At 66.9% G+C, this 110,571-nt stretch carries 117 protein-coding genes and 3 pseudogenes (2 of these 120 cut by a window edge); 67 read left to right on the forward strand and 53 right to left on the reverse strand.

Annotation, left to right across the window (positions count from 1 at the left end; translation table 11 throughout):
- A protein-coding gene (locus tag G6N59_RS27520; protein WP_138230090.1) for an enoyl-CoA hydratase crosses the window boundary here: on the reverse strand, positions 1–700 show its 5' portion. Its footprint begins 50 nt before the window's first position; only the first 700 of its 750 coding nucleotides appear in the window; the start codon lies at positions 698–700; the stop codon falls past the left edge of the window.
- A gap of 71 nt (positions 701–771) precedes the next feature.
- Between G6N59_RS27520 and G6N59_RS27525 the strand changes: the two genes are divergently transcribed.
- The gene (locus G6N59_RS27525) at positions 772–1,038 is read left to right on the forward strand and encodes a DUF2277 domain-containing protein (RefSeq protein ID WP_029105342.1); all 267 of its coding nucleotides are present in this window, start codon (positions 772–774) and stop codon (positions 1,036–1,038) included.
- Entirely contained in the window at positions 1,035–1,583 is a 549-nt protein-coding gene (locus G6N59_RS27530) for a DUF1802 family protein (protein WP_138230091.1), read from the forward strand. The genes G6N59_RS27525 and G6N59_RS27530 overlap by 4 nt, the downstream gene beginning before the upstream one ends.
- Here G6N59_RS27530 and G6N59_RS27535 read toward each other — a convergent pair.
- Together G6N59_RS27535 and G6N59_RS27540 are read right to left on the reverse strand one after the other, a co-directional pair.
- Entirely contained in the window at positions 1,572–3,215 is a 1,644-nt protein-coding gene (locus G6N59_RS27535) for a CocE/NonD family hydrolase (RefSeq protein ID WP_234884184.1), read from the reverse strand. The two genes, G6N59_RS27530 and G6N59_RS27535, sit on opposite strands and share 12 nt — an antisense overlap.
- A gap of 58 nt (positions 3,216–3,273) precedes the next feature.
- A complete protein-coding gene (locus tag G6N59_RS27540; protein WP_138230092.1) occupies positions 3,274–3,849 on the reverse strand; it encodes a DUF3558 domain-containing protein in 576 nt (191 codons plus the stop codon).
- A 158-nt stretch (positions 3,850–4,007) separates the two neighbouring features.
- Here G6N59_RS27540 and G6N59_RS27545 point away from each other — a divergent pair, with 158 nt between their 5' ends.
- The 3 genes from G6N59_RS27545 (at position 4,008) to truB (ending at position 6,602) form a co-directional block, all read left to right on the forward strand.
- A complete protein-coding gene (locus tag G6N59_RS27545; protein ID WP_179970246.1) occupies positions 4,008–4,949 on the forward strand; it encodes an ACP phosphodiesterase PptH in 942 nt (313 codons plus the stop codon).
- Between the two features lie 64 nt (positions 4,950–5,013).
- Positions 5,014–5,679 carry a 4'-phosphopantetheinyl transferase PptT gene (gene pptT / locus G6N59_RS27550; RefSeq protein WP_138230094.1) on the forward strand — a complete coding sequence of 222 codons (666 nt, stop codon included), beginning with the start codon at positions 5,014–5,016 and terminating at the stop codon, positions 5,677–5,679.
- A complete protein-coding gene (truB, locus tag G6N59_RS27555) occupies positions 5,676–6,602 on the forward strand; it encodes a tRNA pseudouridine(55) synthase TruB (RefSeq protein ID WP_138230095.1) in 927 nt (308 codons plus the stop codon). The genes pptT and truB overlap by 4 nt, the downstream gene beginning before the upstream one ends.
- Before the next feature lie 3 nt (positions 6,603–6,605).
- Here the strand turns inward: truB and G6N59_RS27560 are convergent, their stop codons facing one another.
- The gene (locus tag G6N59_RS27560) at positions 6,606–7,538 is read right to left on the reverse strand and encodes an aldo/keto reductase (protein ID WP_138230096.1); all 933 of its coding nucleotides are present in this window, start codon (positions 7,536–7,538) and stop codon (positions 6,606–6,608) included.
- Positions 7,539–7,631: 93 nt separating this feature from the next.
- On the opposite strand from G6N59_RS27560, the gene G6N59_RS27565 reads away from it, so the two are divergent.
- Complete coding sequence (locus G6N59_RS27565; RefSeq protein ID WP_138230097.1) at positions 7,632–8,183, forward strand: TetR/AcrR family transcriptional regulator; 552 nt, start codon at positions 7,632–7,634, stop codon at positions 8,181–8,183.
- A gap of 4 nt (positions 8,184–8,187) precedes the next feature.
- On the opposite strand, the gene mntR is transcribed toward G6N59_RS27565, so the two are convergent.
- A complete protein-coding gene (mntR, locus tag G6N59_RS27570; RefSeq protein WP_138230098.1) occupies positions 8,188–8,907 on the reverse strand; it encodes a manganese-binding transcriptional regulator MntR in 720 nt (239 codons plus the stop codon).
- A gap of 80 nt (positions 8,908–8,987) precedes the next feature.
- Here mntR and G6N59_RS27575 point away from each other — a divergent pair, with 80 nt between their 5' ends.
- The 4 genes from G6N59_RS27575 (at position 8,988) to G6N59_RS27590 (ending at position 14,361) form a co-directional block, all read left to right on the forward strand.
- Complete coding sequence (locus tag G6N59_RS27575) at positions 8,988–9,962, forward strand: bifunctional riboflavin kinase/FAD synthetase (RefSeq protein ID WP_138230099.1); 975 nt, start codon at positions 8,988–8,990, stop codon at positions 9,960–9,962.
- 90 nt (positions 9,963–10,052) lie between these two features.
- Entirely contained in the window at positions 10,053–10,322 is a 270-nt protein-coding gene (gene rpsO / locus G6N59_RS27580; RefSeq protein WP_071285213.1) for a 30S ribosomal protein S15, read from the forward strand.
- 420 nt (positions 10,323–10,742) lie between these two features.
- Complete coding sequence (locus G6N59_RS27585; protein ID WP_138230100.1) at positions 10,743–13,031, forward strand: polyribonucleotide nucleotidyltransferase; 2,289 nt, start codon at positions 10,743–10,745, stop codon at positions 13,029–13,031.
- Positions 13,009–14,361: a M16 family metallopeptidase gene (locus G6N59_RS27590; RefSeq protein WP_234884185.1), complete on the forward strand. Its 1,353-nt coding sequence runs from the start codon at positions 13,009–13,011 to the stop codon at positions 14,359–14,361. The genes G6N59_RS27585 and G6N59_RS27590 overlap by 23 nt, the downstream gene beginning before the upstream one ends.
- A 56-nt stretch (positions 14,362–14,417) precedes the next feature.
- Here the strand turns inward: G6N59_RS27590 and G6N59_RS27595 are convergent, their stop codons facing one another.
- A complete protein-coding gene (locus tag G6N59_RS27595; RefSeq protein ID WP_138230101.1) occupies positions 14,418–14,975 on the reverse strand; it encodes a DUF4334 domain-containing protein in 558 nt (185 codons plus the stop codon).
- Between the two features lie 121 nt (positions 14,976–15,096).
- Entirely contained in the window at positions 15,097–16,203 is a 1,107-nt protein-coding gene (ald, locus tag G6N59_RS27600) for an alanine dehydrogenase (protein ID WP_138230102.1), read from the reverse strand.
- A gap of 89 nt (positions 16,204–16,292) precedes the next feature.
- Here ald and G6N59_RS27605 point away from each other — a divergent pair, with 89 nt between their 5' ends.
- Positions 16,293–16,817: an HTH-type transcriptional regulator AldR gene (locus G6N59_RS27605; protein WP_179970247.1), complete on the forward strand. Its 525-nt coding sequence runs from the start codon at positions 16,293–16,295 to the stop codon at positions 16,815–16,817.
- A 14-nt stretch (positions 16,818–16,831) separates the two neighbouring features.
- Here the strand turns inward: G6N59_RS27605 and G6N59_RS27610 are convergent, their stop codons facing one another.
- The gene (locus G6N59_RS27610) at positions 16,832–17,392 is read right to left on the reverse strand and encodes a TetR family transcriptional regulator (RefSeq protein WP_138230103.1); all 561 of its coding nucleotides are present in this window, start codon (positions 17,390–17,392) and stop codon (positions 16,832–16,834) included.
- A gap of 112 nt (positions 17,393–17,504) precedes the next feature.
- On the opposite strand from G6N59_RS27610, the gene G6N59_RS27615 reads away from it, so the two are divergent.
- Positions 17,505–18,413, forward strand: a complete 909-nt coding sequence (locus G6N59_RS27615) for an SDR family oxidoreductase (RefSeq protein WP_138230104.1) — start codon at positions 17,505–17,507, stop codon at positions 18,411–18,413.
- 13 nt (positions 18,414–18,426) lie between these two features.
- Here the strand turns inward: G6N59_RS27615 and G6N59_RS27620 are convergent, their stop codons facing one another.
- Positions 18,427–19,329: an NAD-dependent epimerase/dehydratase family protein gene (locus G6N59_RS27620; protein WP_138230105.1), complete on the reverse strand. Its 903-nt coding sequence runs from the start codon at positions 19,327–19,329 to the stop codon at positions 18,427–18,429.
- Between the two features lie 36 nt (positions 19,330–19,365).
- Here G6N59_RS27620 and dapB point away from each other — a divergent pair, with 36 nt between their 5' ends.
- The 6 genes and pseudogenes from dapB to G6N59_RS27650 all read left to right on the forward strand — a co-directional run bounded on the left by dapB (position 19,366) and on the right by G6N59_RS27650 (position 22,690).
- The gene (gene dapB, locus G6N59_RS27625; RefSeq protein WP_138230106.1) at positions 19,366–20,100 is read left to right on the forward strand and encodes a 4-hydroxy-tetrahydrodipicolinate reductase; all 735 of its coding nucleotides are present in this window, start codon (positions 19,366–19,368) and stop codon (positions 20,098–20,100) included.
- Between the two features lie 10 nt (positions 20,101–20,110).
- Positions 20,111–20,581: a tetratricopeptide repeat protein gene (locus G6N59_RS27630; RefSeq protein ID WP_138230107.1), complete on the forward strand. Its 471-nt coding sequence runs from the start codon at positions 20,111–20,113 to the stop codon at positions 20,579–20,581.
- Positions 20,578–20,787: pseudogene (locus G6N59_RS27635) on the forward strand (flavodoxin family protein); the annotation flags it as partial. The gene G6N59_RS27630 and the pseudogene G6N59_RS27635, both read left to right, overlap by 4 nt.
- Positions 20,788–20,906: 119 nt before the next feature.
- Positions 20,907–21,425, forward strand: coding sequence for a hypothetical protein (locus tag G6N59_RS27640; RefSeq protein WP_138230109.1), 519 nt, complete (start codon positions 20,907–20,909; stop codon positions 21,423–21,425).
- A gap of 28 nt (positions 21,426–21,453) precedes the next feature.
- The gene (locus G6N59_RS27645) at positions 21,454–21,912 is read left to right on the forward strand and encodes a flavodoxin family protein (RefSeq protein WP_163911812.1); all 459 of its coding nucleotides are present in this window, start codon (positions 21,454–21,456) and stop codon (positions 21,910–21,912) included.
- A 64-nt stretch (positions 21,913–21,976) separates the two neighbouring features.
- On the forward strand, positions 21,977–22,690 hold the full coding sequence (locus tag G6N59_RS27650; RefSeq protein ID WP_138230110.1) for a hypothetical protein: 714 nt from the start codon (positions 21,977–21,979) through the stop codon (positions 22,688–22,690).
- 14 nt (positions 22,691–22,704) lie between these two features.
- Here G6N59_RS27650 and G6N59_RS27655 read toward each other — a convergent pair whose 3' ends face one another.
- Positions 22,705–23,004 carry a CDGP domain-containing protein gene (locus tag G6N59_RS27655; RefSeq protein ID WP_138230111.1) on the reverse strand — a complete coding sequence of 100 codons (300 nt, stop codon included), beginning with the start codon at positions 23,002–23,004 and terminating at the stop codon, positions 22,705–22,707.
- Between the two features lie 121 nt (positions 23,005–23,125).
- Between G6N59_RS27655 and G6N59_RS27660 the strand changes: the two genes are divergently transcribed.
- The gene (locus G6N59_RS27660) at positions 23,126–24,487 is read left to right on the forward strand and encodes a hypothetical protein (RefSeq protein WP_138230112.1); all 1,362 of its coding nucleotides are present in this window, start codon (positions 23,126–23,128) and stop codon (positions 24,485–24,487) included.
- A 10-nt stretch (positions 24,488–24,497) separates the two neighbouring features.
- Here the strand turns inward: G6N59_RS27660 and G6N59_RS27665 are convergent, their stop codons facing one another.
- Positions 24,498–24,710, reverse strand: a complete 213-nt coding sequence (locus G6N59_RS27665; protein ID WP_138230113.1) for a hypothetical protein — start codon at positions 24,708–24,710, stop codon at positions 24,498–24,500.
- A gap of 115 nt (positions 24,711–24,825) precedes the next feature.
- Positions 24,826–25,251, reverse strand: coding sequence for a PASTA domain-containing protein (locus G6N59_RS27670; protein ID WP_163911815.1), 426 nt, complete (start codon positions 25,249–25,251; stop codon positions 24,826–24,828).
- A 255-nt stretch (positions 25,252–25,506) separates the two neighbouring features.
- Between G6N59_RS27670 and G6N59_RS27675 the strand changes: the two genes are divergently transcribed.
- A complete protein-coding gene (locus tag G6N59_RS27675; RefSeq protein ID WP_138230115.1) occupies positions 25,507–25,986 on the forward strand; it encodes a hypothetical protein in 480 nt (159 codons plus the stop codon).
- On the opposite strand, the gene G6N59_RS27680 is transcribed toward G6N59_RS27675, so the two are convergent.
- Together G6N59_RS27680 and G6N59_RS27685 are read right to left on the reverse strand one after the other, a co-directional pair.
- Positions 25,980–26,897 (reverse strand): HpcH/HpaI aldolase/citrate lyase family protein, encoded by a 918-nt coding sequence (locus G6N59_RS27680; protein ID WP_138230116.1) that lies wholly within the window; start codon positions 26,895–26,897, stop codon positions 25,980–25,982. The two genes, G6N59_RS27675 and G6N59_RS27680, sit on opposite strands and share 7 nt — an antisense overlap.
- A gap of 45 nt (positions 26,898–26,942) precedes the next feature.
- Positions 26,943–27,683, reverse strand: coding sequence for a dienelactone hydrolase family protein (locus tag G6N59_RS27685; RefSeq protein WP_138230117.1), 741 nt, complete (start codon positions 27,681–27,683; stop codon positions 26,943–26,945).
- Between the two features lie 73 nt (positions 27,684–27,756).
- Here G6N59_RS27685 and G6N59_RS27690 point away from each other — a divergent pair, with 73 nt between their 5' ends.
- Complete coding sequence (locus G6N59_RS27690) at positions 27,757–28,557, forward strand: thymidylate synthase (protein ID WP_138230118.1); 801 nt, start codon at positions 27,757–27,759, stop codon at positions 28,555–28,557.
- Positions 28,558–28,559: 2 nt separating this feature from the next.
- Positions 28,560–29,018: a dihydrofolate reductase gene (locus G6N59_RS27695; protein ID WP_138230119.1), complete on the forward strand. Its 459-nt coding sequence runs from the start codon at positions 28,560–28,562 to the stop codon at positions 29,016–29,018.
- A 65-nt stretch (positions 29,019–29,083) separates the two neighbouring features.
- Here G6N59_RS27695 and G6N59_RS27700 read toward each other — a convergent pair whose 3' ends face one another.
- Entirely contained in the window at positions 29,084–31,231 is a 2,148-nt protein-coding gene (locus G6N59_RS27700) for a DNA gyrase subunit A (protein ID WP_138230120.1), read from the reverse strand.
- A 12-nt stretch (positions 31,232–31,243) separates the two neighbouring features.
- Complete coding sequence (locus G6N59_RS27705) at positions 31,244–33,286, reverse strand: toprim domain-containing protein (RefSeq protein ID WP_138230121.1); 2,043 nt, start codon at positions 33,284–33,286, stop codon at positions 31,244–31,246.
- 102 nt (positions 33,287–33,388) lie between these two features.
- On the opposite strand from G6N59_RS27705, the gene G6N59_RS27710 reads away from it, so the two are divergent.
- Positions 33,389–34,624: a winged helix-turn-helix domain-containing protein gene (locus G6N59_RS27710; protein ID WP_407665788.1), complete on the forward strand. Its 1,236-nt coding sequence runs from the start codon at positions 33,389–33,391 to the stop codon at positions 34,622–34,624.
- Between the two features lie 3 nt (positions 34,625–34,627).
- On the opposite strand, the gene G6N59_RS27715 is transcribed toward G6N59_RS27710, so the two are convergent.
- From G6N59_RS27715 to G6N59_RS27730, 4 genes and pseudogenes are all read right to left on the reverse strand, one after another.
- Positions 34,628–35,029, reverse strand: coding sequence for a histone-like nucleoid-structuring protein Lsr2 (locus tag G6N59_RS27715; protein WP_138230122.1), 402 nt, complete (start codon positions 35,027–35,029; stop codon positions 34,628–34,630).
- A gap of 202 nt (positions 35,030–35,231) precedes the next feature.
- Positions 35,232–35,605: pseudogene (locus G6N59_RS27720) on the reverse strand (VOC family protein).
- A 45-nt stretch (positions 35,606–35,650) separates the two neighbouring features.
- The gene (locus G6N59_RS27725; RefSeq protein WP_138230123.1) at positions 35,651–37,054 is read right to left on the reverse strand and encodes an APC family permease; all 1,404 of its coding nucleotides are present in this window, start codon (positions 37,052–37,054) and stop codon (positions 35,651–35,653) included.
- Between the two features lie 29 nt (positions 37,055–37,083).
- Positions 37,084–38,001 carry a proline iminopeptidase-family hydrolase gene (locus tag G6N59_RS27730; RefSeq protein WP_268815794.1) on the reverse strand — a complete coding sequence of 306 codons (918 nt, stop codon included), beginning with the start codon at positions 37,999–38,001 and terminating at the stop codon, positions 37,084–37,086.
- Between the two features lie 101 nt (positions 38,002–38,102).
- Here G6N59_RS27730 and G6N59_RS27735 point away from each other — a divergent pair, with 101 nt between their 5' ends.
- From G6N59_RS27735 to G6N59_RS27755, 5 genes are all read left to right on the forward strand, one after another.
- Positions 38,103–38,870 (forward strand): FadR/GntR family transcriptional regulator, encoded by a 768-nt coding sequence (locus G6N59_RS27735; protein WP_138230125.1) that lies wholly within the window; start codon positions 38,103–38,105, stop codon positions 38,868–38,870.
- Between the two features lie 74 nt (positions 38,871–38,944).
- Complete coding sequence (gene dapA / locus G6N59_RS27740) at positions 38,945–39,847, forward strand: 4-hydroxy-tetrahydrodipicolinate synthase (protein ID WP_138230126.1); 903 nt, start codon at positions 38,945–38,947, stop codon at positions 39,845–39,847.
- Complete coding sequence (locus G6N59_RS27745; protein WP_179970248.1) at positions 39,844–41,523, forward strand: ribonuclease J; 1,680 nt, start codon at positions 39,844–39,846, stop codon at positions 41,521–41,523. The genes dapA and G6N59_RS27745 overlap by 4 nt, the downstream gene beginning before the upstream one ends.
- Before the next feature lie 107 nt (positions 41,524–41,630).
- A complete protein-coding gene (locus tag G6N59_RS27750) occupies positions 41,631–42,329 on the forward strand; it encodes a TetR/AcrR family transcriptional regulator (protein ID WP_234884186.1) in 699 nt (232 codons plus the stop codon).
- The gene (locus G6N59_RS27755) at positions 42,322–42,927 is read left to right on the forward strand and encodes a TetR/AcrR family transcriptional regulator (protein WP_138230127.1); all 606 of its coding nucleotides are present in this window, start codon (positions 42,322–42,324) and stop codon (positions 42,925–42,927) included. Before G6N59_RS27750 ends, G6N59_RS27755 begins: the two co-directional genes overlap by 8 nt.
- Here G6N59_RS27755 and G6N59_RS27760 read toward each other — a convergent pair.
- Together G6N59_RS27760 and G6N59_RS27765 are read right to left on the reverse strand one after the other, a co-directional pair.
- On the reverse strand, positions 42,913–44,289 hold the full coding sequence (locus G6N59_RS27760) for an ABC1 kinase family protein (RefSeq protein WP_138230128.1): 1,377 nt from the start codon (positions 44,287–44,289) through the stop codon (positions 42,913–42,915). The genes G6N59_RS27755 and G6N59_RS27760 overlap by 15 nt on opposite strands.
- 10 nt (positions 44,290–44,299) lie before the next feature.
- A complete protein-coding gene (locus tag G6N59_RS27765; protein ID WP_138230129.1) occupies positions 44,300–44,785 on the reverse strand; it encodes a helix-turn-helix domain-containing protein in 486 nt (161 codons plus the stop codon).
- A gap of 506 nt (positions 44,786–45,291) precedes the next feature.
- On the opposite strand from G6N59_RS27765, the gene G6N59_RS27770 reads away from it, so the two are divergent.
- The gene (locus tag G6N59_RS27770; RefSeq protein WP_138230130.1) at positions 45,292–45,939 is read left to right on the forward strand and encodes a hypothetical protein; all 648 of its coding nucleotides are present in this window, start codon (positions 45,292–45,294) and stop codon (positions 45,937–45,939) included.
- Positions 45,940–46,111: 172 nt separating this feature from the next.
- The gene (locus G6N59_RS27775; RefSeq protein WP_138230131.1) at positions 46,112–46,630 is read left to right on the forward strand and encodes a hypothetical protein; all 519 of its coding nucleotides are present in this window, start codon (positions 46,112–46,114) and stop codon (positions 46,628–46,630) included.
- Here the strand turns inward: G6N59_RS27775 and G6N59_RS27780 are convergent.
- From G6N59_RS27780 to G6N59_RS27790, 3 genes are read right to left on the reverse strand one after another with little or no spacing between them, the layout of a single operon-like run.
- Positions 46,627–47,499 carry an SAM-dependent methyltransferase gene (locus G6N59_RS27780; protein WP_138230132.1) on the reverse strand — a complete coding sequence of 291 codons (873 nt, stop codon included), beginning with the start codon at positions 47,497–47,499 and terminating at the stop codon, positions 46,627–46,629. The two genes, G6N59_RS27775 and G6N59_RS27780, sit on opposite strands and share 4 nt — an antisense overlap.
- A gap of 32 nt (positions 47,500–47,531) precedes the next feature.
- Positions 47,532–48,350: a mycofactocin-coupled SDR family oxidoreductase gene (locus G6N59_RS27785; RefSeq protein ID WP_138230133.1), complete on the reverse strand. Its 819-nt coding sequence runs from the start codon at positions 48,348–48,350 to the stop codon at positions 47,532–47,534.
- Positions 48,351–48,384: 34 nt separating this feature from the next.
- Positions 48,385–48,705, reverse strand: a complete 321-nt coding sequence (locus G6N59_RS27790; RefSeq protein ID WP_138230134.1) for a putative quinol monooxygenase — start codon at positions 48,703–48,705, stop codon at positions 48,385–48,387.
- A gap of 181 nt (positions 48,706–48,886) precedes the next feature.
- Between G6N59_RS27790 and G6N59_RS27795 the strand changes: the two genes are divergently transcribed.
- Together G6N59_RS27795 and G6N59_RS27800 are read left to right on the forward strand one after the other, a co-directional pair.
- On the forward strand, positions 48,887–51,532 hold the full coding sequence (locus G6N59_RS27795; RefSeq protein ID WP_138230135.1) for an FtsK/SpoIIIE family DNA translocase: 2,646 nt from the start codon (positions 48,887–48,889) through the stop codon (positions 51,530–51,532).
- Between the two features lie 110 nt (positions 51,533–51,642).
- A complete protein-coding gene (locus G6N59_RS27800) occupies positions 51,643–52,149 on the forward strand; it encodes a DUF4282 domain-containing protein (RefSeq protein WP_138230136.1) in 507 nt (168 codons plus the stop codon).
- A gap of 117 nt (positions 52,150–52,266) precedes the next feature.
- Here the strand turns inward: G6N59_RS27800 and G6N59_RS27805 are convergent, their stop codons facing one another.
- Positions 52,267–52,788, reverse strand: coding sequence for an amino-acid N-acetyltransferase (locus tag G6N59_RS27805; RefSeq protein WP_163911821.1), 522 nt, complete (start codon positions 52,786–52,788; stop codon positions 52,267–52,269).
- 55 nt (positions 52,789–52,843) lie between these two features.
- On the opposite strand from G6N59_RS27805, the gene pgsA reads away from it, so the two are divergent.
- From pgsA to pspM, 4 genes are all read left to right on the forward strand, one after another.
- Positions 52,844–53,428 carry a CDP-diacylglycerol--glycerol-3-phosphate 3-phosphatidyltransferase gene (pgsA, locus tag G6N59_RS27810; RefSeq protein WP_138230137.1) on the forward strand — a complete coding sequence of 195 codons (585 nt, stop codon included), beginning with the start codon at positions 52,844–52,846 and terminating at the stop codon, positions 53,426–53,428.
- A gap of 118 nt (positions 53,429–53,546) precedes the next feature.
- A complete protein-coding gene (gene clgR, locus G6N59_RS27815) occupies positions 53,547–53,900 on the forward strand; it encodes a transcriptional regulator ClgR (protein WP_275938279.1) in 354 nt (117 codons plus the stop codon).
- Between the two features lie 181 nt (positions 53,901–54,081).
- Positions 54,082–54,891 (forward strand): phage shock protein PspA, encoded by an 810-nt coding sequence (gene pspA / locus G6N59_RS27820; RefSeq protein WP_138230138.1) that lies wholly within the window; start codon positions 54,082–54,084, stop codon positions 54,889–54,891.
- 24 nt (positions 54,892–54,915) lie between these two features.
- The gene (gene pspM / locus G6N59_RS27825; RefSeq protein WP_138230139.1) at positions 54,916–55,740 is read left to right on the forward strand and encodes a phage shock envelope stress response protein PspM; all 825 of its coding nucleotides are present in this window, start codon (positions 54,916–54,918) and stop codon (positions 55,738–55,740) included.
- Between the two features lie 14 nt (positions 55,741–55,754).
- Here the strand turns inward: pspM and G6N59_RS27830 are convergent, their stop codons facing one another.
- The gene (locus G6N59_RS27830) at positions 55,755–56,198 is read right to left on the reverse strand and encodes a DUF5313 domain-containing protein (RefSeq protein WP_138230140.1); all 444 of its coding nucleotides are present in this window, start codon (positions 56,196–56,198) and stop codon (positions 55,755–55,757) included.
- Between the two features lie 21 nt (positions 56,199–56,219).
- Positions 56,220–56,657 carry a limonene-1,2-epoxide hydrolase family protein gene (locus G6N59_RS27835; RefSeq protein ID WP_138230141.1) on the reverse strand — a complete coding sequence of 146 codons (438 nt, stop codon included), beginning with the start codon at positions 56,655–56,657 and terminating at the stop codon, positions 56,220–56,222.
- Positions 56,658–56,717: 60 nt separating this feature from the next.
- On the opposite strand from G6N59_RS27835, the gene G6N59_RS27840 reads away from it, so the two are divergent.
- The 5 genes from G6N59_RS27840 (at position 56,718) to recX (ending at position 60,737) form a co-directional block, all read left to right on the forward strand.
- The gene (locus tag G6N59_RS27840) at positions 56,718–57,893 is read left to right on the forward strand and encodes a glycosyltransferase (protein WP_138230142.1); all 1,176 of its coding nucleotides are present in this window, start codon (positions 56,718–56,720) and stop codon (positions 57,891–57,893) included.
- Between the two features lie 9 nt (positions 57,894–57,902).
- Positions 57,903–58,097, forward strand: a complete 195-nt coding sequence (locus G6N59_RS27845) for a DUF3046 domain-containing protein (protein WP_138230143.1) — start codon at positions 57,903–57,905, stop codon at positions 58,095–58,097.
- A 134-nt stretch (positions 58,098–58,231) separates the two neighbouring features.
- Complete coding sequence (locus G6N59_RS27850; protein ID WP_138230144.1) at positions 58,232–59,026, forward strand: SDR family NAD(P)-dependent oxidoreductase; 795 nt, start codon at positions 58,232–58,234, stop codon at positions 59,024–59,026.
- Between the two features lie 156 nt (positions 59,027–59,182).
- On the forward strand, positions 59,183–60,235 hold the full coding sequence (gene recA, locus G6N59_RS27855) for a recombinase RecA (protein ID WP_138230145.1): 1,053 nt from the start codon (positions 59,183–59,185) through the stop codon (positions 60,233–60,235).
- Complete coding sequence (gene recX / locus G6N59_RS27860; RefSeq protein ID WP_138230146.1) at positions 60,204–60,737, forward strand: recombination regulator RecX; 534 nt, start codon at positions 60,204–60,206, stop codon at positions 60,735–60,737. Before recA ends, recX begins: the two co-directional genes overlap by 32 nt.
- Here the strand turns inward: recX and G6N59_RS27865 are convergent.
- A complete protein-coding gene (locus tag G6N59_RS27865) occupies positions 60,734–61,621 on the reverse strand; it encodes a hypothetical protein (protein WP_138230147.1) in 888 nt (295 codons plus the stop codon). The two genes, recX and G6N59_RS27865, sit on opposite strands and share 4 nt — an antisense overlap.
- Before the next feature lie 106 nt (positions 61,622–61,727).
- Entirely contained in the window at positions 61,728–62,483 is a 756-nt protein-coding gene (locus G6N59_RS27870; protein ID WP_138230148.1) for a 3-oxoacyl-ACP reductase family protein, read from the reverse strand.
- Between the two features lie 120 nt (positions 62,484–62,603).
- Here G6N59_RS27870 and G6N59_RS27875 point away from each other — a divergent pair, with 120 nt between their 5' ends.
- Entirely contained in the window at positions 62,604–63,224 is a 621-nt protein-coding gene (locus G6N59_RS27875) for a TetR/AcrR family transcriptional regulator (protein WP_138230149.1), read from the forward strand.
- On the opposite strand, the gene G6N59_RS27880 is transcribed toward G6N59_RS27875, so the two are convergent.
- The 4 genes and pseudogenes from G6N59_RS27880 to G6N59_RS27890 all read right to left on the reverse strand — a co-directional run bounded on the left by G6N59_RS27880 (position 63,191) and on the right by G6N59_RS27890 (position 66,494).
- Positions 63,191–64,072 carry an amino acid ABC transporter permease gene (locus G6N59_RS27880; RefSeq protein WP_138230150.1) on the reverse strand — a complete coding sequence of 294 codons (882 nt, stop codon included), beginning with the start codon at positions 64,070–64,072 and terminating at the stop codon, positions 63,191–63,193. The two genes, G6N59_RS27875 and G6N59_RS27880, sit on opposite strands and share 34 nt — an antisense overlap.
- A gap of 155 nt (positions 64,073–64,227) precedes the next feature.
- Positions 64,228–64,902 carry an amino acid ABC transporter permease gene (locus G6N59_RS31275; RefSeq protein ID WP_234884188.1) on the reverse strand — a complete coding sequence of 225 codons (675 nt, stop codon included), beginning with the start codon at positions 64,900–64,902 and terminating at the stop codon, positions 64,228–64,230.
- A 36-nt stretch (positions 64,903–64,938) separates the two neighbouring features.
- Positions 64,939–65,739: pseudogene (locus G6N59_RS31280) on the reverse strand (glutamate ABC transporter substrate-binding protein); the annotation flags it as partial.
- Positions 65,740–65,765: 26 nt separating this feature from the next.
- On the reverse strand, positions 65,766–66,494 hold the full coding sequence (locus G6N59_RS27890; RefSeq protein ID WP_163912150.1) for an amino acid ABC transporter ATP-binding protein: 729 nt from the start codon (positions 66,492–66,494) through the stop codon (positions 65,766–65,768).
- A gap of 190 nt (positions 66,495–66,684) precedes the next feature.
- Here G6N59_RS27890 and G6N59_RS27895 point away from each other — a divergent pair, with 190 nt between their 5' ends.
- Both G6N59_RS27895 and G6N59_RS27900 read left to right on the forward strand, forming a co-directional pair.
- A complete protein-coding gene (locus G6N59_RS27895; protein WP_138230171.1) occupies positions 66,685–68,238 on the forward strand; it encodes a MiaB/RimO family radical SAM methylthiotransferase in 1,554 nt (517 codons plus the stop codon).
- Positions 68,226–68,822 carry an Rv2732c family membrane protein gene (locus tag G6N59_RS27900; protein ID WP_138230151.1) on the forward strand — a complete coding sequence of 199 codons (597 nt, stop codon included), beginning with the start codon at positions 68,226–68,228 and terminating at the stop codon, positions 68,820–68,822. The genes G6N59_RS27895 and G6N59_RS27900 overlap by 13 nt, the downstream gene beginning before the upstream one ends.
- A gap of 15 nt (positions 68,823–68,837) precedes the next feature.
- Here the strand turns inward: G6N59_RS27900 and G6N59_RS27905 are convergent, their stop codons facing one another.
- Positions 68,838–70,166, reverse strand: coding sequence for a DUF349 domain-containing protein (locus tag G6N59_RS27905; protein ID WP_138230152.1), 1,329 nt, complete (start codon positions 70,164–70,166; stop codon positions 68,838–68,840).
- Positions 70,167–70,305: 139 nt separating this feature from the next.
- On the opposite strand from G6N59_RS27905, the gene G6N59_RS27910 reads away from it, so the two are divergent.
- From G6N59_RS27910 to hflX, 4 genes are read left to right on the forward strand one after another with little or no spacing between them, the layout of a single operon-like run.
- The gene (locus tag G6N59_RS27910) at positions 70,306–70,989 is read left to right on the forward strand and encodes a class III extradiol ring-cleavage dioxygenase family protein (protein ID WP_138230153.1); all 684 of its coding nucleotides are present in this window, start codon (positions 70,306–70,308) and stop codon (positions 70,987–70,989) included.
- The gene (gene miaA / locus G6N59_RS27915; RefSeq protein ID WP_138230154.1) at positions 70,986–71,900 is read left to right on the forward strand and encodes a tRNA (adenosine(37)-N6)-dimethylallyltransferase MiaA; all 915 of its coding nucleotides are present in this window, start codon (positions 70,986–70,988) and stop codon (positions 71,898–71,900) included. Before G6N59_RS27910 ends, miaA begins: the two co-directional genes overlap by 4 nt.
- 4 nt (positions 71,901–71,904) lie before the next feature.
- A complete protein-coding gene (gene dapF, locus G6N59_RS27920; RefSeq protein WP_138230155.1) occupies positions 71,905–72,795 on the forward strand; it encodes a diaminopimelate epimerase in 891 nt (296 codons plus the stop codon).
- A 27-nt stretch (positions 72,796–72,822) separates the two neighbouring features.
- Positions 72,823–74,235: a GTPase HflX gene (hflX, locus tag G6N59_RS27925; RefSeq protein ID WP_138230156.1), complete on the forward strand. Its 1,413-nt coding sequence runs from the start codon at positions 72,823–72,825 to the stop codon at positions 74,233–74,235.
- Position 74,236: 1 nt separating this feature from the next.
- Here the strand turns inward: hflX and G6N59_RS27930 are convergent, their stop codons facing one another.
- Positions 74,237–75,859: a PE-PPE domain-containing protein gene (locus G6N59_RS27930; RefSeq protein WP_138230157.1), complete on the reverse strand. Its 1,623-nt coding sequence runs from the start codon at positions 75,857–75,859 to the stop codon at positions 74,237–74,239.
- A gap of 413 nt (positions 75,860–76,272) precedes the next feature.
- Between G6N59_RS27930 and G6N59_RS27935 the strand changes: the two genes are divergently transcribed.
- The 3 genes from G6N59_RS27935 (at position 76,273) to G6N59_RS27945 (ending at position 81,312) form a co-directional block, all read left to right on the forward strand.
- The gene (locus G6N59_RS27935) at positions 76,273–77,652 is read left to right on the forward strand and encodes a DEAD/DEAH box helicase (RefSeq protein WP_138230158.1); all 1,380 of its coding nucleotides are present in this window, start codon (positions 76,273–76,275) and stop codon (positions 77,650–77,652) included.
- 96 nt (positions 77,653–77,748) lie between these two features.
- Positions 77,749–78,906: an acyl-CoA dehydrogenase family protein gene (locus tag G6N59_RS27940; protein ID WP_138230159.1), complete on the forward strand. Its 1,158-nt coding sequence runs from the start codon at positions 77,749–77,751 to the stop codon at positions 78,904–78,906.
- Between the two features lie 174 nt (positions 78,907–79,080).
- A complete protein-coding gene (locus G6N59_RS27945; protein ID WP_163911823.1) occupies positions 79,081–81,312 on the forward strand; it encodes a sunset domain-containing protein in 2,232 nt (743 codons plus the stop codon).
- A 66-nt stretch (positions 81,313–81,378) separates the two neighbouring features.
- Here G6N59_RS27945 and lexA read toward each other — a convergent pair whose 3' ends face one another.
- Positions 81,379–82,089, reverse strand: coding sequence for a transcriptional repressor LexA (gene lexA, locus G6N59_RS27950; protein WP_138230172.1), 711 nt, complete (start codon positions 82,087–82,089; stop codon positions 81,379–81,381).
- 250 nt (positions 82,090–82,339) lie between these two features.
- On the opposite strand from lexA, the gene G6N59_RS27955 reads away from it, so the two are divergent.
- Both G6N59_RS27955 and nrdR read left to right on the forward strand, forming a co-directional pair.
- Positions 82,340–82,813, forward strand: a complete 474-nt coding sequence (locus tag G6N59_RS27955) for a LysM peptidoglycan-binding domain-containing protein (protein ID WP_138230173.1) — start codon at positions 82,340–82,342, stop codon at positions 82,811–82,813.
- A 111-nt stretch (positions 82,814–82,924) separates the two neighbouring features.
- The gene (gene nrdR / locus G6N59_RS27960) at positions 82,925–83,389 is read left to right on the forward strand and encodes a transcriptional regulator NrdR (RefSeq protein WP_138230174.1); all 465 of its coding nucleotides are present in this window, start codon (positions 82,925–82,927) and stop codon (positions 83,387–83,389) included.
- Positions 83,390–83,395: 6 nt separating this feature from the next.
- Here the strand turns inward: nrdR and G6N59_RS27965 are convergent, their stop codons facing one another.
- Both G6N59_RS27965 and G6N59_RS27970 read right to left on the reverse strand, forming a co-directional pair.
- Complete coding sequence (locus tag G6N59_RS27965) at positions 83,396–84,418, reverse strand: alpha/beta fold hydrolase (RefSeq protein ID WP_138230175.1); 1,023 nt, start codon at positions 84,416–84,418, stop codon at positions 83,396–83,398.
- A gap of 45 nt (positions 84,419–84,463) precedes the next feature.
- Positions 84,464–85,405, reverse strand: a complete 942-nt coding sequence (locus tag G6N59_RS27970; RefSeq protein ID WP_138230225.1) for a proteasome assembly chaperone family protein — start codon at positions 85,403–85,405, stop codon at positions 84,464–84,466.
- A 248-nt stretch (positions 85,406–85,653) separates the two neighbouring features.
- On the opposite strand from G6N59_RS27970, the gene G6N59_RS27975 reads away from it, so the two are divergent.
- Positions 85,654–86,454, forward strand: a complete 801-nt coding sequence (locus G6N59_RS27975; protein WP_138230176.1) for a trypsin-like serine peptidase — start codon at positions 85,654–85,656, stop codon at positions 86,452–86,454.
- Here G6N59_RS27975 and sthA read toward each other — a convergent pair.
- A complete protein-coding gene (gene sthA / locus G6N59_RS27980) occupies positions 86,451–87,866 on the reverse strand; it encodes a Si-specific NAD(P)(+) transhydrogenase (protein ID WP_138230226.1) in 1,416 nt (471 codons plus the stop codon). The two genes, G6N59_RS27975 and sthA, sit on opposite strands and share 4 nt — an antisense overlap.
- A 170-nt stretch (positions 87,867–88,036) precedes the next feature.
- On the opposite strand from sthA, the gene G6N59_RS27985 reads away from it, so the two are divergent.
- A complete protein-coding gene (locus tag G6N59_RS27985; protein ID WP_138230177.1) occupies positions 88,037–89,101 on the forward strand; it encodes a DUF4192 domain-containing protein in 1,065 nt (354 codons plus the stop codon).
- 30 nt (positions 89,102–89,131) lie between these two features.
- Here the strand turns inward: G6N59_RS27985 and G6N59_RS27990 are convergent, their stop codons facing one another.
- The 3 genes from G6N59_RS27990 to G6N59_RS28000 form a co-directional block, all read right to left on the reverse strand.
- Positions 89,132–89,821 carry an iron-dependent transcriptional repressor DtxR gene (locus tag G6N59_RS27990; RefSeq protein ID WP_138230178.1) on the reverse strand — a complete coding sequence of 230 codons (690 nt, stop codon included), beginning with the start codon at positions 89,819–89,821 and terminating at the stop codon, positions 89,132–89,134.
- A gap of 186 nt (positions 89,822–90,007) precedes the next feature.
- Positions 90,008–90,967 carry a sigma-70 family RNA polymerase sigma factor gene (locus tag G6N59_RS27995; protein WP_020101848.1) on the reverse strand — a complete coding sequence of 320 codons (960 nt, stop codon included), beginning with the start codon at positions 90,965–90,967 and terminating at the stop codon, positions 90,008–90,010.
- 166 nt (positions 90,968–91,133) lie between these two features.
- On the reverse strand, positions 91,134–91,511 hold the full coding sequence (locus tag G6N59_RS28000) for a DUF3099 domain-containing protein (protein WP_234884189.1): 378 nt from the start codon (positions 91,509–91,511) through the stop codon (positions 91,134–91,136).
- 68 nt (positions 91,512–91,579) lie between these two features.
- On the opposite strand from G6N59_RS28000, the gene G6N59_RS28005 reads away from it, so the two are divergent.
- Complete coding sequence (locus tag G6N59_RS28005) at positions 91,580–91,816, forward strand: DUF3039 domain-containing protein (protein ID WP_029105322.1); 237 nt, start codon at positions 91,580–91,582, stop codon at positions 91,814–91,816.
- 4 nt (positions 91,817–91,820) lie between these two features.
- On the opposite strand, the gene G6N59_RS28010 is transcribed toward G6N59_RS28005, so the two are convergent.
- Both G6N59_RS28010 and G6N59_RS28015 read right to left on the reverse strand, forming a co-directional pair.
- A complete protein-coding gene (locus G6N59_RS28010) occupies positions 91,821–92,774 on the reverse strand; it encodes a YihY/virulence factor BrkB family protein (protein WP_138230180.1) in 954 nt (317 codons plus the stop codon).
- A gap of 63 nt (positions 92,775–92,837) precedes the next feature.
- Positions 92,838–93,026 (reverse strand): DUF7455 domain-containing protein, encoded by a 189-nt coding sequence (locus G6N59_RS28015; protein WP_133761845.1) that lies wholly within the window; start codon positions 93,024–93,026, stop codon positions 92,838–92,840.
- 154 nt (positions 93,027–93,180) lie between these two features.
- Between G6N59_RS28015 and G6N59_RS28020 the strand changes: the two genes are divergently transcribed.
- Both G6N59_RS28020 and G6N59_RS28025 read left to right on the forward strand, forming a co-directional pair.
- Positions 93,181–93,564, forward strand: a complete 384-nt coding sequence (locus G6N59_RS28020; protein ID WP_138230227.1) for a DUF952 domain-containing protein — start codon at positions 93,181–93,183, stop codon at positions 93,562–93,564.
- Positions 93,565–93,679: 115 nt separating this feature from the next.
- On the forward strand, positions 93,680–95,242 hold the full coding sequence (locus tag G6N59_RS28025; protein WP_138230181.1) for a histidine phosphatase family protein: 1,563 nt from the start codon (positions 93,680–93,682) through the stop codon (positions 95,240–95,242).
- Between the two features lie 67 nt (positions 95,243–95,309).
- Here the strand turns inward: G6N59_RS28025 and G6N59_RS28030 are convergent, their stop codons facing one another.
- The 3 genes from G6N59_RS28030 to ppgK form a co-directional block, all read right to left on the reverse strand.
- Positions 95,310–95,822 (reverse strand): mycothiol transferase, encoded by a 513-nt coding sequence (locus G6N59_RS28030; protein ID WP_234884190.1) that lies wholly within the window; start codon positions 95,820–95,822, stop codon positions 95,310–95,312.
- 557 nt (positions 95,823–96,379) lie between these two features.
- Positions 96,380–97,867, reverse strand: coding sequence for an RNA polymerase sigma factor (locus G6N59_RS28035; protein ID WP_268815798.1), 1,488 nt, complete (start codon positions 97,865–97,867; stop codon positions 96,380–96,382).
- Between the two features lie 143 nt (positions 97,868–98,010).
- A complete protein-coding gene (gene ppgK / locus G6N59_RS28040; RefSeq protein WP_179970249.1) occupies positions 98,011–98,799 on the reverse strand; it encodes a polyphosphate--glucose phosphotransferase in 789 nt (262 codons plus the stop codon).
- Between the two features lie 71 nt (positions 98,800–98,870).
- Between ppgK and G6N59_RS28045 the strand changes: the two genes are divergently transcribed.
- Complete coding sequence (locus G6N59_RS28045; protein WP_138230185.1) at positions 98,871–99,722, forward strand: inositol monophosphatase family protein; 852 nt, start codon at positions 98,871–98,873, stop codon at positions 99,720–99,722.
- Here the strand turns inward: G6N59_RS28045 and cei are convergent.
- Positions 99,719–100,369, reverse strand: a complete 651-nt coding sequence (cei, locus tag G6N59_RS28050) for an envelope integrity protein Cei (RefSeq protein WP_138230186.1) — start codon at positions 100,367–100,369, stop codon at positions 99,719–99,721. The two genes, G6N59_RS28045 and cei, sit on opposite strands and share 4 nt — an antisense overlap.
- A 162-nt stretch (positions 100,370–100,531) precedes the next feature.
- Between cei and G6N59_RS28055 the strand changes: the two genes are divergently transcribed.
- Positions 100,532–100,834: a DUF4193 domain-containing protein gene (locus tag G6N59_RS28055; RefSeq protein ID WP_138230229.1), complete on the forward strand. Its 303-nt coding sequence runs from the start codon at positions 100,532–100,534 to the stop codon at positions 100,832–100,834.
- A 74-nt stretch (positions 100,835–100,908) separates the two neighbouring features.
- On the opposite strand, the gene G6N59_RS28060 is transcribed toward G6N59_RS28055, so the two are convergent.
- Positions 100,909–101,400: a DUF3093 domain-containing protein gene (locus G6N59_RS28060; RefSeq protein ID WP_138230187.1), complete on the reverse strand. Its 492-nt coding sequence runs from the start codon at positions 101,398–101,400 to the stop codon at positions 100,909–100,911.
- A gap of 25 nt (positions 101,401–101,425) precedes the next feature.
- Between G6N59_RS28060 and dut the strand changes: the two genes are divergently transcribed.
- Positions 101,426–101,890: a dUTP diphosphatase gene (gene dut / locus G6N59_RS28065; RefSeq protein WP_043393860.1), complete on the forward strand. Its 465-nt coding sequence runs from the start codon at positions 101,426–101,428 to the stop codon at positions 101,888–101,890.
- Positions 101,890–102,663, forward strand: a complete 774-nt coding sequence (locus G6N59_RS28070; protein ID WP_138230188.1) for a DUF3710 domain-containing protein — start codon at positions 101,890–101,892, stop codon at positions 102,661–102,663. The genes dut and G6N59_RS28070 overlap by 1 nt, the downstream gene beginning before the upstream one ends.
- Here the strand turns inward: G6N59_RS28070 and G6N59_RS28075 are convergent.
- Positions 102,650–103,360 carry an alpha/beta fold hydrolase gene (locus G6N59_RS28075; RefSeq protein ID WP_138230189.1) on the reverse strand — a complete coding sequence of 237 codons (711 nt, stop codon included), beginning with the start codon at positions 103,358–103,360 and terminating at the stop codon, positions 102,650–102,652. The two genes, G6N59_RS28070 and G6N59_RS28075, sit on opposite strands and share 14 nt — an antisense overlap.
- Positions 103,361–103,545: 185 nt before the next feature.
- Between G6N59_RS28075 and G6N59_RS28080 the strand changes: the two genes are divergently transcribed.
- Both G6N59_RS28080 and G6N59_RS28085 read left to right on the forward strand, forming a co-directional pair.
- The gene (locus G6N59_RS28080; RefSeq protein ID WP_138230190.1) at positions 103,546–103,917 is read left to right on the forward strand and encodes an OB-fold nucleic acid binding domain-containing protein; all 372 of its coding nucleotides are present in this window, start codon (positions 103,546–103,548) and stop codon (positions 103,915–103,917) included.
- Positions 103,914–104,645 carry a DUF3159 domain-containing protein gene (locus G6N59_RS28085; RefSeq protein ID WP_407665789.1) on the forward strand — a complete coding sequence of 244 codons (732 nt, stop codon included), beginning with the start codon at positions 103,914–103,916 and terminating at the stop codon, positions 104,643–104,645. The genes G6N59_RS28080 and G6N59_RS28085 overlap by 4 nt, the downstream gene beginning before the upstream one ends.
- Here G6N59_RS28085 and G6N59_RS28090 read toward each other — a convergent pair.
- Both G6N59_RS28090 and G6N59_RS28095 read right to left on the reverse strand, forming a co-directional pair.
- The gene (locus tag G6N59_RS28090) at positions 104,642–105,301 is read right to left on the reverse strand and encodes a potassium channel family protein (RefSeq protein WP_138230191.1); all 660 of its coding nucleotides are present in this window, start codon (positions 105,299–105,301) and stop codon (positions 104,642–104,644) included. The two genes, G6N59_RS28085 and G6N59_RS28090, sit on opposite strands and share 4 nt — an antisense overlap.
- 9 nt (positions 105,302–105,310) lie before the next feature.
- A complete protein-coding gene (locus G6N59_RS28095) occupies positions 105,311–105,985 on the reverse strand; it encodes a potassium channel family protein (RefSeq protein WP_081633431.1) in 675 nt (224 codons plus the stop codon).
- A gap of 102 nt (positions 105,986–106,087) precedes the next feature.
- Between G6N59_RS28095 and G6N59_RS28100 the strand changes: the two genes are divergently transcribed.
- The 3 genes from G6N59_RS28100 to nhaA all read left to right on the forward strand — a co-directional run.
- Positions 106,088–108,076 (forward strand): APC family permease, encoded by a 1,989-nt coding sequence (locus G6N59_RS28100; protein ID WP_138230192.1) that lies wholly within the window; start codon positions 106,088–106,090, stop codon positions 108,074–108,076.
- Positions 108,077–108,117: 41 nt separating this feature from the next.
- Positions 108,118–109,290 carry a class I SAM-dependent RNA methyltransferase gene (locus tag G6N59_RS28105; protein ID WP_179970394.1) on the forward strand — a complete coding sequence of 391 codons (1,173 nt, stop codon included), beginning with the start codon at positions 108,118–108,120 and terminating at the stop codon, positions 109,288–109,290.
- A 64-nt stretch (positions 109,291–109,354) separates the two neighbouring features.
- Positions 109,355–110,571 carry the 5' portion of a Na+/H+ antiporter NhaA gene (gene nhaA, locus G6N59_RS28110; protein ID WP_138230193.1) on the forward strand. Its footprint extends 67 nt past the window's final position, so 1,217 of the gene's 1,284 nt are visible here — the first part of the coding sequence; the start codon lies at positions 109,355–109,357; its stop codon lies off the right edge, out of view.

Raw genomic sequence — 110,571 nt, forward strand, 5'->3', positions numbered from 1 at the left:
TATCGTTGCCGCTGGAGGCGTCCATCCATTTCCGGGCTGACGCCGCTTCGATCCACAGGCCGGCGTCGGTCTGTGAACCGTCGATCTTGTGATACGAATCCAGCAGCGCGCGAACGGCGTTCTGGTTGTTGCCGACGATCGAGGCCGCGACGCGGCGCGCGGTCGGCAGCAGCTCGTCATGCGGCACGACCTCGGTGACCAGCCCGGCCCGCAGGGCTTCGGCCGCCGACAGGTAGTCGCCGGTCAGGCTCATGCGGCGGGCCAGTCCGACACCGGCTTTCTGCGGCAGTCGCACACTCAGGCCCCAGGTCGGCAGCAGTCCGACCCGCGCGTGGGTGTCGGCGAACTTCGCGTTCTCGGAGGCGATCAGGATGTCGCAGTACAGCGCCAGCTCCAGACCACCGGTGACGGCCGCGCCGTTGATCGCTCCGATCACCGGCTTGGTCATGTTCGGCCACTTCGGTGAGATGTCCGGCAGAGCAGCGCCTTCTCCGAGTTCCTTGAGGTCCAGGCCGGCGCAGAACACCGGATCGGCGCCGGTCAGGATCACCACGTCGACATCTGGGTCGGCCTCGGCCTGGCGCAGCGCACCGTAGAACGCATCGCGAAGTTCGTACGACAGCGCGTTCCGGGACTTCGGCCGGTTCAGCGTCAGGGTGCGTACCCGGTCGGTGGTGTCGATCAGTAGAACGTCGGTCACGTTGGCTCCTTGCTTTGCGGTCACCCACCGACACCGTAACTTGCGGTCCGGACGGGCCTATCGTGGAGGCCATGTGCCGCAACATCACCGAACTGCGTGGCCTGGAGCCGGCTGCCACCGCTGAGGAGATCGAGGCTGCCGCGCGTCAGTACATCCGCAAGGTCAGCGGGATCACCCGTCCCACCGCCGCCAACGTCGACGCCTTCGAGGCCGCCGTCGCCGAGGTCACGGCCGTTACCGAGAGACTGCTGAACCAGCTGCCAGCCCGGCGACAACCGCCGAAGACGGTGCCGCCGCTGCGCCGGCCCGAAGTGCAGGCGAGGCTGGCCGCCAAGTGAATTCGCCCGCGCTCAAGGAGTGGGGCGCGGCGGTGCGGGCGCTGCTCGACGGCCGGCAGACGGTGCTGCTGCGCAAGGGGGGTATCGGTGAGAAGCGGTTTGCGATATCGGCACCGGAGTTCGTGTTCTTCCCGACGGTCGAGCACAGCCACGCGGCACGCGTCCGGCCCGAGTTCACCGATCTGCTGGACCGGACTGCGGGAGACAGCACCGACACCGAGGTCGTGCTGCGCGGCGGCGCGAAAGTGGTTGCCGCCGTGGCGGTCGAGCGTCCGGAGCGACTGAATGCCATCGCCGATCTGCACATCTGGACCGCCGATTCGGTGCAGAAGGATCGGCTGGATTTCCGGCCCAAACACCGGCTGACGGTGCTCGTGGTGCAGGCGAAACCGCTCGTGTCCCCGGTGCGGCTACCGCGCATCCCGGACTACGCGGGCTGCCGCAGCTGGGTGAACCTGCCGGTCACTCCCGAGTGGGGCCCGCCGGCGTATGACGACGCGGCGCTGGCCGTCATTGCTCAGCGGGTCCGCGACTCAGTCGGCTGACGGCGTCACCGCCGGCAGCAGCAGCCGGGATATCCCGCCCGCACCGTGATGCACCGTGTGCGTCGCCGGCACCATGCGTTCTCCGGAGACGACCGGTTCGCCGGTGCCGAGGTTGCGGTCGTACCGGGGGTGGCAGCCGCCCGCGACGAGCACGCGCAGCCGGGATCCGGCCGGGATCCGATGTGCGACGGCGTCGAGCTCGAGCCGCAGGATCTCGGGTTCGCCCGAAGGCGTTGTGAGCCTGCGAAATCCGTCGCTGACGTTGCGGGAGTTGCCCTTCGCGTCGACCTCGCTGAGCCGGACGAAGATGTCCCGGTTCGGGTTGTCGCACGACAGCGCCAGCTCGATCACCGGGGTACCGATCAGATAGAGGTCGTCGGTCAGCGGCTCACCGGTGAAGTCGACGACGTCGGGCCGTCGGGCCAGCGGGGAGTCGTCTTTGTAGCCCGCTGCCGATGACAGCAACCGCCCACCCAGCGTGGGCGTCGGCGCCGCCGGATCGAAGGTGAATCGCGATGGCGGCACCGTGTCTTCGGGCGCAGTGGCGCCGAGCCGGTGCGCCGGCTGTAGGTACAGCTCGAGTTCGGTGGCGGCCGGCGGCCAGTCGGGCATGGTCAGCCAGCCCTGCCCGTTGACCTCGACTCGTACCGCGGGCCGCTCGGGCGCCGGGGCGCTCTCGGCGAGATGGGTGTCGAGCCAGGCCAGCGACTCGCGCAGCACCCTGGCGCCGCCGCGGGTCATCACCTGTGTGTGCGTCCACGATCCGATGGTGACCGCGGTGGGTACGCCGCGCGCCTGGAGGCGCTGGAACTGGGTCAGGGTCTGCTCCAGGAACAGGTCCTGCCAGCCGCCGATCAGCAGCACCGGCACGTCGATCTTGTCGAGTGTGTCGGCCAGGGCCATGTTCTCCCAGAACGGGTCGGTGCCATCGGGGTGGCTCAGCCACGATTCGTACCAGGTGGCTCCGGAGCCGAGGAGCCGACGCGCGGCGGCCCCGGCCGGCGCCTGCGTGTGGGTGCGGGCGACCAGACGCGGTGCCCGAAGCCGGCGGGTGGCGACGGTCCACCGCGGGTCTTCCTGGTGCGCCATCATGTCGCTCCAGCCCAGGAAGTTGTCGAGCGTGAATGCGCCTGTGCCCCAGGTTGATTCAGCGAAGTCGTGAGGGGCGACGCTGATGATCGCGGCCTTCAGCTCGGGCGGGGGATCGGTGAGTAGTGCCCACTGGGTGAAGCCCAGATACGACAGCCCCATGGTCGCGAAGGATCCGGTGAACCACGGCTGGTCGCGCAGCCAGGCGGCGGTGTCCACGGCGTCGGCGATCTCGTTGACCATCGGCTCGAACTCGCCACCGGAGCCGAACGTGCCGCGCACGCTCTGCACCAACACGTGGTAGCCGCGGCGCGCATACGTCGCGCCGAACACCGGGCCGAACGGGAAGCCGCGACCGTAGGGGCACCGCACCAACAGGGTGCCCTTGGCGGGGCCGGAGGGGGCGTAGTGGCTGCCAACCAGTTCGACGCCGTCACGCATCGGGGTGGTGACGCGGCTGACGGTGTAGTCCGTCGTTGGCGGCGGGACGTCGAGGATGCGGCTCAGCAACCGGGAGCCATGACGGGCGATTCGGGAGCTCACCCTTCGGAGGGTACCGATCCGTACCGTTCGGCGCCGTGGCCGCTGACGCGGCCGGAAATCAGAACTTGTAGAACGGCACGAGCTGGTTGGCGCGCTGCAGGTTGGTCTGCAGGCAGTCCGGCCGGTCCGGCGACTCGATCGGCGAGTAGAAGAGCGACTGGTTGAGCAGGCCGTAGCTGGTTTTGAAGGTGATCATGCAGGTCACCCACCAGCGGTCATTCCAGTCGGTCGGCTTCATGATCCAGTACTGGGCGGCGCGGTGTCCGCCGATGGTGAGCTCGACGGCGTCGGCGGGCAGCGTCTGCTCGTAGGTGCGCCAGACGATGGGTTCGACAGCCATCTGGTAGTTGCCGGCGTCGTAGTGGCAGCGCAGGCCGTCTTCATGGTCGGGCGGGGTGAAGCCCAGGCCCATCCCGTTGATGGCATCGAGCGGGATCTGATCGCACGGATCGAACGGGCTGGGGTTTGTGGTGGCGATGATCGGTGACTTGATGGTGCTGCTCAGCGGGGCAGAGGTGGAGCGCAGGTCCACGGCGTTGCCGCCGGTCGGTGTCACGGGGTTGGTCTGTGCGACCACCACGCCTGCTGTCACGAGCGCACACAGCGCCGAAAACAGACGCAGTTTCCTGGCCATCGCTGCCATGACACCCCTTAACTCGAGCAATACTGCGGGGAGTCTACAAGTCGCCTGCGTCACACCGGACAGGATGGGAGAACCTGTTCTAGTTTCTCCCGCTGCGCGGGACGGATAGCAGGACAGAGCGGCTAGGCGCCCAAGTACCCTGGATTGTTGTGTCGAGCCAGCCGACCCTATGGGCAATCAGTGACCTGCACATTGGGCACACCGGAAACAAGCCGGTCACCGAGTCGCTGCACCCGGCCTCGCCTGACGACTGGCTGATCGTCGCCGGCGACGTCGCCGAGCGCACCGACGACATCCGGTGGTCCCTGGACCTGCTGCGCAAGCGCTTCGCCAAGGTCATCTGGGTGCCGGGCAACCACGAACTGTGGACCACCAACAAGGACCCGATGCAGATTTTCGGGAAGGCTCGCTACGACTATCTGGTCGACATGTGCGACCAGATGGGCATCGTGACCCCGGAGCATCCGTTTCCGGTGTGGACCGGCCCGGGCGGCGCGGCCACGATCGTGCCGATGTTCCTGCTGTACGACTACAGCTTCCTGCCCGCGGGCACGGCGACCAAGGCCGAGGGCCTGGCGCTGGCCAAGGAGCGCAATGTGGTCGGCACCGACGAGTTCCTGCTCTCGAGTGAGCCGTACGCGACGCGGGATGCGTGGTGCCGGGACCGGCTGAACATCACGCGCAAAAAACTCGACGACCTGGACTGGATGGAGTCGACGGTCTTGGTCAACCACTTCCCGCTGGTCCGAGAACCCTGCGACGCCATGTTCTACCCGGAGTTCTCGTTGTGGTGCGGCACCACCGCGACGAAAGACTGGCACACCCGCTACAACGCCATCTGCTCGGTGTACGGCCACCTGCACATCCCGCGCACCACCTGGTACGACGGCGTGCGCTTCGAAGAAGTCTCCGTCGGCTACCCGCGAGAGTGGCGGCGCCGCAAGCCTTATCGATGGATGCGCCAAATCTTGCCGGACCCCCAGTACCAGCCCGGCTACCTCAACGACTTCGGTGGCCACTTCCAGATCACCCAGGAGATGCGGGAGCACGCGCAGAAGATGCAGGACCGAATCAATTCGAGGCGGCTGTGATGAGCGCTTGCGCGAAGAAGCGAGGAGCTGTGATGAGCGCTTGCGCGAAGAATCGAGGATCGCTGTGAGCGATGCGCTCCTGACGCAGGTGCTGCCCGACGTGGTGGCCACTGCCGAGACGTATTCGGACCCGGGCGATCTCGTGCCGCTGCCGGAGGAAGAGCCGTTGATCGCCCGCTCGGTGGCCAAGCGGCGCAACGAGTTCATCACCGTCCGGCACTGCGCCCGCCAGGCTTTGGGTCAACTCGGCCTAGGCCCGGTGCCGATCCTCAAGGGGGACAAGGGCGAACCGTGCTGGCCCGACGGCATCGTCGGCAGCCTCACGCACTGCGAGGGTTTCCGGGGCGCGGTGGTGGCGCGGACTGAGCAGGTGCGCTCGGTCGGTATCGACGCCGAGCCGCACGGCGTGCTCCCCAAGGGGGTGCTCGGCGCCATCGCGTTGCCGGCCGAGCAGAGCGTCATCGGGACACTGGACGGCGATCTGCACTGGGACCGAATCCTGTTCTGCGCCAAGGAAGCGACGTACAAGGCGTGGTTCCCCCTGACGCACCGATGGCTGGGTTTTGAGGATGCGCATATCACCTTCGAGCTGGATGCCACGGGGAGTTCGGGCACGTTCCTGTCCCGCATCCTGATCGACCCGGCAGCCGAGTCCGGCCCGCCGCTGACCGAACTGCCGGGGCGCTTCACTGTGTCGAACGGACTTGTCCTGACGGCGATCTCGCTGTGAAGGCATCGAAGCCGGCCCCACCACCTGCGCACGCGAGGAGCAATCCAGCACCCGGCCTGGTGATCGTCGACAAGCCCGCCGGTATGACGAGCCACGACGTCGTCGGCCGGTGCCGGCGGCTGTTCGGCACCCGCAAGGTCGGGCATGCCGGCACGCTGGACCCCATGGCGACGGGCGTGCTGGTGGTCGGCATCGAGCGCGCCACCAAGATTCTGGGGTTGCTGACCGCCACCGACAAGACGTACATCGCGACGATCCGGCTCGGTCAGACCACATCGACCGAGGACGCCGAAGGTGAAGTGCTGCAGACAGTTTCGGCCGCGCACGTGGCCGATGAACAGATCGAGCACGCGGTCGCGGCGCTGCGCGGCGAGATCGACCAGGTGCCGTCGGCGGTCAGTGCCATCAAGGTAGACGGCGAGCGGGCCTACAAGTTGGTGCGCGAGGGCAAGGCGCCGGAACTGGCGGCCCGCCGGGTGCGGATCGATCGGTTCACGGTCGATGCCACCAGACGAGTCGACGACTTCATCGACGTCGACGTCACCGTCGACTGCTCGTCGGGTACCTACATCCGGGCGCTGGCCCGCGATGTCGGCGCTGCCCTCGGAGTCGGTGGGCACCTGACGATGTTGCGGCGCACCAAGGTTGGGCGCTACGGGCTGGACGAGGCGCGCACGTTGGAGCAGTTGGCCGACGCCGCCGAGCTGAGCTACACGTTGGACGCAGCCTGCTTGCTGGGGTTTCCGCGCCGCGACCTGACCGACGCCGAAACCGAGGACACGCGCCACGGCCGGGCGCTGGCCCCGGCCGGTATCGACGGGACCTACGCGGCGACGGCTCCCGATGGGCAGGTGATCGCGCTGCTGGAGGACGGGTCCGAGCGCACGCGATCGGTTGTGGTGCTCCGGCCGGCGACGCTCTGAAGGTCAGTCGCCTTCGGCCAGAAACGGTTCCGCGCGGTGTGGTGGGGCCGCCGGGGCACCGGCCGCGTCCAGGAGGCTGAGGGCCTCGGCGTCGAGCCGGATCGAACCGGCCGCGGCGTTGTCCTCCAGATGCGCGACCGATCGGGTACCGGCGATCAGCAGGGTGTTCGGGGCGTGCGGCAGTAACCAGGCCAGGCCGACCTGGGCGGGCGTGGCGCCGATTCGCTCAGCCACTGTTCGTACCGAGGGGTCGTCGGCGACACTGGGGAATCCGGGGAACGCCGAGCCGAGCGGAAAGAACGGCACCCAGGCGATGCCCTCTTCGACGCACAGGCGCAAGGTGTCCTCCTGCGCCCGGTCGAGCACGCTGTAGGCGTTCTGGACGCAGGTGATGCCCGCCGGTAGTGCGTGGCGAACCGTCTCGACCGGCACCGCGCTCAGGCCGATTGCGCCGATCTTGCCCTCGTCGCGCAGCGCGATCATCTCCGCCAGTTGATCATCGACGTCGACGATCTGATCACCCTCGGTCTGAACGCCAGGTGTCAGATCCAATCGACGCAAGTTGACCACCGGAATCTGTTCCAAACCAAGCTGATTCAGGTCCATTTCGACCGCAGCCCGCAATTCGGCGGGTTTCTGCGCGGCCGCCAGCGGCACCGGTCCGTCCGGCACGTGTACCGCACCGACCTTGCTGACGATGACCAGGTCGTCGCGGTACGGGCGGAGCGCTTGCCGGATCAGGGCATTCACCGTTCCGCCGCCGTAGAACGACGCGGTGTCGATGTGGTTGATGCCGAGCTCGACCGAACGGTGCAGCAGCGCCACCGCGGCATCAGGGGAGCCGGCATCGTGCAGCTGCATGGCTCCGTAGCCGATCCGGGCCACCGGGCGGCCACCGATCGAACCGAGGCCGCCAGGGTGTGTCGTATCGGTCATCGTCGCTCCTCAGCTGTGATTTTCTGCGATACTCGAGTGATTCGGAGGAACCTCCGGTTAGTTCAACGTAACAGAAACGGAGGAACCTCCGCTATGGCTGACGGTATCCGCGCCGATGCCCGCCGCAACCGGGAACGGATCCTGGAAGTGGCGGCGCTCGCCTTCGGCGCGGCTGACAGTCCGGTGTCGCTGGAGGGCATCGCACGTGATGCCGGCGTCGGTATCGGCACGTTGTACCGGCATTTCCCGAGCCGTGAAGCGCTGGTCGAGGCGGTATACCGCGCCGAACTGGTCGAGGTGGCCGCTACGGCCGAGGAGCTGGTACGTACCCATCCGCCGGTGGAGGCGCTGCGGCTGTGGATGGACCGCTACGCGAAGTTCGTGGCCGCCAAGCGGGGCATGGCCGAGTCACTGACGGCGATATTCGATTCGGGTGTGGTTACGGCGGGCGACACCCGTGCGGGCGTGGTTGGAGCGGTCGGAACCCTGCTGGCTGCCGGCGCCGCCGATGGCACCCTGCGCGCCGACGTGCCGGCGGACGACGTCGTCACCGGGCTGCTCGGCATCATGGTCGCGAGCGCGTCACCCGAGCAGTGTGGGCGGATGTTCGACTTGCTGCTGGCCGGACTGGTGACCACCCGCTGACCAACTACGCGACGACCCAGATCGCTTCTGCCGCAGGGTTTCCCAGGTCGACGGTGGTGGCGTCGGCGTCCACGTCGGCCGCCGCGTCCGCAGCCGTCACGGCCACCGAGATCATCCCCGCGAAGTCGCGCCGGGCGACCACGCGCAGGTGTGAATCGAGCGTGATTCCCACGCTGTCGAAGTACCGCAGCATCTCGGGGTCGTGATCGGAGATGCGGGCCACCGTGCCGGCGTCCCCGTCCGAGCACGCGGATAACTGCCGGGCGGGGGGAGTCGGAACCTGGCCGTCGGCCGCGGGAATCGGATCGCCGTGCGGGTCCCGGGTCGGGAAGCCGAGCTTGGCGTCGATGCGGTCCAGCATGCGATCCGACACCGCGTGCTCCAGGATTTCGGCTTCGTCGTGCACCTCGTCCCAGCCGTAGCCGAGCTCGCGCACCAGGAACGTCTCCATCAACCGGTGCCGGCGCACCATGGCCAGCGCCGCGCTGCGCCCGATGTCGGTCAGCGTCACCGCGCCGTACTTCTCGTGGTGTACCAGACCCTGATCGGCCAGCTTGCGGATCGATTCGGAGGCCGTGGACGCCGATACGCCGATGCGTTCAGCCAGCATTTTCGTACTGACTTTCTCGCGGGACCACTCCTGCGCGGTCCAGATGACTTTGAGGTAGTCCTGGGCAACCGGGGATAGGTCCGGCGGGTTGCCGGCGTCATCTGCAGGACTCACAGCACAAAGTTTAGGCAATGGTCACCTGATTCGGGGATCTCACGGTGCCTGCCGTAGCGGCGCGCCGTAGGCTTGCGATCGTGCAACGCTGGCGTGGGCAGGACGAGATCCCCACGGACTGGGGCCGATGTGTCGTCACCATCGGGGTGTTCGACGGCGTACATCGTGGACATGCGGAGTTGATCAGCCATGCGGTGAAAGCCGGGCGGTCCCGCGGGGTGCCCACGGTGCTGATGACGTTCGATCCGCATCCGATGGAAGTGGTCCTGCCGGGCAGTCACCCCGCGCAGCTGACGACGCTGACCCGCCGGGCCGAACTGGTCGAGGAACTGGGCGTCGATGTATTCCTCGTCATGCCGTTCACCACGGACTTCATGAAGCTGACCCCCGAGCGCTACGTGCACGAGCTGCTGGTCGAACGCCTGCACGTCCTCGAGGTCGTGGTCGGTGAGAACTTCACCTTCGGCAAGAAGGCCGGCGGCAACGTGCCGCTGCTGCGCAAGGCCGGCGAGCGCTTCGGGTTCGCTGTCGAGGGCATCTCGCTGGTGGCCGAGCATCACCGGGCCGAGACCGTCACGTTCTCTTCCACCTATATCCGGTCCTGCGTGGACGCCGGTGACATGGTGGCCGCGACCGAGGCGCTGGGCCGGCCGCACCGCGTGGAGGGCGTCGTCGTCCGCGGCGACGGCCGCGGCCGCGGGCTGGGCTTCCCGACCGCGAACGTCGCCCCGCCGATGCACTCGGCCATCCCGGCCGACGGCGTCTACGCCGCCTGGTTCACGGTGCTGGGCCACGGACCTTCGGTCGGCACCGTGACACCGGGGGAGCGCTACCAGGCCGCGGTGTCGGTCGGCACCAATCCGACGTTCTCCGGCCGTACCCGCACTGTCGAGGCCTTCGTGCTCGATACCGAGGCCGACCTGTACGGCCAGCACGTGGCGGTGGACTTCGTCTCGCGCATCCGCGGCCAGGAGAAGTTCGATTCGGTGGACGACCTGATCGTGGCCATGGACCGCGATACCGGGCGAGCTCGCACGATTCTGAGCGCACACTAGCTTCCTGTTAGACTGCCCGACGCGCGTGCTGCAGTTCGCGGCGGCCGCGCCCTCGTTGTTCTTCGCGGACCGAATTGATGGAGTTGTTTCGTGGCACTCACCACCGAGCAGAAAAAAGAGATCCTGGGCCAGTACGGCCTGCATGAGACCGACACCGGTTCGCCGGAGGCTCAGGTCGCCATGCTGACCAAGCGCATCTCGGACCTGACCGAGCACCTCAAGCAGCACAAGCACGACCACCACAGCCGTCGCGGACTGCTGCTGCTGGTCGGCCGTCGCCGCCGGCTGCTCAAGTACGTCGCTCAGGTCGACGTCGCGCGCTACCGCTCGCTGATCGAGCGTCTGGGTCTGCGTCGCTGACGCACGTCTGAGAAGAGCCACCGGTCTGCCGCGCAGACCGGTGGTTTTTTCGTTGGAGCACCGACGAGTGTGATGGCTGTGTACGGACTTTCGTGATTTCCCGGGCACCGCCGTCACGACGGCCGATTTGCCGCTCCGATCAGGCAAATCACCCCGGTGTAGCATGTATTTGTTTTGGACCCAGTGTCCGAGACGTCGGAACGACACTGCAGCATCCGCCTGAACCTCGTGGGGCGGTCTTCGGTAGTGGCTGCCGGGGTATGGACCCCGGCCGCTTCGATCGACGGCCGTCAGCAATTAGCGGGATGGTTTTCGGGTTTTCTGGATGCTCGCGTGTGACGATGCGACAGCTGTAACAAAGAGGAACCAGAAATACGGAAACCCGCATAGGGCGGGCCGAGAGAGGTTATTGCGACATCCATGTCTGCAGTTGAAATTGAAGAGGGCGTGTTCGAAACGACCGCCGTCATCGACAACGGGAGCTTCGGCACCCGCACCATCCGCTTCGAGACCGGCCGGCTTGCACGTCAGGCCGCCGGCTCCGTCGTCGCCTACCTGGACGACGAGACCATGCTGCTGAGCGCCACCACCGCCAGCAAGAGCCCCAAAGATCACTTCGACTTCTTCCCGTTGACCATCGACGTCGAAGAGCGCATGTACGCCGCGGGCCGCATTCCCGGCTCGTTCTTCCGCCGCGAGGGCCGGCCCTCCACCGACGCGATCCTGACCTGCCGTCTGATCGACCGGCCGCTGCGCCCGTCGTTCGTCTCCGGCCTGCGCAACGAGATCCAGGTCGTCGTCACCATCCTGAGCCTGGACCCCAAGGATCTGTACGACGTGCTGGCGATCAACGCCGCATCGGCGTCGACCCAGATCTCGGGTCTGCCGTTCTCCGGCCCGGTGGGTGGCGTCCGCGTCGCCCTCATCGAAGGCCAGTGGGTTGCCTTCCCGACCGTCGAGCAGCTGGAGAACGCTGTGTTCGACATGGTCGTCGCCGGTCGTGTGGTCGAAGGCGATGTCGCGATCATGATGGTCGAGGCCGAGGCCACCGACAACGTCATCGACCTGATCGCCGGTGGCGCGGGTGCGCCGACCGAGGCCGTGGTGGCCGAGGGGCTGGAGGCCGCGAAGCCGTTCATCGCCACGCTGTGCAAGGCGCAGCAGGAGCTGCACGACGCCGCCGGTAAGGAGACCGCCGAGTACCCGGTGTTCCCGGACTACGCCGACGACGCCTTCCAGGCGGTCGCCGCTGTGGCTACCGACGCGCTGTCACAGGCGCTGACCATCGCCGGCAAGCAGGAGCGCGAAGAGCGCACCGACGAGATCAAGGTCGAGGTGCTGTCCCGTCTGGCCGAAACCTACGCCGGTCGTGAGAAGGAGATCGGCGCGGCGTTCCGCTCGCTGACCAAGAAGCTGGTGCGCCAGCGCATCCTGACCGACCACTTCCGCATCGACGGCCGTGGCATCACCGACATTCGTGCCCTGTCGGCCGAGGTCGCCGTGATCCCGCGGGCGCACGGCAGCGCGTTGTTCGAGCGCGGCGAGACCCAGATCATGGGTGTCACCACGCTGGACATGGTCAAGATGGCTCAGCAGATCGACTCGCTCGGTCCGGAGACCAGCAAGCGCTACATGCACCACTACAACTTCCCGCCGTACTCGACCGGTGAGACCGGCCGCGTGGGTTCGCCCAAGCGCCGCGAAATCGGCCACGGTGCGCTGGCCGAGCGGGCCCTGATGCCGGTGCTGCCGAGCGTCGAGGAGTTCCCGTACGCCATCCGTCAGGTCTCGGAAGCGTTGGGCTCCAACGGTTCCACCTCGATGGGTTCGGTCTGTGCCTCCACCCTGTCGCTGCTGAACGCCGGTGTGCCGCTGAAGGCCCCCGTCGCCGGTATCGCCATGGGCCTGGTGTCCGACGAGGTCGACGGCGAGACCCGTTACGTCGCGCTGACCGACATCCTGGGCGCTGAAGACGCCTTCGGCGACATGGACTTCAAGGTCGCCGGAACCAAGGAGTTCGTCACCGCGCTGCAGCTGGACACCAAGCTGGACGGCATCCCGTCCAAGGTGCTGGCCGGTGCCCTGGCCCAGGCCAAGGACGCGCGTCTGACCATCCTCGACGTCATGGCCGAGGCCATCGACGAGCCCGATGAGATGAGCCCGTACGCGCCGCGCATCACCACCATCAAGGTGCCGATCGACAAGATCGGTGAGGTGATCGGGCCCAAGGGCAAGGTGATCAACCAGATCACCGAGGAGACCGGTGCGAGCATCTCCATCGAGGATGACGGCACCGTGTTCGTCGGCGCCTCGAACGGCGAGGCGGCGCAGGCGGCGATTGACAAGATCAACGCCATCGCCAACCCGCAGCTGCCCAAGATCGGTGAGCGGTTCCTCGGCACCGTGGTGAAGACGACGGACTTCGGTGCGTTCGTCTCGCTGCTGCCGGGCCGCGACGGTCTGGTGCATATCTCCAAGCTCGGCAAGGGCAAGCGCGTCGCGAAGGTCGAGGACGTCGTGAACGTCGGCGACAAGCTGCGCGTGGAGATCGCGGACATCTCCGCCGACAACCGTGGCAAGGGTCAGAAGATTTCGCTGATCCTGGTTGATGAGGAAGGTGCCGCGGCGGCGGATTCTGATTCCCCCGCCGCCGAAGCTGGATCCGATTCGGGGACTGCACCGGCAGATGCCGCGCCTGCAACCACCTAAATCGACACTGCGTGGCGGCCGGGGTTCTTCAGCGACATCGCTGAAGGCCCCGGCCGCTGTACGCAAGACCAATCTCCCCGGCGGGCTCCGAGTCGTCACCGAACACCTGCCGCACGTGCATTCGGCGTCGGTCGGCGTGTGGGTCAACGTCGGTTCGCGCGACGAAGGCCCCAGTGTGGCCGGGGCGGCGCACTTCCTGGAACACCTGCTGTTCAAGTCGACCCCGACGCGCACCGCTGTCGAGATCGCCCAGTCGATGGACGCCGTCGGCGGTGAGCTGAACGCCTTCACGGCGCGTGAGCACACCTGCTACTACGCGCACGTGCTCGACAGCGATCTCGGGCTGGCCATCGATCTGGTTTCGGACGTCGTGCTCAACGGCCGTTGTGCCGCAGCGGATGTCGAGCTGGAGCGTGACGTGGTGCTCGAAGAGATCGCCATGCGTGACGACGATCCCGAGGACACCCTCGCGGACGTCTTCCTCGGGTCCATGTTCGGTGCGCACCCCGTGGGCCGTCCGGTGATCGGCAGCGTCGAATCGGTCTCGTCGATGACCCGCAACCAGCTGCACTCGTTCCACGTCCGCCGGTACACCCCGGACCGGATGGTGGTCGCGGTCGCCGGGAACGTCGACCACGACGAGGTTGTGTCATTGGTGCGCAGGAATTTTCGGCCGCATCTGGTGCGCGGCCGCAAGCCCGTGCCGCCGCGCAAGGGGGCCGGCCGGGTGCCGGGGACCCCGACGCTGCAGTTCGTCAAACGTGACTCCGAGCAGGCCCACATGTACCTGGGTGTACGCACCCCTGGGCGCAACTGGGAGCACCGGTGGGCGCTGTCGGTGCTCAACACCGCACTCGGCGGCGGGCTGAGTTCCCGTCTGTTCCAACAGATCCGGGAGAACCGCGGTCTGGCGTACTCGGTGTATTCCACGATCGATACCTTCTCCGACGCCGGTGCACTGTCGGTGTACTCGGCGTGCCTGCCGGATCGCTTCGACGAAGTGGCCCGGGTGACCACGGACGTGCTGGAAGACGTTGCGCGCGAAGGCATCACCGCCGACGAGTTGCGCATCGCCAAGGGTTCGATGCGCGGCGGGCTGGTGCTTGGGCTCGAGGATTCCGGTTCCCGGATGCACCGCATCGGGCGCGCCGAGCTGAACTACGGCAACCACAAGTCGATTTCGGAAACCCTTGCCTCGATCGACGCGGTGACCCTCGAAGAGGTCAACGCCGTTGCGCGCGAATTGCTGACGCGCCCCTTCGGCGCGGCGGTATTGGGTCCGCACCGGTCAAAGCGGTCACTGCCGAAGCAGCTGCGCACCCTCGGTTAGCAGTGATTTGTGCACGATAATCCGCGTTCAGCGCGGATTATCGTGCACAAATCACGTCAGTGGCTGAGGCGAAGCGAGTCGTCCCGGCGCAGCACGAAGAAATATGGCTGGGATTCGCCGCGGAGGTCCATGGCGCCCAGGACGGCATCGTCGCTGAGCTTGCGGAACACGTCCATGATCGGGAGCTGGTCGTAAACCATTGTCGCGGTGTCGACTCCGCGGTACCGCGTGGTGCGCAGTCGAGCCTTGGCGGAACGGGCTTGCAGTAGCGGACGCAGCGCGGCAATCGGCTTGGCCACCGGAAGTCGGTGCAGCAGCGGGATTTTGGACGCGAGCCCGACGCCGGAGAACGCCAGCGCCGGATTGAGCGGCCACAGCGACTGGCCCGAGGTGTCCGGGAACAGTAGCGGGTGGACGGTCTCAGCGTCGACGAACTGCTTGCCCCACCAGCCGCTGGCTTCCAGTAGTCCGTCCATGGGGTGTCCGGTGGGTACCTCCGCGCCGTGCCAGGTGCCGATCATGAAGTCCGGTTCGACGGCCGGTGCGGCATCGAAGATCTCGAGGGCTTCGGCGGTCGTGGCCGGCGGCGTGGGCAGCAGTTCCTGCAAGAGCATGACCAAGACAATACTTGACACGTGTCAAGAAACGGTGGCGAACCCTGTGACGGTCATCGCCCGGCCAGCGCGACGCTGCGCGGACCGGGCGATGGGTACCAAGAATGACGAGTCAGAACCCTCAGAATTCAATGTGGCCCAGCGGCAGGTCGAGGTCCGCGGCGACCTGGCCGCAGAGCAGCTGGCCATCGTGGGTCGACAGGCCCTTGGCCAGCGCGGCGTCGTTGCGGCACGCCGCCTGCCACCCCTGGTCGGCGAGCTTGAGCACGTATGGCAGGGTCGCGTTGGTCAGCGCGTAGGTCGACGTACGCGGCACGGCGCCGGGCATGTTGGCCACGCAGTAGAAGACCGCGTCGTGCACGGCGAAGGTCGGGTCGTCGTGGGTGGTGGGCTTCGAGTCCTCGAAGCAGCCGCCCTGGTCGATCGCGATGTCAACCAACACCGAGCCTGACTTCATGTGCGCCACAGTCGAATTGGTCACGAGCTTGGGCGCCTTCGCGCCGGGGACCAGCACGGCGCCGATCACCAGGTCGGCCTGCTTGAGGGCGTCTTCCAGGTCCAGGCTCGAGGAGTACCGGGTGTGGATGCGCCCGTTGAATTCGGCGTCGATCCGTCGCAAGGTATCCAGGTTGACGTCGAAGACGGTGACCTGTGCGCCCATGCCGCTGGCGATCTGTGCCGCGTGGAAGCCCGCGGTGCCGCCACCGATGACGACGACGTTGGCGGGAGCGACGCCCGGTACGCCACCCATCAGGACGCCACGGCCGCCGTGGCTGCGCATCAGGTGGTAGGCGCCGACCTGGGCCGACAGCCGGCCTGCGACCTCGCTCATCGGGGCGAGCAGGGGTAGGCGGCCGTCGGCGGTCTGGACGGTCTCGTACGCGATCGAGGTGGTGCCCGACGCGAGCAGCGCGTCGGTGCATTCGCGCGAGGCGGCGAGGTGCAGGTAGGTGAACAGGGTCTGGCCCTGGCGCATGCGGTGGTACTCGGCCGCGATGGGCTCTTTGACCTTGAGCAGCAGATCGGACCCGGCCCAGACCTGGTCCGCGGTGGTGAGAATCTGTGCGCCGGCGGCCTTGAAGTCGTTGTCGGCGATCGCGGAACCTTCGCCGGCTCCCGCCTGGATCAGCACCTCATGGCCGTGCCTGACCAGTTCGGCGACGCCGGCCGGGGTGATGGCCACCCGGTACTCGTTGTTCTTGATTTCGGTCGGGATGCCGACGTGCATCTGCGGTTCTCCTCTGGGCGGATCAGGCGATGTCCCAAGTGTGAATAAACGTCGACTGACCTGCAATATCTGTGATTATAATTCTCTATATGGCCCAAGTGTCTGAACGATCTTCGAAAGTCGGGGTCCAAGAGGCCTTCCAGCCGAAGGATGTTCAGCCGGTTGAACTCGACGACGTCGACCGCCGGATCGTCACCGCTCTGCACGCCGACGCGCGCATGCCCAACAGTGCGCTGGCGGAGCTCGTCGGGATCGCCGCGTCGACCTGTCACGGCCGCGTCCGGCGGTTGCAGGAACTCGGGGTGATCCGCGGATTTCATGCCGACATCGACCCCGCCGCCATCGGGTTGGGGCTGCAGGCCATGATCTCGGTGAGCCTGCAGTCGGGCGCCCGCGCCCGCATTCGCGACTTCATCGCCCACATGCGGCGGCTCCCGCAGGTGATGGATGTCTACTTCCTGGCCGGCGCCGACGACTTCATCCTGCACGTCGCCGCGCGCGACACCCCGCACCTGCGTGCGTTCGTGGTGGAGCACCTCAACGCCGACGCCGATGTGGCGGGCACGCAGACGTCACTGATCTTCGAGCACCTGCGCGGCGCCTCGCCGTTGTAACCGGTTGCCGCGGTTCAGGATTGGGTCGCGGCCTTGAGCTCGGCGAGTGCCTCGCGGATGTGCTCGGCGAGGCTGCGGTCGGCCGGATCGGTGAGCCATTGGTCGAACGCCACCTTGAACACCGCGATGCCGGCCTCGGCGACCAGGCTGGCCGCGGGGTCGGCGACGCCGTGTCGCCGCAACGCGTCGCAAATGGTCGTCGCCAGTGATGCGAGCTTGATGAGTTCGCGTTCTTGCAGGCTGGGGTTGGCGCTGATCACGGCCTGGCGCTGGCGTGCATGCGGGCGACGTTCGGCGAAGAAGTCGGACAAGGATTCCAGCGCCGCTGCGACCGCATCGAGTGGTGCGGCGGCTGCGGGAGCATCGTCGATGGCCGCCGCAAGCGCCTCGGTGAGTTCGCGGCCCCGAAACAGCACCTCCCGTTTATCCGTGAAGTGCCGGAAGAAGGTGCGTTCTGTAAGGCCTGCTCGGACGGCAATCTCGGCCACCGTCGTCTCGTCGAAGCCCTGCTGCAGGTATAGCTCCAGTGCCGCCTGCTCCAGGCGGCCCTGCGCGTTCGGTTCCCAACGGCCCACGGGCGGATTGTAGGCGATGGCAGTCACTGTCACCACGAGTGATGACAGTGACTGCCGTCGGGTGTACGTTTGGTGATGTCATGGACTGACATCACTTGAGGAGCTGAAAACCATGCGCATATTCGTCACCGGCGCGAGCGGGCACATCGGGTCCGTCGTCGTCCGCGAGCTGCGGCAAGCAGGCCATCAGGTCACCGGACTGGCCAGGTCGGACGCCTCGGCGAGCGCCCTCGCCGCCGCGGGCGCGCAGGTGCACCGCGGCACTCTCGACGATCCGGACGGGCTCGCTGCCGCGGCCGCCGCCTCGGACGGCGTCATCCACCTGGCTTTCAAGCACGACTTCTCCAACTACGCCGACTCGATCGCCACTGACCTGCGCGCGGTCGAGGCCATGGGGGAGGCCCTGACGGGCTCTGGCAAGCCGTTCGTGAACACCTCGGGCACCCTGATGCTCGCCTTCGGCGAGCCGGGTCGGCTCGGTACAGAGGACGCTGCCGTCGACAGGTCGGCACCGCGGGGCGCATCTGAACTGGCCACGCTCGCGCTGGCCGAACGGGGCGTGCGGTCATCGGTGATCAGGCTCGCTCCGACGGTGCACGGGGACACCGATCACCACGGCTTCGTTCCCAGTCTCATCGAATTCGCCCGTGCGGCAGGACGATCCGGGTATCTGGGCGACGGCTCGAATCGATGGCCGGCGGTACACACGGTCGACGCCGCGCGGCTCTATCGGCTGGCGGTGGAGTCGGCGCCGGCCGGCTCGGTGTTGCACGGGGCGGCCGAACAGGGGATAGCCTTCCGCGAGATCGCACAGGCCATCGGCGATGGGTTGGGTGTCCCGGTGGAGGGGATTCCGTCCGACCAAGCTGCGGCGCAGTTCGGCTTCCTCGCAGGCTTCGCCGCGCTGGACAACCCCACATCCAGTGAACGGACCCGGGCCATGCTCGGGTGGGTTCCCGTGCAGCCGACCCTCCTCGAGGACCTCAAGGCCGGCCACTACTTCGCGCCTCAGGCGAGCTGAGGCGGACGGACAGCTAGGTGCCGACCAGCTCCGGGTGGAACTTCGTCACCAGCCGGCGCATGCCGTCGTGCCAGTCGACCGAGGTGCCGCCGATCAGCTCGTGCATGAGCGCGGTGTCCGATGGGCCGCCGCGCAGCGCATTCGGGTCCTCGACGAACACCGGTTCGCGGCCGACCAGTTCGCCGATGTAGCCGCACCATTCTTGGAGGCTGACGGTCTGATCGCCACACCAGTTCACGGTGGTGGCGGGCACCGACGCGGCGTCCAGCAGCTTGGGCAGCGTCGCAATGATGTCGTCTTCGTGGATCGGGTTATAGCGGGCCGGACCGCCCGGCGGCACCGGGATCGGGATGCCCGCCAGGATCATCTCCATGTGATAGAACGGCCAGCCGCCGTTGTCCCCGTACGGCACGTTGAACCTGGCGATCACCGCCCGCAGTCCGAGCGCGCGGGACATGGTGCGCACGACAGTCTCACCTGCGATCTTGGAGATCGAATAGGTCGGGAAGAGGTGCTTGTGGTTGTCGCCCAGAGCAGCCGACTCGGCGCGCGGCTCGTCATCCGGGGGGTCGTAGACCGCGGCCGACGACGTATGCAGGAAGGCCTTCGCCTCACGGCAGTGCGCCATGAGCAGGCCCACCGACTCCGCGTTGGCCGCGAGATCCGCGTCCCACCGGCCGCTCTTGGCCACTGCCATGTTGACCACGTAGTCGAAATCCCTTGGCAAAGTTCCGAAGTCGCCGACTTCGAGGTTGAGTGTTTCGCAGCGGACGCCGGTCTGCTCCAGGCGCTGCCGAGCGCGTGGGTCGTTGAACCGGGCGACGCCCCACACCTCGTTGTCGGCCGCCAGGGCGGTGGCGATCGGGGTGGCCACTTGTCCGGTGACTCCGGTGATGAGGATCTTGGCGCCGCGCATAGGGCTGATACTAGGACGGCAGTTAGGGTTGACCTCATGCGAGTCGGAGTTCTGGGTGCCAAGGGCAAAGTCGGTGCGACCATCGTCGAGGGTGTGGAAGCCGCCGACGATCTGACGTTCACCGTGGGGGTCGACGCCGGTGACGAGCTGAGCCTGTTCACCGACAGCGGCACCGAGGTTGTCGTCGATTTCACGCATCCCGACGTGGTGATGAACAACCTGAAGTTCCTCATCGACAACGGCATTCACGCCGTCGTCGGGACCACGGGCTTCACCGACGAGCGCCTCGCACAGGTTCGCGAATGGGTTGCCGCCAAGCCCGGCGTCGCGGTGCTGATCGCGCCGAACTTCGCCATCGGCGCGGTGCTGTCCATGCATTTCGCCAAGCAGGCCGCCCCGTTCTTCGAATCGGTCGAGGTCGTCGAGCTGCACCACCCGCAGAAGGCCGACGCCCCGTCGGGCACCGCCACTCGCACCGCACAGCTGATCGCCGAGGCGCGAAAAGGCTTGCCGCCCAACCCCGATGCGACCAGCACCGGCCTGGAGGGTGCGCGCGGTGCGGACGTCGACGGCATCCCCGTGCACTCGGTGCGGCTGCGTGGCCTGGTGGCGCACCAGGAAGTGCTGTTCGGTACCCAGGGCGAGACGCTGACCATCCGGCACGACAGCATCGACCGCACGTCGTTCGTGCCCGGCGTGCTGCTCGGTGTCCGCGAGGTTGCCAAGCACCCCGGGCTGACCATCGGCATCGAGACCCTGATGGGGCTGTGACGGACCGGTGATGACCAAACCGAGTTCGCAGGTATTCCGTATCCAGCTGGTCGTCGCATTCCTGTGCGTGGCGCTGGTGGTCTACTTCGTGATGCTCGGGCGCTCCGGCGTCATCCTCATGCAATCGGGGGAGCCCGCGGCGATCGGCCTCGGCATCGGCATCTTCGTGCTGCCGCTGATCGGCCTGTGGGCCATGGTTGCCACCTTGCGCGCCGGGTTCGCGCACCAGCGGCTGGCCCGGCTGGCGCACGACGAGGGCGTCGAGCTCGACATCAGTGAGCTCCCCAAGCGCCCGTCCGGCCGCATCGAACGCGACGCCGCCGACGCCCTGTTCGAATCGGTGCGGGACGAGGTCGAAGCAAGCCCCGACGATTGGCGGGGGTGGTACCGCCTGGCCCGGGCGTACGACTATGCGGGGGACCGGAGCCGAGCTCGGGAGACGATTCGCAAAGCCGTCCGACTGGAGCAGGCATCGCGATGAAACTCCTTGTCGTGCACCACACTCCGTCTCCGTACTGCCAGGAGATGTTCGAGGCGGTGCTGGCCGGAGCGACGGACCCCGAGATCGAGGGTGTCGATGTGGTGCGCCGCCCGGCGCTGACGCTGTCCGCGACCGACGTGCTGGAAGCCGACGGCTACCTCTTGAGCTCGCCGGCGAATCTGGGGAATATATCCGGGGCTTCGAAGCAATATTTAGTCAACTACAGGTCTATTAGTGTCTAGCATCTGGCTTTGACGCGACATCATCCACCCAGTCCGACCGGATTGGAGCCTGCGTCAGCTGCCTCGCACATATGCTGTCGCGCATGCACTGGACGGCTGCCAATGCTGCAATTGTGATCTCCGTGTGTTCGTTCGTCGTCAGTGCGGCGAGCCTGCGGTACACGCACGTCTCGAAGAAGCGTGAACTGTTCGTCAAGGTGTTCGACGAACTGCTGGAACCTGATCGCCAGCGTGGTCGCCAGGTTGTGTTCGAGTGGTGCGAACGCGGAGTGCGCTTCGAGTGTGGCCAACGCGGGCATTCATTGCAAGCATCATCGGAAGAAATGCGGAAGGCGAATCATGCGCTGTCGTGGTTCGAGCTGATGGCCTATCTCTGTATGAAGGGCCACATCTCACGCAGGGATTCGAGGAAGGTCTGGGGTGTAGGTGCGGTGCGTACATATCGGGCGGCCGCGAAGTGCAATTTTGTCGAGTTCCGCAATTATCAACACGGCCAAGAAATCTGGCCTCATCTCCGTGAGTTTGTGACGATGGCGGAACTCAAACGCATCGTGGCGGCACCGCCCAAACCTATTGAAACGCCGACCGACACGCTCGCATGATCCAGTAAAGCGTTTGGAGGAACCGCTGGTGTCCCGTCGCCTGCTGATCATTCATCACACCCCGTCGCCACACTGCCAAGAGATGTTCGAGGCAGTGCTGGCGGGGGCTACAGATCCGGAGATTGAGGGCGTAGAGGTGGTGCGCCGCCCTGCACTGACGTGCTCACCCACCGATGCGCTGGAAGCCGACGGCTATCTGATCGGCAGCCCCGCGAACCTCGGTTATCTCAGCGGCGCTGTGAAACACGCCTTCGACCAGTTGTACTACCCGTGTCTTGACGCAACGCGGGGGAGACCGTTCGGGGTCTGGCTGCACGGCAACGAGGGCACCGAAGGCGCCGAGCGCGCGGTGGACAGCATCACCACCGGGCTGGGCTGGGAGCGGGCAGCGGCGACCGTCATCGTGTCCGGCAAGCCGACCAAGGTAGACGTTGAGGCGTGCTGGAACCTCGGTGCGACCGTGGCTGCGACGTTGATGGAGGCGTGATGGTGTGGATCGATGACGATTGGGTGGAGCTCAGTACCCAAACACGTTCTCGGCAGGGTGAGAAATGAGCGGGTGGGTAGCCGCAGTCGGTGCCGTGCTCTCCGCGCTAATTGCTTCTGTCGCCCTGGCAGTTGCACTCCGCGCCAAGGAGGTTGCTGAGAGTGCCAACAAGATTGCAAATCAGGGCAATGATCTTGCCCAGACCGCCAATGGGGTCGCTGAGGCGGGTAATGCGCTGGCCCAGTCTGCGAACGAAACTGCCGCGAACGCCCTCGGCGAGGCCGAGAAGGCGAACGAGATCGCCTCGGCGTCGAACCGACTCGCTGGTGATGCGAACGAGATCGCCGAGCGTGCGTTGCGCGTGGCTCAAGATGATGTCCCGTACAAGTGGGTGCTGTGTGTTGGGGACGACGGAAATGCTGTCGTGACCAACGACTGCGGACATCACGCCCTTCAGGTGACCGTCGCGCTGGAAAGCGGCGGTCGAGTCATAGCGGAGCATGCGGTTGAAGATTTTGACCCTTTCGGCAAGATCACGCTCGACGTATGGGGCGTACTGGGGCAGCATTTCGAGACCGTGCGCAGTCACCCAGTTGTGCACGCCCATAGGGAGGGCGGATTGGTCTTTGCGGGGCGGAACGGCGAGCCCGTCTGTATCACTTTCCGTGCCCATATGCGTTGGCGAACCGAGCAGGACATTCCCCGCACGAGTGTGGTCAAAGAAGTCCTCTGCCACCAGATGACCCACGACGGGCTGAAGCGGGTTACGGACGACTGACGTCCAACTGGGGCCTATGGATAGACGTGGTACTGCGGTTGCGCGATGGGCACCGGTGGCCACGGCTGTGAAGGACCAACGGGGAAGCATTTCCCCATCGCCGGGGTGACGTTCTGCACCTGCCCGAGCGGCCCGTAGGTCGCCAAGGCGTCGGAGTGCCAGCAGCGGTCCCACGTGCCGTCGGGTCGGATGGGACCGTCGCAGTACTGGACGCCCAGCATGTTCGTTTCGCACCCAGCGCTGGCGGACGCGGCGAACATCAGTCCCGCGGTGGATAGCGTGGCGGCACTCACAGCTACAAGAAAGCGGTTCATTGGCGAACTGTAACGTCGCGATCAGGAACTATACAGGCTAATGCTAGCCATTTGTCAGGGCTGCGGGGGCGTCGCAGCGCGTCCGCCCGGAGATGTCGGTAGAGAGGCCTACATTGCCAGCATGACTGAGCCTAGCGGCGGCGCACCAAACAACGCCGATGGCGACGATTCGGACGACCAGGAATTAACCAACTGGATTGCCTGGCTGTATGAGTATGTCGCTGGACTTCACGGCCTTCCAGGAGAGTTGGCTATCGATTTCTGCGGGGCCGCACTTGAGGTGGTGCAATCGGCGTTTACCGAAAACCCGCCGAAGGCTCGAAGTAGAGCGGCACTTGTCGTATTGGGTACAACACGGGTCATTGCACAGGTGATGACAGCTGCGGCACTGGATGAGCGAATCACGCGCCACGCCGCGGAGGCGGCGCTGCATGCTGCGCTAGACGGCGTGAGGAACGACGCGCGGTCATGGGCTGAAAGCGGTCCGCTCTCCGAGGCTGAAGTCGAAGCAGCAATCCAGGCGTGGAGAACGACAATGCAGCAAAGCAAAGATGCTGCGGATGAGCAGATCGCTGCGGACGCTGCGGCCGATGCGTACGCAGTGGAACACCCCTACGGCGCGATCCTCGGATATCAAGACCCAACTGTGGAGGCTGACATCATCTTCACCCAGGTGTGCGAGTTCACCGCCGAGGAGAACAACCGATATAGCGACGCATACGACCGTCTAAGACGGCTGGTCGACCAAGACCTGTTCAGCTACGTGTCTGATGCGAGCGATATTTTTCTTAACGTTGTGTGCGGCGTTCTACGCGAGGTGCAAGACCAGACGTTTTCATTGTCGAACATGGCCGAATCGCATGAACGTATTCGTCGAATCCGGTCAGCATTAATCGGATTCACCAGCTCGCTAAAAATCCATCAAGACCAGACGTACTACCAGGTAAAGCGCAAGTTCGGTAACGAGTCAGACGAACACAAGGCGGTGCGAAAGCTGTTTCACGGCATCTACTCTGGCTGTTTCGAGTATCGCTGGCTCATCGAATTGCGGCACGTGATGCTGCATTTGAATATGGATGCTTTCACGGTCAACCTGACGGCCAGAATGCATGATGAGGCGACGATTGAACTTGGAATGAGCCGCTACTGGATGGCGAAGTCATCGGGCATCATGGAGAAGGCTTACAAGCGCACCGAGTTGGAGGGCATGACTTCCGATCCGAGCGTGCTCGACATGATCACGCAACTACCGTCTGAGTTCGGCAAGCTGCAGGATGCCATTGATGCGATCATGTTCCCTGCCAGTGAGGTTGCCGCAGATACGGCAACCGTGCGTGAGTTGATTGGGCGGTTTAGCGGTCGGCACGGCATGTACGCACTTCAGACTGGGCCGGGATTCACGTGGACCTATAGGCACCCGTCGTTCTCGCAACTCGATCCGCGCGTCTTGGCCTTCGCAGACCACTATGAGCAGCCGGACTAAGAACTTTCCTTCAACGACCTAAGGGCTGCGCCCACTGGGTGGCGTAGCGGTGTAGCGGGCTGGCGCCTATTCGGGGAATTCTGCGCTGACCCATGCTGTCGCCAAGTCGGCCAATGGGCGCGCCGATCTGCACGTCGGCACCGGCGGCCTTGGCCAGGGTGTCGAACGCGATGACCGCGGCGGCCACTTGGTCGGGCTGGATGTATCCCGCCTGCCATGACACCGCTGCCGCCTCGGATGCCGGGTGATGGCCAATCCGCCGGAACCGGCCGGTCTCCATTGCTTGGAGCAGCGGGGCCGACCGGGCGACGGCACCGCCCTTGCCGTGGGTGCACGCCTCATGGTTTCGTCACCTTCACAATGACTGGGTCGGATGCCTGTACCTGCGAGCCCGGTGTGGGCTCGATGGAAACCACAGTCCAGTTTTTCGGCAGGAACACGTTCGAGTAATCGGGATTGGCGGAGCTGAGTTCGACGTTCGTTAGTCCAAGAGCTTCGAGTTTGCTCTTCGCGATCGCGGCGTTTGTGCCAGCCGCGATGTCGGGAATGGTGATCCCGCTCTTCGCGGGGACCGTAGCGGCAGGCGCAACCGAAGCTGCCGGCGTGGGCCCGGCAACCGTCACGGTGCTGGGAGCGACGGTGACTGTGCTCGGGGAGGCGGTGACGGTTGACGGTGCCGAAGAGTTCGACCCTCCGCAGGCGGTCAACGTGACCGTGGCGAATGAAGCGGCGGCGAGCAGGCAAATGGTGCGAGAGAGAATCACAGACGAGGACACTACTAATTCGACAGTAAATTTTCAGCAAATTGACAGGAGTTAGCGTCCTCGTAGTGGGTCATGTTCGTTGGAGCGGCCGGCGGGCTGGTCAACATCTGTTGGTGGACCCAGATAGCAAGTGTCACAGGAGAACCCGATGCACCGGGATCGGCTAGCGCAGACGCGCTCCGTCGTACGAAGGAGCAACGCTCGTACTGTCGGCTAGGGTGATTGACGTTTGCGTCGATCAGTGAGGAGCCCGCCATGGGAATCGCGGACCTGGCATTGGGAGCCGCGCCGCTGGCTGGAGGCGCGCTGCTCGGAGCTGTCGCGGGCAACCTGAAGCCGCCGGACGTGCGTGCCGCGATCAAGGCCGACATGGACCTGCTGGACCGTATTCCGGCCGAGCAGACCGAGCGTCGTGCCGAGTTGCAACGCACGATCGACATGCGGATCGACGAGCTGATCAGTGCCGTCGACCGCAGCCGTCAGCTCAAGTCGACGGCGATCGGCTACGCGTTCAACCGCGAGGGCCGACTGCGCGACATCCTGGTCTTCATCTTGGCCGTGTTGTTCACCATCATCTGGTGGAACCTCAAGCACTCCCGCACCGGTTGGCTGCCGATGTTCGTTGCGCTGATCGTCTTTACCGCGTTGTCCGGTTGGTACGCGTTTCGCGGCGTCGTCCGGGCGTTCTCGTCAGTGCTGCGCCGGGACAAGAAGGCCGGGGACTCCGCTCAGTAGTGGTAGGTGTCCGACGGTGCCGACACGTGGTCGGGGTCGTCGCCGAACATCGACGGATGAATGCCGTACGCCTTCGCCAGATCCAGGATCTTGTTGGCGCGGGCGATACGCGGCAGGTCCGAGCCATTGCGGATTTCGCCGCCGTCGCGCTCGAACTCCGCGAAAAACTCCTGCGCCCAGGCAATTTCGTCCAGTGACGGGGACAGTCCCTCGTTGACCGTCCCGCACTGCTCGGGGGTCAGGCAGATCTTGCCCGTCATACCGAACTCGATGGACACCGCGGTGGCCTCGCTGAGCTTGCGGCTGCTGGACCCGATGGTGGGGCCGTCGATGGCGCCGGGCAGATGCGCCGCCTTGGCGGCGATGGTGAACCGCGACCGTGCGTAGGCCAGCGTCGCCGGGTTGTCGCCGAAGCCGGTGTCACGTCGGAAGTCGCCGATACCGAACGCCAGCCGGAACGTGCCCTTGGCCGACGCGATCTCGGTGATGCGCTCGAGTCCGCGGGCCGTCTCCACCAGTGCGACGATCGGCACGTTGGGCAGCCGTTTGGCGGTCTCGGTGACGTGGTCGACGGACTCGACCATCGCCAGCATGATGCCGCCGACCGCGGTCTTCGACAGCATCTCCAGGTCATCGGCCCACCAGGGAGTGCCGAAGCCGTTGACGCGGATCCAGTCGGTGTTGCCGTCGCCGAGCCAGCGGGCCGCGTTGTCCCGCGCTGCGTCCTTGTCCTTGGGCGCTACCGCGTCCTCGATGTCGAGGATGACGATGTCCGCGGGGGACCGGGTAGCCGGCGAGAATCGGTCGAACTGCGCTCCGTTGACCAGCAGCCAGCTGCGCGCCAATACCGGGTCCAACCGGGAGCCGTGCTCGTTGGCGTCGGGTTCGTAGGTGCTGGTCTGGTCATACACACGTCAATCGTCCCGCACGGCGGGAGCTGCACCGGCCCCGGGGGGTTACTTCAGCGCCGCGCCGAACACCCGTTCCATCGCGTCCCAGTGCCGCTGGGCCGCGGCCTCGTCGTAGGCGCCGACGTTGTCGGGCACCGCGAAGCCGTGGGCGGCCGGGTAGAACTCGACGGTGTGCTCGACGCCGGCGTCGGTCAGTGCCCGCTCCAGGATCTCGCCCTGCTCGGCGGTGAAGGACGCGTCGTTCTCGGCCGCACCCACGTAGACGACCGCGCTGATCCGGTCGGCGTTGAGGTGCGGGCTGTCATCGGTGTCGGTGACCAGTCCGCCGCCATGGAACGACATCGCCGCGGCGACGCGATCCGGCAGCTTGCCCGCGATGACGAACGAGGTGCGGCCACCCATGCAGTAGCCGGTGGTGCCGAACTTGTCGCCTTGAACGTCTGCGCGTCGGGTCAAATAGTCGAAGAAGGCGCCGGCGTCGGCGGCCATGATGTCCTGCGTGACCTTGCGCATCATCCCGAACAGCCGCGCCCGCTCGGTCTCGTCGGAGAATGCGATGACCATGTCGAACGGAGCCCACCCGGCGTCGCGGTAGTAGATGTCCGGCACCAGCACCACATAGCCCAGACCGGCCAGTCGTGCGGCCATGTCGTCAAAGGTCTGCCGTGGGCCGCCGGCGTCGGGGTACATGACCACCGCGGGCCACGGGCCGGTGCCCTCCGGTGTCGCGACGGTGATGGCACAGGTGCCGTCGGCGGTGGTGATGGTGTCCTTGGTGATCGGCATGGCTTGTATATCTCCCGTCGCTTCGCTCGCCCTTCAAGTTCTACTCCCGCAGTCCCGCACGTAAGCTGGCGGCGTGGCTGTGCCGACTCCTTACGAAGACCTGCTGCGCCTCGTGCTCGAGCAGGGCACGCCCAAATCCGATCGCACCGGTACCGGCACCCGGAGCCTGTTCGGCCACCAGCTGCGTTACGACCTGGCCGCCGGGTTCCCACTCCTGACCACCAAGAAGGTGCACACCAAGTCGGTGATCTACGAGCTGCTGTGGTTCCTGCGCGGCGACTCGAACGTGCGGTGGCTCCAGGAACGCGGCGTGACCATCTGGGACGAATGGGCCTCGGAGACAGGCGAACTGGGGCCCGTGTACGGCGTCCAGTGGCGGTCCTGGCCGACGCCGTCCGGCGAGCAGATCGATCAGATCAGCGCGGCGCTCGAGATGCTGAAGACCAACCCGGACAGCCGGCGCAACATCGTCTCGGCGTGGAACGTCGGCGAGATCGCCCAGATGGCGCTGCCGCCGTGCCACGCGCTGTTCCAGTTCTACGTCGCCGACGGCAAGCTGAGCTGCCAGCTGTACCAGCGCAGCGCCGACCTGTTCCTGGGCGTGCCGTTCAACATCGCCTCGTACGCGCTGCTGACGCACATGATGGCCGCCCAGGCGGGCCTCGAGGTCGGCGAATTCGTCTGGACCGGCGGCGACTGCCACATCTACGACAACCACGTCGAACAGGTACAGCTGCAGCTCTCCCGTGAGCCCCGGCCATACCCGGAACTCGTTCTGGCGCCCCGTGATTCGATCTTCGACTACCAGTACGACGACATCGCGATCGTCAACTACGACCCACACCCGGCGATCAAGGCACCGGTGGCGGTCTAGCGGTGAAGCTGATCTGGGCCCAGGGCAACGGCGGCGTCATCGGCCGTGGCAATGACATCCCCTGGCAGCTGCCCGAAGACATGGCCCGGTTCAAAGAACTGACACTCGGGCAGAGCGTCGTGATGGGCCGGCTCACCTGGGAATCGCTGCCGGCCCGGTTCCGCCCGTTGCCCGGCCGCCGAAACATCGTGGTCAGCCGAGACGGCGGGTACGTCGCCGAGGGCGCGGAGGTCGTGACAGCGCTGCCCGCCGAGGTCGGCGGCTGGGTCATCGGTGGGTCGCAGCTGTACGCACTGGCGCTGCCGTCAGCGACGCAGTGCGAGGTCACCGAGATCGACCTCGACGTGCCCGATGGTGACGCGTTCGCACCGGTGCTCGACGACTCGTGGCGCGTCACGCACGGGGAGTGGCTGACCAGCAAGACCGGCCTCCGGTACCGGTTCTGCACCTATCAGCGGTAACCGGCGAGCCATAGCGGCGACGGTCAGGTCGGCTTCGAAACCGGGTCAGTCGAACCCCGTCGTACCTACCCCTCGGCGGGAGTCACGTCCGCACCCGTGCCCTTCACCGACGACTTCGCGCGCTTCTCGGCGCGTACCGCCTTGCCGTTGCGCACGAACCCTGTGGGGGAGGCCGATGCCGACATCAGGGCGTTCTCGCCGCTCACGAACGGGTGGAACCCGATGCCCGCGCCGCCGCGGCCCTTGACCGGGATGTCGGCGACTTCGGTTACCTTCCAACCCTTTTCAGAGGTCGACAGGATTGCTTCGCCATTCCCGCACGTGATCGGCAGGGCGGCGATCACAGCGTCTTCTGGGTCACCCGCCACCAGCTTCACCCCGGCCACGCCGTTGCCTGCTGCGCCTTGCGGATTCACCGCGGCGGGGTCGATGCGCAGAATCTTCCCGCGCCGCGTCACCAACGCCAGGTGATAGCCAGAGGGCAGCACGCCCGAGCGCAGCAGCCCGGTGATGTCCGGGGCCACCGGGATGTCGCGGGTCTTGAACGGTAGGCCGTTGCCGTTGGTGAACTTGACGCGCCCGTCGGTCCACACCGCCCAACCCAGTCCCGAGGTGAGCAGGTCGCCGTGCGTGTCGGAGAACACGCCCCGATCGTCAAGTCGCCAGTTGGCGTTGACTTTTCGTTCGCGGGGACCATCCTCGTCGGAGCTCGACGCCGTCGGGGTGGCGTCGAGGTCCAGGACGGTGCGGCGGTCGAATTCGGGCCCGGCGAACAGCTTCGCCGTCTCCTTCAGTTCGTTGTCGATCACGACCCGCCGGGCGTCCGGATTCGACACGAGTTCGGTCAGCTCGGCGAATTCCGCGTCCAGCTTGTCCGCTTCGGCCTGTAGTTCGATGACGTCGAGCTTCGTCAGTCGCCGAAGTTGCAGGGCCAGAACGTAATTGGCCTGCTCTTCGTCGATCTCGAAGTGTGCCTGCAGCCCCCGGCGCGCATCGTCGACGCTGTCGGATGCGCGGATGATCGCCACGGCGGTGTCGATATCGAGGTGGATCTTCATCAGGCCGGACACCAGGTGCCGGCGGGCGGTGACCTTCTCCAGCCGGTACTGGCTGCGGTGCAGCACCACGGAATCGCGCAGGTGCAGGAACGCGCCGATCAGCTCCCGCACCGTCCACCAGCGCGGTACCCGGTCCTCGTCGAGCGCGACGAGGCTGGCGGCGAACGTCGACTCCAGCGGGGTCAACGCGAGCAGCTGGTCTCGGATGGTTTCGGCGGCGTGCCCGCGTTTGGCGGTGACGACGATCCGCAACCCGTTACGGCGGTCGGTCAGGTCGGACATGTCGGCCACTCCGGCGAGCTCGCCCGACTCGACGAGCGCCCGGATCCGGTCCTGCACAGTGTTGCTCGCGACACCGGGCGGTAGTTCGGTGATGATGACGTTCTTGCCGTCGACCGACAAGGTGCCGCGGACGGTGAGCGCGCCCCGGCCGGTGGTGAGGTACTCGCGCAGGCCGCCGGTGCCGACCACTGTCGACCCGCAGCCCCAGTCGGGGCCGGGAATGAGTTTGGCAAGCCGGTCGTCGGTCATGTTCGGGGTTTTCAGCAGAGCCCGGCAGGCCGCCATCACCTCACGCGGGTTGTGCGCGGGCACCTTGGTGGCCCAGCCTTCGGCGATACCGACGGCGCCGTTGCAGAGCAGTACCGGCCACTGGGCCGGCAGCATCGTGGGCTCGATCCATTCCCCGTCGAAGGTGGGCACCATCGGGACGGCGTGGTCGTCGAGTTCGGCGGTCAGTGCCGCGCCGGGCGCCGACAGTCGCATCTCGGTGTACCGGTCGGCGGCGGGAATGTCGCCCTGGATGCGCGGGAAAGCGCCTTGTCCGTCAATGACTTTCACACGCTGGAACTCGGCGGCCATCAGCGCCGCGGCGCCGTACATCGACGCGCCGCCGTGCGGGTGCAGGTTGCCGGTGACGGCCGAGCAGACCTTCGAGGACTTCTGCGGCTTGTTGCCGGGGAGGAGCTTCGAGTCGTGCATCTGGTACAGCAGCCGGCGCTGGCCGGGCTTGAGGCCGTCGAACGCCGACGGAATGGCGCGGTCGCTGACGCTGTAGAGCGCGAACGTCAGCTGGTAGTGGTTCCAGTAGTCGTCGGCGCTCTGGTCGAGGACCAGGTCCTGATTCTGTTCAGGAACGTCCAGGGTCGAGGTCACAATTGACTCTTTCTAGTCCAGATCCAGCGCAAGGGTGTCGACACGGGAGGCCACATCGGCCATCCACGAACGCCGGCCCTCCGGCGGCCCGCCGAACAGGGTGTGATGCAACTTCTTGTCACTGTCATCGAGGTGCACGCGAATCACGGTGCGCCGCTCCGGATCCAGCACGGTGTTCCAGAAGTCGTCGGCGTCCATCTCACCGAGACCCTTGTTGCGCTGGACCTCCACTCTGCGTTTGGACCGGGCCTTCAATTCGGCGACAGCGGTGTCGCGCTCGGATTCGTCCTGGCAGTAGATGCGCTCCTGGCCGTCCTTGACCACGAAAAGCGGGGGCAGCGTCACGTAGACCATGCCGGCCGCGACGAGTGGGCGGTAGAAATCCAGGAACATCGAGATCAGGCTCGAGTTGATGTTGCCGCCGTCGGGGTCGGCGTCGGACGCGAACAGGATGCGGTCGTAGCGGCACTGTTCGGGATCACAGTTGTCGCGCACGCCGCAGCCCAGGATGCGTTCGATGGAATCGAACTCGTCCTTGACCCGGGCCTTGTTCACGGTGAAGCCGTAGACGTTGGGCGGCTTCCCTTTCAGCGGGAAGGCCGCCTGGAAGGTGGCGTCGCGTGCCGCCTTGATGGTGCCCAGCGCCGAGTCGCCCTCACACAGGAACAATTCGGCGCCCGAACCGCGGCCCGTTTCCCGGCTGGGCAGCAGCTTCGGAGGCAGCGACAGGTTGGTGCCCAGGCCCTTCGCTTTCGACGCCGCTCGGGAGCGCGCTTTGGCGCCCTCGGCGCTGCGACGTGCCCGGGCCGACTCCAGCGCCAGCTTCGTCCACAGCGACACCGTCTCGCTGTTGGCGGGGTTTGCTGCCCACACGTTGACGCTGCGCGCCACATCGGGTGCCATCGCGACGTTCAGCGAGCGTGAGGAGACCGCGGTCTTGGCCTGGGAATCCCAGCCCACGTCCGGGGCGCGGGTATCGACGGCCAGCGCGGTGACGGCCGCGAAGTCCTGTGGCTCCGGGCCGTCTTCACCCTTGGCCAGGCCCAGATCGCGGATGCGGGACGCACGATCGGCCAGCGCCTCCGACAGGCCCTTGATCGCGGCGGTCAGGTGCGAGCCGCCGCCCGGGGTGCGGACGGTGTTGCAGAACGCGGCCACCGTGATCGGCTCGGCGGGTCCGGCGGTCAGAGACCAGCGGAACGGCGTGGCGCCGCGTCCGGTGGTGTATTCACCGCGGCCCTCCACCACGGCACGCACCGGCGGCAGGGGAGTGCCGGCCGAGGTGCACATGAGGTCCAGCAGCGCTTCGGTGCCCCACGGGCCGTTGAACTGTTCGAGCAGGACTGCTGGAATCTCCGTGCCGGGCCAGCCCTCGTCGACGACGGTCAGGTGCACGCCGGGACACATCCGGGCGGCGGCGTGGGCGCGCAGCAGTACCTCGGCGATGTCCACGCTGGCGTCCGGCACGACAGCCTGGTCGAACAGGATGCGCACCGTGGTGCCGTGGGCGTCGGGCTTGCGGTTGCCCGTGCCGCGCAGCTTCTGGTTGTCGACCCGGGTGAAAGGTGCATTTGCATCGAACGCCTGGCCCCCGCCGCCCTCGAACGTGCCGGGGTAGCCGTGGCCGAAACTCTGCAGGTACGTCTTGCCGGCGCGGCGCACGGTGACGTCGGTGCGCGCGGAGATGAACACCGCCGCAGCGGCGCCGATGCCGTTGAGGCCGGCCCCGGTGCTGGTGGCGTCGGTGTGCGCGGAGAACTTGCCGCCGGCCCGCGCCGTGCCGAGGGTCTTGACGATGCCGTTCTTGCCGGTCACAGGATCGGAGTCGATGGGCAGGCCGCGTCCGTCGTCGGCGACGCTGACCGAGCCGTCGGCATGCAGGGTGATGGTGACGGTGGACCCGCCGTGGCTGGGGTCGGCGACCTCTTCGACCGCGTTGTCCACCAGCTCGCGCAGGGCGGTGTTGAGCACGTCAAGGCCCAGGTTGACCGCCGGTCGCAGGCGGGTGTGCTGGACGTCGTCGAGCTCGGTGATGTCCGCAGCGTTGTAGCTCACTGCTGGTCCTTTCCGTCAGGGCCGGGCGTGAAGCACCCGATGCCCCAATACAGGGTGTGCCGCAGGAATGGTAGGCGGTGGAGCCGACAACCTTGCAGATCCATGCGCGAATTTGTCGGTGGTCTGCGCCACGATGTGACAGTGGCAGTACTCACCACGGTCCAGGCCCGTCGCATCGCCGTCGCCGCCCAGGGCCTTCACGGGCCCAAGCCGGCCGGTCCGGTAACCCGGGCGCACCTGAAACGTCTGATGTCCAGAATACAAGTGCTGCAATTGGATTCGGTATCGGTCTCGGTGCGGGCGCACTATGCGCCGGTATTCAGCCGGCTCGGGCCATACGACCGGGACGCGCTCGACGGGCTGGCCTGGAGCCACAGCGCGCGGTCGCCGCGGCAATTCATCGAATATTGGGCGCACGAGGCGGCATTGCTGCCGGTCGAGGACTGGCCGCTGCTGCGCTGGCGCATGCGGGAATACACCCACGGCCGCTGGGGCACCGAAATCGTCAAGCGCAACGGTGAGCTGGCCGAGAAGATCGTCGCCGCCGTCGCCGAACTCGGGCCGTCGACCGCGGGCCAGATCGAGGCCCACCTGGAAGCCGAACCCCGTGGCGCCAAGGGGCCGTGGTGGGGACGCAGTGACACCAAATGGGTGGCTGAAGCGCTGTGGTCGTCGGGCGTGCTCACCACCGCCACCCGCGTCGGTTTCGCCCGGCACTATGACCTGGTCGAACGGGTGCTGCCACCGGAGGTGCTGGCCCGGGAAGTCTCCGACGACGAAGCCGTCCGGCAGTTGGTGCTCAAGGCGGCCGGCGCTCTGGGTGTAGGGACCGAGGCCGACATTCGCGACTATTTCCGGCTGGGCGCCCGGCAGGTCAAGCCGGCGTTGGCGGCGTTGGTCGCAGCGGGAGAGTTGGAACCTGTCGACGTTGACGGAACCCCGGCGTACCTGCGCGCCGGGCAGCCGGTGCCGCGGCGCGACCGCGGGACGGCGTTGCTGTGCCCGTTCGACCCGCTGATCTTCTTCCGGCCGAGAGTTGAGCGGCTGTTCGGGTTCCACTACCGGATCGAGATCTACACGCCGGCGCCCAAGCGCCAATTCGGTTACTACGTCTGGCCTTTCCTGCTCGACGGCCAGCTGGTGGGGCGCGTCGACCTGAAACGTACTGGCGACGCACTGCATGTCGTCGGTGCGTTCGCCGAGGACGGCCAAGACCGCCGGCGGGTGGCCGCGGCCCTGGCCCCCGAGCTGACGTCGATGGCGACGTGGCTCGGGGTCGACGACGTGAGCGTCGGGGAGCGCGGAGATCTAGTCGCCGAGCTGGGTCGACAGTTTTAGCGCCTAGTTCGCGGCGTGGTACGCCTCGACGATGTCCGCCTTGATGCGGCCGCGGGCCGCGACGTCGTAGCCGTTGTCCTGCGCCCATTCGCGGATGGCGGCGAGCTGTTCCTTCGTTGACGCGCTCTTGCCGGCTTTCTTCGCGCGACCACGGGACGTGCCGTTCTTGGCGGCGCGGCTGCTGGGTTCTGCGGGCTTCTGGGTCCGTGAGCGACGGCCGCCGACCCTGGTGGCGGCGTCCAGATAGGGCGCCAGCGCCTTTTCGAATTTCGCCACGTTCGCAGCGGAAAGATCGATCTGGTAATCAACCCCACGTACCGAGAAGTTAATACGCTCACCGGTGTCATCGGTGAGTTCAGTGCCGTTGATATCGTCAACAAGCTGGACGACAATGCGTTCGGCCACGAATGATCTCCTTTATCGGGGGTGTTCGGCCGGAAGTGTAACGATAAAAACTGAGGATGGCACCCCGGTGTCGTGATTACCGGTAGTCCGGCGTCGGTTCAGGTCTTTTTTTGCGCGGCAATCCGCTGAATATCGGAATTTGAATTCACGGTAATTGCCACGGCCCCAAGCTGATTCGGCGCGCGTCCACATCCGGACGCGATCAGTCCACGTCGTGGTGGCACACCGCTTCCAGCATGATCCCGAACGGGTCCAGCCAGAACATGGCGAAGTAGGGCGACGGATATTGGGGGAACGACTGTGGCTCGTGCACTACCTCGCCGCCGGCCCGCGGGACGAACTGATGGACGGGCTCAACCGCCGATCGGGTCTTGACCATTAAGGCAAGGTGCTGCAGGCCGGTGCGGTGCCGGCTGTAGTCGCCGGGGTCTGCGGTGGGATAGAAGAACAGGAAGGTGCCAGGTTTGCCACCGGCGGGGTGAAAGGCGAACTCGTCGGCGGAAGCGATGAATGGTTCAAAACGACCAGTGGCATGAATTCGTCATAGTAATTCTTCGCCCTTGCAAGATCGCGCACGTTGACGCGAGACGACCGAGCACTTTCCGACTCTGATGCCGGGCGCTAACCGGCCACCTCGTGCGACGCTTCGCCGAGCTCAGGCACACCGCGGCCGCGTAGCTTGTTGACGACGAACACGACCGTGCCGATGCCCAGCCACACGATGCCGCCGATCTTGGCCAGGGAATCGGCATTGAAGAGCACATAGCCGATGATGACGAAGCCAAGTGTCGGTACTGCCAGGTGCAGCAGATAGTTCTTCGACTTCTTTCGGCCGAGGTAGTACCAAACCACCGATACGTGCAGCAGACAGAAGGCGAACAGCGCGCCGAAGTTCACCAGTGACGAGATGAGCGCGATCTGGCCGACGAAGAACAGCACGAGCACCACGCTGATCGCGCTGACCAACAGGATTGCGGCGAACGGCACCTTGCGCGAGCTGACGCGGGATAGGAACGCGGGCAGCTGGCGGTCGCGACTCATCGAGAACAGCAGCCGGCTGGTTGCCGCTTGCGCGGCCATCGCGTTGGCGAAACCCACGGCGAGCACATTGACGACGAAGAACGCGTTCATCCAGCCGGTGCTGGACGCCGCTTCGACCAATGTGAAGAACGCGTTGCCCGCTTCGCTGTCGCTGAACGATGCCCGTCCGCCTGCCAGCAGGCTGGCCAACCAGGTCTGGCCGATGAACAGGAACGCCACGATGAACAACGCGCCGACCATTGCTTTGCCCGCCGGATTCCGCGTGCCGGTGGATTCCTCCGCAAGCGTCGAAATCCCGTCGAAGCCAAGGAAACTCAGCACGGCGATCGACAGGGCGGCGGCGATCAACGGTGCGCTGACGGTCTCCGGGTTCCAGAGCGGCGTGGTGCCCCAGTGCACATTGGGCAGCGAATTTCCGTTGATGGCTCGCACCGCGATGACCACGAAGATCGCGAGAAAGACGAGCTCGAGAACCAGGAAAAACCGGTTGGCCACCTTCAGCGAGTCGACGCCGAGCAGATTGATCACCGTATTGACGAGGACGAACACCAGTGCCCACAGCCACCGTGGCGTGCCGGGAAACAAGCCGATCATCGACTCGGCGGCCAGCACGTACAGCAGAGTAGGTATGAGCAGGTAGTCCAGCAGAATCGCCCAGCCGGCGAAAAAGCCTGCGCCGGGGTGGATTCCGCGGCCGACATATGAGAACACCGATCCCGCAAGGGGAAACGACTTGGCCATCTGCGCGTACGCCGTCGCCGTGAACACCATGGCGACCAAGCCGATGAGATACACCAGTGGCACCATGCCGCCGGCACTGTTGTACACGACGCCGAAGATGGTCCACGGCGCAATCGGCACCATGAACACGAGGCCGTAGACGATGAGGTCGACGGTGGAGACGGAACGATTGAGTTCCTGTTTGTAGCCGAATGATTCGACGGTGCGCTGGCCTTCGCCGGTGGCGACTCGGGTGGTGGTCATGGAAGTCCTGTCGGGTCGAGTGAGTGGGTTCAGACCCGGGCGTCGGCGGCCAGATCGTGGGTGGCGAGGAAGGCGGCGACGACGGCGCGGAATTCGGTGGGCTGCTCCAGGTGCGTGCAGTGACTGGTGTCGGGGAATACCTGACTGACCGCACCGGCGATGTGGTCGACGTACGGTTGCCAGGAGGCGGGGGTCGCTTCGTCGAACTCGCCGGCGATCACCAGTGTCGGCGCGGTGATCTCGGGCAGTCGGTCGATGACGGTCCAGCCCTTCAATGTGCCTACGACGTGAAACTCGTTGGGCCCGTTCATCGTGTGGTAGACGGTGGGCTCGGCCTCCATCTGTGTGATGGTGTCGATCAGATCTTGCGGCATGGGTACGACGCGGCACAGGTGGCGCGCGTAGAACTCGTTCGTCGCGGCCACGTACTCGGGATCGGTGACCGTGCCCGCTTCCTCGTGCCGGGTGAGCGCGGCGCTGACCTCCGGTGGCAACTGCGAGCGCAGCTCCGCGCAGCCGGCCATCCAGAGTTCCATCGATGCGGGGGAGTTGCAGATGACGAGCGACGTCAGTCCCGAGGGGCGGCGCACGGCGATCTCCGCGCCGAGCATGCCGCCCCAGGACTGGCCCAGCAGGTGGTATTCGTCGATGCCCAGCGCAGCGCGAACGGCGTGAAACTCCTCGACGAACAGCTCGGGTGTCCAGAACCCGGCAGGGGCGTCGGGCAGGTGGGTGCTGTTGCCGCAGCCGAGCTGGTCGTAGTGGATGACCGTGCGGTCGGTCTCGTCGGCCAACTCTGCGATGTTGCGCACGTAGTTGTGTGCCATGCCCGGTCCGCCGTGGAGCACGAACAGGGGAGGCGCCCCCGGATTCGGTGATTTGGGGGTGGTGATCTGGACCCAGGTCTCGTGTTCGCGGAACGGCACCCGGTGGCTGGTAGTCGGCATGACAGTCAGCATGTTTGATTAATGGTCTCATCACAAGACCATTAATCGAGATTTAACAATTCGTGTCGATACTCTGTGAGGCGATAGGAAGGGAGCCGGTGATGACCCATCTCCATGGTGTGGACGCCCCCGGCCTACTGGACCGTGAGCTCGAATCGTCCTCTCGGGTTGATGAGATCACCGACCGGCTGGTGACCGCGATCGCCATCGGCGAATACCTGCCCCACGCCCGGCTGCCCGCCGAACGCGAGTTGGCCGCCTCATTGCGTGTCGGCCGGATGACGGTGCGCGCAGCGCTCGCACGGTTGGTGGACCGAGGGTTGGTGGAGACGCGGCGGGGCCGCGGCGGCGGGTCGTACGTGCTGCAGCAATGGCCGGACTCGTCCACGGACGCGGTGGCCCGCACCCTGAGGATGCGAGTCGACGAGATCCGGGACCGGTGCGACGCGATCTGTCGTGTTCACGGTGCGGTGAGCCGCGCCGCCGCAGAATCTCGCACCGACGCTGATATCAGCGTGTTGCGGCAGCGCCTGGAGGACTACCGCCGGGCCGATAGCGGACTGGCTGCCCAGCAGGCGGACAGCGCGCTGCACCTGGCGATCATGGACGCCGCCCACAACGCCGTCCTCAAGCAGGTGCTGCTCGAACTGGAGGCGTCGGTCAGCATCGGCGCACCCGCTCACGTCTGGGGTGAGCCGATCACGATGCGGGCGATGGAACAGCGGGCACTGGGTGAGCACACGACGCTCGTCGACGCCATCGCCGAAGGCCACGGGGATGACGCCGAGGCGCTGGCGCGGGCCCATGTGGCCATCGATTTCGAGAACATCTCGACGGCGATGCGGCGCGCGGGGATGCTCATCGAATGATCCCGCCGCCTGACCTTGCCCGCAGGCGGGAGCGGACGGCGGCCCTCGGGTTACGACCGGGTAATCTGACCCGCGTGAGCACCAGCGGAATTGATGTCAGCGCACGTGTGGGCACCGTGCTGACTGCCATGGTGACGCCGTTCGGCCCGGACGGCTCGCTTGATCTGGCCGGCGCCAAGAAGGTGGCCAAGTATCTGATCGATTCCGGCTGCGACGGCGTGGTGGTATCCGGTACCACCGGGGAGTCTCCGACCACCACCGATGACGAGAAGATCGCCCTCTTGACGGCGGTTCTGGAAGAGGTCGGCGACCGCGCCCGCGTCATCGCCGGTGCCGGCAGCTACGACACCGCGCACAGCGTCCGCCTGGCAAAGGCCAGCGCCGCCGCGGGCGCACACGGCCTGTTGGTGGTGACCCCGTATTACTCGAAGCCGCCGCAGTCGGGCCTGATCGCCCATTTCACGGCGGTCGCCGATGCCACCGAGCTGCCGGTGCTCCTCTATGACATCCCGCCGCGCTCGTCGGTACCGATCGAGTGGGACACCATCCGCGCGCTGGCGCCGCACCCGAACATCGTCGCGGTCAAGGACGCCAAGGGCGACCTCAACGGCGGCGGCGCCATCATGGCCGAGACCGGTCTGGCGTACTACTCGGGTGACGACACCCTGAACCTGCCGTGGCTCGCGATGGGCGCCACCGGGTTCATCAGCGTCTGGGGTCATGTGGCCGCCGGTCAGTTGCGGAACATGTTGTCGGCGTTCAACTCCGGTGACATCGCAACGGCGCGCAAGATTCACGTCGGACTGAGCCCGCTGGGCGATGCCCAGAACCGGCTGGGCGGCGTGACCATGTCGAAGGAAGCTCTGCGACTGCTGGGTATCGAGGCCGGCAACCCCCGGCTGCCGCAGGTGCCCGCCACCGCCGATCAGGTGGAGCACCTTGCGGCGGACCTGCGCGCGGCATCGGTGCTTGCGTGACCAGACCCGACTTCGCACCGCCCGGCCCTCTGGAGCCGGGCGGTCTGCGTGTGACGGCGCTGGGCGGCATCGGCGAAATCGGTCGCAACATGACCGTATTCGAGCACCTGGGCCGGCTGTTGGTCATCGACTGCGGCGTCTTGTTCCCGACGCACGACGAGCCGGCGGTCGACCTGATCCTGCCGGATATCCGGCACATCGAGGACCGGCTGGCCGACATCGAGGCGCTGGTGATCACCCACGCGCACGAGGACCACATCGGCGCCATTCCGTATCTGCTGAAGATGCGGCCCGACATCCCCGTGGTGGGCTCGCGTTTCACGTTGGCACTCGTGGCGGCCAAATGCCGTGAGCACCGGCTCAAGCCGAACATGCAGATCGTCGCCGAGGGGCAGCGCAGCACTCACGGCGTGTTCGAGTGCGAGTACTTCGCGGTCAACCACTCGATTCCCGACGCCCTGGCCATCGCCGTGCACACCGGCGCGGGCACGGTGCTGCACACCGGTGACATCAAACTCGACCAGTTGCCGCCCGACGGCCGGCCGACCGACCTACCGGGCATGTCCCGACTCGGTGAACAGGGCGTCGACCTGTTCCTGTGCGACTCGACCAACTCCGAGATCCCCGGAGTCGGGCCATCGGAGAGCGAGGTCGGCCCCACCCTGCACCGCCTGATCCGCGGCGCGGACGGCCGCGTCATCGTGGCATGCTTCGCCTCGAACGTCGACCGCGTGCAGCAGATCATCGACGCCGCGGTGGCGTTGGGGCGCAAGGTGTCCTTCGTCGGCCGCTCGATGGTCCGCAACATGGGCATCGCCAAGGAACTCGGCTTCCTCAACGTCGCCGACGACGACGTCATCGACATCGGCGCCGCGGAACTGCTGCCGGCCGACCGGGTCGTGCTGATCACCACCGGCACCCAGGGTGAGCCCATGGCCGCGCTGTCCCGGATGTCCCGCGGCGAGCACCGCAGCATCACCCTGACCGCCGGGGACCTGATCATCCTGTCCAGCTCCCTGATCCCCGGCAACGAGGAAGCCGTCTACGGCGTGATCGACTCGCTGGCCAAGATCGGCGCCCGCGTCGTGACCAATCAGCAAGCGCGCGTGCATGTTTCCGGCCACGCCTACGCCGGCGAGCTGCTGTTCCTGTACCGCGGCGTGCGGCCGCGCAACGTCATGCCGGTACACGGCACCTGGCGGCACCTGCGGGCCAACGCCAAACTCGCGATTCGCACCGGCGTGCCGGAGGAGAACGTCGTGCTCGCCGAGAACGGCGTCAGCGTCGACCTGGTAGGCGGGCAAGCCCGGATCGCCGGTGCGGTGCCGGTCGGCAAGGTGTTCGTCGACGGTCTGGTGCTGGGCGACGTCGGCGACGCGACGCTGGGCGAAAGGCTCACGCTCACTTCGGGTTTCATTGCCGTCACCGTCGTGATCAGCCGTGAGACCGGCAAGCCGGTGGCTCCGGTGCACCTGCACTCGCGCGGGTTCTCCGAAGACCCCAAGGCGCTCGAGCCGGGCGCCGAGAAGGCGCAGGCGGCGCTGGAAACCCTTGTCTCCGAGCAGGTTACCGACGCCGCGCGGATCGCCCAGGCGGTGCGGCGCGCCGTCGGCAAGTGGGTCGGCGAGGTCTACCGGCGCCAGCCGATGATCGTGCCGACCGTGCTCGAGATTTAGCCGCACGCCAATCGCCTGTCTCTTTCGAAAGGGTCAGCGGAGCGGGCGGCGCCCCGGTGGGAGGGAAACTCGCATTCGAGTCGCGCCGTACCACTAAACTCTGCCCGGTGTCTTTGCCGCGTGGGGGTCAAGCATCCAAGCACCGTGCACGCGGCCGGCCGGCCAAGGCCGATTTGCGCGCCGCCCGTCGCAAAGAGATCGTGCGATCGGCCTATGCGGTGCTCACCGATCGTGGCTACGACCAGACGACGATGTCGGACATCGCGCGTCAGGCCAACGTCGGGCAGGGCACCTTGTACCGGTACTACCCGAGCAAGCGGGAATTGCTCGACGATGTTTTCGACTACGCCGTCACCAAAGCTGCACGGGCGCTTCGCATCGGTTCGCTGGCCAGCCTTGACCTGACCGACTACCACCAGGCGATGGATCTCATCACGGTATTCGGGACCCGGCTGTTCGATCTCGTCGACGAAGACCCGGCGATCGTGCGACTGCTCACGGTGGAAAGCAGCGCCATCGATCCCGAGTTGAGGTTCCGGGTCAGCGGGCTCTTGTCGACGTTGGATGTCGCGTTTGCGCGGCTGTTCGAGACGGCAAACCCTGACCACGCCTCGGCGGATCACCGCCCGACCTGGGCATTGCTGGGCCGGTTGGTGATCGGACTGTCCGGTCCGGGGTTGTTGATGTCCATGCAGGGGGATACGGCGGCCGGGTCGCGCGCGAATTTCCTGTCGACGATCTCGGCTATCGCCGATCACGGATTGTTGACCGACGAACCTGCCGGCGAGGAACCCAGTGATGCCTGAGAGAACCGCGCAGTTGTACGCAGCGGCCATCGACCTGTTCATCGAGCGCGGATACCGCGATGTCGACGTCACCGATATCACCGCTCGCTGTGGGGTCAGCCACGGCACGTTCTACAACTATTTCCGCAGTAAGCGAGACGTTCTCGAGTCGATTCAGGCTCGGACGGTCCAGGAACTTTCGGCCGCGGCGGCCGGTGACCGCGACCCGGCCACGTTGACCGGCCGCACCGAGTACGTCGTGGAGTTCACCGACCGGGTACGCCGGGCCGTGGCCTACATCGCGAAGAACCGTGCGTTGGTCTCGTTCGTAGCGATCGCCGCGCCCGGCGTCGACGAGCAGGCCTATGAATCGGTGCTCGCCGCTTACGACGATCTCGGCGCGCAGGTGACGGCCTTCCTGGACGTGGGGCGCCGACAGGGATGGATACGCGACAGCGTCGACGCGCGCATTGCCGGGCAGGCGGTGGTGTCATGTGTGTTGATGGCGACGTTTCCGATGCTGATCGGCGACGGCACTGATGTCGACCCGGAGCAGGTCGCGCAGGCATGCGCAGCGTTTCTGCAGGGCGGGCTGCGCCGGGTGCTACCGGACTCGTGAGCGCCAGCGGGCGATCTGCTGTCCCATTTCGGTGGCCGGCGCAGCGTCCAAGGCCCACTCCGAAGCGATGTCGTGCCAGCGGCCCCGCGCCTGCAGCGTGCCCAGCAGCGCACACACGCTCATCTCCGTCCGGCGTGAGAACGCGTGCGCGCTGCGCATGCGCTGCTTGAAAATGCCGGACCGGAAATCAGACTGGGGCAGCATCGCCTGCGACAGCGCTTTGTAGGCGACCTTGTCGGTCACCTGAACCAGCCCCGGAGTGAGGTACCAGCCGGCGACGGCCCGCATGTACTGCAATGCCATGTCCGGCGGCAACGCATCAGCATCGACGATGAACCCCGCCACGCAGGCCAGTCGGTGCGCAGTCTGGGCGTCACCGCGCATGACCGCCGTCAGCACCGACCGTTCCAGGTCGACCTCATCTCTGCTCATCCGCACGTACAAGCCGAAATCAAGGAAACCGACCCGGTTGTCGGGCAAGCACAGGATGTTGCCCGGGTGCGGGTCGGCGCAGAACTCACCGCTGGTGTAGATATTGGCGCAATAGAAGCGGAAGACCGCCTCGCCGATGTGGTCGCGCAGCGTCTGATCGACGTCGGCAAGGTGATGCAGCTGGGTGCCGTCCAGGTACTCGGTCACCAGGATGCGATCGGTGCACAACTCGTTGATCGGCTCGGGGATCACGAACACCGGATGGTCGCGATGAGCCTCGTACACGGCGCGGTGACTGGACAGCTCCTGGCGGTAGTCGAGCTCTGCCGTGATCTGCCGGCTGACCTCGGCGACGACCGCGTTCAGACCCCGGACCGGATAGGCCCCTGCCCGTAGCCGGACCAACAAGGCCAGGTTCTTCAGATCGGCGCGGACCGCGCTGCGCGCCCAGGGATATTGGACTTTGACGGCCACCTCGCGTCCGTCGGTCAGCCTTGCTCGGTAGACCTGTCCGAGCGACGCCGTGGCCACCGGTTCGGGGTCCACGGTGCGCACGCGGTCACGCAGTGCGCCCCACTCGGAGTCCATCAACCGGAACATCACGGCGTTATCGACGGTGGGGGCTCGGCTGAACAAGGGTGACAGCCGGCGGGAGAATTCGTCTCGATTCTGTGCGGAACTGAGACCGAAATTGAGCAGGGAAAGCAACTGGCCGAGCTTCATCGCCGCGCCCTTCATCGTGCCCAAGGTCGTGGCGAGATCATCGGCCAAGCGCAGCATCTGTTCGTCGCGCTCCTGCGCCTTCTGCTCCTCGGACAAGAACGGCTGGCGAATCGCGCTGGTGGCTCGGCGCGCCGCCAGGCGGGCAGCGACCTGCCCGACGCGTGCGCCGCGCGCTGCGCGGTCGGTGGGTTGATCACCGGGTGTCACTGTGGCCCGCCTAGACATCGATGGACATGGCGCCGAGCCGAATCCCTCGTGGATGGTTTACAACCGGCTCGCCCAGGTTGGCAAGGGAACTCGTGGACTCGAGCAGGGCTTCGCGGACACTCGGCGGCAACGCCAGAAGCGCCGTGGTGACCTCACGCACGGATTCGTCACGGGCGAGCCGGAGCCAGTCCAATTCGCTTTCGAGGGCACGGGTGTACGCGGAGTTGCCGCCGTTGAGATATTCGCTTCGTACACCGAAGAATTCGGCCAGCATCCGTACCGTTTGGGGGGAGGGGCGCGTGCGCAGCCCGCGGCGCAGCTGTGACAGGTAAGGGTCCGACAAGTCGTGGCCGCGGCGAGCCAGCGTTTGCGTCACTTCGCTGTTCAGATACGGACCCCGCGAGGGTGGATGGATTGCGGCGAACAGCTTGTTGAGCCGTTCGGCGAACAAGGCGGTGTCCGCTGCTGACCGCTGCGGGTGCTTCCGGTTGTGCATGTCGTTCCCCCAAAGTTGTTGCCAAGTTCCGACGTGCCGCGCACGTGCTGGAACCGGTGGCCTGGTAGTGGCCGCTTGGGGAGTGCTTTTCGGGCCAGGAGACGGCCTGACCGATGTTCGCCGATCTCGCCGTGCCGGGTACGTTAGCTCACCTTGACCGACTTCGCTACAAATGATCGAACGTGCTGGGTTGACACGTCAGTCCGATATATGCAATTCTCGGTTTGGAACGCGGAAGCCGGTCAAACTGGGGAGTAGGCGCCGGTCATCGCAAAGAAGGGGGTGGGGTGCGTGGTGGACCGCGGGGTGTTCGCCGCGGTTCACCCGGCTTGGCTGTGTGTTTGCTGTGATCGATAGATGTGAACACACTTACGCCGACGCCAGTTATTGCTGAATTCACGTTGTCTCGGTGTGGCCGAGGTTCGCCAACCCGGATGAATGGTGTGGTGGACGTGAAGTCTTCCGGGGGGATGGCTGCCGTCAGCGGCAGCAGAGGGGGTTTCGCTGTGGGGGTTAGGACGAACACGTTGCTGTGCGATGCCGAGATTGCACCTGACGGCAGCGTGGTGGTGATCGAGGACGTTGGCGCCAACGGCCTTTCGGGTGTCTACGTGCACCCGGATATCGATGGGGACGGCGGTACCGCCCGGGCGCTGTGGGTGCATACGATGGGCATCCACGAGTGCGACCTCGTCGGCAGGCTGGTACGAGTGCGAGTGTTCGCGGGCTCGGATGCTCGGGGACTGGGCGTGCCGACGTTTGACGGACGGCTCGACATCGCCAGTGGGGTGCTGGCCTTGGGGGATCGCCATAATCGCACCCGCCAACTACTTTTCGGCGCACCGGCGGTTGTCCCGGTCAGGGTGTTCCTCGGCAATGAAATCGACACCATTCGGTTTGGCGATTCCGAGAGTCGTTATCCCGTGTCAGGTCCAAGTGAGGTCAATGTGCTGCTGCCCGCAGACGCGGGATTCGTTCATGCGCTCGGGTACCCGATGCCGCGGTGGAGCTGGCGTCGTCGGTCGCGTCGACGTGGCCGCGGCAGTTCCTCGGGTGCTTGTGTAAACGTGGAATCGCCGGTGGCCACCCGGCGGGTAAGCGAGGAACCAGAGCCGGCCTGGCGCGGCGTCGCCCCGAACTGTGGCGGGAGCTGACGTGGGTCGCGTCCTGCCGACGGTGAATCGCAGCGGCGCGCACCCGCCCTGCTATGCCGCACTGCCATTGAATTCTATTGCGTTGCAACCATTTCCGGCGGTACGTCCGCTCTATTGGTGGGCCCGGGAATTGCGCCAGCAAGGTTGTCTACTCCAGTCGGTGTCCTACAGCGTGAGCGAACTGGCGGCGGTGGTGTCTGTGCGGCTGCCATCTCACCGCGTGGTACACGTCCGCCGCCGCGGCGATGCCCTGGCCGAGTCGACTGATCTGCCGAGCGTGCTCGCCGACGCGGTATGCCAGCTCGCCGGCGGCGGTTGGGCGGACGAGACCAACCGCATGCTTGCACTGCTGCGGAATCGGCATCTGCTGATCCAGCCCCGACCCGCGGCCCGCAACTCTGCGCATATTCCTGGCTTGATCAGTCAACCAGTGCGTCCGGTTCGGGTGGCGTATTGGTGGGCTGACGCGTTGCAGGTCCGAGGCTGGCGATTGTCGGCGCTCGGGGACGCGGTCGCCCGGGGCGGCTTCATCGCCGAAATCCCGGAGGGGCCGGGTCAATCGGTATTGGCGATCTACCCGCGGGGTACCGCCGAAGACGGCACCGAAGCGACAGCGCTGGCCAACTCTCTGCAGCGACTGACTTTCGAGCAGCGTAGATACCTCGAACGGCTGGTTTCCCAACGGGGCTAGGGCTTCCCGGCCAACGCCGACCACTCCAGGCCGGAGGTGGGCAAGGCGCGACCGGTCGGCCGCACATACCGGTCCCGCACCTCGTCAGGGCCCAGTTGGTCGAGAAGCTGCCAGCCGTACCCATCGAGAAACTGTGCGACCTCGTCGGGACGCAACCCGAATTTCCACACCTGACTGCGCTCGCGGAACCTGTGATACAGCGACGGGGCGGCGGAGATGTCCACTCCGTCGATGAAATCGCGCTGCACATAGGTGAAGTCGAGCCGGCTGCCGGTGGGCACGGATCGCAACTGCTCGAAGGTGCTGTCGATCGCCGCGGCGGTCAGGTACTGGGTGACGCCCTCCCAGATGAAGAATGTGCGGGCATCGCGCTGATAGCCCTGACCGGCCAGTGCGCTCATCAGGTCGTCACGCTCGAAGTCGACGGCGACCAGGTGGACCGACGGTGGGGGAGTGCCGAAAACCCGCCTCAGGATGGCGCGCTTGCGCTCGATGTTCACGGTCTGGTCCACCTCGAAAACAGGAATCACGCTGTGGCGCGACAACCGGCAGCCCCGGGTGTCCAGTCCGGCGCCCAGCACCACCACGGCATCGATCCCAGCCAGCGCCGCCATGAGGTTGTCGTCGGCATAGCGCTTGCGGCACGCCATGTTGGCCCACATGCCCGGCGCCGACCGGTCTGATGCGGCGACCATGGTGCGACGCAACGGCGCCCAGCGCGTGGCCGCCACCAGCGCGCGAAGCGCTTGCGGCAGAAAAGAAGCCGCCAGGTCGTCGTCGACGAGACGACGGCCCGGCGGCTCATGCTGCTCGATTGCGGTGAGCGCCATCGGCCCGAAGGCCGTCAGTGCCGCTGGGTTACGAGCCATGTCAGGTTCTCTGTTCCTCGCGCAAACGCTCGTCAGCGTTTGTTGACGAAACCGGCGTCCACCGGCAGCGTCACCCCGGTGATGTACCGCCCGGCGTCCGACACCAGCCATGCCACCGTGTTGGCGATGTCCTCTGCGTCGAGGACCTGCACGGGCAACGCGTTACTCATGTCCGGGCCGGCTTTGGTCTCTGCCGTCAACTGGCTCAACCACTTTCGGGTGAAGTCGTTGTCGATCATCGGGGTGTCCACCCCGGCCGGGTGGATCGAGTTGACCCGGATGTTCTGCGAGGCAAGCAGATTCGCGTACACCCGCATGAGGCCGACCATGCCGTGCTTGGCGGCGGCATAGCCCACCGAACCGGCCATCGGTGAGGCCAGCCCGACCAGTCCGGCGACCGAGCTGATCAGCACGATCGACCCACCGTTGCCGGCCTTGACCATGGGGCGCGTCGCCACCTCGAGAGTGTTGTAGACGCCGGTCAGGTTGACGTCGATGACGTCCTGCCAGGCGTCCTCACCGGCCATGGGTGCGATGCCCGCATTGGCGATGACGATGTCCAGCCGCCCGCCGAGTTCGTCGACGCCGGCCTTCAGTGCCGCCTTCAGGGCATCGCGGTCGCGGACGTCGGCCTGGACGGCCACGATCCGGGCCCCGTTCTCCTGGACGAGCTTGACGGTCGCAGCCAGATCGTCGGGCGTGGCCATGGGGTAGGGGACCGACGCGATCTGGTCGCACAGGTCGACCGCGATGATGTCGGCACCCATCGACGACAGCTTGACCGCGTGCGCGCGACCCTGGCCGCGCGCCGCGCCGGTGATGAAGGCGACCTTGCCGCTCAGCTCGCCCATCGCGCGTCCTCTCGGCTCTTCGCACCAGCGCTCATCACTGGCCCCGCAGCTGGCCCTTGGCCGGATCGCCGGCGACCACGGGGGCGAGCATCTTGATGTCGGGTGCGCCGTCGAGGTGCTCGCCGATGGCGCCGAACAGCTTCCCGATGGCGGGAGCCGTGCTGTGGGTCTTGAGGGCATCCGCGTCGGCCCACTGCTCGACGAAGACAAAGGTGCCACCGTCGGCCTCGTGCAGTGAGTAGAGCTCACAGCCCGGCTCGCAGTGGACGGCGTCGACGGCTTCGACGCACGCGGTGCGGACCAGATCGACGGACTCGGGCTTGGCTTTCATGGTGGCGACGACAACGACCGGCATGAGCGAACTCCTCGATAGATAGCTGAACTAGACAGGTGTCCACGTTAACCCGGAGCGCCGGCCGGGTGTGACGTGGCTCCCACTGCTCGGTGACCAGCGGATATGCGGCTCAGGTTGTGACCCAAGCGTTACCTGTGTTGCAGATGGTGCAGATGGGGTAACTGCGACTAGGCTGGCAGCCATGGCGAGTAAAACCGCAACGAGCTCAGCTAACCGGGCCAAGGCCGGGTCGGCGAATCGTGGCGCAGCCGGTTCGGGGGCGCGTTCATCGAAGTCAGGCAGTGGAAACTCGGGGCGGGCGGCACGTCCGCCGGCGCCGAAATCGCCCGCTCGCAAGCCGGCCCGCAAACCAGCGCCCCACCCATCTCCGGTGGCTACCGCCGGTGCTGCGGTAGGTCGTGGTGCCCGCGCCGGCTGGCTGATGCTCGCCAAGGGGGCCGGAACCACCGCTCGCAGCGTGGGCCGTGCGCGGGAACTCGAGCCCGGACACCGTCGTGACGGCATCGCGCTGGCACTGCTCGGCGTCGCATTCCTGATCGCGGCCAGCTCCTGGTTCGACGCGGCCCGACCCGTCGGTGCGTGGATCGACTACGGCGTGCGCACGGTCATCGGATCCGCGGTCGTGGTGCTGCCGGTCCTGCTGTTGGCGCTGGCCATCACGCTGATGCGCACCCACCCGAACCCCGACGCGCGGCCACGGCTGATCCTCGGCGCCGCCATGATCGCACTGCCGGTGCTCGGCCTGTGGCACGTCTGGGCCGGTGGGCCCACCGAGCCGGGGGAGCGCCGCGGCGCCGCGGGGTTCGTCGGCTTCGTCATCGGCGGGCCACTCTCGGACGGGCTGACCGTCTGGATCGCCACGCCGCTGCTCATCATGGGCGTGCTGTTCGGCCTGCTGCTGGTCACCGGCACGACGATCCGGGAACTGCCGGACACGTTGCGCTACATGGTGTCCGGTCGCCTGCACGGCGAGCACGGCGACGAGTACGACGCCCCGGCCGGCTACATGGACGACTTCGCGGATGATTTCGCCGACGGCTACTACGACGACCCGACCTATTCACAGGACGAACCGGAGGCCTGGCCGGGTTCGGAGCAGGCCACCACGGCCATGACGCGGCCGCTGGGCCGCACGCCGCTGGACAACTACCCGGTCGAACCCGCAGCCGACGAGGCGCCGACCGCGCCCGAGCCGGCGGCCAAGACGACGCGCCGCCGCAAGGCCCAGAACGTTGCGGATCCCGTGCCCACGAAGGCCAAGGCCTTGGAGAAGGCACCGGAAAAAGCGCAAGACGACAGCCTCACGCTGGATCGCGTCATCGAGGGCGATTACACGCTGCCGCCGCTGGACCTGCTGGCCGACGGCGACCCGCCGAAGCGGGTCGGCCGCGACAACGACCGCATCATGAACGCGATCTCCGAGGTCATGGAGCAATTCAAGATCGACGCCACGGTCGTCGGCTTCCAGCGCGGCCCGACCGTCACGCGCTACGAGATCGAGCTCGGGCCCGGCGTCCGCGTCGAGCGGTTCACCCAGCTGCAGCGCAACCTCGCCTACGCGGTGGCCAACGAGCACATCCGCCTGCTCGCACCGATCCCCGGCAAATCGCTGGTGGGTGTCGAGGTTCCGAACAGCGACCGCGAGATGGTGCGGCTCAAGGACGTGCTGGGCGCGCCGTCCACCCGCAAGGATCACCACCCGATGGTGTTCGGCATCGGCAAGGACGTCGAAGGCCACTACATCAGCTACAACCTGGCCAAGATGCCCCACCTGCTGGTGGCCGGCTCCACCGGTTCGGGTAAGTCGAGCTTCATCAACTCGATGCTGGTGTCGCTGCTGCAGCGCGCCACCCCGGACGAGGTCCGGATGATCCTGGTTGACCCGAAGATGGTGGAATTCCCGCCGTACCAAGGTATTCCGCACCTCATCACGCCCGTGATCATCGACCCGAAGAAGGCCGCCGCCGCGCTGGCCTGGCTGGTCGAGGAGATGGAACAGCGGTACCAGGACATGAGTGCCAGCGGTGTCCGGCACATCGACGACTTCAACAAAAAAGTGAGATCCGGGGAAATCTCAACGCCGCTGGGCAGCGAGCGGGTCTACAAGACCTACCCGTACATCCTGTGCGTCGTCGACGAGCTGGCCGACCTGATGATGCAGGCACCGCGCGACGTCGAGGACGCCATCGTCCGCATCACCCAGAAGGCCCGTGCCGCGGGCATCCACCTGGTGCTGGCCACCCAGCAGCCGGTGGTGTCGGTGGTGACCGGCTTGATCAAGGCGAATGTGCCGTCCCGCATGGCGTTCGGCGTCACCAACGCGACCAACTCGCGCGTCATCCTCGATCAGATCGGCGCCGAGAAGCTGACCGGTAAGGGTGACGGGCTGTTCCAGCCGTCGGAGGCGCCCAAGCCCATCCGGGTGCAGGGCGCGTTCGTCAGCGACGAAGAAATCCAGGCTGTCGTCGCCTACACCAAGCAGCAGGCCCAGCCGGAGTTCATCGACGGCGTCACGGTCAAGACCGTCGAGAAGCGCGAGATCGACAGCGACATCGGCGACGACATGGGCGTCCTCCTGCAGGCCGTGGAACTGGTCGTGTCGAGCCAGTTCGGGTCGACCTCGATGCTGCAGCGCAAGCTGCGGGTCGGGTTCGCCAAGGCCGGCCGCCTGATGGACCTGATGGAGACCCGCGGCATCGTCGGACCGTCCGAGGGCTCCAAGGCCCGCGAGGTCCTGGTCAAGCCCGACGAACTGGCCGGCACTCTGATGCTGATCCAGGGCGGCTCGGATGCGGGCGGCTCGATGGGCGACGACCCCGGGTTCTAGCCGGTGTTATCGACGTCACATCGGCGTTGCTGCACGGCGCGGATAACACCGTCGATTGGTGGCACGGGGCGCCGACTGTGGGAGGCTGGACTCCTTAAGGAGGCTTTGCCGTGGTTGACATTTCGCGCACCGAGGAGCTCGATGCAGAGGTCGAATCCGGTGGTCGCAGCTGGCCTGCGCTGACGGCATTCACCGACCTCGGATTCCGGAAGTCGACGGCGCAGCACGTGGTTCCGCTGTTGTACGGGCTTGTCATCGCCGGTGCGGTGGTTTTGTATCTCGCGGGCGCCGTCGTGGCGTTCGAGCTGTCCGCGCTGCTCGGCGTGTTCTGGTTGTTCCTCGCCGGCCCGGTCACCTGCGTGGCGATCGTGCTGGTGGCGCGGGTGGTCCTGGAGTCGCTGAGTGCGTTCATGGCGATGGGCCGGCAGGTCGACGAGCTCAACGAGCTCGTGCTGGAGATCGCCGAGCTGATGATCGGGGTATCGGACAAGATCGACGTGATCCCGACGCTCCCGTCGTTCGGCCGTGGTGGCCGGTCCCGCCGGAGGGCCGCGATCATGGATATGCGGGACCGGATCGTCGCGCGGCGGGCAGCCGCGACCGACACCGCCGACTAGCGGCGGTTCAGCACGTCTCGTACCGGGCAGACATGGTCTGTTGCGGTGGCGTCGGCGTTTCTTTGCCGGTGTGGGGCAGCGCCACGGCGAGCACCAGGCCGCCTGCCGTCGCCGGCCTCACAGCGTGACGATCATCCGGGTGTTGCCCAGGGTGTTCGGCTTCACGTAGGAGAGGTCCAGGAACTCGGCCACACCGGTGTCGTATGAGCGGCACATCTCCTCGTACACCTCTGCGGTGACGGGCGTGCCCTCGATCTCCTTGAAGCCATGCCGGCTGAAGAAGTCGGTCTCGAAGGTGAGCACGAAGACGCGCTGCAGCTCCAGCTCCCGCGCCACGTCGAGCAGCTGCGCCACCACTGCGTGCCCGACGCCCATGCCGCGCACCTTCGGATGGGCCGCGACGGTACGCACCTCGCCGAGGTCGGCCCACAGCACGTGCAACGCGCCGCAGCCGACGATCTCGCCGCCCAGGTCGGCCACCCAGAACTCCTGGACCGCCTCGTAGAGGGTGACCAGGTTCTTCTCCAGCAGGATCTTTCCCGCGTAGATGTCCACGAGGGCCTTGATTCCCGGGACGTCGGAAGTCCGGGCGCGGCGAACCACCAGCCCTGTGGTGCCCGGTTTCGGTGCGTCGCTCACATGTGGAGGGTATCGGCTGCGTATGGCCCGGTAGGTGACCGGATATCCTGTGTCGGTGACAGGCCAGTCAGATACCGATCCGCGCGCCTCGCGTGCCGGCGTGGCGAACATCGCCAATCTGCTGACCGGGCTGCGCATCGTGCTGGTGCCCGTGTTCCTGGCGGCGCTCTTCGCCGGTGACGGTCACGAAACCCGTTGGCGGATAGCCGCTTTCGTCGTTTTCGCGGCGGCCGTCATCACCGACCGGTTCGACGGCGAGATCGCCCGCAGCTTCGACATGGTCACCGAATTCGGCAAGCTGGCCGACCCGATCGCGGACAAGGCCCTGATCGGGGCCGCACTGATCGGGCTGTCGATGCTCGGAGACCTGCCGTGGTGGATCACCGTCGTCATCCTGGCCCGCGAGCTCGCGGTGACCCTGTTGCGCTTCGCGGTGATCCGGCGCGGCGTCATTCCCGCCAGCCGTGGCGGCAAGCTCAAGACGCTGGTACAGGCAGTGGCGATCGGTCTGTTCGTGCTGCCCCTGCACGCCTGGCCCGCCCCGTGGCTGACCACCGCCTGGGTCTTGATGTGGGCCGCGGTGGTGCTGACGGTGCTGACGGGGATCGACTATGTCGTCTCGGCGTTTCGTCGGCCCTGATTCGTCCCCGCGGGAACCAAAGCGGTGCGTTGCCGCGTTGGTGCCTACAAGACCGTGTAGAACGGGTGGTCCGGCCGGGCTGCGCGGCTGCTGTTACTTCAGGGCGAAGGGAAACACGATGACGACATCTGGGCAAGCGAAGCGCCGGGAAGCGATGTTGCTGCGTGAGGTCATCGGCGACGTGCTGCGTCAGGCCCGTACCGGGCAGGGACGCACACTGCGCGAGGTGTCCGACGGTGCTCGGGTGAGCCTGGGTTACCTGTCCGAGGTCGAACGGGGCCGCAAGGAACCGTCGAGTGAACTGCTCGGCGCCATCTGCGGCGCCCTGGAGATGCCGCTGTCGCAGGTACTGGCCGACGCTGCCGAGCAGATGCTGCGCACCGAGCGCGCCGAGGCCGACCGCACGGTGGCCAACATCGACGTCGCGACCAAGGTCGTCATCCCTCAGCATCTCGCCATGGCCGTTGCGTGAGCTAGCGCAGCCTGAACCGCAGCAAGACGCGCATGGCAGCCGCCGCGCCCAATAGTGCATGCGGGCTGCGTCCGGCTGTCCATACCTACTAGGTTGGCTCTAGACGCGCTGGCAGCCATGCGGCCGGGGCAAACCGTTAACCGATCCCGAATCACGAACGACACGAAGGCGGACCGATCTCATGGCCAATCCCTTTGTCAAAGCCTGGAAGTACCTCATGGCGCTGTTCAGCTCCAAGGTTGACGAATACGCCGACCCGAAGGTGCAGATTCAGCAGGCGATCGAGGAGGCCCAGCGCCAGCACCAGGCCCTGACCCAGCAGGCGGCCTCGGTCATCGGCAACCAGCGCCAGCTCGAGATGCGGCTGAACCGCCAGCTTGCCGACATCGAGAAGCTGCAGGCCAACGTCCGTCAGGCCCTCACCCTGGCCGACCAGGCCACGTCTGCCGGTGACGTCGCCAAGGCCACCGAATACAACAACGCCGCCGAGGCGTTCGCCGCCCAGTTGGTGACGGCCGAGCAGAGTGTCGAGGACCTCAAGGGTCTGCACGACCAGTCGCTGCAGGCCGCGACCCAGGCCAAGAAGGCCGTCGAGCAGAACGCCATGGTGCTGCAGCAGAAGATCGCCGAGCGCACCAAGCTGCTGTCCCAGCTGGAGCAGGCCAAGATGCAGGAGCAGGTCAGCGCCTCGCTGCGCTCCATGACCGAGATCGCCGCGCCAGGCAACACCCCGAGCCTTGACGAGGTGCGCGACAAGATCGAGCGCCGCTACGCCAACGCCATGGGTTCCGCCGAGCTGGCGCAGAACTCGGTTCAGGGCCGCATGATGGAGGTGCAGCAGGCCAGCGTGCAGATGGCCGGGCATTCGCGACTGGAGCAGATCCGCGCCTCGATGCAGGGCAACTCCCTGCCGTCCGGCGGCGCCGCCGCGCCGGCCACGCCGGCGGCTCCGGCAGCCAACCCGGCACCGGAAAACCCGCTGTCGCAATAATTTCTGAGATGTGAGGGGGCAGCGGTGAAAGCCCAGTCGGCCGGCCGTCCCGGGGAGACCCGGGGGTGGCAGGCAGTCCTGCAACGCGGTATCGACACCGCTGCCGAATTGTCCGACCTGGTGGCCCAGCGCCTCGGCGCGGCCGCCGACCCGCGGGCCCGGCTGCTGCGCAAGCGGCGCTGGGCACTGCGGTTGGGCTGGTTGTTCGCCGGCGCCAGTGCATTCTGGATCGGGTTGACGGCGCTGCTGGCCGCCTGGAGCACCCCGTTCTGGGTGCTGATCATCACCGGCCCCATCGCTGGTGGCGCCGCGTTCCTGGCGACCCTGTGCTTCCTGCGCTACCGCTGGCTGCGTGGCGAACCACTGCCACCCGTGCGGACCTCGCGACTGCTGCCGCCCAGGAGCTCGGCGGCACGGCGTCCGATGGAAACGCTCGCGTCGGCCGAACGTGGGCTGTACTCCCTGCTGAGCGTCATCCAGCGCGGCCAGTTGCTGCCCGCCGCCGAGATCGCCGAGGTGACCGCCGCGGCCAATGTGTCGGCCGCGGCGCTGGCCGGTACGGCCAGAGAAGTGGTCGCGATGGAGCGGGCCGCCGGCTCGATACCCCAGTCCCGCGCGCATCTGGCACCGACCATCAAGGCCCACGCGGCCCAGCTGGACGCGGGGGTGCGGCAGTACACCGAGATTGCCACGGCGGCAGCGCAATTGGTGTCAGCAGCCAGCAGCGGTGCGGGCTCGGCGCGGGCCATGGCCGAGCAGCGCTACCGCAGCGAACTGGTCGCCGCCACCGACCGGCTCAGCGCCTGGGCACAGGCCTTCGACGAACTCGGACGCCTGCGCCAGGCCTGACGGCGGCGTCATCACTAGATCGTGGTGGAACTGCCGGTGCCGTCATCGCTCCGTCGGCCATACCGCTCCTCGTAGGCCGCGTGGATGTGGGCGTTCTTCTGGCGCAGCACCTGGTCGAGCAGTTTCGGGTCGATGTCGTGTTTGACCAGCATGTGCCGGCGCCAGATCTTGTTCAGCGCATGGGAGAAGTAGATCACCGGGATCAGGATGGGGACCGTCGCGCTGAGGCGGATGACGAGGTCCGACGACCCGTGGATGCCGAGAAGTTCGGGCAGGAACCAGATCGGGATCAGGATCAGGAACGCCGGAATGAACATCCGCATGATGATCCGCAGCGTCGCGCCCTCACCGACGAGGTCCTCGGTCACCCAGGCCCGCATCGAGTCGGGCAGCCGGCCGCCATAGCTGTACTTGATGTACTGCCAGGCGTTGGGCTTCGGGCGATTCTCGTTGGCCATGGTGGCCAATTTTACCGGTGGCTACATGGTCGGTCGCAGGGCCGGGACGGCGGCCCCGAGGAGGCCGCGCACGGTGGCCTTGACCATGTCGAACATGTCGAAGTAGTCGCGCCACAGCGTGATCTTGCCGTCGTGCACCTCGAACACGCCGCAGACCCAGAACTGCAGACGCACGGGTCCGATGACCAGCGCGTCGGTGCGTTCGTTGAGGACCGTGGTGCCCTCGCCGACGATGCGGTGGAACTTCACCTCGAAACCGACCGGACCCTTCTGCATCGGGCGGAACAGCTTCATGGCGCGAGCGCGACCGTGGATGGTGGGCAGGCCGACGTTCTCGTAGACGAGGTTGTCGTCGAGCAGACGGTCTGCCGTGTCCATGTCCGCGGCCTGCAGGGCGTAGAGGAAGGTTTCGACGATCTCGGCGTTGGTCTGAGTCACTGCCGGTGTGCTCTGTGTCATACGGTCACCGTAATGCGCCTGCCCGACGGCGCACAGGGCCCGGTGTGACAGGGTGACCCGATGCGCGTCGCGGTGGTTGCCGGGCCGGACCCCGGCCATGCCTTTCCGGCTCTCGCGTTGTGCCTCCGGTTTCACGCTGCCGGCGACCGACCCGTGCTGCTGACGGGCCGGCAATGGCTCGAGACGGCGCGGGCGGCCGGGCTTGAGGCGCGGGAGCTGCTGGGGCTGGACCCCGAGGATGGCGACGACGACCTCGACTCGGGGGCCAAGATTCACGAGCGAGCGGCCCGGATGGCGGTGCTCAATGTGCCGGTGCTGAGGGAGCTGGCTCCGGAGCTGGTGGTATCCGACGTCATCACGGCCTGCGGCGGCATGGCTGCCGAGCTGATGGGGCTGCCGTGGGTCGAGCTCACGCCGCACCCGCTGTACCTGCCGTCGAAGGCCCTGCCGCCGCTGGGCAGTGGGCTGGCTCCGGGCGTGGGGGTGCGGGGCCGGTTGCGCGACGCGATGCTGCGTTTCTTCACGGCGCGTTCGGTACGCCAGGGGGACCGGCAGCGGTCGGCGGCGCGCGTCGGAATCGGCCTGCCCGCAACCGATCCCGGGCCGGCGCGGCGGTTGATCGCGACCCTGCCCGGACTGGAGGTGCCGCGCCCGGACTGGCCGGCCGAAGCCGTCGTCGTCGGGCCGCTTCACTTCGAGCCGACAACCGCGGTGCTCGACGTACCTGCCGGTTCGGGCCCGGTCGTCGTGGTGGCGCCGTCGACGGCCACGACGGGGATGCAGGGCCTCGATGATCTGGCCCTGGAGGCGCTGATCCCGGGACGGACGCTGCCCGCTGGCGCGCGTGTCGTCGTGTCCCGGCTGCGCGGCCCCGATGCGCCGGTGCCGCCGTGGGCCGCGGTCGGACTCGGCCGCCAGGACGAGCTGCTGAAACGGGCCGACGTGATGATCTGCGGAGGCGGCCACGGCATCGTGTCCAAGACGCTGCTGGCCGGGGTACCGCTGGTGGTGGTGCCCGGTGGTGGCGACCAGTGGGAGATCGCCAATCGGATTGTGCGGCAGGGCAGTGGTGAGCTGATCCGGCCGTTGACCGCGGACTCGTTGACGGCGGCCGTCGGCCGAGTCCTGTCGGCGCACTCCTACCGGGATGCCGCACGACGGGCCGGCAACAGTGGAGCGGGCGTCGCCGACCCGGTGGCCGTGTGCCGGGCGGCGTTGCGCGTTCATGCTGAGTAGGTTGGTTCGGTGCGACTGACCGAATTCACCCTGCTGATCGAAGACCAGTTCGGTGCGGCGCGCGGTGCTGCGTTGGTGGCCGACCATGTGCTGGCCGTCCTCGGCGGTCGTACTCCGGCCCAGGCGATCGAGGCCGGGGTCGACCCCCGTGACGTGTGGCGGGCCCTGTGCGCGGATTTCGATGTCCCGCGCGATCAATGGTGACGTGAGCTTTTTGGTCTCCGGCGACCAGCTGAACCGCGGTGTTTGTGGCTCGACGACATGGTGTTCGGCGCCCCGGCCTCGTTAGCGTTCTTCGGTCAGTCACCATGGAACATGATCACCGAGGAGGATGGCCGATGAGTGCCACCGTTGCTGTCGTCACCGGAGCCGGCCGGGGGATCGGCCTGGCCATCGCGAAAGCTCTTGCCTCGCAAGGTCACCGCGTGCTGATCACCGACGTCGATGGGAACGCCGCGCAGCGGGCTGCCGAGGTCGTCGGGCACGGCGCGTGGGGGATGGCCCAGGACGTGCGCGAGGTCGCCGGTCATGTGGCCGTGGCCGCGGCAGCTGCCGAGCGGGGACGACTTGCGGTGTGGGTCAACAACGCCGGAGTGCTACACGCGGGCAACTGCTGGGAGCAGCCGGCCGAGCACGTCACCCAGACCCTCGACATCAATGTTCGCGGGATGATGGCGGGCTGTGCGGCGGCGGTCAACGCCATGGGGGCCGGCGGCGGCGTCATCCTCAACGTCGCCTCAATTTCCGCACTGACCCCGGTTCCCGGACTGGCGGTATACGCGGCGAGCAAGGCGGCAGTGCTCTCCTACACCACTTCGCTGCAGGGTGAACTGCGTAGTGCCGGCCTGCCGATCCGGGCCCGCGCGCTGTGTCCGGATGTGGTGAACACCGAGATGGTCACCGCGACGACCCACGATCCCGGTGCCGCCCTGCTGTTCTCGGGACCCAAGCCGCTGGCGGCCGAAGACGTGGCCCGGGCCGCGATGGAGCTGATGGACTCCCGCCAGATCTTCCGCGTGGTGCCGCGCTGGCGAGGAGTGATCGCGCGCGGCACCGATGTCGCCCCTGCCGCGGGCCTGCGGGCCCTGTCTCTGATGAGGATGCTGGGACTGCGACGCCAGCGTTCTCTGTGACCGCCTGAGTGGCATCGTTCGGCGTGTCTGCTTGAAATCGAACATCTGTTCGCTACTGTGGGTGCAGTTCGAAAAACTTGTCGGTGGCCTCATCTAGCGTCACGGCCAACCGATCGGAAACCCGATCAACGGACACCCACGAGGACGGAGACCACCATGGCAGCACAGGCCCCAGATCGCGAGAAGGCACTCGAACTTGCGCTGGCACAGATCGACAAGAGTTTCGGCAAGGGCTCGGTCATGCGGCTGGGAGAAGAGACCCGCCAACCGATTTCGGTCATCCCGACCGGGTCCATCGCACTGGATGTCGCGCTCGGTATCGGCGGTCTGCCGCGCGGCCGCGTCGTCGAGATCTACGGCCCGGAATCCTCGGGTAAGACCACGGTCGCCCTGCACGCGGTGGCCAACGCGCAAGCCGCCGGCGGGATCGCGGCGTTCATCGACGCCGAGCACGCGCTGGACCCCGAGTACGCCAAGAAGCTCGGTGTGGACACCGACGCACTGCTGGTCTCTCAGCCTGACACCGGTGAGCAGGCCCTGGAGATCGCCGACATGCTGGTGCGCTCCGGCGCCATCGACATCCTGGTCATCGACTCGGTTGCCGCCCTGGTGCCGCGCGCCGAGATCGAGGGCGAGATGGGTGACAGTCACGTCGGTCTGCAGGCCCGTCTGATGAGCCAGGCGCTGCGCAAGATGACCGGCGCGCTGAACAATTCCGGCACCACCGCCATCTTCATCAACCAGCTGCGCGAGAAGATCGGTGTCATGTTCGGCTCGCCCGAAACCACCACGGGTGGTAAGGCTTTGAAGTTCTACGCCTCGGTGCGTATGGACGTGCGCCGCATCGAGACGCTCAAGGACGGCACCGACGCGGTCGGTAACCGCACCCGCGTCAAGATCGTCAAGAACAAGGTGGCGCCGCCGTTCAAGCAGGCCGAGTTCGACATTCTTTACGGCCGCGGCATCTCTCGCGAGGGCTCGCTCATCGACATGGGTGTCGAGCACGGCTTCATCCGGAAGTCGGGTTCGTGGTTCACCTACGACGGCGAGCAGCTGGGGCAGGGCAAGGAAAACGCCCGTAACTTCCTGCTGCAAAACCTGGACGCCGCCAACGAGATCGAGAAGAAGATCAAAGAGAAGCTCGGTATCGGTGCGGTTCTGACCGATGGTGCGGCTGATGACGTCCTTCCCGCCCCAGTCGACTTCTAAGGCGGAGCCGGCTGACGCGCCGCGGCGTGAGGAGCAGGCACGGGACGTGTGTCTGCGTCTGCTCACCACCCGCGCGCGTAGTCGGGCCGAACTCGGGGCGCAGCTGACCAAGCGCGGCTTTCCTGACGATGTCAGTACCCGCGTACTCGACCGGCTCACGGAGGTCGGGCTGGTGGACGACGCGGCGTTTGCTGAGCAGTGGGTACGGGAACGTCGTACCAATGCGGGAAAAGGCAAGCGTGCCTTGGCTTCTGAGCTGCGGACCAAAGGCATCGACGCCGAGGTGATCGCCGAGACACTCGACAGCGTCGACACGGGAGAGTGGCGGGTGCGAGCCGAGGAGCTCGTTGCCGCCAAGCTGCGGCGGGAAAACCTCGACGACGAGATGAAGGTGACCCGGCGTCTGGTCGCGATGTTGGCACGTCGTGGCTACAGCCAAGGCATGGCCTTCGATGTCGTCAGCACTCAGCTCACGCAGGAGCGTCAGCGCCGCGTGGTCTAGTGGTGGTGGGGTCCCTTGTTCGAGGATTGATGGGTCTTGCCTTGCGGGGTGTTGCCGTCGGGCTGATGCGTCTGGAATGAATGTGTCTGGACGCCAAGGCCTTTCGGTGGGTCGGTGACGGTGTTGATCACGGCGGTCAGCGGGCGTTGTCCGGTGGGCTTGCCGACGCTGGTCGTCGTGGGACTGAAGGTGTTGACGGCTGACTGTTTTTGTCCCAGCAGTGTTTTCGGCGTGATGACGGGAATGCTGGTGGCGGCGACGGCGCCGGTCTTGAGTGGCGCCACCGGCAGCGGCGTACCCAGCAAGCCATGGGTGAACTGCTGTGCTCCGGTGACCATCGCCAGGGCGAAGTCGGCTATGCCCTGCACCAGGTTGAGGCCGAAGGCGGTGGTGGCGACGACGAACTGTTGACCAGGTCCTGCGTTGAATGGCGGGAACGCCGACAGGGTGGTGGCGCGGAACTGGAGCTGGAAGTTCGCGAAATCTTGGGCGAACCCGATCAGATCGCGTCCGGCTTCGACCTCGATGTCGGCGAAGGCGCTCAAAGCCCGAGCCACAGCGGTTTGCGGTGGTACGCCGGCGCTTAGGTCGGTCACGAACGCTCCGGGCACCTGTGTCTGGCGCTGGAACAGTGCGGCACCGGTGGCGACCCAATCGGCGAACAGCCCGACGTTGAACACCACCTGCTGATTGAGCAGATCGAGCGGTAGCGGCAGCGGCTGGGCGGTCAGAGAGATGCTCGGGGGTGCCAGGACGGGCACCGATTGGTTGCGGGCGTGGCCTGGCGGTGACGCCGCGGCCAGGACCAAACACGCTGTGCACAGCGCTGCGATGGATTGGGCCGGAACTGGAACTGCCGTCAACGCACGAACCTCGACGCTCATGACGCCTCCCGGAATCGAGTGAACCTCTCTACGGGACACGACATGCGTACCCGCGGGGTTCACCGGAAGGCGAACCCCGCGGGATTGGGTCGGTCGGCGTGCGGCGTCAGATCACGAAGCCGCCGTCGATGTTCCAGGTGACGCCCGTGACGAACCCGGACTCTGGATGGGCCAGATAAGCGACGGCACTGGCGATATCGCGAGGCTGCCCGTACTGGCCGACCGCGATGAGCGGGCGAAGCTCGTCGGCGAAGTCGCCGGTGTCGGGATTCATGTCGGTCGCGACCGGTCCCGGCTGGATGGTGTTGACGGTGATGCCGCGCGGGCCGAGTTCGCGCACGAGGCCTCGGGTCAGTCCGGCGACTGCGGCCTTGGTCAGGGCGTAGACCGAGAACCCGACGGTCGGCACCCGGTCGGCGTTCACACTGCCGATGGTGATGATGCGGCCGCCGGCGCCCAAGTGCGGCACGGCACGCTGGATGGCGGCAAAGACTGCCTTCACGTTGATGGCCAGCATCCGGTCGAAGTCCTCCAGCGGGAACGACTCGATCGGTGCGCCCTGCGCGACGCCGGCGTTGTTGACCAGGATGTCCAGTCCGCCGAGTCGCTCGACCGCTTCGTCCACCGCTGCGGCGACGGCCAGTGCGTCGGCGCTGTCGGCCTTGATCGCGGCTACCTTCGCGCCGGTCGCCTCGAGTTCGTCGACCAGGTCCTGCGCGGCGTCGGGCGAGGACTGGTAGGTGAACGCCACCGCTGCGCCGTCTGCCGCGAGTCGGCGTACGGTCGCGGCGCCGATGCCGCGGGAACCGCCGGTGACCAGTGCGCGCCGCCCCGCGAGCGGCGCTTCCGAAGTGGTGCTCATGAGCTTCTCCCCGTCGTGGAATGATTCTTTCGAACCAATCGGTTACTAAGTACGCTCAGGACAAGGCGCCACGGCCGGGCTTCATTCCGAACTGTGGCCCGGATCACATCGGGAGGGTTGATGCCGATCGGTAGACCGCGCATGTTCGACCCCGAGTCCGTTCTCGACATCGCGATGCGGTTGTTCTGGGCGCACGGCTATGACGGGGTGTCCATCAGTGACCTCACGGCTGCGACCGGCATCAACCGCCGCAGCCTGTACGCCGAATACGGTTCCAAGGCGGACCTCTTTCGGGCTGCCGTGCGGCGCTACCAGGCCGGGCCCGGCGGATACGCCGAGCGTGCGCTCGCCCTGCCCACCGCATGGGAAACGGCGTACGCCATGGTGCACGGCGCCGTCGACGCGTCGTCCGGGACAGCGGGCCCGCGCGGATGCCTGCTGGTGCAAAGTGCGCTGGCCGCCGGCGATGAGGCGACAGAGTTGCACGCCGAGCTGGCCCAGCTTCGCGAAGACGGAATCACGGAGCTGGCCGAACGATTCCGGGCTGCCCAGCTCGTGGGCGAACTACCCGGGGCGGACCCGGAGCTGTTGGCGCGCTGGATCGGTGCGATCAGTCAGGGTCTGGCGGTCCAAGCCAACAGCGTTGCCGACCGTGACGAACTGCACGCGGTGGCGGATCAGGCTCTCCGGGCCTGGCCGATGGCGCCTCAGGCCGCCGGTGTGCCTGGCGTGTCGTCCTGAACACCGGTATTCACCGGCAGTGGCTCCGGGGCGCGTCGCGACCTCCGCAACCGGCGTTCGAGTCGGGTCGCCAGCGCCGACAGCGCGAAGTTGAGGCTGATCATCAGCACCGCGATCACCAGCAGCGCGGGGATGTAATTGCTGTACGCCGAACCGATGTTGGTGCCCTGGCGGACCATCTCGACGAAGGTGATCTGGTAGCCGATGGCGGTGTCCTTGAGCACCACCACCATCTGGGACACCAACACGGGCAGCATCGACGTCACGGCCTGGGGGAGCAGGATCAGCCGCAGCGTCTGACCGGGTCGCAGACCCAGTGCCACGGCAGCCTCACGTTGCCCGCGGGGCAGCGCGTACACGCCGGCGCGCACGATCTCCGCGATCACGGCGCCGTTGTACAGCGTCAGCCCGGTGATCACGCCGGCGAGCGCGAGCTGCCGTGACGGGAAGACGTCGTACAACGCGAACAGGAAGTACGCGAACAGCATCATGATCAGCACGGGGACGGCGCGGAAGAACTCGACGAACACCGAGCACGCCCACCGCACCGCGCGGGCTTCGGACAGCCGGCCCATGCCCAGCAGTAGACCCAGCACCAGCGCCAGCACGATCGACACCGCCGCCGCCGTCAACGTGCCGACGGCACCCGGCAGCACGTACGTCGTCCACAGGTTCGCGGTCAGGAACGGGTGCCACTTCGCTTCGGTCAGTTGGCCTTTGGACTCGAACTGCCACAGCACCCAGCCGGCCATCGCAATGATCACCGCGACGATGACGGCGGCGAAAACCAGGTTGCGACGCTGCGCCCGCGGTCCCGGGGCGTCGTAGAGGACGGCGGAGGATGTCATCACAGCCCTCTGTTCTTCGCGCAAGCGCTCATCAGAGTCCTCTGTTCTTCGCGCAAGCGCTCGCGGGTCTTCTGTTCTTCGCGCAAGCGCTCATCACAGCCCTCTGTTCTTCGCGCAAGCGCTCGCGGGTCTTCTGTTCTTCGCGCAAGCGCTCATCACCGAACCACCGCGTATCGCTTACCCAACCAACTGAACAACAGCCCCAACGGCAATGTCAGGACCACGAAACCAGCGGCGAAGATCGAACCGACCGCCAGCAGTGCCGCGGTGTTCTCGATCATCTCCTTCATCAGCAGCGCCGCCTCGGCGACACCGATGGCCGATGCGATGGTGGTGTTCTTCACCAAGGCGATCAACACGGAACCCAGCGGGTTGAGCACCGCGCGAAAAGCCTGCGGCAGCAAGATCATCCGCAGGTTCTGCCCGAAGCTCAGGCCCAGCGAGCGCGCGGCTTCGGCCTGGCCCAGCGGCACGGTGTTGATGCCCGAGCGCAACGTCTCGCACACGAATGACGCGGTGTAGACGGTCAACCCGAGAGCCGCGAGCCGAAAGTTGCTGTCCACCACGGCTGTCGGCGAATGTGGATCGACCAGGGTGATCCGCAGGGTGTTCCCGATGCCGAACGAGCAGAACAGGATGATCAGCGTCAACGGGGTGTTACGGACCACGTTGACGTACGCCGTGCCCAGCCAGCGCAGCACCGGCACCGGCGACAGCCGCATCGCGGCCAGCATTGTGCCGAGGATCAGCGCACCGACCCCGGCGAGCAGCGTGAGTTGGATCGTCGTCCAGAACGCGGCCAGAATCTTGCCGCCGTAGGTGCCCCACAGATCGACGCGCTTCGATCCGCCGGCGCCATTGATGTCGGCGTCCAGCGGGGGAGGCGCCGGCGCAGACAGGCCGGCCGGCCCCAGGTTGCGGTCGAATGCGGCCTGCCACTCACCGGTCTTCTGCATCTTCTCGATGGCGTCGTTGATCTTCTGGCGTAATTCCTTGTCGCCCTTGAGCAATCCGATGCCGTACTTCTCCACCGAGAAGGGCTTGCCGACCAGTTTGAACGCGCCCGGGGTCTGGGCGGCGTAGCCGGCCAGGATCACCTCGTCGGTGCTGAGCGCATCGATGGCGCCGGTCTTCACGGCCTCGAGACAGGCCGAGTAGGTGTCGTACTGCTGTAGCTGCACGCCCGGATATTTGTCCTTGATGCGTTGCGCCGGTGTGGAACCCGACACCGAGCACAGCTTCTTGTGGTTCTGCAGCGACTCGACACTGGTGATCTCGTTGTTGTCGGCGCGCACCAGCAGGCTCTGGCCGGTGACCAGATACGGACCGCCGAACGACACCTTCTGCTTACGGGCGTCGGTGATCGAGTAGGTGGCCACGATGAAGTCGACCTGGCGGTTCTGGATCAGGTTCTCGCGCTGACCCGACGGGGCCTCTTTCCACTCGATGTCACCGGGCTGATAGCCGAGCTGCCCGGCGACGTACGTCGCGACGTCGATGTCGAAGCCGGCCAGGGTGCCGTCTGGCTTCTTCGCGGCCAGACCGGGTTGGTCGAACTTGGTGCCGATGGTGATCTTCTTGCTGGTGCCGCCACACGCGCTCAGCGTCAGTAACGCGGCGATCAGCACGGTGACCGCGGCGAGACGGCGGAACGCCTGCGGCGTCAGCTGCGGCCTGATTGATCGTTCCACGATCAGTGGTCCAGGATCTTGCCCAGGAAATCCCGGGCCCGGTTGGACTTCGGCGCGGTGAAGAATTCGTCGGGCTCGGCGTCCTCGACGATGGTGCCGTCGGCCATGAACACCACCCGGTTGGACGCCCGGCGGGCGAAGCCCATCTCGTGCGTCACCACGATCATGGTCATGCCGTCGGTCGCCAGGGACGTCATCACCGAGAGCACCTCGTTGACCATCTCGGGATCCAGCGCGCTGGTGGGCTCGTCGAACAGCATGACCTTCGGGCCCATGGCCAGCGAGCGGGCGATGGCGACGCGCTGCTGCTGACCACCGGACAGCTGCGCCGGGTACTTGTCGGCCTGGTTGGCGACCCCCACCCGCTCGAGCAGTTCGAGCCCCTTCGTGCGCGCCTCCTCCTTGCCCTTGCCGCGGACCCTCATCGGCGCGAGGGTGACGTTTTCGAGAATCGTCTTGTGCGCGAACAGATTGAACGACTGGAACACCATGCCCACCTCGGACCGCAGCGTGGCAAGCTTGCGGCCCTCCTCGGGCAGTAGCTCACCGTCGATGTGGATCGATCCGGAGTCGATGGTCTCCAGCCGGTTGATGGTGCGGCACAACGTCGACTTGCCCGAACCCGACGGTCCCAGCAGCACGACCACCTGACCGCGGGGGACTTCGAGATTGATGTCTCTCAGAACATGCAGTGCACCGAAGTGCTTGTTGACCCCCTTGACCGAGATCATCGGGGTGGCTGGTGACGGCTCGCCGGTGACCATGCTCACAGACCCTACCCAGGTACGTCACGGCGCGCGGATCTCTCACAGAAACCCGGAATGCCTTCGGCAAATTTGGTATAAAACGCGCCGCCCGTACGATTGGCACGTGATTTCGACAGCGACTCCGGACGTGGAAGCTGACGTCACGGAGTCTGCTATGGGTTCCGGGACCGGGCGCACCTATCAGGTCCGCACCTATGGGTGCCAGATGAACGTCCACGACTCCGAACGGCTGGCCGGTCTCCTGGAAGACGCCGGATACCAGCGGGCCGACGAGGGTGCCGATGCCGACGTGGTCGTGTTCAACACCTGCGCGGTGCGGGAGAACGCCGACAACAAGCTCTACGGCAACATCAGCCACCTGGCGCCGCGCAAGGAAGCCGATCCGAACATGCAGATCGCCGTCGGCGGCTGCCTCGCGCAGAAGGACCGCGACACGGTACTGAGCAAGGCGCCGTGGGTCGACGTCGTGTTCGGTACGCACAACATCGGCTCGCTGCCGGTGCTGCTGGAGCGGGCCCGGCACAACCGCGAAGCGCAGGTCGAGATCGTCGAGGCGCTCCAGGAATTCCCGTCGGCGCTGCCGGCCACGCGCGAATCCTCTTATGCCGCTTGGGTTTCGATCTCGGTGGGCTGCAACAACACCTGCACGTTCTGCATCGTGCCCTCGCTGCGCGGCAAGGAGGTCGACCGGCGACCCGGCGACATCCTGGCCGAAGTCCGGTCGCTCGTGGACCAGGGCGTCCTCGAGATCACGCTGCTGGGCCAGAACGTCAACGCCTACGGCGTCTCCTTCGCTTCGGACGAGCGCTTGCGCGAGGACCCGACGGCCTGGGCCGAGCTTCTGCGTGAAGGCCCGGAGGGCCCGGCGATCGAGCGCGACCGCGGCGCGTTCGCCAAATTGCTGCGCGCCTGCGGCGACATCGAAGGCCTGGAGCGGGTCCGCTTCACCTCGCCGCACCCCGCCGAGTTCACCGACGACGTCATCGAGGCCATGGCGGCCACCCCGAACGTCTGCCCGACGCTGCACATGCCGCTGCAGTCGGGATCTGACCGCATCCTCAAGGAGATGCGCCGGTCCTACCGCGCCGAGAAGTACCTCGGCATCATCGACCGGGTCCGCGCGGCGATCCCGCATGCGGCCATCACCACCGACATCATCGTCGGGTTCCCGGGGGAGACCGAAGAGGACTTCCAGGCCACGTTAGATGTCGTCGAACGCGCCCGATTCTCCAGCGCCTTCACCTTCCAGTACTCCAAGCGGCCCGGGACCCCGGCCGCCGAACTGCCTGACCAGCTCCCCAAAGAGGTTGTCTCCGAGCGCTATATGCGGCTCATCGAGCTGCAGGAGCGCATCTCCTGGGAGGAGAACCTCGCCCAGGTCGGCCGCGAGGTCGAGCTGCTGGTGGCCACCGGCGAGGGCCGCAAAGACACCGAGACCGCCCGGATGTCGGGCCGCGCCCGCGACGGCCGGCTGGTGCACTTCACCCCGGGAGACGCCGACATCCGGCCTGGCGACATCGTCACCACGACCGTTACCGGCGCCGCCCCGCACCACCTGATCGCCGACGCCCCGATCGCGTCGCACCGTCGCACCCGCGCCGGTGACGCACATGCCGCGGGCCGCAAACCCACCACCGGCGTCGGGCTGGGCATGCCGCAGATCGGCGCGCCCCCCGTCACGCCCGCAGAGCAGGGATGTTCACGATGAACGACGCCAAGCCCGGACAGCCGAACGGCGACTTCGAGCAGTTCAAGGGCGACATCGACGCCGCCGAGCAGCGCATCGCCCGCGAAATCGATCCCGGTGGCCGTGCCATGGTCGTCGCGATCTGCGTCTTCCTGATCCTCCTGTCGTTCGTGCTGCCGCACACCGGCAACGTCAAGGGGTTCGACGTGTTGCTCGGCGATCAGGTCGCCCTCGACGCGAAGATTCTGCTGCCGTCGCGGGTGTTCGTCTGGCTGATCCTGGTGTTCAGCGTCGGCTTCTCGATGCTGGCGCTGCTGACCCGCCGGTGGAGCCTGGCGTGGATCGCGCTGGCCGGCTCAGCCGTGTCCTGCTTCCTCGGCATGCTCGCCATCTGGTCGCGCAACACCGTCGTGCACCCGTATCCGGGGCCGAGCTTCGGGCTGTACCTGGCGTGGCTGGCCGTCATCGTGCTGACGTTCCACTGGGCACGGGTGGTGTGGTCGCGCACCGCAGTGCAGCTGGCCGCCGAGGCACAACGCCGCGAGTCGACCGCCGAGCAGCAGAAGCGCGGGCTGCTCGACGGCCCGGACAGCCCTACTTCTTGATTGCGGCGTCCGCCGCTACTTCTTGATTGCCGCGGATGCGGCGTCGGCCCACTCCCGCCACTGCGCAGCACTGGCCCGCGCTTTTTCGGCGTCCTTGGCCTTACCCGCAGCCTCGGCCTTCTCCGCCTGACGTTCGAACTGCTCGGCCCGCTCACGGAACTGGTCGGCCCGGGCCTGCGCCTCCGGATCGGTCCAGCCGCTCTGCGCGGCGTCGCGGATCTTCTTCTCGACGGCCCGCAGCCGGCGCTCCAGCTCCGCGGTGCGGTCGCGCGAGGCCTTGCCGATGGCGTCCCATTTGTCGCCGATGGCCCTGAACGCCGCCCGTGCCGCGTCGACGTCGCTGATGTCGATATTCTCGGCCTCGGCCAGCAGCTCCGCCTTGGCGTCGGCGTTGGCGTTGAACTCGGCGTCCTTCTCGGCGTTGACCGCGTTGCGGGCGCTGAAGAACGTGTCCTGGGCAGCCTTGAACCGTTTCCACAGCGCGTCGTCGACGTCCTTGGCCGCGCGGCCCGCGGCCTTCCACTCCGCCAGTAGATCGCGGAACGTCGAGGCGGTGGCGCCCCAGTCGGTCGAGCCGGACAGTGCCTCGGCGCGTTCACACAGCGCCTCCTTGGCCTGCCGCACGCCGACCCGCTCGCGATCCAACTCGGCGAAGTGCGAGCCGCGGCGCCGGTTGAACGCCTCGCGGGCCGCCGAGTAGCGCTTCCACAACGCGTCGTCGACCTTGCGGTCCAGGCCGGTGATGGTGCGCCACTCGTCGAGGATCGCCCGCAAGCGGTCGCCGCTGGCCTTCCACTGCGTGGAGTTGGCGCCGATCTCCTCGGCCTCGGCAGCCAGGGCTTCCTTGCGGGCGGTCTGCGCGGCCCGGAGCTCGTCGCGCTTGGCCCGCTCCTCCTGCGCGCTGGCGCCGGCCTGCTCGACGATGGTCGTCAGCCGGGCGGTCAAGGCGTCGACGTCGCCGAGCACCGATGCGTCCGGCAGCGATTCCAGCAGCGTCGCGGCGGCGGACTTGATCTTGCGGGCGTCGCCGCTACCGCTGCCGAGCCGGTGCTCCAGCAGCGCGACCTCGGTGCTCAGGTCGTCGTACCGACGGCCGAAGTGGACGTACGCGGCCTCGGCGTCACCGGCCTGCCACGACGCGATCTTGCGTTCACCGGCGCTGGTGATCAGCCACACCGTGCCGTCGGCGTCGACCCGGCCGAACCGGTGCGGATCGCAGGAAACCGGCACGGCCGCGGGCGGTGTCGGGGGATGGTTCGAGCTGGCGGTGGGCCGGGGACCGGGACGCGGCGGACCGGGCCGAGGAGTCGGTTTCGGGGTGTTGCCGGGTTCGATGGTGGTCATATCGTGCTCCTCATGCCCGCGCGCGGGGTGACCCACGCTTCTGCCGCGCGACGCGGCGCCGTTCTGGTACTCGCACGCTATTCAAACAGGTCGACCCGCCGTCTGCGCAGGCGTTTGCCGGACTCGTTAGCGTGGACGCGTGCTCAGCGCCATCTCCATCGTCCCGTCGGCCCCTGTTTTGGTGCCCGAACTGACCTCCGGCGCCGCCGCGGAGCTGGCCGATCTGACGGCCGCGGTGCAGTGCGCGGCGAAGGTCCTGCCCTCGCGCTGGGTGGCGGTCGGTGTGGGTCCGCAGGACGGTCAGGTGCGTTCTGACGCCGTCGGCACCTTCGCGGGGTACGGCGCCGACGTCCGGGTGACGTTCGCGCCCGACATGACCGGCGAGGTCCGGCCGCTGCCGTTGTGTGCGTTGATCGCCGGTTGGCTGCGGGGCACGGCAAACCCCGAAGCGACGGTCGACATGCGGGTTTATGCCGACGATCTGGCCGCGGAGGTGGCGGTGGAACTCGGCCGCGTGTTGCGCGACGAGTTGGACACTGCGCCCGATCCGGTGGGCGTGCTCGTGGTCGCCGACGGCGCGAACACCTTGACTACCGCGGCACCCGGTGGCTTCGACCCCGATTCGGTGGCACGCCAAGCGCAGTGGGACGACGCCCTGGCCACGGGCGACATCGCCGCGCTCGCCCGCTTGTCCGGCGTGCTGGGCCGGGTGGGCTATCAGGTCCTGGCGGGGCTGGCCGGGTCGGACCCGAAGGCGACCGAGCTGTACCGCGGCGCGCCGTACGGCGTCGGCTATTTCGTCGGCACCTGGATCCCGCAGTGAGGCCCATCGCGGTCGTCGGCCCCACCGGGACCGGAAAGTCGGCGCTGGCGCTGGACCTCGCCGAGCAGTTGGGCGGCGAGATCGTGAACGCCGACGCCATGCAGCTCTACCGCGGCATGGACATCGGCACCGCCAAGCTGACGGTGCCCGAGCGGCGCGGCATCGTGCACCACCAGCTCGACGTCCTCGAGGTCACCGACATCGCGACCGTCGCGAACTATCAGGCCGCCGCGGCGGCCGACATCGACGCCATCGCCGCGCGCGGAGCTGTTCCGGTGATCGTCGGCGGCTCGATGATGTACATCCAATCGCTGCTCGACGAGTGGTCGTTCCCGGCGACCGACGCGCAGGTGCGGGCCCGCTGGGAGGACCGGCTGGCCGAGGTCGGCGTCACGGCCCTGCATGGTGAGCTGGCGCGCGTCGATCCGGAGGCCGCCGCGTCGATCCTCAACACCGACGGACGCCGGATCGTGCGGGCGCTGGAGGTCGTCGAACTCACCGGCCGGCCGTTCGCCGCGTCGGCACCCCAGATCGGTGCCCCACGGTGGGACACGCTCATCGTCGGATTGGACTGGGACACAGAGATTCTCGATGACCGTCTGCAGCGCCGCACCGACCTGATGTTCGCCTCGGGACTTGCCGATGAGGTGGTGGCCCTGCAGGCGCGGGGTCTGCGGGACGGGGTGACGGCAGCCCGGGCCCTCGGCTACGCGCAGGTGCTCACCGCACTGGAGGCCGGCGGTGACGAGGCCGCGATGGCCGAGGCGAAGGAGCGGACGTTCATCGGGACGCGCCGCTACGTCCGGCGGCAGCGCTCCTGGTTCCGACGCGATCACCGGATCACCTGGCTGGCAGGCGACGCGGAGGGGAACGCGGCCGAGGTCGCGCGAATCTGGCGCCACGTATCCTGACAGGGTGCGGTTTTCGAAAGGGCATGGCACCCAGAACGACTTCGTGGTGCTGCCCGATGTGGAAGGGGAACTGCGGCTCTCCGCTTCGATCGTCGCTGCGCTGTGTGACCGGCGCCGTGGGCTGGGGGCCGACGGCCTCCTGCGGGTGACCAAGGCCGGAGCCGCCCAGAACGCCGGCGTCTTCGACCGGCTTCCCGACGGGGTCGCCGCCGACGACTGGTACATGGACTACCGCAATGCCGACGGCTCCATCGCGCAGATGTGCGGCAACGGCGTCCGCGTCTTCGCGCACTACCTGCGTGCGTCCGGGCTGGAGTCCCGTGACGAATTCGTGGTCGGCTCGCTCGCCGGGCCGCGGCCGGTGGTGCTGCACGGCGCCGATGCGGTCAACGCCGAGGTCACAGTCGAGATGGGCAAGGCGCGGTCGTTCGGACCGGGCAAGGCCGTCATCGCCGGCCGCACCTTCGAGGGACTGGCGGTCGACGTCGGCAACCCGCACCTGGCCTGTGTCGACGCGTCGCTGAACATGGCCGGGCTGACCGCGCTCGATGTCGCGGCGCCGGTGTCTTTCGACGCCGACCAGTTCCCCGAGGGCGTCAACGTCGAGGTGCTCACCGCGCCCGCCAACGGCGTCGTGGCGATGCGGGTGCACGAGCGCGGGGTGGGGGAAACCCGCTCCTGCGGAACCGGAACCGTCGCTGCCGCGTTGGCAGCACTGAACCACACCGGCGCGGACACCGGCAGCCTGCGGGTGGTGATTCCCGGCGGCGAGGTCTACGTGACCATCACCGAGGACACCAGCTTCCTGCGCGGGCCGTCGGTGCTGTTGGCGCACGGTGAACTGGCCGCCGAGTGGTGGCACGAGAACGAAGGAAATTCAGATGCGGCCCGCTGACTTTGCGGGCACCATCGATAACTGCCTATGACCTCTCCTTTCAATCCCGAGAACATCCCTAGCGTCGGTGAACTAGCGCTCGAAGATCGTGCGGCACTGCGCCGCGTTGCCGGGCTGTCGACCGAACTCGCCGACATCTCCGAAGTCGAATACCGGCAACTGCGCCTCGAACGCGTGGTGCTGGTCGGCGTGTGGACCGACGGGACCTCGGCCGACGCCGACAACAGCCTGGCCGAGTTGGCCGCCCTGGCCGAGACCGCGGGCTCAGAGGTGCTCGAAGGCCTGATCCAGCGCCGTGACAAGCCGGACGCGTCGACGTACATCGGCTCCGGCAAGGCCCTGGAGCTCCGCGAGACCGTGCTCGCCACCGGCGCCGACACCGTCATCTGCGACGGTGAACTGAGCCCCGCGCAGCTGAACTCGCTGGAAAAAGTGGTGAAGGTCAAGGTCATCGACCGCACTGCGCTGATCCTCGACATCTTCGCCCAGCACGCCACCAGCCGGGAAGGCAAGGCCCAGGTGTCGCTGGCGCAGATGGAGTACATGCTGCCGCGGCTGCGCGGCTGGGGTGAGTCGATGTCGCGGCAGGCCGGTGGTCGCGCCGGTGGTGCCGGCGGCGGCGTGGGTACCCGTGGCCCCGGTGAAACCAAGATCGAGACCGACCGCCGACGGATCCGCGAGCGCATGGCGAAGCTGCGCCGCGAGATCAAGGACATGAAGAAGATTCGCGACACCCAGCGGCACAGTCGCCGGGCCAGCGACACCCCGTCGGTGGCGATCGTCGGCTACACCAATGCCGGCAAGTCCAGCCTGCTCAACGCCCTCACCGGCGCCGGAGTGCTGGTGCAGAACGCCCTGTTCGCCACCCTCGAGCCCACCACCCGCCGGGGTCAATTGGACGACGGCCGGCCGTTCACCCTGACCGATACCGTCGGGTTCGTTCGGCACCTGCCGACGCAGCTGGTCGAGGCGTTCCGGTCGACGCTGGAGGAGGTCGTCGACGCCGACCTACTGGTGCACGTGGTCGACGGCTCCGATGCCGACCCGCTGGCGCAGATCAACGCGGTACGCAAGGTCGTAGGCGAGGTCGTCGCCGAGTACGACATCGCCGCACCACGAGAGCTGTTGGTGGTCAACAAGATCGACGCCGCGGGTGATCTGGCGCTGGCGCACCTGCGACGCGCTTTGCCCGACGCGGTGTTTGTCTCGGCGCATACCGGTGAGGGTCTGGACCGGCTGCGGATGCGCATGTGCGAGCTGATCGAGCCGACCGACGCCGCCGTCGACGTGACCATCCCCTACGACCGGGGCGACCTCGTGGCCCGAGTGCACGCCGAAGGCCGCGTCGAGGTGGCCGAGCACACCGCCGACGGCACCCGGATCAAGGGCTGGGTACCGATGGCGCTGGCCGCCAGCCTCGGCGAGTTCGTCACCGCCTGAGTCAGGCGGCAGCCTTGGCCGGCTGGTCCGCCTTCTCGGCGGCCGGCTGCACAGGCTTGGGGGTCTTGACCGTCGTGTCCTTCTTTGGCTTCTTGACCTTGTCGGTGCCGCCGGCCTGACCGTCCTTCGCCGGGCCCTGGCTGGTGGTCGGGTCGGTGCCGTGCTTGGGGTCGGTCGTGTCCTTGGTGTCGGTGGTCTTGGTGTCAGATGTCTTGGTATCCGGCGTCGTGGTGTCGGTGGTCTTGGTATCCGGCGTCGTGGCGTCAGTTGTCTTCGTGTTTGTGGCTGTGGTGTCCGGGGTCCTGGTGCCGCTGTTCTTGGGGTCGGTGCCCTTGGGATCGGGGTTCGTCGACTGCTTCGAGCTAGTGACGGCTGCGAGCTTGCTGTCGCCGGTCGGGGTGGCGGACACCGCCTTCGGCGCGCTCGACCCGGTCAGGGCCGCGACCGTCGTTGGTGCCGGGGCTGGGGTTGTCGCGGCGATCGGAAGCTGCACCTTGCCGCCGGTGATGTCGCTGATCGCGGCCTTGATGCCCTCGCCTGCGGCGTTGACCAGGTCCACCGTCAGCGTGATCGGATTGATCAGCGGGATCAACCGGAACGGGGCCGGGACGCCGGGACTCAGGCTGCGGTCGTAGCCGGTGTCGATGAGGACGCGCAGCACGGGGGAGACCAGGTCGACCAATGGATTGATGATGAAGCTGGTGTGGGTGAAGCCGCCGAATTCCAGGAACGGCCGCACCAGAGGCAGCGTCTTGGTCGGGATGGTGATGTAGGTGGTGTCGCCGTACACGGTCTGGTTCTTCGGGTCCGTGAGGGCTGCGTTCAGCTCTGCCGGGGTGTATTGGAGGTCGGGAATCTCGCCGGCACTGCTGTTGGCGTTCGGTGACAGGTAGGTGCCGTGGGTGTACCAGAAACCGGCGATGGCGTTGAGGTCGGCGAGCAGGTTGACGGGGTACAGCGGGAAGTCGGAGACGCCGTCGTACTCGAACGCGATGTCGGTGGTCTTGATGCCGGTGTTGGTGGGCGCCGGCAGGCCGAACGTGGCGTCCAGGATCGGCACCGTGCCCAGGAAGGCGAGGCGTTCGAACAGGCCGCCGTTGGGCCGGTTGGTGTTGCCGATCATCACGAAGGACAACGCGGCCTTCTGGGCGTCGGTCAGGCCGGACAGGGTGGACTTCTCCCGGCTCACGATGTTGCCGCCCTGCGAGTAGCCGAAGACGACGACGGGGTTGGCGGTCGTCGCCGTCGGGAGCGCCGCCATCAGTGCGGTATCGAGGTTGGCGATGCCTTCACCGGTCGAGACGTCCCACTTGGCGCCGGACAGACCGCCCCAACCGGCGAACGGGAACGGCCAGAACTGGGCGGGGTAGTTGATACCGGTGAGCGTGCAGTTGTTGGCCTGCGTGCACAGCGGGTTGAACGGGGCGATGTAGTAGTTGTCGGCGTTCTGGTTGTAGCCGACCACGATGTTGGCGTTCGGCGTGCCGGTGCCCGGGACGATCAGTGCGGTCGCGGCAAGCGTGAACGCCGCCGTGACCATCGACACCACACCGAGCAGAACGGTGCTCAGCACCGTCAGCATCACGGCCACGGCTGCGGGGATGGTGCGTCCGAAAGTGCGCATCGCCTCGCCCCCCTTCTCGACTTCGCCGACCCCGATAATCGGCACCCGTTTCGCATCGTCGCACTGAGACCGGACCGGTACCCGGTGTTTGCCGAAAATCTGTCGGCCGTGTCGATTCTTCGGTACGCCGGTACCGGGTGATGGTGGGTGAAATCACACCGTCGCGATACTGCTTGCGGGGCAAGGCTTTTCGCTGAGCCGGCGGCCGGATTGGCCGTGACGGTCAGCGACGGGCACGGTTCGGCACTAAGCTTCGAACAACATCGGCTGCGCTCTCTTGTGGAGACGCGCCTGTCGATCACGTCGTGGAACGGCTGAGAGCCTTCAGTTCCCTCTGCACCAGCATTTCTCGCGGCGACCGATACTGCCGCCGGCATTGTCGACCTACCGTGCCGGAAAGGCTGTATTTATCCATGTCTGAAGAACAATCGTCGTCGTTCGCTGAACTCGGCGTCCCCGAGGCGCTCGTCGCCTCGCTCACCCGCCGCGGTATCGCCGCGCCGTTCCCGATCCAGGTCAGCACCCTGCCTGACACCCTGGCCGGGCGGGACGTGCTCGGCCGCGGCCGCACGGGTAGTGGCAAGACGCTGGCCTTCTCCATCCCGCTGGTGGCCCGGCTGACGGGTGCCTCGCGGCGCCCGTCGCGCCCCACCGGCCTGGTGCTGGCACCCACCCGTGAGCTGGCCACCCAGATCGCCGCGACCGTCGAACCGCTGGCCTCCGCCGTCGGGCTCAAGGTCACGACCATCTTCGGTGGCGTCTCGCAGAACCGTCAGGTCGACGCGCTGCGGGGTGGCGTGGACATCGTCATCGCCTGCCCGGGCCGCCTTGAAGACCTCATGAAGCAGAAGCTCGTCAGCCTGGACGCGGTCCAGGTCACCGTGCTGGACGAGGCTGATCACATGGCCGACCTCGGCTTCCTGCCGGGCGTCACCCGCATTCTGGCGGCGACCCCGGCCGGCGGGCAACGCATGTTGTTCTCCGCGACCCTGGACAACGGCGTGGACAAGCTGGTCCGCCGCTTCCTGTCCAACCCGATCACGCACTCGGTCGACGAGATCGACGCACCGCCGCCGGCCATGACCCACCACGTGTTCCACGTCTCCGGCGCTGCGGAGAAGAACGCCCTGGTGCACCGGCTGGCGTCCGGCACCGGCCGCCGCATCCTGTTCATGCGCACCAAGCACCAGGCTCGCAAGCTGGCCCGCCAGCTGACCGAGGCCGGCGTGCCGTCGGTCGACCTGCACGGCAACCTCTCGCAGCCGGCCCGTGACCGCAACCTCGCGGCATTCAGCGCCGGCGAGGCGCGTGTGCTGGTGGCCACCGATATCGCGGCGCGTGGTGTCCACGTCGACGAGGTCGAACTGGTCGTGCACGTCGACCCGCCGGCCGAGCACAAGGCATACCTGCACCGTTCGGGCCGTACCGCCCGAGCGGGCAGCGCCGGCGACGTCGTCACCGTGGTGCTGCCGGAGCAGCGCAAGGACGCCCAGCAGCTGCTGCGCAAGGCCGGCATCACGGCCCGGCCGCAGGAAGTCGTCGCCGACTCGGCGCCGGTGCAGGCGCTGGTCGGCGAGATCGCGCCGTACCGGGCTCCCGCACCCAAGGAAGTGCCCGCGCCGCGCGGCGGCAACCGCCCGGCCAAGACGGCGACCGCGGGGCAGCCGCAGCGTCGTCGTCGCAGTTCTGGTGGTCTGCAGGCCCCCGGGCGCGCACAGTCGCAGTCGGGTCGTTCGCAGTCGGGTCGTTCGCAGTCAGGTCGTTCGCAGTCGGGACGCACCCAGTCCCGGTAGCCGCCGCCCGGCGACGTGCCGGATGTGGGCCCGCTCACAACCAACCGTCCGGTTGGGATAAGTTGTTGCAAACTTATCCAGTACCGGAGGTCTCGCATGGGTGTCATCAAGTACGACCGCACGTTGTTCGAACCCGAGCACGAGCTGTTCCGGGAGTCCTACCGGGCGTTCCTGCACCGGCATGCCGAGCCCTACCGCGAGGAATGGGAGAAGGCCAAGATCGTCGACCGCGAGGTCTGGCGCGAGGCCGGTAAGCAAGGCTTTCTGGGTATGGCGGTGCCGGAGGAGTACGGCGGCGGCGGTAACCCGGACTTCCGCTACAACGTCATCGTCAGCGAGGAGACCGCGGCCGGACGGCACAGCGGTCTGGGCTTCACGCTGCAGAACGACGTCATCGCGCCGTATCTGCTCGAGCTCACCAACGAGGAGCAGAAGCGACGCTGGCTACCCGGGTTCTGCAGCGGCGAACTGATCTGTGCCATCGCCATGACCGAACCGGGCACCGGTAGTGACCTGCAGGGCATCAAGACCCGCGCGGTCAAAGACGGCGATCACTACGTCCTCAACGGCTCGAAGACGTTCATCACCAATGGCATTCACGCAGACCTGGTGATCGTGGTGGCATGCACGGACCCCGACAAGGGCGCGCAGGGCTTCAGCCTGCTGGTGGTCGAGCGCGGTATGGAGGGTTTCGAACGCGGCCGTCATCTCGACAAGATCGGCCTCGATGCGCAGGACACCGCGGAATTGTCGTTCACAGACGTCAGAGTTCCGGCCGAGAACCTGCTCGGGGTCGAGGGCATGGGATTCATCTATCTGATGCAGAATCTGCCTCAGGAGCGCATTTCCATCGCCGTGATGGCCGCCGCGGCCATGGAGGCCGTTCTGGAATCGACATTGCAATACGCCAAGGAGCGTAAAGCGTTCGGCAAGCCCATCGGCAGCTTCCAGAACAGCCGATTCGTGTTGGCCGAACTGGCGACAGAGGCCACCGCGGTGCGAATCATGGTCGACGAGTTCATTCGTCTGCATCTCGATCGGAAGCTGACAATCGACCAGGCGGCGATGGCCAAATGGTATTCGACAGAGGTGCAGGTCCGTCTGGTCGACCGGTGTCTGCAGTTGCACGGCGGCTACGGCTATATGCGCGAATATCCCATTGCGCGGGCATTCCTGGACTCGCGGATCCAGACGATCTACGGCGGCACCACCGAGATCATGAAGGAGATCATCGGCCGCGGATTGGGCGTTTAACTAATTGCCCACGCGAATTTATTCGCATATCCAACCGCGACACACTGGAGCGTTACTGCCGGATATCCCGCACGATGGGCATGAACTGAAGCAAAGTTGACAGAATCTCTCAATCAAGAGAGTTTGTCTGACGGAATTTGTATCCGGAGTTTTGCCAACCGCGGGAGGAATTCGATGACCGGGCTGCGAACCCGTGGCGGATGGGCTGGTGTCGGTGCCCTATCGGTCGCGGTGGCATTGCTCATGGCTCCGACGGCGATCGCGACACCGGAAAGTGACGCCGCCGACGTGGCGATCTCGCATACCTGGGACGTCGCAGGCGGTGACACGGGTGAGTTGGGTGCGAAAGACGGTGACGTCTATCAGGTCGGCGCCGGCTATGCGCAGAACTTTGCGGGTGGAAAGATTTATTTCACCGAGAACACCGGTGCGCACCTGATTTACGGCGCAGTTCTCGACAAGTATCAAGCGCTGGGCGGTGCCGCTGACAGCGACCTCGGGTTCCCGACCATCGACGAGGGTGCCGGGAAGGCCTCCGACAGCCGGAACAGCACGTTCAGTGCGGCCGACAAGCCCGTCATCTTCTGGACGCCGGAAAACGGTGCATGGGTGGTGCGAGGCGCCATCAACGTGGCCTGGGACAAGCTCGGCGGGTCGGCGGGCACTCTCGGCGTACCCACCGCCGACGAGTCCTGGAAGGGCGACGTCGTCTCGCAGCCCTTCACCGGCGGTGAGGTGAGCTGGAACTCCAAGACCAAGGCATTCACCACCACACCCGCTGATCTGGCAGGCCAGCTGTCCGGGCTCGACGTGCCGGGCGACGCGACGACGGCCATCGCCGCGGCGCGGCGGGCCGCCGGTGGGCCGCAGGGGCCCCTCGGCGACGAGCAGGGTGCGCAGTACAAGGTCGGCGACGGCGTGGCGCAGAACTTCGCCGGCGGCTCCATCTTCTATTCGGCCGCCACCGGTGCCCACGCGGTCACGGGCGACGTGCTGGCCAAGTACCGCGCGGCCGGCGGGCCGCAGGGTGATCTCGGATTCCCGGCGAGCAACGAGACCGATGGCGGCATCTCGCCGACCAGCCGGGTTGCCACCTTCGCCGCGGCGGACAACCCGACCATCTTCTGGACCCCCGACCACGGCGCGTTCGTCGTCCGTGGCGCGATGAACGTCGCATGGGCCAAGCTCGGCGGCGCCGCCGGCAAGCTGGGCGCGCCGACCGCGGACCAGACGGTCAATGGCGACGTCGTCAGCCAGAAGTTCACGGGTGGGTCGATCTCGTGGAACAAGTCGAGCCACGAATTCAGTACCGAGCCGGCGGACCTGGCGTCGCAGTTGAGCGGTGTGCAGGTCCCCAGCGTCGATCTCCCGGGCGGCGTGAGCGCGCAGCCCGAGGAGTCCGGCAAGTGGTACCAGTTCCACTGGTGGTGGCTGCTGGCGATCATCCCGCTGTTGCTGGTGGTGGTGGGCATCGCGATCGCGGCGCTGCTGCGGCGACGGCGGCATGCCGACCAGGATGTTCTCGACGAGCACGATGCGTACGACTACGACGACCACGAGTTCGGTGACGGGGAGTACGGCGACCCGCAATACGTGGACGACCACGGCGACACCGAGTACGCCGCCGAGTCCGCTCCCGAGAGCGAGCATTTCGACGCACCGCACGGCGGGCCCGAATTCCAGAGCAACCCGGACGTCATCGACACCGCGCCGACGGTGTACCCCGATTTCACGGCGGAGCAACCTGCGGGCGAGGCGCCCGCGGGAGAGTCAGAGGCGCAGCCCGAGGATGAGGCCCAGCCTGTCGACGCCGGCGAGCCCACTGAGCCCGAGCCGGTCGCTGATGAACCCGCAGACGAGCCGACGGCATCGGTGCAGCTTCCCGAGGCTCTGCGCCGCGGTGGCGCGGCGGCGGGCATGACCGCGGCCGGGCTCGCGGGGTTCGCGGGCCTGCGGCATCGAGAACCCGGCGACCGCGTGTGGGCCGCACCGGCCGCCGCTGAGACCGCTGCCTCGGACTCGGACGTTGACGAGCACGCTGACGAGCACGCGCCCGGGTCCGAGGAGCAGGTCGTCGATGCTGAGCGGGCCGAGGTCCCTGCGGGCGAGCCGGCGGGCGAACCGCCGGCCGAGTCGCGCGCGGACGCCACGTCGGCGGAGGACGCCGTGACGGCCGGTCCGGCCAGTGGTAGGCACCACGCCCTGGGTGCGGAGGAGCCCGAGACCGCGCAGATGTCGTTCCGTGTCGCGACCGGCGCGGAACCGCCTGAAGGCTACGTCATCAAGGCCAACACGAAGTCGGGTCTGTACTGGGTGCCGGATGCGCCCGGATACGACGACGCCGACGTTGAAATCTGGTTCGCCAGTGAGGAATTCGCGGTCACCAACGGATTCATCCGAGGCTGACCGCGCCAACGCCTGAGCCCCGCTGCGAGCGACTGCAGCGGGGCTCAACTCTTGGTCTGGGAGGCGTCAGATCTTGCGGATGACGGTCACGACCTTGCCGAGGATGACCGCGTCATTGCCCGGGATCGGATCGAAGGCCGGGTTGTGCGGCATGAGCCACACCTGGCCCTTGGCGCGCTTGAAGGTCTTGACCGTGGCTTCGCCGTCGATCATCGCCGCGACGATGTCGCCGTTGTCGGCCACGTTCTGCTGCCGCACGACGACCCAGTCCCCGTCGCAGATCGCGGCGTCGATCATGGACTCGCCGACCACCTTCAGCAGGAACAATGAGCCCTCGCCCACGAGTTCGCGGGGGAGCGGGAATACATCTTCGACGGCTTCCTCGGCGAGGATCGGGCCGCCGGCGGCGATCCGGCCGAGCACCGGCACGAAAGTCGGTTCGGGCAGGGCGTCCGAACCGGCGACATCGGTGGTGATGGTGGCGCCGTTCGTCTCGTCAGAGCCCCGGACATCCACGGCCCGCGGGCGGTTCGGATCGCGGCGCAGATAGCCCTTCTTCTCCAGCGTGCGCAGCTGGTGGGCTACAGATGACGTGGAGGTCAGGCCCACCGCATCGCCGATCTCGCGGATGCTGGGCGGGTAGCCGCGCGTGGTCACCGAGGCGCGGATGACGTCGAGGATGGTCCGCTGACGTTCGGTGAGACTGCTGGACCGGCCGCCCGACTGGGCGTCGGGGCTGCGATCGGTGCCGTCCGGGGTGTCGGTGCTGTCGCTCATATGGACGAATCTAGCCCAGTGCACACGAATCATCAAACATGTGTTCGAGATCGGCTGCATCGGCGTGTCGCGGCCGGGCTCCACTGTGACGTCGCGAAAGCCGGGGCGAATCAGCGGAACCGAACTTGTCGGTGGGCCGTCGTATCGTTCGCAACAGTTCGATCACATGTTCTACCGTTCGAACGTTTGGGCGATATAGTCGAACATAAGAGCGATCGAACCTATGTACGAACTCAGGAGAGGAATCGACATGACCGTCATCACCCGCGAGTACCCGACCGATGTCGTCGTCCGCACCGTGCCCCGGCGCGCCGACGTGAATCGTCACCGCCAGGCTCGGCTGCGGCCGGCCGGTTCCCGTCCCTCGGGCGCGGCATTCCGGCACCGGGGCACCGGTGTCTTGACCTCCCGTGCCTCACACCGGCGCAACCCGGTCACGCCGTTGACCACGGTGATGCTGGCCCTGGTCGCTGCGGGGATCACGGTGTGGCTGGGCCTGGTGGCACAGTTCGGGGAGGCTGTCCAGCCGACCGCATCGGCCGCGTCGGTGCCCGCGCAGCTCGCGGTGGTCCGGGTGCAGACCGGGGAGTCGATTCAGCAGGTCGCCCGGCGGGTGGCGCCCGACGCCCCTGTCAGTGCCGTCGTCGACCGCATCAAGGAGCTGAACAAGCTGCCGTCGGTGGCCCTGAACGCCGGGCAGACGCTGATTGCTCCGGTCGGCTGAGGGCAGCCCGTGCGCACCGTGATCGGCACGGCGCCCGGCCGGGTCCGAGCGGCACGGGTAGGCTCGAGACCGTTCGAAACGGTCGATTGTCGGTGCGGCGAAGGAGCGGTGATGCACTGTCCGTTCTGCCGGCATCCGAACTCGCGCGTGGTCGATTCGCGAGAAGCTGATGAAGGGCAGGCCATTCGTCGGCGCCGGTCATGCCCCGAGTGTGGCCGCCGGTTCACCACGGTGGAGACCGCGGTGGTCGCAGTGGTCAAACGCAGCGGTGTCACGGAACCGTTCAGCCGGGACAAGGTGATCAAAGGCGTTCGGCGCGCGTGCCAGGGGCGGCAGGTCGACGACGACGCCCTGAACCTATTGGCACAAAAGGTCGAAGATGCGGTGCGGGCCACCGGATCTCCCGAAGTGCCGAGCCACGAGGTCGGGTTGGCGATTCTCGGTCCTCTACGTGACCTTGATGAGGTCGCCTACCTGCGGTTCGCGTCGGTGTACCGCTCATTTTCGTCCGCTGAGGACTTCGAACGCGAAATCGAGGCACTGCGGGCACACCGCGGCGTGCCGTCGTCGGGCTGACGGCAGCTAGGTCGCGCTGCGTTCGTCGCTCTCCAGTGCGTCGAATACCGCAGCCTTCATGTCGAATGAGGCGTCCATCGTCTTTGTGGTGACGCCGGCCTGCAAGAGGCCACGTAGCGCGTCGCGGTCGTAGACCGACGGTGCGGTTGTGTCGATGAAATTCTCGACGAGCGCCACGAACCGGTCTGGGTCGTCGTGGAATGGGAAATGTCCCGAATTTTCGAAGAGTTCAAGCCGGGAACCGGGCATCGCGGCGTGCGCCAGTTCTCCGTGGGCGGCCGGGATGACGGCATCGTGCGAGCCCCAAACCAGTTGCACCGGGATGGCTTCGGTCAAATAACATCGGTCCAGCATGGTGACCACCTGGCCGCGCCAGTCGACCACCGCGCGCAGGGTCCGGCCGAAGGCTGATGACGCCCGCGGCTCGGGCAGATCGTTGAGTATGCGCAGCATGTTCGGCAGGTCATGGCCCATGCCGGTCGAACCGAACAGGGCACCGCCGAGACGTCCGGCGATCTGAAGCGCGGGCAGCACCAACGGAATTCGCAGCAGTGCCAGGGCTTCGGTGCCCAACGGGAGCGCTGCGAGCCGCAGTGCGATGTTCACATCTCGGGTGACGCCGCCGGCCCCGACCAGCACCAGGCGATCGATCAATTGCGGGAACTGATAGGCGAATTGCATGGCCACGCCGCCGCCCAGCGAGTGGCCGACGACCGTCACTCGTTCGATGTCCAGCACGCTGAGCAGGTCCCGCATGCCGTTGGCATATGCCGCCACCGAGTAGTCCGCGCGCGGCTTGTCGGACTTGCCGTGGCCCAGCAGATCCGGGGCGATGACGGTGAACCGCTGCGCGAGGCGCGTCTGCACGGTCTCCCACGTGGTGGAGTTGTCGCCGATGCCGTGGATCAGCAGGATCGCCGGACCGGACCCGGCCACCCGGAATGCGCGTCGGTAACCGTGGATGGTCCGGTATTCCAGTCGAGGCGTGACGTCACGCACCGAGTGCAGGTTGGCCTTTCCGTCGGGCATCGTCCCAGCCTCCTTGCCATCGCGCCGGCGAGACCGACCGCATGGTCAGTCGCCGACTGTGCCGTCGTCGCCGGGGTGGGGATCGGGAAACCCATCACCGGACTGTTCGGCGAGGAACTGTTCGAACTGGGCGCCGAGTTCGTCGCCGCTGGGTAGTTCCTCGTCACGTGCCAGCAAAGACCGATTCTCCTGAGCAGCGACGAACGAATCGTACTGTTGTTCCAGCGCAGCGACCACTTGAGCGACTTCCGAGCTGGCTTCCACCTGTTCACTGATCTTCGTGTACACCTCGGCGCCCGCCTCGGACAGCGCGTGCAGCGGAATCTGCAGCGACGCGATTCGGGAGACCTCGCCCAGCAGGGCCTCGGCGGCCGGCGGATAGGCCGTCTGCGCCAGGTAGTGCGGCACGTGCACGGTGAAGCCGAGCGCCTCGTGGCCGTGTTGAATCAGCCTGTACTCCAACAGGTTCGAAACACTGGCCGGAACCTGGACCTCGCCCACCCACGGTGTGTGGTCTGCGATCAGCTCCTTGTTGCCGGCATGCGCGGTCATGGTGACGGGCCGCGTGTGTGGCACCGCCATCGGGATGGCGCCGAGTCCGATGACCTGGCGGACGCCGAGCCGCTCGGACAGCAGCCGCACCGCCGTGATGAAGCGTTCCCAGCGCAGGTCCGGTTCCATGCCGGCGAGCAGCAGGAACGGCGTCCCGGCGGTGTCGTGCAGCGCGTACAGGTTCAGCTCGGGATCGTCGTACTTGGTGAAGTGATCGGTGGTGAACGTCATGAGCGGCCGGCGCGACCGGTAGTCCAGTAGTTCGTCGATGGCGAACGAGGCGACCAATTCGGTGTCGAGCGTGTTCTTCAGGTGCTCGGCGGCCAGCCGGATGGCGTGGCCGGCATCGGAAAAGCCTTCGAGGGCGTGGACCATCACCGGGCCCCGGCCGTCGGAGGCCGACAACTGCGGCGCGGGGAACTCCAGCTCGTACATGCCGCTCTGCTCGGGCTGGTACTGCTGGCCCTGACGGTCGCCGGGCCGCTGGTCGCTCGCGTCGGGCGCCTGCCCGTCATGCTCGCTCACCTTCACACTCCTTGCCGTACTGCCTCGCCCACATCTCGCCGTGGGATGCGTCTCCTACAAGTGTCCCGCACTATTGCCTTGTTCCACGTGCCACCCCGCAGTACGCCATCGTGCACCAGGTGCTGCTCTGGCAATAGGTATCGGGCAAGATCGGACAGATGGTGAGCAACCGACTGGTCGTGAGCGCGTTCGTCGCGCTGCTGGCCACTGCGTGCAGCCCACCGTCGATCAAGGCCGATCCCCGCACCGGCGACGTGGGAGCGGTCGCGCCGGGTCCGGCTGCGGTCCCGGGGTCGCGCCCGGACCCGCGCGTCGGAGCGGTGTTCCTCAGCAGCGATTCAGTGCACACCTGCAGTGGCGCGGTGCTCGACTCGCTGGCCGGGAACCTGATCATCACGGCCGCGCACTGCCTGGATGCGTCGTACGACGCGACGTTCGCGCCCGGCTACCGCGGCGGCGTCCCAGGGGACTTCTGGCACATCGACGCGGTGTATCTCGACCCGCGATGGGTGCGACGGCAGGACCCTGCCGCGGACTTCGCGATCGCCCGGGTCAGCCATGGCGGCACCGCCACGACCGACACGTTGGAGCATCGCACGGGTGGCGGCTTCATCCTCGGCGTGGCACCGGGCCAGGATGTTCCGATAACGGTGACGGGATACCCGCTCGGTGACGGCGGGGCCCAGATCAGCTGCAGCGGTCCGACGTCGCGTCCGGAACGCGGGTTCCCGGCGTTGCGCTGTCCCGGGTTGGTGGACGGGACCAGCGGTTCCCCCTGGGTGTCGGCGGCCGAGGTGAGGGGAGTGGTCGGCGGCCTGCAGGGCGGTGGCTGCAGTGGCAACGATCTGTCGTACTCATCGCCGTTCGACGTGCAGATCCAGGTGCTGTTTCAGCGGGCGCAGGAAGGCGGCCCCGCCGATCGGGCGAGCGGTGCCCCTGACGACGGCTGCAGCACCTAGCTCCTGAACTGGTTTAGTGCCCGCAGCTTGTTCATCACGTCGAGGGCGGCGACCTTGTAGGCCTCGGAGAAGGTCGGGTAGTTGAAGACCGCGTCGACCAGGTACTCGACAGTCCCGCCGCAGCCCATGACGGCCTGGCCGATGTGGACCAGTTCGGTGGCGTTGGAACCGAAGATGTGCACGCCGAGCAGCGTGAGGTCCTCGGTGGACACCAGCAGTTTCAGCATCCCGTAGGAGTCGCCGGCGATCTGCCCACGGGCCAGCTCCCGGTAGCGGGATACGCCGACCTCGTAGGGGATCGAGCTGTCGGTGAGGTCAACCTCGGTGGCGCCGACGTACGACACCTCGGGAATGGAGTAGATGCCGATCGGTTGCAGGTCGGTCATGCCCTTGGAGGGTTCGCCGAAGGCGTGGTAAGCCGCCAACCGGCCCTGGTCCATCGAGGTCGCGGCGAGTGCGGGGAAGCCGATGACATCACCCACGGCATAGATGTGGTCGACCTTGGTCTGGTAGTTGTCGTCGACGAAAATCCGCCCGCGGCTGTCGATTTCGAGGCCCGCCTGGCCGACGTCGAGGTGCTCGGTCTGCCCTTGACGGCCCGCGGAGTACATCACCGTCTCGGCCGGGATCTGCTTACCGCTCGCGAGCGTGGTCAAGGTACCTGCGGGGCCCACGTCCACCGCGGTCACCTCTTCGCCGAACCGGAACGTCACCGCAAGGTCGCGCAGGTGGAATTTCAGGGACTCGATGATCTCGGGGTCGCAGAAGTCCAGCATCGTCGGACGCTTCTCGATCACGGTGACCTTGGTGCCGAGCGCCGCGAACATGGACGCGTACTCGATACCGATGACTCCGGCGCCGACCACCACCATCGACTGCGGCAGGCTCTTGAGGTCCAGGATGCCGTCGGAGTCCAGGACCCGTTCTTCGTCGAACTTGACCCCGGCTGGGCGCACGGGTTTGGTACCGGTCGCGATGACGACGTACCGCGCTTTGATGTTGACGTTCTCATCGCGGGTGGGGTCCTCGATGACCAGGGTGTGCGGGTCGAGAAACCGGCCGTGCCCCTCGAACAGCTCGACGCCGTTGCGCAGCAGTTGGTTACGGACGACGTCTTGTTCGCGGCCGATGACGTGGGTGGTCCGGCGTAGCAGGTCGGCGGGCGTGATCCGTTCCTTCACGCGGTAGCTGGATCCGTACAGTTCGCGCTGGCTCATCCCAGTGAGGTAGACGACCGCCTCACGCAGCGTCTTGGACGGGATGGTCCCGGTATTGACGCACACCCCGCCGAGCATGCGCCCGCGCTCGATGACTGCGACGGATTTTCCCAGCTTGGCGGCCGCGATCGCGGCCTTCTGCCCGCCTGGGCCGGAACCGATGACGACGAGGTCGAACTCCTGCATGGAACCCATGACTGCCAGGTTGGCACGGTGCGCGCGATCGTGCAGCCCGACCATCGGCGAACTTTGCGGAAACACCTCGAGTGGAGCCGGTTATCCACAGATCCGAGTTCATCCACAACGCACTCCGCCGGCCACATCGCCCAGCGATTCCTGACAGACCGCGCTGCCAAGTTCTGGGCATGACAACTTTCAGCTCATTCGATTTCCAACTGAACCGGCCTGGCGCTCTGATCGCTGCGGTCCCCGCCGTTCTGGGGTTTGCTCCGGAGAAATCGCTGGTGCTCGTCACCGTGATCGGTGGCGAGATGGGGGCGGTGCTGCGGGTGGACCTGTCCGAAGGTTTCTTCGACGCCTTGCCCGCCGCGCTCGGACATCTCTCCGATATGGCCGCCGCGGCGGATGCGGATGCTGCCGTCGCGGTGATCGTGGACGAGGCGAACGTCGCCTGCCCGATGTGCGCCGACCTCTACCGCGAAGTGAGCCACGAGCTCGATGAGGCGTTGTCCGATCACGGCATCGAGCTGTTCGCCGTCCACGTGGTCGACCGGGTGGCGGCCGGTGGCCGATGGCACTGCGCCGACGGTTGCGGGAACGCGGGCGTGGTTGAGGATCCGGAGTCGTCGCCCGTCACCATGGCCGCGGTGCTCGACGGCAGGCGCCTCTACGCGCGGCGTGCGGACCTCGTCGACGTCGTCGCCGTCACCGATCCACAGCGTGCCGAGGCGTTACGGCCGGCCATCGAAAAACGTGCTGCGCCAGTGGATTACCCCGGCCGCCCCGATGCCGAGGTGCGCGCCGACGTCGAGCATGCGGTGGCCTGCGTCAGCGGTTCGCCGGACGGGTCGCCGTTGACCGATGACGACACGGTGCGCCTGGCCTGCGCGGTGGCGGACCCGCGGGTGCGGGACACGCTGTATGCCCTGGCGGTAGGGGAGAACGCCGCGTCTGCCGAGTCGGTGTGGGCGACGCTGACACGCACGCTGCCCGCGCCGTGGCGCGTGGAGGCGTTGGTGTTGCTGGCGTTCAGTGCCTACGCCCGCGGTGACGGCCCGCTCGCCGGGGTCGCGCTGCAGGCCGCGCTGGACGTCGACAGCCGGCACCGGATGGCCGGCATGCTCGATGCGGCGTTGCAGTCCGGCATGCGCCCGGACCGGATCCGAGAACTGGCGCTCACCGGGTACCAGCTGGCGGAGCGGCTCGGCGTGCAGATGCCTCCGCGCACGATCTTCGGCAGGTCGGCGTGAGCCGGTCGTGGCGAGCGCCAGGGTTTGTGGTCAGACCTTTTCGACCCTGACCGCATGCGCCATGTGATGCGGCAGTTCGACCTGCTCGTGTCCGGGGATGACGATCAGGACGCTGCCGTGCTCGGTGGCCTGCACCGTGACACGCGCGTTCGGGACGACGCCGGCGTCTTTGAGCCGCGCGATCAACTCGGCGTCGCCCTGGACGTGTTCGGTCAGCTGGCGCACGCGGACCGCGACCGGTAACCCGGTGGGCAGCTCGGTGAGCCGGACGAGGCTGACGTCGGAGTCGCCGGTCGGCATGACGCCGAGTTCGGCGAGGCCCGGGATCGGGTTGCCGAACGGGGACGTGGTGGGGTTCTCGAGTACCTGGACCAGTCGGCGTTCGACGTCCTCGCTCATCACGTGTTCCCAGCGGCACGCCTCGGCATGCACTTCTTCCCACGGCAGGCCGATCACGTCGACCAGCAGCCGCTCGGCAAGCCGGTGCTTGCGCATCACCGATACCGCCAGGGAGCGGCCCTTGTCGGTCAGTTCCAGATGGCGATCACCGGCGACGTGCAGCAGTCCGTCGCGCTCCATCCGCGACACCGTCTGGCTGACGGTGGGGCCGCTCTGCTCAAGTCGTTCGGCAATGCGCGCACGCAGCGGCACCACGCCCTCTTCTTCGAGGTCGTAGATCGTCCGCAGGTACATCTCGGTCGTATCGATCAGATCGTTCATGCCAAATCCTCCAGGCCTCCGCCGGGTGCCAGCTTACCGGTTTGGCCGGGTCAGCAGGCATCCACCACGGCGGAGCGCCGGTGCGGTTCGTGCGGCGATCGGCAACGACCGGACGGGGCACCAAAGACGGTGCCCGCCGGGACAGCCGGCGGGCACCAGGGGTGTGCAGTTTTGGGGGGCGTACGGTCAGCTCGCGTAGGCCCGTAGCCGTTCGGCACGCTCGCCGTTGCGGAGCTTCGACATGACCTCGCGCTCGATCTGCCGGACCCGCTCACGCGACAGGCCGAACAGCTTGCCGATCTGGTCCAGCGTGCGGGGCTGACCGTCATCGAGGCCGAACCGCAGCCGGATCACCTGCTGTTCGCGCTCGTCCAAGGTGGCGAGCACGTGCCGGATGTCCGTGTGCAGCAACTCCGAGATCACGGCGTTCTCGGCGGAGAGCGCTTCGGAGTCCTCGATGAAGTCGCCCAGCGGAGCTTCCTCATCGGTGCCGACCGGCATGTCCAGACTCACCGGGTCGCGGCTGTGCTCGAGCAGGTCGTTGATCTTCTCGACCGGGATGCCCGACTCTTCGGCGAGTTCTTCGTCGGTGGCCTCACGTCCCAGGCTCTGGTGCATCTCGCGCTTGATCCGCGCCAGCTTGTTGACCTGCTCCACCAGGTGGACGGGCAGCCGGATGGTGCGGCTCTGGTCGGCCATGCCGCGGGTGATCGCCTGACGAATCCACCAGGTGGCGTACGTCGAGAACTTGAAGCCCTTGGCGTAGTCGAACTTCTCCATCGCCCGGATGAGGCCGAGGTTGCCTTCCTGGATGAGGTCCAGCAGCGGCATGCCACGGCCGGTGTAGCGCTTGGCCAGCGAGACCACGAGGCGCAGGTTGGCTTCGAGCAGATGCCGGCGCGCGGCCTCGCCGTCGCGGACGATGGCCGCCAGATCACGCTTGCGGTTATCGCCGAGTCGCTTCTTGGTCTCCAGCAGATGCGCCGCGTACAGCCCCGCCTCGATGCGCTTGGCCAGTTCCACCTCGTCCTCGGCGTTGAGCAGGGCGGTCTTACCGATGCCGTTCAGGTAAACGCGTACGAGGTCCGCGGCGGGACTCTGGGCGTCAAGGTCGGAATCGATACGGCTTGTGGTGGCTTTTGCCATTTGCGGCCTCCTGCTCGTGCTCAGCTCGAACTGTCACTTGCTTCAACGCGGAAGCAGCAGGAGAAGTTCCCGGGACGATCTCCGCGCATGGCCTCTGACCTGCGGTTTTTCGCCGTCGACCTGAGAATGTCCTTAGAAAGGAGAAAGAATGAAACTCAGGTAGTGATCAGGGCTCGATGTCGCCGTCGATGACCGGATGCCGGTCCTCGATCGCGGGCCGCTCAGCGCTCGGAAACATGGGGGCCCGTCGGCCCGCGTCGTAGCGGCGCGGCTCCTCTGCGGTACGCGGTGGTCGGTCGTTCGCGATGAGCACCGCGATCCAGGGCAGGGGGATGGATGCGATGAGGATGGCCAGGGAGATCAGGCCGTTGTGCCAGATGCTGTAGGCCAGGGCGGCCAGCAACAGCGCCGGCACACGGAACGACATGATGGTCAGGTAGCGGCGGACGCGAGCGCGGTGCTGCTCCTCGTAGGCGGGTGCTGCGCGAGTGATGAGGACCGGCCGACCTTCGTCGTCGAAACTCAGCTCAGGGCCGTGTTTCATCCTTCTACTGTCCCACATCCGGGTCCGTGCCGCCGCGACCGGTTCGTGCGAAGTGCCACAATGTGTACATGCAGACCGACACCCTCGAACGCACCGATTCCGATGAACAGGTCGACGACGGTACGGACGACGACCGACCCAAGCATTTCCACTACGTCAAGAAGGACAAGATCGCCGAGAGCGCCGTCATGGGCACCCATGTCGTCGCGCTGTGCGGCGAGGTGTTCCCGGTTACCAAGTCACCCAAGCCCGGGTCGCCGGTGTGCCCGGATTGCAAGCGCATCTACGAACAGATGAAGAAATAGCCGGTCAGGCCGGCGGCTCTGCGGGCTGATCGCCGGTCAGGTTCTCCGCCTTCTCCTCGAGCCATTCGCGCAGGCGCCGGGCATGCGTGTCCGGCGCCGGCCATTCTTCCTGGATCGCGGCGTTGAGTTCGGCGCCGAGCATGATCGCGAAGCCAAGGGCGAAGGCGAACAGCAGGAACGCGATGGGCGTCGCCAGCGCGCCGTAGGTATAGCCGGTCTCGGTGATCCAGGTCAGATAGAACCGCAGTCCAACGGTCGCCACCACGAAGACCACGGTGGCCAGCACGGCGCCCAACAGCAGCCGATGCGTCGGCAGCGGATTGGGCAGGGACACCCGGTACAGGACCGTCACGGCCAGCACGATGCACAACAGCAGTACCGGCCAGTACCCGTACTTCATGGCGTTGGACCACGTTTCGGGGATGTGCTGGGCGATCTTCATCGGTCCGATGGCGGCCACCGGAGCGGTCACGATCACGAACAGCAGCATCACGAGATACAAGCCGAGAGCATAGAACCGCTGCCGCACCGGGTGGCGCAGCGGCGTCTGGTCATGGGCCTCGACGACGGCGTCGACGAACGCCGAGATCGCCGACGAGCCCGCCCACAGCGAGATGACAAACCCTAGGGACACCACCTCGCCGCGGGCGCCCACCGCGATGTCACGGACCGTCGGCTGGATGATCTCGTTGATCACGTTCGGCGAGAAGAAGTTCTTCGCCGTCCCGATCAGCTGTTCCTGGATCATCGGTAGCGTCTCGGGACCGAACAACGGCGCCACGTACGCCAAGCTGCCCAACATGCCCAACAGCAAGGGCGGTAGGGACAACGCCGACCAGAACGCCGCCTGAGCCGACTCCGAGAAGATCGAGTCGTCCCAGCTTTTCGCCAGCGCGCGTCGGATAACCCGTAATACGTGATGACGTGTCGGCTTGATCGGCTGCGTCTGGTCGTTCATGGCCAGACCAGCATTACCGAAAAGACCCCATCAGGACTGCATTTGAGGTGACCGGCGGGTCACTCAGTCCTCAGCGCTGACCACCAGCACGGCAGCCAACTCGACCAACTTGGATTCGTGTTCGTTGGCGTGGTGCTGGCAGAACAGAAGCTCCATGCCGGACGGCAGGGTAGCGCGAACGCGGGCGGCGGCACCGCACCGGTCGCAGCGGTCGGCCCGTGTCAGTGTCGGGCCCGTCAGAGTTGCGTTCATGGCGCCTCCTTCTGCTCGTCGCCGCCTGGGCGCTTTGCCGGTTACACATCTCTACTCTCTCAGACGATTTGGATTCCAGCGTTGTTCCCCAGGTGTTCACGGGTGTGTCGTGTCTCACCTATCGCTGGAGTTGCGGGCGCGGCAGGCTGACCGCATGATCGCCGAGCCCGCAGTCCTGGTCCATCTGTGTAGTGAAACGGATTGGGCCCGTGCTCAGTTCGATGGCGAGCTTCGGCCGCCGTCGCTCGCCGAGGTCGGGTTCGTCCACCTGTCGGCTCCGGAACAGGTCCACCTGCCGGCCAACCGCCTCTACCGCGGTCAGTCCGACCTGATTCTCCTGGTGTGTGACCCGCGGTTGCTGGGGTCACCGGTTCGCTGGGAGCCCGGGGTGCCGACGGATCCCGCTTCGATGCTCTTTCCTCATCTGTACGGTGCACTGCCCGTCTCTGCGGTGACCCGCACTGTGCCCTACCGGCCCGGTGTCGACGGCGGTTTCGCGGTTCTGCCGGCGAATTTCGGTACCCATGGTTGTGGTTAACGGAAAATAAATGACACTGTGAGAAATCTGTCCACTCATTGGGAATGTGGTTCGAATCACGATCGGGGGATTGGCACCATCTCGCGCGTACATATCCCCGAACCGGTGAGAGGGCATGATCAACCACACCAATTCTGAAGACGCGGCCGGCAAGCGCCGTCGCGCACGGAGGCTGAAGGGACTCGGCGTCGCCCTGACCGCGAGCGCCTTTCTGGTCATGTCGGCGCTGCCGGCATGGGCGGCCGAGAACATGACAATCACGTTCATCCGGCACGGTCAGTCATACGGAAACACCTCGGGCAACATCGACACCCAGGTGCCGGGCCCGGTTCTGACGCCGGACGGTCAGCAGCAGGCCAAGGACATCGCGGCGAAGCTCGGAGACCGGAACTTCGATGCCATCTACGCGTCCACGATGGTTCGGACGCAGCAGACGGCGACGCCACTGTCGCAATACCTGGGGCTGCCGATCCAGGTACTGCCGGGTCTGCAGGAGATCGAAGCCGGCAAGTACGAAGGCACCCCGGAACGCGCCGGCATCTTCGGTTACCTGACGGCTCCGCTGGCCTGGGCAGGTCTGTCGGTGACGCCGCCGCCCAACATCAGCTTCAACCCGATCACCCCGAACCTGGACGCGTTCATCCCGTCCGCGGCTGATCCGACCACCGGTCTGACCGGCCATCAGTTCCAGGACCGGGTCAACGGTGCGTTGCAGACGATCTACGACAACGGCGATCGCAACGCGGCCGTGTTCTCGCACGGCGGCACCATCATGATCTGGACGATGATGAACGCCAAGAATCTGACTACTGAGCAGAAGATCATGCTGTTCACCCAGCATCCGCTCGGCAATACGGGCGTTGTCGTCGTCGAGGGCAACCCCGAGGACGGCTGGAACCTGGTCGAATGGAACGGCGTCAAGATCGCCGGTATGCAGAAGGGCCCGATCGAGCAGGTGCTGACCCAGGTCCGCACGCTGAGCCGTCAGCTCAACTCGGTGGTGCAGGATGTCGCCTCGGCGTTCCAGACCGGAAACGTCGGCACGATCCTGACCGCGATCAACCACGGTGCGGCCGACGCGCTGTTCTCGACGGCCAAGTTCGTCCGGGCCATCAACGCTCAGGTGATCGGTGGAGTCACCACGGCCATCGACAATCTGCAGAAGAAGCTGGCGCCGCCGGCTCCGGCTGCGGGCACGCCGACTACCGCCCCGACCTCGGGTGCTGCGGTCTCGCCGGCCGCGTTCTCTGCCCCGGCCCCGGCTCCGGCCGCGGCTCGGGCGGGCGACTCGCCGGCCAAGGTTGCCGATGCCCCGGCTTCGGACAACAAGGTCGATGGTCAGGTCAAGGCCGGTGAGGCCAAGGCTGACGCCGACACCGCGAAGGCCGATGGTGAGGTCAAGGCCGATGTGGCCAAGACTGGTGCCGACGCCGCCAAGGCTGATGGTCAGACCACGGCTGACGCGGCCAAGGCTGACGACAAGAAGGCCAAGGCTGACGACAAGAAGGCCGACGCCAAGGCCAAAGCCGATGAGAAGAAGGCTGCGGCGGAGGCCAAGAAGGCCGAAACCAAGGCCAAGGCTGACGCCAAGAAGGCGGCCGCTGAGGCGAAGCAGGCCGAGGCGAAGGCGAAGGCCGAGTCTGCCACGGCCGGCGCCGGCGCTGGAAGCGCCGACTGACGGCTCCCGGTCGGTAGGGCACAAACGGATCGACCCCCTTCTCCTCGGAGCAGGGGGTCGATGTGCGTCAGCTCTCCGTGTGGGCGGACAGCAGCAGGTCCCTGGTGATCTCCAGGTGCCCCACGTGCTGTGCGATGTCGTGCAGGATGTGTAGCAGTGCCCACTCCGGGGTGGCGGTGGCCAGTATCGAGGCGCGGGTGGTGCCGCCGCGCACCCCGTCGGCCACCGAGCGGTCTCGGATTCCTTCGGTGACCGCCACCTCGACCCAGGCGGGGAAGCGCTGCTGCAGCGCCGTCAGTCGTTCCAGCAGCTCGTCGACCCGCCCCGTGGCGGTGAACTCGCTGTCGCGGTCCCGTGGGATTCGTTGTCCGGCAATGAAAGACCCAGCCCAGTAGTCGACCACGCCGATGCAGTGGTTGACGATCGCGTAGCAGCTGTTCGCGCCGGGGAGGTCGGGTCGCCGGTTGGCGAGGTCGTCACCGAGGACCGTGAGGATGCCGGCCATCGAGGTGAAGCATTCGGCCGAGACGTCCAGCAGTGCACGGGCCAGTGGGTTCTCCGAGGTTGGGTCGGTCGGCATGGAACTCCTTGCGGCAGAACGATTTCAGGTGAGATCGACATTTCTCGCGACCACCGTCGGTGTGGCCGTCCGGGCCGCGCAAGCCTTTCACATGCCGAGCTTTTCGTGCCAGCAGATTACGGCGGGTGGCGGCGACGGGGGAGCGGCAGCTCATCAACCGTCTTCTGGACCGAAATATCTGACCTGCGAAAACCGTGGCTGAGCACCTGGCATCGGCGTAAAATTAGACGCCTCGGACTTCAGATCACTGCCCGATTTGGGGAGGCTTCCATGCAAGGAAAATTTCTGCTGACCGTAGCCGCAGCGACCCTCATAGCAGGGTCATTCAACGCTGCGGCCACTGCCCAAGCGGCCCAAAGTTCCAATGACACAACGACGTACAGTCCCGCGCCGCCGACGCTCGTGCAGCCCCTGGATTGCCACGGCACCACCGGCAGCTACGGCTGTGGCCCGGGGTGGTTCTGGAACGGGAACAGGTGCGTGCCCTGCTGACCTGCGCTCGACGAACGAAAACTGCCCCGAAACCGAAGTTTCGGGGCAGCCCGTGAGTCGGGGGATTAGTCCAGGTAGTCGCGCAGCACCTGCGAGCGCGACGGGTGCCGCAGCTTGCTCATGGTCTTCGACTCGATCTGGCGGATGCGCTCACGCGTGACGCCGTAGACCTGGCCGATCTCATCGAGGGTGCGCGGCTGACCGTCGGTGAGGCCGAAGCGTAGCCGGACGACGCCCGCCTCGCGCTCGGACAGGGTCTCGAGCACCGACTGCAGCTGGTCCTGCAACAGTGTGAACGACACGGCGTCCACCGCGACCACGGCTTCGCTGTCCTCGATGAAGTCGCCGAGCTGGCTGTCACCCTCGTCGCCGATGGTCTGGTCCAGCGAGATGGGCTCACGCGCGTACTGCTGGATTTCCAGCACCTTCTCCGGCGTGATGTCCATTTCCTTGGCCAGCTCTTCGGGCGTGGGTTCGCGTCCAAGGTCCTGCAGCAGCTCACGCTGGATGCGGCCGAGCTTGTTGATGACCTCGACCATGTGCACGGGGATACGGATCGTGCGGGCCTGGTCGGCCATGGCACGGGTGATGGCCTGACGAATCCACCAGGTGGCGTAGGTCGAGAACTTGTAGCCCTTGGTGTAGTCGAACTTCTCGACCGCACGGATCAGACCGAGGTTGCCCTCCTGGATCAGGTCCAGGAACGCCATGCCGCGACCGGTGTAGCGCTTGGCCAGCGACACCACCAGACGCAGGTTGGCTTCCAGCAGGTGGTTCTTGGCGCGGTCGCCGTCACGGCAGATCCACTGCATGTCGCGACGCTGCGCGGCGGGCAGCTTCTCGCCCTTCTCCATCAGCTCCGACATCAGCTGAGTGGCATACAGGCCGGCTTCGATGCGCTTGGCGAGCTCGACCTCCTCCTCGGCGTTCAGCAGCGCGACCTTGCCGATCTGCTTGAGGTAGGCGCGCACGGAGTCGGCGGAAGCGGTGAGCTCGGCGTCCTTGCGGGCCTGGCGCAGCGCTTCGGATTCCTCTTCGTCCCAGACGAAGTCTCCGGATGCCTTGTCCTTCTCGGACGGCTCAGCGGCGTCATCGGACTCGTCGCCTTCGGCGGCCTTGGGGGCGGCCTTGGCGCCTTCCGGGCTGGCCGCGCCGTCGGCTTCACCGTCTTCGGTGTCGTCGTCGTCATCGCTGACGTCGTCGTCGGCCTCGAGGTCGTCGTCGAGTTCCAGGTCGGCGTCGTCGACGTCCAGTTCGTCGCCGGGCTCGGCGACGAGATCGTCGACGTCGGTCGCCTCGTCGGTGCCGATGCCGTCCTCGGGTTTGGTCGAGTCAGTGGCCTTGCGGGGGCCGCGCTTGGCGGGGGCTTTCGCCGCAGCCTTCTTGGCGGGGGCCTTGGCGGCGCGCTTGGCCGGCGCAGCCTTCGCGACGGCCTTCTTGGCGGGGGCTTTGGTGGTGCGCTTCACCGGCTCGTCGGTTGTCTCGCTGGCTTTGGTCGCTACCACGGCCACCCTTTCGGTCATTCGTACATCGGTGGCGTGGGCGTGCGCCACCGAAAAGCGTCGGCTGTCGAATATTGGCGTCGATCTTCGATCGGAGTTCACCGCTATACCGTTCAGGCGGCCGCCGTTGACCATTGTAACGACATAGCGCCCAGAAGCCGTATCAGCGGCAGGTTCGGAGCGTTGGCGGGCCGCTAATGGTGGTGCAGCGCGCCGCCCGTGGCCATTGCCGCACCCACGATGCCGGCCGAATTCTGCAGCGTCGCGGCGACCACCGGCGTGCGGTTCTTCAGCAGCGGTACCCACTTGTCCGCCTTCTTGCTGATGCCGCCGCCGACGATGAAAAGGTCCGGCCAGATGGCGTTCTCGATCGCCACCAGCACTTTTGTGACTTCCTTGGTCCAGCGTTCGTAGGACCAGTCCTCGCGTTCCTTGACCGACGACGCGGCCCGGTGCTCGGCTTCCTTACCGCCGACCTCGATGTGCCCGAACTCGGTGTTGGGCAACAACACGCCGTCATAGATCACCGCCGAGCCGATGCCGGTGCCGAACGTCAGCAACACGATCAGCCCGTCCACATCCCGGCCGGCGCCGAACTTCTCTTCGGCCAGCCCGGCGGCGTCGGCGTCGTTGAGGACCGTCACGTCCTGGCCGTCCAACCGCGAGGCGAACATGTCGCGCACGTTGGTGCCGATCCAGCTGCTGTCGACGTTGGCCGCGGTGCGCACGATGCCCTCGGTCACCACGCCCGGATAGGTGACGCCGAGCGGTCCGGTCCAGCCGAACTCGCTGACCACCGCGGCGACGGTTTCCGAGACGGCTTCGGGGGTGGCCGGCTGCGGGGTGGGGAGCCGGAAGCGCTCGCCGATCAACTGGCCGGTGTCCAGATCGACGATGCCGCCCTTGACGCCGCTGCCGCCGACGTCGATGCCCAGCGCTCGATGCTGCGAGCCGTCGGTCGTCGCGGTGGGCGTCTCGGTCATCTGCACTCCTTGGAGGGGGTGGGCTAGAGGGCGCGACCCACACCCTAACCGCGTGTGCTGCGATAGGTGTCATGACAGCACGCGAACCCGACAACAGCACCGCACCTGCTGCGCTGCGCGCGCTCGCCGAACAGTTGGCGACCGAGGCTGCCGCATTCGTCCGCCGGCGGCGCAGTGAGGTTTTCGCCGGTGCCCAGCAGGACGAAGGCGCGGTACGCACCAAGAGCAGTCCGACCGATCCGGTGACCGTGGTCGACACCGAAACGGAGCGGCTGCTGCGGGAGCGCCTGGCGGCACTGCGGCCGGACGACGCGATCCTGGGCGAGGAGGAAGGCGGCGCGGCAAGGGCTCCGGCGGGGGTGCCGGTATGGGTGCTCGATCCCATCGACGGCACGGTGAATTTCATGTACGGCCTGGGTGCCTATGCGGTATCCGTGGGCGTGCAGATCGACGGCGTGTCGGTGGCCGGTGCGGTGGCCAACGTCGCGACCGGGGCGGTGTTCTCGGCCGCGCGCGGTCACGGCGCCGTCGTCGTCCGGGACGGGGTGCGGGCGGCCTTGCGCTGCAACGTCATCGAAGAGCTTCCGATGGCGCTGGTGGCAACGGGGTTCGCCTACGATCGCGCGCGTCGGCGGCGCCAGGCCGGCGTGGTGGCCGAGCTGCTGGCGGAGGTGCGGGACATCCGCCGGGTCGGGTCCTGTGCCCTGGACCTGTGCATGGTCGCGGCCGGGCAGCTCGACGCGTACTTCGAATCCGGTGTGCACGTGTGGGATTGGGCGGCCGCCGCCCTGATCGCCGAGGAAGCGGGGGCAGTGGTCCGCCTACCCGCGCCGGGTGCGGAAGACGACGACCTGGTCGTCGCCGCGGCACCCGGGGTGTTCGCGGCGCTGGCCGGGCAGTTGGAGCGGGTCGGCTACCGCTAGCAGGTCCCGCTGTGGATCTTCGGCAACAGCGAGGTGTCGGCCGGCTGGGTCGCGTCCGGCTTGAGGCTGGCCAGCATGGCCTCGATGTCGTCGCTATGGGCGAGCTCGTTGAACTCGGTGCCGATGGCGAGGTCGACGGAGTCGTCGGGCCGCTGGTCCTGGAACAGCTGGGTGCACGGCGCGACCAGCCACAGTGCGGCCGCGGCGGACTTGCCGGCCGGCCCGAACCGGATCTGGCCCTGGCACTCCATGCGGGTGCTCGCGTACACCGGGTCGTTGCTTGCGGCCGGCTGAGCGAATCCGAGGTCACGCAGCTCGCCGGCGACCTCAGAAGCCTGGCCACCCTGTCCGCTGGCGTTGAGCACGCGGATCTTGGTGTCGGCGAGCTTGGCCGGCACCACGTTGACCATCGAGGACTGCGACACTTCGTCGCCGAGCTTCGGCTGGTTCGGCTCGCTGGGCGCCGGTGGGGGATTGCAGGTGATCGCCTGGTGGATTTCGGCGGGCTGGCCCGCGACCACGAGCCAGGCGATCAGCGTCGCCACGGCGAGTACCGCGAACAGAACCGCGCCGGGCACATAGTTGCGCCGCCGGAACGGCCGGCCGTGCTTGTCGAAGGCCGTGCCATCGGTGATTTGAGCGACCACATGTGCACTGTAGATGCACCGCAGCCAGGGCGATTACCAACCGCCTCTATTGTATGTGATGGAAATCACATACAATCGGCGCGCTTTCTGGGCACGAATCATTTGGTAGAAGCGTTCGACGCTGGTACAAAGCTCTGCTGCAAGGTAACGGAGGGGATGACCATGGCTACCGATTACGACGCCCCGCGGCGTTCTGAGACTGACGAGGTTTCCGAGGACTCTCTGGAGGAGCTGAAAGCACGACGCAACGAGGCACAGTCCGCCGTCGTCGACGTCGACGAGACCGACTCGGCCGAGAACTTCGAACTGCCGGGTGCTGACCTGTCGGGCGAGGAACTTTCGGTCCGAGTGGTGCCCAAGCAGGCCGATGAGTTCACCTGCTCGAGCTGTTTCCTGGTGCACCACCGCAGCCGTCTCGCCAGCGAGAAGAACGGCGTGATGATCTGCACCGATTGCGCCGCCTAGGGATTCACTCATCGAGTGGCCGGTCTCGCACGCTCTTGCGTGCGAGGACCGGCCATTCGGCGTCTTAGGGCGCCCTAGCTACCCTGCAGTGCCGCCAGGATGCGGTCCGGACGGCGAGTGCTCACCAGCCAGTACGGCGTGGGGTCATCGGGATCGTCGAGGACCACGAGGATCAACGGGCCGACCCAGGCCCGGTGGACGACGTACGCGGCCGGATCCAGCTGCCGGCCCAGGGCCGCCGACTTCGCCGATCGCGGCACCTCGGCCGAACGCGAGATCACACTGGTCGGGATGTGTGCCGGCCCGACCCACAGCTCGGTCTCGGCGTCCGGTCCGGTTCCGGTGCTCACCACGCGCAGCTCGATGCGGCCCATCCACACCAGCGTCGCCGCGGCGACCGGCAGCAGCACGGCGAACGGCGCCCACGTCGGCACACCCGACACGCCTTGCACCACTTCGAGTGCGATCAGGGCCGCCAGCCCGAAACCCGGTAACCACCACCACAAGGGCACCGTCAACCGCTCTCGGTAGCGGACGGTTTGGGTGGCTGCTCGCGTGTCTGACACGCGGCCAAGGGTAGTCTGTGGCACCGTGCCCACCTCTCTGGCGGTAGTTCGTCTGGACCGGGATCTGCCGATGCCGGCCCGGGCTCACGACGGCGATGCCGGCGTCGATCTGTTCAGCGCAATCGACCTCGAACTGGCCCCCGGCCAGCGCGAGTTGGTGCCGACGGGGATCGCCGTCGCCATTCCGCACGGCATGGTCGGCCTGGTGCACCCGCGCTCGGGATTGGCCATCCGCGTTGGGCTTTCGATCGTCAACGCACCTGGCACCGTCGATGCCGGGTATCGCGGTGAGATCAAGGTGGCGCTGATCAACCTCGACCCCAGTGAGCCCATCACCGTGCAGCGCGGCGACCGGATCGCGCAGCTGCTGGTGCAGCGGGTCGAGCTGCCCGAGCTGGTCGAGGTCACGTCGTTCGACGAGGCGGGACTGGCAGACACCTCACGTGGCGCGGGCGGCCACGGTTCCTCCGGCGGACATGCGAGTTTGTGATGGCATTCGAGTTCAACCCCGATGAAGACGGCCCCTTCGACGTCGAGGATTTCGACGACCCGGCCGACGCTGAGGCGGCCCGCCTGGATCTTGGTGGGGTGCTCGTCCCGGTGCCCGACGGATCACAGCTCAACGTCGAGGTCAACGAGCAGGGCGTGCCGAACGCCGTCTGGATCATGACGCCCAACGGACGCTTCTCCGTCGCTGCGTACGCGGCGCCGAAGACCGGTGGGTTGTGGCGTGAGATCGCCGCCGAACTCGCCGAGTCGTTGCGCAATGACAACGCGCAGGCCCGGATCGAAGACGGACCGTGGGGCCGCGAGGTCGTGGGCCTGCCCGCGCCGCAGCCCGGCCAGCCGCAGGTCGTGATGCGATTCATCGGCGCCGACGGCTACCGGTGGATGGTGCGGTGCGTCGTCGTGGGCACCGAAGAGACCATCGACGCCATCGCCGACGAAGCGCGAACCTCGTTGGCGGACACGGTGGTTCGCCGCGGCGACACCCCGCTGCCGGTCCGCAGCCCGCTGCCGGTGCAGCTGTCCGAGCCGCTGCTGGAGCAGTTGCGCGCGGCCGCCGCCCAGATGGCGCAGCAGCAGATGGAGCAGGCTCAGCAGGCGCTCGAGCAGCTGCAACAGCACATGCAGCAACAGCAGCCCGGCGTCGGCGGTGCCGACAATCAGCCAAGCGCTGAGCCTGATGCCCGGCGCAGCGAGCAGGGCTCGGCCATGCAGCAGCTGCGCACCCAGCAGATGGGCACCATCACAGGAGGCTGACGGCCTCCCGCAGCGCGGCCACGCAGGCATCGCCCAATACGGTCGGCTCTTCGCCCATGGCGTCGAGGGTGACGGTCCGCAGCGCGGCCCTGGGGGCCGCCACGGCCCATTCCGCGGCGACCGCGACAGGGTGGACGGCATCGTCGACCGCCCCGGCCACGCCCATGGGCACCTGCAGTTCTGCCAGCTGGTCACGCGTCGGCCCGCCGTAGTCCGCTGCCTCTTCCATGGCGTCCGGCAGACCCGGCCATTGTGCCGTCCACGACCGCGTCAGTTCGTCCGCGAGCCAGGCCGGGCTGCCCGCGCGCATGCCGGCGACGGCCGCGTCCAGCCCGATCTCGCGCAGCTGCTGCGCGGAGTAGCGGGCGGCCTGCGCGGCCGGCGCGCCGTCGGAATCGCCCGTCCAGGCGGGTAGGGCGGCCAGCACGGCAATGCACTGGTCCGGGTGCTCGAGCGCCCAGTTCGTTGCCACCGCGGCGCCCAGAGACACCCCACCGACGATGATCGGGCCGTGCTGTGCGGCGGCGTCCAGCGCTTCGAGATAGCCGGCGATCAGGTCGCCCGGCAGCGGCCGTGGGGCGATCACCACGGCACCGGCCTCGAGCAGGGCGCCGCCGAAGGCCCGGCGGATGTAGTCGTCGTCAGATCCCGTGCCCGGCAGGAGTACCGCGGTCATCCCTTGCAAGTTGGCCGTCATTCCTCGATGGTGCCCGGCGGCCGGAACGGCGCTCACAAGGGGGTCGGGCCGGGTGTGCGGTCCAGTGAGCGGGACAACGACGATATGTCCCGCGCCGAAATGGCAAATCGGAACCAACAGGTCTAGCGTGACGTTGGTTAGATAGCGGGTCCACGGTGGATTCGCAGCAAGTCTCAGGAGAGACCATGGCTACGGCGGAAGGCTATTTGCGCCGACTCACCCGGCGGCTTACCGAGGACCTCGAACAGAGTGATGTCCAGGAGCTGAACGACGAGGCCCTCAATACCGGCGCCATGCGGGCGGCGGACTGTACGCGCGGACAAGAAGTGACGATGGTCGGCACATTGCGGTGTGTCGAGACCAACGGCAAGGGCTGTTCGGGCGGGGTACGGGCCGAGCTGTTCGATGGCACCGACACGGTCACGCTGGTCTGGTTGGGTCAGCGGCGCATCCCAGGCATCGAGTCCGGCCGGACCCTGCGGGTCCACGGCCGGCTGGGAAACTTGGACAGCGGGGCCAAAGCGATCTACAACCCGCATTACGAGATTCAGAAGTGACATTCCCCGACAAGGGGACTGCGGACAGCGACGCGCATAGCGAAGCCGACACTGAAGTCAACGCTGAGGCCCTGCAGGACGAGCGCGACTCCAGGCTGACGGCGCACGTCCTGTTGGCGCAGATGGGCGGCCTCAGCGGCCTGATCTATTCGTCCCTGCCGGTCCTCGTCTTCGTCCCGGTGTCCAGTTTTTTCGGGCTGGCTGCCGCGATCTACTCCGCGCTCGGTGTCGCCGGGCTGGTCCTGATCTGGCGGCTGGTGCGCCGCGAATCGGTACAGCCCGCCGTGTCCGGCTTCATCGGCGTGGGTATCAGCGCGTTGATCGCCTACCTGGTCGGCGCCTCGAAAGGCTATTTCCTGCTGGGTATCTGGTCATCGCTGATCTATGCCGGGGCGTTCGCGATCTCGATTCTGATCCGGCGCCCGCTGGTCGGGTACGGCTGGAGCTGGGCCACCGGGCACGACCGCAGCTGGCGTGAGATCCGGCGTGCGGTGCTGGCGTTCGACATCGCCACCGCAGTCTGGGTGCTGGTGTTCGGCGCACGGTTCCTGGTCCAGAACCACCTGTACGGGCAGGACCAGACCGGCCTGCTCGGGGTGGCCCGGATCGCCATGGGCTGGCCGCTGACCGCGGTCGCCGCGTTGGCGTCGTACCTGGCCATCCGGACGGCTCAGCAGGCCATCCGCGACGCCGAGCATCACGCCGAACGGGCTGTCGCCGAAGGCTAGCTCGGGTTCAGCACCTGGTGGCGCAGGTCCTGCTCGACCTCGGCGACCGCGACGAACAGCAGTTCGTCGCCGCCCTCGAGCGGTTCGTCGGACTCGGGCACGATCACGCGTGGGCCGCGCAGGATGGTCACCAACGTGGCGTCGCGCGGCAGCTGTAGGCGCTTGACCGCCTTGCCGCCCCACGGGGTGTCGTCGGGCAGCGTGATCTCGACCAGGTTGGCCTGGCCCTTGCGGAAACTCATCAGGCGGACCAGGTCGCCCACCGACACGGCTTCTTCGACCAGTGACGCCAGCATGCGCGGTGTGGACACGGCGACGTCGACGCCCCAGCTGTCGTCGAACAGCCACTCGTTGCGCGGGTCGTTGACCCGGGCCACGACGCGGGGGACCGCGAACTCGGTCTTGGCCAGCAGGCTGACCACCACGTTGGCCTTGTCGTCGCCGGTGGCGGCGATGACCACGTCGAACTCGTGCAGCTTGACGGACTCGAGCAGCGACAGCTCGCAGGCGTCACCCAGGCGCCACTGCGCCGCGGGGACGGCGTCGACGTCGATGTGGTCAGGATTGCGCTCGAGCAGCGTCACCTCATGGTGATCGACCAGTTCCCGCGCGATGGATCGGCCGACGGCGCCGGCACCTGCGATTGCGACCTTCATGTGCGCTCCCTAGTGGCTTTCGACGTCGTCGCCGGGCGGTAGCGAGGCGATGGCGATGGCCTCGGCCACACGGCCCGAAACCGCGGCCATGTACACCTGGTCGCCGGCCTGGATGACGGTCTTGGCGTCCGGCAGCACGCCGCTGCCGAACCGGATGAGGAATGCGACGCGACCGCCGGTCGCGCCTTCCAGCGCGGTGACGCGGTAGCCGACCCAGTCCTCGTGGAGGGACAGTTCGGTGACGCCGACGTTGCCCGACGGATCCCGCCACTTGGTGGTCTCGGTCTCGCGGGTCAGCAGATTCAGCAACCGATCGGTGGTCCACGGCACCGTCGCGATGGTGGGGATGCCGAGCCGCTCGTACACCGCGGCGCGCTTGGCGTCGTAGATGCGCGCCACGACGCGCTGCACGCCGAAGGTCTCGCGTGCCACCCGTGCGGAGATGATGTTCGAGTTGTCACCGGAGGACACGGCGGCGAACGCGCCGGCCTCTTCGATACCCGCCCGTTCCAGGACGTCCCGGTCAAAACCCATGCCCAGCACACGTTCTCCGGGAAATTCGGGCGACAGTCGATGAAAGGCCGTCTTGTCCCGATCGATCACGGCGACCTCGTGGCCGATGCGGGCCAATCCGTCTGCCAGCGATGCGCCGACCCGGCCGCACCCCATCACGACTACTCGCACCAGCCGATCCTTTCTGGGCCGGGAGCCGGCCCCGAAGCGAATTTCATGCCTCAGCTCAGTCCGAACGGTACAACCCGAGCCCGGGGGCTTACCCTAGCCCTCGTGTCCAAGCTTTCGACCGCTACGCGACGGTTGGTTATCGGCCGACCGTTCCGAAGCGACAAGCTCGCCCACACGTTGCTGCCCAAACGTATCGCTCTTCCAGTGTTCGCGTCGGATGCGCTGTCGTCCGTGGCCTACGCGCCGGAGGAAATTTTCCTGGTGCTGTCGGTTGCCGGATTATCGGCTTACTCGATGGCGCCGTGGATCGGTCTCGCGGTCGCCGCGGTCATGCTGATCGTGATCGCGAGTTATCGGCAGAACGTGCATGCGTATCCATCTGGCGGCGGCGACTACGAGGTGGTCACCACCAACCTGGGACACACCGCCGGGTTGACGGTGGCCAGCGCGCTGTTGGTCGACTACGTGCTGACCGTTGCGGTGTCGACGGCGTCGGCGATGTCCAACATCGGATCGGCGGTGCCGTTCATCGCCCAGAACAAAGTGCTGATGTCGGTGTTGGCGATCCTGATCCTGGCGTCGCTCAACCTGCGCGGCATCCGGGAGTCGGGTACCGCGTTCGCGATTCCCACCTACGCCTTCATGATCGGTATGTACCTCATGCTGGCCTGGGGGTTCTTCCAGATCTTCGTGCTGGGCCATCCACTGCGGGCCGAGTCGGCCGGTTTCAGCCTCAAGTCCGAGCACGGTGACGTACTCGGCTTTGCCATGGTGTTCCTTGTGGCCAGGGCATTCTCGTCGGGCTGTGCAGCCCTGACCGGTGTGGAAGCAATCAGCAACGGGGTGCCGGCATTCCAGAAGCCGAAGTCGCGCAATGCCGCGACCACCTTGCTGTTACTCGGCGCCATCGCGGTGTCGCTGTTCATGGGCATCATCGTGCTGGCGGAGAGGATCGGCCTGAAGATGGCCGACAGTGTGGACCAGCTGGTGGGTGCGCCCGCCGACTATCACCAGAAGACCGTGGTCACCCAGCTGGCGGAGGCGGTGTTCCAGGGCTTTCCGCTGGGTCTCTACGCCATCGCCGGGGTGACCGGCCTGATTCTGGTGCTGGCCGCCAACACCGCGTTCAACGGTTTCCCGGTGTTGGGCTCGATCCTGGCGCAGGACCGTTACCTGCCGCGGCAGCTGCACACTCGCGGTGACCGGCTGGCGTTCTCCAACGGCATCCTGTTCCTCGCGTTCGCCGCCATCGCGTTCGTCGTCGCGTTCAACGCCGAGGTGACGGCGCTGATCCAGCTGTACATCGTCGGTGTGTTCGTCTCGTTCACGCTCAGCCAGATCGGCATGGTGCGGCACTGGAACCGGTTGCTGCGCACCGAGACCGACGGGTCCGAGCGGCGGCGTATGTACCGGGCACGGGTCGTCAACACCATCGGGTTCCTGTGCACCGGCTCCGTGCTGTTTGTGGTCATCGTGACCAAGTTCCTGGCCGGTGCCTGGATCGCGATTCTGGCGATGAGCGCGCTGTTCGTGCTGATGAAGATGATCCACAAGCACTACGACACCGTCGCCCGGGAACTGCGCGAAGAGCCGGATCACGACGTGGTGCTGCCGAGCCGCAATCACGCCGTCGTGCTGGTGTCCAATCTGCACCTACCGACGCTGCGGGCATTGGCCTACGCGCGGGCCACCCGCCCGGATGTGCTGGAAGCCATCACGGTCAGCGTCGACGACGGCGAGACGCGCGAGCTGGTGCACAAATGGGAACACAGTGACGTCTCCGTCCCGCTGAAGGTCATCGCCTCGCCGTACCGCGAAATCACCAGGCCCATCCTCGATTACGTCAAGCGCATCACGGCCGAGTCCAAGCGCACCGTCGTGACGGTCTTCATCCCGGAGTATGTGGTGGGCCACTGGTGGGAGCACATCCTGCACAACCAGAGCGCGCTGCGACTCAAGGGCCGGCTGCTGTTCATCCCGAACGTCATGGTGACTTCCGTGCCGTGGCAGCTGAATTCGTCGGAGCGCGTGAAGGTGACCATGACCCCTGGCTCGGCTCCCGGCGACACCCGACGGGGCATCATCGAGTGACCGACGATATCCCGTCGCTTCACTCGCCCGCGCTGGTGACACTGACCGTTGGCCCGCCGGCCAACGGGGGCAGCTGCGTAGCGCGCCACGATGGCCGCGTGATCTTCGTCCGGCATGCCCTGCCGGGCGAGGTGGTGCGCGCCGAGGTGACGTCCGAGCGCGGGTCGTACTGGCACGCCGATGCGCTCGAGGTGCTCGAAGCGTCGCCCGACCGGGTGGATTCGTTGTGCCCGATCGCCGGGTCCGAGGGATCCGGTTGCTGCGACTTGGCTTTCGTCGATCCCGCCGCGGCGCGACGGCTCAAGGGCGAGGTGGTGGCCAATCAGCTGGCGCGTCTCGGCGGATACGAGTCCGGTGACCTCGAGGCCGCCGAGGTCGGCACCGTCGGCGCGACCGGGTGGCGTACCCGGGTGCGCCTGGAGGTCGGCGCGGACGGCCGGGCCGGTTTTCACCGCTACCACAGTGACGCGCTGGTGACCGACCTGTCGTGCGCCCAGGTGCCGGCCGGGATGTTGGACGACCTGCCGCTGCAACCGCCCGGTGCGCACCTGCACGTGGTGCTCGACGACGCCGGACACCGGCACGTCGTGCGGTCCGGTCCGCGGGGCGGCAAAAAGGGCAAGCCCGGCATGACCGAAGTGGTCTCGGGCGAGTACGAAGCCGTGCAGCGGGTCGGCGATCGGGAATGGCGCGTGCCGGTGACGGCGTTCTGGCAGTCCCACCGCGACGCGGCCGCCACCTACAGCGCGCTGGTCGCCGAATGGGCCGAGCTCTCCGCGGGGCAGACGGCGTGGGATTTGTATGGCGGCGCTGGTGTTTTCGCTGCGGCGCTGGCCGGCTCGGTGGGGGAGTCGGGCCGAGTGCTGACGGTGGACACCTCCCGCGGATCGGCGCGCGCGGCGCGGGCCGCACTGGGGGATTTGGGTTGCGTCGAGGTGGTGACCGATTCGGTGCGCCGGGCACTGGGCAACCAGCGGGTGGCAGCCGATGTCGCCGTGCTGGATCCGCCGCGCACCGGCGCCGGACACGAGGTGATCGATCAGCTGGCCGCCGCAGGCGTGCCGCGGGTGATCCACATCGGTTGTGAGGCAGCGTCTTTCGCCCGTGACATCGGTCTGTACCGCGGACACGGTTACGAGGTGGCGAACCTGCGCGTCTTCGACTCTTTCCCACTGACGCACCACGTCGAGTGTGTCGCCTTGCTGACCCGGTAAGTTTGCGGTCAGGTGTGCCGGGAAGCCTGGTCGGCGCCGCCCGACGCTGCCCAGGAGAATCATGATGCCCAGCCGGAACGACGGGTCGCGCCGTCGGCTCCTGACCCGTGGCAGCTGGCCCGAAGCCCAGCGGTTCACGGAGATTCTGCGCAGGGAGACCGTCGGCGGCATCCTCCTGTTGCTGGCGGCCGGCACGGCGCTGGTATGGGCGAATTCGCCTGCCGCGCATAGCTATCACGCGCTGTCCGAGTTCGCGGTCGGCCCCGAGTCGTGGCATCTGCGGCTGAGTCTGTCGGCGTGGGCGGCCGACGGCTTGCTGGCGATCTTCTTCTTCGTGGTCGGCGTCGAACTCAAACGTGAATTTGTCGCCGGTGACCTGCGTGATCCGGCACGTGCGGCGCTGCCCATCGCCGCGGCCGTCGGCGGCATGCTGGCGCCCGCCGCCATCTACGTGGGCCTGAACCTGGCGATGGGCCACCCGGAGAATCTGGGCGGCTGGGCGGTGCCGATCGCCACGGACATCGCTTTCGCATTGGCGGTGCTTGCCGTCATATCCACGCATCTGCCCACCGCGCTGCGCACTTTCCTGTTGACCCTTGCGGTGGTCGACGACCTGCTGGCCATCATCGTCATCGCCTGCTTCTACACCGACCATCTCAACCCGGTGGCGTTGGCGCTGGCCGCCGTTCCCGGCGGGCTGTTCGTCGCGGCCGTGCAGCGCGGTATGCGGCACTGGTGGCTGCTGGTACCCCTGGCGGTGGCGACCTGGTCCCTGGTGCACGCGAGCGGTATCCACGCGACGGTGGCCGGCGTGCTGCTCGGGTTCGGGGTGCCGGTGCTCGGCAAGCACGCGTCGGCCGAGACGTTCGAGCACGCGCTGCGGCCACTGTCGGCAGGGGTGGCGGTGCCGGTGTTCGCGTTCTTCGCCGCCGGTGTGAGTGTCGGCGGCTGGCCTGGTCTGGTGGACGCGATCACCCACCCGGTGACCGCCGGCGTCCTCTTCGGGCTGGTGTTCGGCAAAGCCATCGGTGTGTTCAGCACCACATTGCTGCTGGCGAGGTTCACTGGTGCCGAGCTCGACGACGGACTGGGTTGGCTCGACGTCGCCGGGGTCGCGCTGCTGGCCGGCATAGGGTTCACGGTCTCACTGCTGATCGGTGAGCTGGCGTTCGGCGCCGGCACGGCCGTCGGCGCTGATGCCAAGATCGGCGTGCTCGCCGGTTCGGTGGTTGCCGGGATGCTGGCGGCGTTGGTGCTGCTCTCCCGCAACGCCGCATACCG

Source organism: Mycolicibacterium aubagnense, assembly GCF_010730955.1.
In the GTDB taxonomy this organism is placed as follows: domain Bacteria; phylum Actinomycetota; class Actinomycetes; order Mycobacteriales; family Mycobacteriaceae; genus Mycobacterium; species Mycobacterium aubagnense.

Excerpts from the sequence above, each read along its gene's own strand:
- G6N59_RS27685 (WP_138230117.1), bottom strand. The coding sequence starts at position 27,683 with ATGCCGATCACCAAGGACACCATCACCACCGCCGACGGCACCTGTGCC.
- G6N59_RS27865 (WP_138230147.1), bottom strand. The coding sequence starts at position 61,621 with ATGAGCGTCGAGGTTCGTGCGTTGACGGCAGTTCCAGTTCCGGCCCAA.
- G6N59_RS27850 (WP_138230144.1), top strand. The coding sequence starts at position 58,232 with ATGAGTGCCACCGTTGCTGTCGTCACCGGAGCCGGCCGGGGGATCGGC.
- G6N59_RS28005 (WP_029105322.1), top strand. The coding sequence starts at position 91,580 with ATGCAGACCGACACCCTCGAACGCACCGATTCCGATGAACAGGTCGAC.
- recX (WP_138230146.1), top strand. The coding sequence starts at position 60,204 with ATGACGTCCTTCCCGCCCCAGTCGACTTCTAAGGCGGAGCCGGCTGAC.
- G6N59_RS27675 (WP_138230115.1), top strand. The coding sequence starts at position 25,507 with ATGGGAATCGCGGACCTGGCATTGGGAGCCGCGCCGCTGGCTGGAGGC.
- G6N59_RS28090 (WP_138230191.1), bottom strand. The coding sequence starts at position 105,301 with ATGAAGGTCGCAATCGCAGGTGCCGGCGCCGTCGGCCGATCCATCGCG.
- G6N59_RS27930 (WP_138230157.1), bottom strand. The coding sequence starts at position 75,859 with ATGCGCACTTTCGGACGCACCATCCCCGCAGCCGTGGCCGTGATGCTG.
- G6N59_RS27560 (WP_138230096.1), bottom strand. The coding sequence starts at position 7,538 with ATGACCGATACGACACACCCTGGCGGCCTCGGTTCGATCGGTGGCCGC.
- G6N59_RS27795 (WP_138230135.1), top strand. The coding sequence starts at position 48,887 with ATGGCGAGTAAAACCGCAACGAGCTCAGCTAACCGGGCCAAGGCCGGG.
- G6N59_RS27955 (WP_138230173.1), top strand. The coding sequence starts at position 82,340 with ATGACCGTCATCACCCGCGAGTACCCGACCGATGTCGTCGTCCGCACC.
- G6N59_RS27945 (WP_163911823.1), top strand. The coding sequence starts at position 79,081 with ATGACCGGGCTGCGAACCCGTGGCGGATGGGCTGGTGTCGGTGCCCTA.
- G6N59_RS27590 (WP_234884185.1), top strand. The coding sequence starts at position 13,009 with ATGCCGCGCCTGCAACCACCTAAATCGACACTGCGTGGCGGCCGGGGT.
- nrdR (WP_138230174.1), top strand. The coding sequence starts at position 82,925 with ATGCACTGTCCGTTCTGCCGGCATCCGAACTCGCGCGTGGTCGATTCG.
- G6N59_RS27995 (WP_020101848.1), bottom strand. The coding sequence starts at position 90,967 with ATGGCAAAAGCCACCACAAGCCGTATCGATTCCGACCTTGACGCCCAG.
- G6N59_RS28020 (WP_138230227.1), top strand. The coding sequence starts at position 93,181 with ATGATCGCCGAGCCCGCAGTCCTGGTCCATCTGTGTAGTGAAACGGAT.
- G6N59_RS27875 (WP_138230149.1), top strand. The coding sequence starts at position 62,604 with ATGCCGATCGGTAGACCGCGCATGTTCGACCCCGAGTCCGTTCTCGAC.
- ppgK (WP_179970249.1), bottom strand. The coding sequence starts at position 98,799 with ATGACCGAGACGCCCACCGCGACGACCGACGGCTCGCAGCATCGAGCG.
- G6N59_RS27940 (WP_138230159.1), top strand. The coding sequence starts at position 77,749 with ATGGGTGTCATCAAGTACGACCGCACGTTGTTCGAACCCGAGCACGAG.
- G6N59_RS27660 (WP_138230112.1), top strand. The coding sequence starts at position 23,126 with ATGACTGAGCCTAGCGGCGGCGCACCAAACAACGCCGATGGCGACGAT.
- G6N59_RS28000 (WP_234884189.1), bottom strand. The coding sequence starts at position 91,511 with ATGAAACACGGCCCTGAGCTGAGTTTCGACGACGAAGGTCGGCCGGTC.
- dapB (WP_138230106.1), top strand. The coding sequence starts at position 19,366 with ATGCGAGTCGGAGTTCTGGGTGCCAAGGGCAAAGTCGGTGCGACCATC.
- G6N59_RS27540 (WP_138230092.1), bottom strand. The coding sequence starts at position 3,849 with ATGGCCAGGAAACTGCGTCTGTTTTCGGCGCTGTGTGCGCTCGTGACA.
- G6N59_RS27900 (WP_138230151.1), top strand. The coding sequence starts at position 68,226 with ATGTTCACGATGAACGACGCCAAGCCCGGACAGCCGAACGGCGACTTC.
- hflX (WP_138230156.1), top strand. The coding sequence starts at position 72,823 with ATGACCTCTCCTTTCAATCCCGAGAACATCCCTAGCGTCGGTGAACTA.
- G6N59_RS27765 (WP_138230129.1), bottom strand. The coding sequence starts at position 44,785 with ATGCACAACCGGAAGCACCCGCAGCGGTCAGCAGCGGACACCGCCTTG.
- G6N59_RS27640 (WP_138230109.1), top strand. The coding sequence starts at position 20,907 with ATGCACTGGACGGCTGCCAATGCTGCAATTGTGATCTCCGTGTGTTCG.
- G6N59_RS27655 (WP_138230111.1), bottom strand. The coding sequence starts at position 23,004 with ATGAACCGCTTTCTTGTAGCTGTGAGTGCCGCCACGCTATCCACCGCG.
- G6N59_RS27755 (WP_138230127.1), top strand. The coding sequence starts at position 42,322 with ATGCCTGAGAGAACCGCGCAGTTGTACGCAGCGGCCATCGACCTGTTC.
- G6N59_RS27990 (WP_138230178.1), bottom strand. The coding sequence starts at position 89,821 with ATGAACGATCTGATCGATACGACCGAGATGTACCTGCGGACGATCTAC.
- G6N59_RS27725 (WP_138230123.1), bottom strand. The coding sequence starts at position 37,054 with ATGACCACCACCCGAGTCGCCACCGGCGAAGGCCAGCGCACCGTCGAA.
- G6N59_RS27605 (WP_179970247.1), top strand. The coding sequence starts at position 16,293 with ATGGCCCAAGTGTCTGAACGATCTTCGAAAGTCGGGGTCCAAGAGGCC.
- G6N59_RS27525 (WP_029105342.1), top strand. The coding sequence starts at position 772 with ATGTGCCGCAACATCACCGAACTGCGTGGCCTGGAGCCGGCTGCCACC.
- G6N59_RS28075 (WP_138230189.1), bottom strand. The coding sequence starts at position 103,360 with ATGACGGCCAACTTGCAAGGGATGACCGCGGTACTCCTGCCGGGCACG.
- G6N59_RS27735 (WP_138230125.1), top strand. The coding sequence starts at position 38,103 with ATGACCCATCTCCATGGTGTGGACGCCCCCGGCCTACTGGACCGTGAG.
- G6N59_RS28025 (WP_138230181.1), top strand. The coding sequence starts at position 93,680 with ATGATCAACCACACCAATTCTGAAGACGCGGCCGGCAAGCGCCGTCGC.
- G6N59_RS28080 (WP_138230190.1), top strand. The coding sequence starts at position 103,546 with ATGGCTACGGCGGAAGGCTATTTGCGCCGACTCACCCGGCGGCTTACC.
- G6N59_RS27870 (WP_138230148.1), bottom strand. The coding sequence starts at position 62,483 with ATGAGCACCACTTCGGAAGCGCCGCTCGCGGGGCGGCGCGCACTGGTC.
- G6N59_RS27970 (WP_138230225.1), bottom strand. The coding sequence starts at position 85,405 with ATGTACGAGCTGGAGTTCCCCGCGCCGCAGTTGTCGGCCTCCGACGGC.
- G6N59_RS27615 (WP_138230104.1), top strand. The coding sequence starts at position 17,505 with ATGCGCATATTCGTCACCGGCGCGAGCGGGCACATCGGGTCCGTCGTC.
- G6N59_RS27585 (WP_138230100.1), top strand. The coding sequence starts at position 10,743 with ATGTCTGCAGTTGAAATTGAAGAGGGCGTGTTCGAAACGACCGCCGTC.
- G6N59_RS28045 (WP_138230185.1), top strand. The coding sequence starts at position 98,871 with ATGACAGCACGCGAACCCGACAACAGCACCGCACCTGCTGCGCTGCGC.
- G6N59_RS27830 (WP_138230140.1), bottom strand. The coding sequence starts at position 56,198 with ATGGCCAACGAGAATCGCCCGAAGCCCAACGCCTGGCAGTACATCAAG.
- G6N59_RS27785 (WP_138230133.1), bottom strand. The coding sequence starts at position 48,350 with ATGGGCGAGCTGAGCGGCAAGGTCGCCTTCATCACCGGCGCGGCGCGC.
- recA (WP_138230145.1), top strand. The coding sequence starts at position 59,183 with ATGGCAGCACAGGCCCCAGATCGCGAGAAGGCACTCGAACTTGCGCTG.
- G6N59_RS28030 (WP_234884190.1), bottom strand. The coding sequence starts at position 95,822 with ATGCCGACCGACCCAACCTCGGAGAACCCACTGGCCCGTGCACTGCTG.
- G6N59_RS27880 (WP_138230150.1), bottom strand. The coding sequence starts at position 64,072 with ATGACATCCTCCGCCGTCCTCTACGACGCCCCGGGACCGCGGGCGCAG.
- G6N59_RS27965 (WP_138230175.1), bottom strand. The coding sequence starts at position 84,418 with ATGCCCGACGGAAAGGCCAACCTGCACTCGGTGCGTGACGTCACGCCT.
- G6N59_RS28055 (WP_138230229.1), top strand. The coding sequence starts at position 100,532 with ATGGCTACCGATTACGACGCCCCGCGGCGTTCTGAGACTGACGAGGTT.
- lexA (WP_138230172.1), bottom strand. The coding sequence starts at position 82,089 with ATGAGCGACAGCACCGACACCCCGGACGGCACCGATCGCAGCCCCGAC.
- G6N59_RS27840 (WP_138230142.1), top strand. The coding sequence starts at position 56,718 with ATGCGCGTCGCGGTGGTTGCCGGGCCGGACCCCGGCCATGCCTTTCCG.
- G6N59_RS27975 (WP_138230176.1), top strand. The coding sequence starts at position 85,654 with ATGGTGAGCAACCGACTGGTCGTGAGCGCGTTCGTCGCGCTGCTGGCC.
- sthA (WP_138230226.1), bottom strand. The coding sequence starts at position 87,866 with ATGGGTTCCATGCAGGAGTTCGACCTCGTCGTCATCGGTTCCGGCCCA.
- G6N59_RS27895 (WP_138230171.1), top strand. The coding sequence starts at position 66,685 with ATGGGTTCCGGGACCGGGCGCACCTATCAGGTCCGCACCTATGGGTGC.
- clgR (WP_275938279.1), top strand. The coding sequence starts at position 53,547 with ATGACGACATCTGGGCAAGCGAAGCGCCGGGAAGCGATGTTGCTGCGT.
- G6N59_RS27935 (WP_138230158.1), top strand. The coding sequence starts at position 76,273 with ATGTCTGAAGAACAATCGTCGTCGTTCGCTGAACTCGGCGTCCCCGAG.
- G6N59_RS27620 (WP_138230105.1), bottom strand. The coding sequence starts at position 19,329 with ATGCGCGGCGCCAAGATCCTCATCACCGGAGTCACCGGACAAGTGGCC.
- G6N59_RS27630 (WP_138230107.1), top strand. The coding sequence starts at position 20,111 with ATGACCAAACCGAGTTCGCAGGTATTCCGTATCCAGCTGGTCGTCGCA.
- G6N59_RS27730 (WP_268815794.1), bottom strand. The coding sequence starts at position 38,001 with ATGCCGACTACCAGCCACCGGGTGCCGTTCCGCGAACACGAGACCTGG.
- G6N59_RS27835 (WP_138230141.1), bottom strand. The coding sequence starts at position 56,657 with ATGACACAGAGCACACCGGCAGTGACTCAGACCAACGCCGAGATCGTC.
- G6N59_RS27790 (WP_138230134.1), bottom strand. The coding sequence starts at position 48,705 with ATGCCGGTCGTTGTCGTCGCCACCATGAAAGCCAAGCCCGAGTCCGTC.
- G6N59_RS27905 (WP_138230152.1), bottom strand. The coding sequence starts at position 70,166 with ATGACCACCATCGAACCCGGCAACACCCCGAAACCGACTCCTCGGCCC.
- G6N59_RS27650 (WP_138230110.1), top strand. The coding sequence starts at position 21,977 with ATGAGCGGGTGGGTAGCCGCAGTCGGTGCCGTGCTCTCCGCGCTAATT.
- G6N59_RS27890 (WP_163912150.1), bottom strand. The coding sequence starts at position 66,494 with ATGATCTCGGTCAAGGGGGTCAACAAGCACTTCGGTGCACTGCATGTT.
- G6N59_RS27985 (WP_138230177.1), top strand. The coding sequence starts at position 88,037 with ATGACAACTTTCAGCTCATTCGATTTCCAACTGAACCGGCCTGGCGCT.
- G6N59_RS27780 (WP_138230132.1), bottom strand. The coding sequence starts at position 47,499 with ATGGCTCGTAACCCAGCGGCACTGACGGCCTTCGGGCCGATGGCGCTC.
- G6N59_RS28070 (WP_138230188.1), top strand. The coding sequence starts at position 101,890 with ATGGCATTCGAGTTCAACCCCGATGAAGACGGCCCCTTCGACGTCGAG.
- G6N59_RS27595 (WP_138230101.1), bottom strand. The coding sequence starts at position 14,975 with ATGCTCTTGCAGGAACTGCTGCCCACGCCGCCGGCCACGACCGCCGAA.
- G6N59_RS27565 (WP_138230097.1), top strand. The coding sequence starts at position 7,632 with ATGGCTGACGGTATCCGCGCCGATGCCCGCCGCAACCGGGAACGGATC.
- ald (WP_138230102.1), bottom strand. The coding sequence starts at position 16,203 with ATGCACGTCGGCATCCCGACCGAAATCAAGAACAACGAGTACCGGGTG.
- G6N59_RS28010 (WP_138230180.1), bottom strand. The coding sequence starts at position 92,774 with ATGAACGACCAGACGCAGCCGATCAAGCCGACACGTCATCACGTATTA.
- pspA (WP_138230138.1), top strand. The coding sequence starts at position 54,082 with ATGGCCAATCCCTTTGTCAAAGCCTGGAAGTACCTCATGGCGCTGTTC.
- G6N59_RS27710 (WP_407665788.1), top strand. The coding sequence starts at position 33,389 with ATGCGCGAATTTGTCGGTGGTCTGCGCCACGATGTGACAGTGGCAGTA.
- G6N59_RS28015 (WP_133761845.1), bottom strand. The coding sequence starts at position 93,026 with ATGAACGCAACTCTGACGGGCCCGACACTGACACGGGCCGACCGCTGC.